General features: G+C 41.0%; 119 protein-coding genes and 1 pseudogene (1 of these 120 only partly in view). 46 read left to right on the top strand and 74 right to left on the bottom strand.

Annotated features, from left to right (window positions below; genetic code table 11):
- The 5 genes from HC725_RS02400 to nanQ all read left to right on the top strand — a co-directional run.
- A protein-coding gene (locus HC725_RS02400) for a porin (protein WP_190330168.1) crosses the window boundary here: on the top strand, positions 1-848 show its 3' portion. It extends 238 nt beyond the left edge of the window; only the last 848 of its 1,086 coding nucleotides appear in the window; the start codon falls outside the window, past its left edge; its stop codon occupies positions 846-848.
- A gap of 261 nt (positions 849-1,109) precedes the next feature.
- Positions 1,110-1,826, top strand: coding sequence for an N-acetylmannosamine-6-phosphate 2-epimerase (locus HC725_RS02395; RefSeq protein ID WP_190330167.1), 717 nt, complete (start codon positions 1,110-1,112; stop codon positions 1,824-1,826).
- On the top strand, positions 1,819-2,688 hold the full coding sequence (locus HC725_RS02390) for an N-acetylmannosamine kinase (RefSeq protein ID WP_190330166.1): 870 nt from the start codon (positions 1,819-1,821) through the stop codon (positions 2,686-2,688). Before HC725_RS02395 ends, HC725_RS02390 begins: the two co-directional genes overlap by 8 nt.
- A gap of 47 nt (positions 2,689-2,735) precedes the next feature.
- Complete coding sequence (locus HC725_RS02385; RefSeq protein WP_190330165.1) at positions 2,736-4,217, top strand: sodium:solute symporter; 1,482 nt, start codon at positions 2,736-2,738, stop codon at positions 4,215-4,217.
- A 111-nt stretch (positions 4,218-4,328) separates the two neighbouring features.
- Positions 4,329-4,796, top strand: coding sequence for an N-acetylneuraminate anomerase (gene nanQ / locus HC725_RS02380; RefSeq protein WP_190330164.1), 468 nt, complete (start codon positions 4,329-4,331; stop codon positions 4,794-4,796).
- A 131-nt stretch (positions 4,797-4,927) separates the two neighbouring features.
- Here the strand turns inward: nanQ and galM are convergent, their stop codons facing one another.
- Genes galM through galE form a run of 4 tightly spaced genes read right to left on the bottom strand, consistent with a single transcriptional unit; the run spans position 4,928 to position 9,367 of the window.
- The gene (gene galM, locus HC725_RS02375) at positions 4,928-5,983 is read right to left on the bottom strand and encodes a galactose-1-epimerase (protein ID WP_342365915.1); all 1,056 of its coding nucleotides are present in this window, start codon (positions 5,981-5,983) and stop codon (positions 4,928-4,930) included.
- Positions 5,984-6,024: 41 nt separating this feature from the next.
- Positions 6,025-7,206 carry a galactokinase gene (gene galK, locus HC725_RS02370; protein WP_190330163.1) on the bottom strand — a complete coding sequence of 394 codons (1,182 nt, stop codon included), beginning with the start codon at positions 7,204-7,206 and terminating at the stop codon, positions 6,025-6,027.
- A gap of 31 nt (positions 7,207-7,237) precedes the next feature.
- On the bottom strand, positions 7,238-8,302 hold the full coding sequence (locus HC725_RS02365) for a UDP-glucose--hexose-1-phosphate uridylyltransferase (protein WP_190330162.1): 1,065 nt from the start codon (positions 8,300-8,302) through the stop codon (positions 7,238-7,240).
- A 39-nt stretch (positions 8,303-8,341) separates the two neighbouring features.
- Complete coding sequence (gene galE, locus HC725_RS02360; RefSeq protein ID WP_190330161.1) at positions 8,342-9,367, bottom strand: UDP-glucose 4-epimerase GalE; 1,026 nt, start codon at positions 9,365-9,367, stop codon at positions 8,342-8,344.
- Between the two features lie 439 nt (positions 9,368-9,806).
- On the opposite strand from galE, the gene HC725_RS02355 reads away from it, so the two are divergent.
- From HC725_RS02355 to HC725_RS02335, 5 genes are all read left to right on the top strand, one after another.
- Positions 9,807-10,742, top strand: a complete 936-nt coding sequence (locus tag HC725_RS02355; RefSeq protein ID WP_190330160.1) for an ABC transporter substrate-binding protein — start codon at positions 9,807-9,809, stop codon at positions 10,740-10,742.
- 115 nt (positions 10,743-10,857) lie between these two features.
- Positions 10,858-12,363, top strand: a complete 1,506-nt coding sequence (locus tag HC725_RS02350; protein WP_190330159.1) for a sugar ABC transporter ATP-binding protein — start codon at positions 10,858-10,860, stop codon at positions 12,361-12,363.
- On the top strand, positions 12,360-13,418 hold the full coding sequence (locus HC725_RS02345) for an ABC transporter permease (RefSeq protein WP_190330158.1): 1,059 nt from the start codon (positions 12,360-12,362) through the stop codon (positions 13,416-13,418). Before HC725_RS02350 ends, HC725_RS02345 begins: the two co-directional genes overlap by 4 nt.
- Positions 13,411-14,439 carry a galactofuranose ABC transporter, permease protein YjfF gene (gene yjfF / locus HC725_RS02340; RefSeq protein WP_190330157.1) on the top strand — a complete coding sequence of 343 codons (1,029 nt, stop codon included), beginning with the start codon at positions 13,411-13,413 and terminating at the stop codon, positions 14,437-14,439. Before HC725_RS02345 ends, yjfF begins: the two co-directional genes overlap by 8 nt.
- Entirely contained in the window at positions 14,405-15,616 is a 1,212-nt protein-coding gene (locus tag HC725_RS02335) for an AraC family transcriptional regulator (protein WP_190330156.1), read from the top strand. The genes yjfF and HC725_RS02335 overlap by 35 nt, the downstream gene beginning before the upstream one ends.
- Before the next feature lie 101 nt (positions 15,617-15,717).
- Here the strand turns inward: HC725_RS02335 and HC725_RS02330 are convergent, their stop codons facing one another.
- Positions 15,718-16,626 carry a LysR family transcriptional regulator gene (locus HC725_RS02330; RefSeq protein WP_190330155.1) on the bottom strand — a complete coding sequence of 303 codons (909 nt, stop codon included), beginning with the start codon at positions 16,624-16,626 and terminating at the stop codon, positions 15,718-15,720.
- Between the two features lie 158 nt (positions 16,627-16,784).
- Between HC725_RS02330 and HC725_RS02325 the strand changes: the two genes are divergently transcribed.
- The 6 genes from HC725_RS02325 (at position 16,785) to HC725_RS02300 (ending at position 22,515) form a co-directional block, all read left to right on the top strand.
- A complete protein-coding gene (locus HC725_RS02325) occupies positions 16,785-17,807 on the top strand; it encodes an amino acid ABC transporter substrate-binding protein (protein WP_190330154.1) in 1,023 nt (340 codons plus the stop codon).
- 64 nt (positions 17,808-17,871) lie between these two features.
- Entirely contained in the window at positions 17,872-19,020 is a 1,149-nt protein-coding gene (locus HC725_RS02320; RefSeq protein ID WP_238928404.1) for an amino acid ABC transporter permease, read from the top strand.
- A 2-nt stretch (positions 19,021-19,022) separates the two neighbouring features.
- A complete protein-coding gene (locus HC725_RS02315; RefSeq protein WP_190330152.1) occupies positions 19,023-20,108 on the top strand; it encodes an amino acid ABC transporter permease in 1,086 nt (361 codons plus the stop codon).
- An 18-nt stretch (positions 20,109-20,126) separates the two neighbouring features.
- Positions 20,127-20,861, top strand: a complete 735-nt coding sequence (locus HC725_RS02310) for an amino acid ABC transporter ATP-binding protein (RefSeq protein ID WP_190330151.1) — start codon at positions 20,127-20,129, stop codon at positions 20,859-20,861.
- 8 nt (positions 20,862-20,869) lie between these two features.
- The gene (locus HC725_RS02305) at positions 20,870-21,799 is read left to right on the top strand and encodes an isoaspartyl peptidase/L-asparaginase family protein (RefSeq protein WP_190330150.1); all 930 of its coding nucleotides are present in this window, start codon (positions 20,870-20,872) and stop codon (positions 21,797-21,799) included.
- Positions 21,800-22,038: 239 nt separating this feature from the next.
- Positions 22,039-22,515, top strand: a complete 477-nt coding sequence (locus tag HC725_RS02300; protein ID WP_190330149.1) for a DUF2127 domain-containing protein — start codon at positions 22,039-22,041, stop codon at positions 22,513-22,515.
- Between the two features lie 212 nt (positions 22,516-22,727).
- Here the strand turns inward: HC725_RS02300 and mglC are convergent, their stop codons facing one another.
- The 3 genes from mglC to mglB all read right to left on the bottom strand — a co-directional run bounded on the left by mglC (position 22,728) and on the right by mglB (position 26,371).
- Complete coding sequence (gene mglC, locus HC725_RS02295) at positions 22,728-23,735, bottom strand: galactose/methyl galactoside ABC transporter permease MglC (RefSeq protein WP_190330148.1); 1,008 nt, start codon at positions 23,733-23,735, stop codon at positions 22,728-22,730.
- A gap of 10 nt (positions 23,736-23,745) precedes the next feature.
- Positions 23,746-25,254, bottom strand: coding sequence for a galactose/methyl galactoside ABC transporter ATP-binding protein MglA (gene mglA / locus HC725_RS02290; protein ID WP_190330147.1), 1,509 nt, complete (start codon positions 25,252-25,254; stop codon positions 23,746-23,748).
- 142 nt (positions 25,255-25,396) lie between these two features.
- Complete coding sequence (gene mglB, locus HC725_RS02285; RefSeq protein WP_190330146.1) at positions 25,397-26,371, bottom strand: galactose/glucose ABC transporter substrate-binding protein MglB; 975 nt, start codon at positions 26,369-26,371, stop codon at positions 25,397-25,399.
- A gap of 434 nt (positions 26,372-26,805) precedes the next feature.
- On the opposite strand from mglB, the gene HC725_RS02280 reads away from it, so the two are divergent.
- On the top strand, positions 26,806-27,561 hold the full coding sequence (locus HC725_RS02280; protein ID WP_190330145.1) for an SDR family NAD(P)-dependent oxidoreductase: 756 nt from the start codon (positions 26,806-26,808) through the stop codon (positions 27,559-27,561).
- Positions 27,562-27,701: 140 nt separating this feature from the next.
- Here HC725_RS02280 and HC725_RS02275 read toward each other — a convergent pair whose 3' ends face one another.
- Together HC725_RS02275 and HC725_RS02270 are read right to left on the bottom strand one after the other, a co-directional pair.
- Positions 27,702-29,024, bottom strand: coding sequence for a PepSY-associated TM helix domain-containing protein (locus HC725_RS02275; protein ID WP_190330144.1), 1,323 nt, complete (start codon positions 29,022-29,024; stop codon positions 27,702-27,704).
- 431 nt (positions 29,025-29,455) lie between these two features.
- Positions 29,456-29,989 carry a glutathione peroxidase gene (locus tag HC725_RS02270; RefSeq protein ID WP_190330143.1) on the bottom strand — a complete coding sequence of 178 codons (534 nt, stop codon included), beginning with the start codon at positions 29,987-29,989 and terminating at the stop codon, positions 29,456-29,458.
- A 138-nt stretch (positions 29,990-30,127) separates the two neighbouring features.
- Here HC725_RS02270 and nirB point away from each other — a divergent pair, with 138 nt between their 5' ends.
- The 4 genes from nirB (at position 30,128) to cobA (ending at position 34,927) form a co-directional block, all read left to right on the top strand.
- Positions 30,128-32,743: a nitrite reductase large subunit NirB gene (gene nirB / locus HC725_RS02265; protein ID WP_190330142.1), complete on the top strand. Its 2,616-nt coding sequence runs from the start codon at positions 30,128-30,130 to the stop codon at positions 32,741-32,743.
- Complete coding sequence (gene nirD / locus HC725_RS02260; RefSeq protein ID WP_190330141.1) at positions 32,743-33,093, top strand: nitrite reductase small subunit NirD; 351 nt, start codon at positions 32,743-32,745, stop codon at positions 33,091-33,093. The genes nirB and nirD overlap by 1 nt, the downstream gene beginning before the upstream one ends.
- Positions 33,094-33,250: 157 nt before the next feature.
- Complete coding sequence (nirC, locus tag HC725_RS02255) at positions 33,251-34,066, top strand: nitrite transporter NirC (protein ID WP_190330140.1); 816 nt, start codon at positions 33,251-33,253, stop codon at positions 34,064-34,066.
- A gap of 87 nt (positions 34,067-34,153) precedes the next feature.
- A complete protein-coding gene (gene cobA / locus HC725_RS02250; protein ID WP_190330139.1) occupies positions 34,154-34,927 on the top strand; it encodes a uroporphyrinogen-III C-methyltransferase in 774 nt (257 codons plus the stop codon).
- A gap of 15 nt (positions 34,928-34,942) precedes the next feature.
- On the opposite strand, the gene HC725_RS02245 is transcribed toward cobA, so the two are convergent.
- Genes HC725_RS02245 through HC725_RS02235 form a run of 3 tightly spaced genes read right to left on the bottom strand, consistent with a single transcriptional unit; the run spans position 34,943 to position 36,585 of the window.
- Positions 34,943-35,641, bottom strand: coding sequence for an aspartate/glutamate racemase family protein (locus HC725_RS02245; RefSeq protein WP_190330138.1), 699 nt, complete (start codon positions 35,639-35,641; stop codon positions 34,943-34,945).
- Entirely contained in the window at positions 35,642-35,923 is a 282-nt protein-coding gene (locus HC725_RS02240; protein ID WP_190330137.1) for a GIY-YIG nuclease family protein, read from the bottom strand.
- Positions 35,923-36,585, bottom strand: coding sequence for a YceH family protein (locus HC725_RS02235; RefSeq protein WP_190330136.1), 663 nt, complete (start codon positions 36,583-36,585; stop codon positions 35,923-35,925). The genes HC725_RS02240 and HC725_RS02235 overlap by 1 nt, the downstream gene beginning before the upstream one ends.
- Positions 36,586-37,046: 461 nt before the next feature.
- Here HC725_RS02235 and HC725_RS02230 point away from each other — a divergent pair, with 461 nt between their 5' ends.
- On the top strand, positions 37,047-37,361 hold the full coding sequence (locus HC725_RS02230) for a DUF496 family protein (RefSeq protein WP_190330135.1): 315 nt from the start codon (positions 37,047-37,049) through the stop codon (positions 37,359-37,361).
- 126 nt (positions 37,362-37,487) lie between these two features.
- On the opposite strand, the gene HC725_RS02225 is transcribed toward HC725_RS02230, so the two are convergent.
- From HC725_RS02225 to HC725_RS02165, 13 genes are all read right to left on the bottom strand, one after another.
- Positions 37,488-38,531 (bottom strand): DNA-methyltransferase, encoded by a 1,044-nt coding sequence (locus HC725_RS02225; protein ID WP_190330134.1) that lies wholly within the window; start codon positions 38,529-38,531, stop codon positions 37,488-37,490.
- A gap of 203 nt (positions 38,532-38,734) precedes the next feature.
- Positions 38,735-40,615, bottom strand: coding sequence for a hypothetical protein (locus tag HC725_RS02220; protein ID WP_190330133.1), 1,881 nt, complete (start codon positions 40,613-40,615; stop codon positions 38,735-38,737).
- Positions 40,616-40,661: 46 nt separating this feature from the next.
- Positions 40,662-40,769, bottom strand: coding sequence for a GpE family phage tail protein (locus HC725_RS16660; protein WP_203219060.1), 108 nt, complete (start codon positions 40,767-40,769; stop codon positions 40,662-40,664).
- Positions 40,770-40,804: 35 nt separating this feature from the next.
- The gene (locus tag HC725_RS02210) at positions 40,805-41,074 is read right to left on the bottom strand and encodes a phage tail assembly protein (RefSeq protein WP_190330131.1); all 270 of its coding nucleotides are present in this window, start codon (positions 41,072-41,074) and stop codon (positions 40,805-40,807) included.
- Entirely contained in the window at positions 41,067-42,011 is a 945-nt protein-coding gene (gpM, locus tag HC725_RS02205; RefSeq protein WP_238928403.1) for a phage terminase small subunit, read from the bottom strand. The genes HC725_RS02210 and gpM overlap by 8 nt, the downstream gene beginning before the upstream one ends.
- Positions 42,012-42,021: 10 nt before the next feature.
- The gene (locus HC725_RS02200) at positions 42,022-42,387 is read right to left on the bottom strand and encodes a phage tail tube protein (RefSeq protein ID WP_190330130.1); all 366 of its coding nucleotides are present in this window, start codon (positions 42,385-42,387) and stop codon (positions 42,022-42,024) included.
- Between the two features lie 11 nt (positions 42,388-42,398).
- Positions 42,399-43,532: a phage tail sheath subtilisin-like domain-containing protein gene (locus HC725_RS02195; protein WP_190330129.1), complete on the bottom strand. Its 1,134-nt coding sequence runs from the start codon at positions 43,530-43,532 to the stop codon at positions 42,399-42,401.
- On the bottom strand, positions 43,529-43,732 hold the full coding sequence (locus HC725_RS02190; protein WP_190330128.1) for a DUF2635 domain-containing protein: 204 nt from the start codon (positions 43,730-43,732) through the stop codon (positions 43,529-43,531). Before HC725_RS02190 ends, HC725_RS02195 begins: the two co-directional genes overlap by 4 nt.
- Before the next feature lie 36 nt (positions 43,733-43,768).
- Positions 43,769-44,299, bottom strand: coding sequence for a phage virion morphogenesis protein (locus HC725_RS02185; RefSeq protein WP_446751344.1), 531 nt, complete (start codon positions 44,297-44,299; stop codon positions 43,769-43,771).
- A 2-nt stretch (positions 44,300-44,301) separates the two neighbouring features.
- Positions 44,302-44,769 (bottom strand): phage tail protein, encoded by a 468-nt coding sequence (locus HC725_RS02180; RefSeq protein WP_190330126.1) that lies wholly within the window; start codon positions 44,767-44,769, stop codon positions 44,302-44,304.
- 9 nt (positions 44,770-44,778) lie between these two features.
- A complete protein-coding gene (locus HC725_RS02175; RefSeq protein WP_190330294.1) occupies positions 44,779-45,228 on the bottom strand; it encodes a head completion/stabilization protein in 450 nt (149 codons plus the stop codon).
- A gap of 144 nt (positions 45,229-45,372) precedes the next feature.
- On the bottom strand, positions 45,373-46,461 hold the full coding sequence (locus HC725_RS02170; RefSeq protein WP_190330125.1) for a phage major capsid protein, P2 family: 1,089 nt from the start codon (positions 46,459-46,461) through the stop codon (positions 45,373-45,375).
- A 44-nt stretch (positions 46,462-46,505) separates the two neighbouring features.
- Positions 46,506-47,348 (bottom strand): GPO family capsid scaffolding protein, encoded by an 843-nt coding sequence (locus HC725_RS02165; protein WP_190330124.1) that lies wholly within the window; start codon positions 47,346-47,348, stop codon positions 46,506-46,508.
- A gap of 133 nt (positions 47,349-47,481) precedes the next feature.
- On the opposite strand from HC725_RS02165, the gene HC725_RS02160 reads away from it, so the two are divergent.
- From HC725_RS02160 to HC725_RS02130, 7 genes are all read left to right on the top strand, one after another.
- Positions 47,482-49,254, top strand: coding sequence for a terminase large subunit domain-containing protein (locus HC725_RS02160; protein WP_190330123.1), 1,773 nt, complete (start codon positions 47,482-47,484; stop codon positions 49,252-49,254).
- A 62-nt stretch (positions 49,255-49,316) separates the two neighbouring features.
- Positions 49,317-50,246, top strand: a complete 930-nt coding sequence (locus HC725_RS02155; protein WP_190330293.1) for a phage portal protein — start codon at positions 49,317-49,319, stop codon at positions 50,244-50,246.
- Positions 50,247-50,533: 287 nt separating this feature from the next.
- Positions 50,534-50,911: a hypothetical protein gene (locus HC725_RS02150; RefSeq protein WP_190330122.1), complete on the top strand. Its 378-nt coding sequence runs from the start codon at positions 50,534-50,536 to the stop codon at positions 50,909-50,911.
- A gap of 119 nt (positions 50,912-51,030) precedes the next feature.
- Positions 51,031-51,879 carry a hypothetical protein gene (locus HC725_RS02145; RefSeq protein ID WP_190330121.1) on the top strand — a complete coding sequence of 283 codons (849 nt, stop codon included), beginning with the start codon at positions 51,031-51,033 and terminating at the stop codon, positions 51,877-51,879.
- A gap of 114 nt (positions 51,880-51,993) precedes the next feature.
- Entirely contained in the window at positions 51,994-52,545 is a 552-nt protein-coding gene (locus HC725_RS02140; protein ID WP_190330120.1) for a hypothetical protein, read from the top strand.
- Between the two features lie 528 nt (positions 52,546-53,073).
- A complete protein-coding gene (locus tag HC725_RS02135) occupies positions 53,074-54,024 on the top strand; it encodes a DUF5677 domain-containing protein (RefSeq protein ID WP_190330119.1) in 951 nt (316 codons plus the stop codon).
- Positions 54,025-54,209: 185 nt separating this feature from the next.
- On the top strand, positions 54,210-54,497 hold the full coding sequence (locus HC725_RS02130; protein ID WP_190330118.1) for a hypothetical protein: 288 nt from the start codon (positions 54,210-54,212) through the stop codon (positions 54,495-54,497).
- Positions 54,498-54,598: 101 nt separating this feature from the next.
- Here HC725_RS02130 and HC725_RS02125 read toward each other — a convergent pair whose 3' ends face one another.
- The 22 genes from HC725_RS02125 to HC725_RS02020 all read right to left on the bottom strand — a co-directional run bounded on the left by HC725_RS02125 (position 54,599) and on the right by HC725_RS02020 (position 68,114).
- Positions 54,599-55,063, bottom strand: coding sequence for a lysis system i-spanin subunit Rz (locus tag HC725_RS02125; protein WP_190330117.1), 465 nt, complete (start codon positions 55,061-55,063; stop codon positions 54,599-54,601).
- Between the two features lies 1 nt (position 55,064).
- Positions 55,065-55,604: a lysozyme gene (locus tag HC725_RS02120; RefSeq protein ID WP_190330116.1), complete on the bottom strand. Its 540-nt coding sequence runs from the start codon at positions 55,602-55,604 to the stop codon at positions 55,065-55,067.
- Entirely contained in the window at positions 55,601-55,840 is a 240-nt protein-coding gene (locus HC725_RS02115; RefSeq protein ID WP_342365914.1) for a hypothetical protein, read from the bottom strand. The genes HC725_RS02120 and HC725_RS02115 overlap by 4 nt, the downstream gene beginning before the upstream one ends.
- A 238-nt stretch (positions 55,841-56,078) precedes the next feature.
- A complete protein-coding gene (locus HC725_RS02110) occupies positions 56,079-56,957 on the bottom strand; it encodes a hypothetical protein (protein WP_190330114.1) in 879 nt (292 codons plus the stop codon).
- Positions 56,957-58,033, bottom strand: coding sequence for a tail fiber protein (locus HC725_RS02105; RefSeq protein WP_190330113.1), 1,077 nt, complete (start codon positions 58,031-58,033; stop codon positions 56,957-56,959). The genes HC725_RS02110 and HC725_RS02105 overlap by 1 nt, the downstream gene beginning before the upstream one ends.
- Entirely contained in the window at positions 58,030-58,494 is a 465-nt protein-coding gene (locus tag HC725_RS02100) for a hypothetical protein (protein ID WP_190330112.1), read from the bottom strand. The genes HC725_RS02105 and HC725_RS02100 overlap by 4 nt, the downstream gene beginning before the upstream one ends.
- Positions 58,476-59,528, bottom strand: a complete 1,053-nt coding sequence (locus HC725_RS02095; protein ID WP_190330111.1) for a baseplate J/gp47 family protein — start codon at positions 59,526-59,528, stop codon at positions 58,476-58,478. Before HC725_RS02095 ends, HC725_RS02100 begins: the two co-directional genes overlap by 19 nt.
- Positions 59,525-59,911 carry a phage GP46 family protein gene (locus HC725_RS02090; RefSeq protein ID WP_190330110.1) on the bottom strand — a complete coding sequence of 129 codons (387 nt, stop codon included), beginning with the start codon at positions 59,909-59,911 and terminating at the stop codon, positions 59,525-59,527. Before HC725_RS02090 ends, HC725_RS02095 begins: the two co-directional genes overlap by 4 nt.
- Positions 59,908-60,105 (bottom strand): hypothetical protein, encoded by a 198-nt coding sequence (locus HC725_RS02085; RefSeq protein WP_190330109.1) that lies wholly within the window; start codon positions 60,103-60,105, stop codon positions 59,908-59,910. Before HC725_RS02085 ends, HC725_RS02090 begins: the two co-directional genes overlap by 4 nt.
- A gap of 19 nt (positions 60,106-60,124) precedes the next feature.
- Positions 60,125-60,601: a phage baseplate assembly protein domain-containing protein gene (locus tag HC725_RS02080; protein ID WP_238928402.1), complete on the bottom strand. Its 477-nt coding sequence runs from the start codon at positions 60,599-60,601 to the stop codon at positions 60,125-60,127.
- Positions 60,594-61,529 carry a phage tail protein gene (locus HC725_RS02075; RefSeq protein WP_190330108.1) on the bottom strand — a complete coding sequence of 312 codons (936 nt, stop codon included), beginning with the start codon at positions 61,527-61,529 and terminating at the stop codon, positions 60,594-60,596. Before HC725_RS02075 ends, HC725_RS02080 begins: the two co-directional genes overlap by 8 nt.
- Positions 61,526-62,722, bottom strand: a complete 1,197-nt coding sequence (locus tag HC725_RS02070) for a DNA circularization N-terminal domain-containing protein (RefSeq protein ID WP_190330107.1) — start codon at positions 62,720-62,722, stop codon at positions 61,526-61,528. The genes HC725_RS02075 and HC725_RS02070 overlap by 4 nt, the downstream gene beginning before the upstream one ends.
- 297 nt (positions 62,723-63,019) lie before the next feature.
- Positions 63,020-63,433: a type II toxin-antitoxin system HicB family antitoxin gene (locus tag HC725_RS02065; protein WP_190330106.1), complete on the bottom strand. Its 414-nt coding sequence runs from the start codon at positions 63,431-63,433 to the stop codon at positions 63,020-63,022.
- 62 nt (positions 63,434-63,495) lie between these two features.
- Complete coding sequence (locus tag HC725_RS02060; RefSeq protein ID WP_100801454.1) at positions 63,496-63,675, bottom strand: type II toxin-antitoxin system HicA family toxin; 180 nt, start codon at positions 63,673-63,675, stop codon at positions 63,496-63,498.
- 285 nt (positions 63,676-63,960) lie between these two features.
- The gene (locus tag HC725_RS02055) at positions 63,961-64,653 is read right to left on the bottom strand and encodes a CatB-related O-acetyltransferase (protein ID WP_190330105.1); all 693 of its coding nucleotides are present in this window, start codon (positions 64,651-64,653) and stop codon (positions 63,961-63,963) included.
- A 120-nt stretch (positions 64,654-64,773) separates the two neighbouring features.
- On the bottom strand, positions 64,774-65,016 hold the full coding sequence (locus tag HC725_RS02050) for an ogr/Delta-like zinc finger family protein (protein ID WP_190330104.1): 243 nt from the start codon (positions 65,014-65,016) through the stop codon (positions 64,774-64,776).
- A 37-nt stretch (positions 65,017-65,053) separates the two neighbouring features.
- On the bottom strand, positions 65,054-65,305 hold the full coding sequence (locus HC725_RS02045; protein WP_190330103.1) for a PapB/FocB family fimbrial expression transcriptional regulator: 252 nt from the start codon (positions 65,303-65,305) through the stop codon (positions 65,054-65,056).
- 9 nt (positions 65,306-65,314) lie between these two features.
- Complete coding sequence (locus tag HC725_RS02040) at positions 65,315-67,150, bottom strand: rolling circle replication-associated protein (protein ID WP_190330102.1); 1,836 nt, start codon at positions 67,148-67,150, stop codon at positions 65,315-65,317.
- Positions 67,150-67,398 carry a hypothetical protein gene (locus tag HC725_RS02035; RefSeq protein ID WP_190330101.1) on the bottom strand — a complete coding sequence of 83 codons (249 nt, stop codon included), beginning with the start codon at positions 67,396-67,398 and terminating at the stop codon, positions 67,150-67,152. Before HC725_RS02035 ends, HC725_RS02040 begins: the two co-directional genes overlap by 1 nt.
- Entirely contained in the window at positions 67,395-67,616 is a 222-nt protein-coding gene (locus tag HC725_RS02030; protein WP_190330100.1) for a hypothetical protein, read from the bottom strand. Before HC725_RS02030 ends, HC725_RS02035 begins: the two co-directional genes overlap by 4 nt.
- Complete coding sequence (locus HC725_RS02025) at positions 67,613-67,822, bottom strand: hypothetical protein (protein WP_190330099.1); 210 nt, start codon at positions 67,820-67,822, stop codon at positions 67,613-67,615. Before HC725_RS02025 ends, HC725_RS02030 begins: the two co-directional genes overlap by 4 nt.
- 40 nt (positions 67,823-67,862) lie before the next feature.
- Positions 67,863-68,114 (bottom strand): Cox family DNA-binding protein, encoded by a 252-nt coding sequence (locus HC725_RS02020; RefSeq protein WP_190330098.1) that lies wholly within the window; start codon positions 68,112-68,114, stop codon positions 67,863-67,865.
- Positions 68,115-68,218: 104 nt separating this feature from the next.
- Here HC725_RS02020 and HC725_RS02015 point away from each other — a divergent pair, with 104 nt between their 5' ends.
- The 3 genes from HC725_RS02015 (at position 68,219) to HC725_RS02005 (ending at position 70,798) form a co-directional block, all read left to right on the top strand.
- Positions 68,219-68,893 carry a helix-turn-helix domain-containing protein gene (locus HC725_RS02015; RefSeq protein WP_190330097.1) on the top strand — a complete coding sequence of 225 codons (675 nt, stop codon included), beginning with the start codon at positions 68,219-68,221 and terminating at the stop codon, positions 68,891-68,893.
- A gap of 37 nt (positions 68,894-68,930) precedes the next feature.
- On the top strand, positions 68,931-69,914 hold the full coding sequence (locus tag HC725_RS02010; protein WP_190330096.1) for a phage integrase: 984 nt from the start codon (positions 68,931-68,933) through the stop codon (positions 69,912-69,914).
- 209 nt (positions 69,915-70,123) lie between these two features.
- Positions 70,124-70,798 (top strand): DUF2057 family protein, encoded by a 675-nt coding sequence (locus tag HC725_RS02005; RefSeq protein WP_190330095.1) that lies wholly within the window; start codon positions 70,124-70,126, stop codon positions 70,796-70,798.
- A 92-nt stretch (positions 70,799-70,890) separates the two neighbouring features.
- Here HC725_RS02005 and HC725_RS02000 read toward each other — a convergent pair whose 3' ends face one another.
- The 4 genes from HC725_RS02000 to HC725_RS01985 form a co-directional block, all read right to left on the bottom strand.
- On the bottom strand, positions 70,891-71,286 hold the full coding sequence (locus tag HC725_RS02000) for a DUF2391 family protein (protein ID WP_190330094.1): 396 nt from the start codon (positions 71,284-71,286) through the stop codon (positions 70,891-70,893).
- A gap of 32 nt (positions 71,287-71,318) precedes the next feature.
- Positions 71,319-71,933 carry a LysE family translocator gene (locus HC725_RS01995; RefSeq protein ID WP_190330093.1) on the bottom strand — a complete coding sequence of 205 codons (615 nt, stop codon included), beginning with the start codon at positions 71,931-71,933 and terminating at the stop codon, positions 71,319-71,321.
- Between the two features lie 146 nt (positions 71,934-72,079).
- Positions 72,080-72,850, bottom strand: a complete 771-nt coding sequence (locus HC725_RS01990; RefSeq protein ID WP_190330092.1) for a hypothetical protein — start codon at positions 72,848-72,850, stop codon at positions 72,080-72,082.
- A gap of 147 nt (positions 72,851-72,997) precedes the next feature.
- Positions 72,998-74,398: an L-serine ammonia-lyase gene (locus HC725_RS01985; RefSeq protein WP_190330091.1), complete on the bottom strand. Its 1,401-nt coding sequence runs from the start codon at positions 74,396-74,398 to the stop codon at positions 72,998-73,000.
- A gap of 151 nt (positions 74,399-74,549) precedes the next feature.
- On the opposite strand from HC725_RS01985, the gene soxR reads away from it, so the two are divergent.
- From soxR to HC725_RS01960, 5 genes and pseudogenes are all read left to right on the top strand, one after another.
- Entirely contained in the window at positions 74,550-74,993 is a 444-nt protein-coding gene (gene soxR, locus HC725_RS01980; protein WP_190330090.1) for a redox-sensitive transcriptional activator SoxR, read from the top strand.
- Positions 74,994-75,260, top strand: a pseudogene (locus HC725_RS01975) (TOBE domain-containing protein); the annotation flags it as partial.
- A gap of 2 nt (positions 75,261-75,262) precedes the next feature.
- On the top strand, positions 75,263-75,922 hold the full coding sequence (locus HC725_RS01970; protein ID WP_190330089.1) for an HAD family hydrolase: 660 nt from the start codon (positions 75,263-75,265) through the stop codon (positions 75,920-75,922).
- A 204-nt stretch (positions 75,923-76,126) separates the two neighbouring features.
- Complete coding sequence (locus HC725_RS01965; RefSeq protein WP_190330088.1) at positions 76,127-76,705, top strand: hypothetical protein; 579 nt, start codon at positions 76,127-76,129, stop codon at positions 76,703-76,705.
- 100 nt (positions 76,706-76,805) lie between these two features.
- A complete protein-coding gene (locus HC725_RS01960) occupies positions 76,806-77,183 on the top strand; it encodes a ribosome recycling factor family protein (RefSeq protein WP_190330087.1) in 378 nt (125 codons plus the stop codon).
- Here the strand turns inward: HC725_RS01960 and HC725_RS01955 are convergent.
- The 7 genes from HC725_RS01955 to HC725_RS01920 form a co-directional block, all read right to left on the bottom strand.
- On the bottom strand, positions 77,175-78,101 hold the full coding sequence (locus tag HC725_RS01955; RefSeq protein ID WP_190330086.1) for a cation diffusion facilitator family transporter: 927 nt from the start codon (positions 78,099-78,101) through the stop codon (positions 77,175-77,177). The two genes, HC725_RS01960 and HC725_RS01955, sit on opposite strands and share 9 nt — an antisense overlap.
- Positions 78,102-78,333: 232 nt before the next feature.
- A complete protein-coding gene (locus tag HC725_RS01950) occupies positions 78,334-79,524 on the bottom strand; it encodes a DEAD/DEAH box helicase (protein WP_190330085.1) in 1,191 nt (396 codons plus the stop codon).
- Positions 79,525-79,667: 143 nt separating this feature from the next.
- The gene (locus HC725_RS01945; protein ID WP_190330084.1) at positions 79,668-81,038 is read right to left on the bottom strand and encodes an MFS transporter; all 1,371 of its coding nucleotides are present in this window, start codon (positions 81,036-81,038) and stop codon (positions 79,668-79,670) included.
- Positions 81,039-81,435: 397 nt separating this feature from the next.
- On the bottom strand, positions 81,436-82,872 hold the full coding sequence (gene aldA / locus HC725_RS01940; protein ID WP_190330083.1) for an aldehyde dehydrogenase: 1,437 nt from the start codon (positions 82,870-82,872) through the stop codon (positions 81,436-81,438).
- Between the two features lie 128 nt (positions 82,873-83,000).
- Positions 83,001-84,137 (bottom strand): FMN-dependent L-lactate dehydrogenase LldD, encoded by a 1,137-nt coding sequence (gene lldD / locus HC725_RS01935; protein WP_190330082.1) that lies wholly within the window; start codon positions 84,135-84,137, stop codon positions 83,001-83,003.
- A gap of 566 nt (positions 84,138-84,703) precedes the next feature.
- On the bottom strand, positions 84,704-86,242 hold the full coding sequence (locus tag HC725_RS01925; RefSeq protein ID WP_190330081.1) for a long-chain-fatty-acid--CoA ligase: 1,539 nt from the start codon (positions 86,240-86,242) through the stop codon (positions 84,704-84,706).
- Positions 86,243-86,477: 235 nt separating this feature from the next.
- Positions 86,478-87,056 carry a hypothetical protein gene (locus HC725_RS01920; protein WP_203219058.1) on the bottom strand — a complete coding sequence of 193 codons (579 nt, stop codon included), beginning with the start codon at positions 87,054-87,056 and terminating at the stop codon, positions 86,478-86,480.
- Between the two features lie 567 nt (positions 87,057-87,623).
- Between HC725_RS01920 and sstT the strand changes: the two genes are divergently transcribed.
- Positions 87,624-88,862, top strand: coding sequence for a serine/threonine transporter SstT (gene sstT, locus HC725_RS01915; RefSeq protein ID WP_190330080.1), 1,239 nt, complete (start codon positions 87,624-87,626; stop codon positions 88,860-88,862).
- A gap of 100 nt (positions 88,863-88,962) precedes the next feature.
- Here sstT and HC725_RS01910 read toward each other — a convergent pair whose 3' ends face one another.
- Complete coding sequence (locus HC725_RS01910; RefSeq protein ID WP_190330079.1) at positions 88,963-90,291, bottom strand: polysaccharide deacetylase family protein; 1,329 nt, start codon at positions 90,289-90,291, stop codon at positions 88,963-88,965.
- 376 nt (positions 90,292-90,667) lie between these two features.
- Between HC725_RS01910 and yghU the strand changes: the two genes are divergently transcribed.
- Positions 90,668-91,525: a glutathione-dependent disulfide-bond oxidoreductase gene (gene yghU / locus HC725_RS01905; RefSeq protein ID WP_190330078.1), complete on the top strand. Its 858-nt coding sequence runs from the start codon at positions 90,668-90,670 to the stop codon at positions 91,523-91,525.
- A gap of 443 nt (positions 91,526-91,968) precedes the next feature.
- Here the strand turns inward: yghU and HC725_RS01900 are convergent, their stop codons facing one another.
- The gene (locus HC725_RS01900; RefSeq protein ID WP_190330077.1) at positions 91,969-93,585 is read right to left on the bottom strand and encodes a peptide ABC transporter substrate-binding protein; all 1,617 of its coding nucleotides are present in this window, start codon (positions 93,583-93,585) and stop codon (positions 91,969-91,971) included.
- A 256-nt stretch (positions 93,586-93,841) separates the two neighbouring features.
- Between HC725_RS01900 and mpaA the strand changes: the two genes are divergently transcribed.
- A complete protein-coding gene (mpaA, locus tag HC725_RS01895; protein ID WP_190330076.1) occupies positions 93,842-94,564 on the top strand; it encodes a murein tripeptide amidase MpaA in 723 nt (240 codons plus the stop codon).
- 160 nt (positions 94,565-94,724) lie between these two features.
- Here mpaA and dgcA read toward each other — a convergent pair whose 3' ends face one another.
- Together dgcA and HC725_RS01885 are read right to left on the bottom strand one after the other, a co-directional pair.
- Positions 94,725-95,681: an N-acetyl-D-Glu racemase DgcA gene (dgcA, locus tag HC725_RS01890; protein WP_194687846.1), complete on the bottom strand. Its 957-nt coding sequence runs from the start codon at positions 95,679-95,681 to the stop codon at positions 94,725-94,727.
- A 48-nt stretch (positions 95,682-95,729) separates the two neighbouring features.
- Positions 95,730-96,368 (bottom strand): YdcF family protein, encoded by a 639-nt coding sequence (locus HC725_RS01885; RefSeq protein ID WP_190330075.1) that lies wholly within the window; start codon positions 96,366-96,368, stop codon positions 95,730-95,732.
- 714 nt (positions 96,369-97,082) lie between these two features.
- Between HC725_RS01885 and gltS the strand changes: the two genes are divergently transcribed.
- The 4 genes from gltS to HC725_RS01865 all read left to right on the top strand — a co-directional run bounded on the left by gltS (position 97,083) and on the right by HC725_RS01865 (position 101,645).
- Positions 97,083-98,306 carry a sodium/glutamate symporter gene (gltS, locus tag HC725_RS01880; protein WP_190330074.1) on the top strand — a complete coding sequence of 408 codons (1,224 nt, stop codon included), beginning with the start codon at positions 97,083-97,085 and terminating at the stop codon, positions 98,304-98,306.
- A 147-nt stretch (positions 98,307-98,453) separates the two neighbouring features.
- Positions 98,454-99,812, top strand: coding sequence for an MDR family MFS transporter (locus HC725_RS01875; RefSeq protein ID WP_190330289.1), 1,359 nt, complete (start codon positions 98,454-98,456; stop codon positions 99,810-99,812).
- 58 nt (positions 99,813-99,870) lie between these two features.
- Entirely contained in the window at positions 99,871-100,773 is a 903-nt protein-coding gene (locus HC725_RS01870) for a 1,4-dihydroxy-2-naphthoyl-CoA synthase (RefSeq protein ID WP_194687845.1), read from the top strand.
- A gap of 155 nt (positions 100,774-100,928) precedes the next feature.
- The gene (locus tag HC725_RS01865; RefSeq protein ID WP_190330072.1) at positions 100,929-101,645 is read left to right on the top strand and encodes a hypothetical protein; all 717 of its coding nucleotides are present in this window, start codon (positions 100,929-100,931) and stop codon (positions 101,643-101,645) included.
- 85 nt (positions 101,646-101,730) lie between these two features.
- On the opposite strand, the gene HC725_RS01860 is transcribed toward HC725_RS01865, so the two are convergent.
- The 4 genes from HC725_RS01860 to HC725_RS01845 all read right to left on the bottom strand — a co-directional run bounded on the left by HC725_RS01860 (position 101,731) and on the right by HC725_RS01845 (position 106,245).
- Positions 101,731-103,242, bottom strand: a complete 1,512-nt coding sequence (locus tag HC725_RS01860; protein WP_190330071.1) for a sodium:solute symporter family protein — start codon at positions 103,240-103,242, stop codon at positions 101,731-101,733.
- Positions 103,243-103,419: 177 nt separating this feature from the next.
- Positions 103,420-103,812 carry a RidA family protein gene (locus HC725_RS01855; protein ID WP_190330070.1) on the bottom strand — a complete coding sequence of 131 codons (393 nt, stop codon included), beginning with the start codon at positions 103,810-103,812 and terminating at the stop codon, positions 103,420-103,422.
- 72 nt (positions 103,813-103,884) lie between these two features.
- Positions 103,885-105,333 (bottom strand): N-acyl-D-amino-acid deacylase family protein, encoded by a 1,449-nt coding sequence (locus tag HC725_RS01850; protein ID WP_190330069.1) that lies wholly within the window; start codon positions 105,331-105,333, stop codon positions 103,885-103,887.
- 48 nt (positions 105,334-105,381) lie between these two features.
- On the bottom strand, positions 105,382-106,245 hold the full coding sequence (locus HC725_RS01845) for a MurR/RpiR family transcriptional regulator (RefSeq protein WP_190330068.1): 864 nt from the start codon (positions 106,243-106,245) through the stop codon (positions 105,382-105,384).
- A 246-nt stretch (positions 106,246-106,491) separates the two neighbouring features.
- Here HC725_RS01845 and HC725_RS01840 point away from each other — a divergent pair, with 246 nt between their 5' ends.
- Entirely contained in the window at positions 106,492-107,712 is a 1,221-nt protein-coding gene (locus HC725_RS01840; protein WP_190330067.1) for an amino acid deaminase, read from the top strand.
- 133 nt (positions 107,713-107,845) lie between these two features.
- On the opposite strand, the gene HC725_RS01835 is transcribed toward HC725_RS01840, so the two are convergent.
- The gene (locus HC725_RS01835; protein ID WP_190330066.1) at positions 107,846-108,064 is read right to left on the bottom strand and encodes a DUF6500 family protein; all 219 of its coding nucleotides are present in this window, start codon (positions 108,062-108,064) and stop codon (positions 107,846-107,848) included.
- A 260-nt stretch (positions 108,065-108,324) separates the two neighbouring features.
- Here HC725_RS01835 and gdhA point away from each other — a divergent pair, with 260 nt between their 5' ends.
- Positions 108,325-109,677, top strand: coding sequence for an NADP-specific glutamate dehydrogenase (gene gdhA / locus HC725_RS01830; protein ID WP_190330065.1), 1,353 nt, complete (start codon positions 108,325-108,327; stop codon positions 109,675-109,677).
- Positions 109,678-109,953: 276 nt separating this feature from the next.
- On the opposite strand, the gene HC725_RS01825 is transcribed toward gdhA, so the two are convergent.
- The 6 genes from HC725_RS01825 to HC725_RS01800 all read right to left on the bottom strand — a co-directional run bounded on the left by HC725_RS01825 (position 109,954) and on the right by HC725_RS01800 (position 115,323).
- Positions 109,954-110,223: a YrhK family protein gene (locus tag HC725_RS01825; protein WP_190330064.1), complete on the bottom strand. Its 270-nt coding sequence runs from the start codon at positions 110,221-110,223 to the stop codon at positions 109,954-109,956.
- A 115-nt stretch (positions 110,224-110,338) separates the two neighbouring features.
- The gene (locus HC725_RS01820) at positions 110,339-111,724 is read right to left on the bottom strand and encodes a hypothetical protein (RefSeq protein WP_190330063.1); all 1,386 of its coding nucleotides are present in this window, start codon (positions 111,722-111,724) and stop codon (positions 110,339-110,341) included.
- Positions 111,725-111,849: 125 nt separating this feature from the next.
- Positions 111,850-112,713, bottom strand: a complete 864-nt coding sequence (locus HC725_RS01815; RefSeq protein WP_190330062.1) for a hypothetical protein — start codon at positions 112,711-112,713, stop codon at positions 111,850-111,852.
- A gap of 715 nt (positions 112,714-113,428) precedes the next feature.
- A complete protein-coding gene (locus HC725_RS01810; RefSeq protein ID WP_190330061.1) occupies positions 113,429-113,830 on the bottom strand; it encodes a hypothetical protein in 402 nt (133 codons plus the stop codon).
- 107 nt (positions 113,831-113,937) lie between these two features.
- The gene (locus HC725_RS01805) at positions 113,938-114,537 is read right to left on the bottom strand and encodes a hypothetical protein (protein WP_190330060.1); all 600 of its coding nucleotides are present in this window, start codon (positions 114,535-114,537) and stop codon (positions 113,938-113,940) included.
- An 84-nt stretch (positions 114,538-114,621) separates the two neighbouring features.
- Positions 114,622-115,323, bottom strand: coding sequence for a hypothetical protein (locus tag HC725_RS01800; RefSeq protein WP_190330059.1), 702 nt, complete (start codon positions 115,321-115,323; stop codon positions 114,622-114,624).
- Positions 115,324-115,343: the final 20 nt, after the last annotated feature.

Raw genomic sequence — 115,343 nt, 5'->3', positions numbered from 1 at the left:
AATACCAAATTGGCGCCGCTGAATACGCGAACTCGCTAAATCCAGACTCTTCTGATTTCACTGCGCGTTATGTTTGGGCAGGGATTGATGGCCATGAATACGGTAAATTAAAAGGTGGGCGTGTTGATTCTGGATTAATCATGCTAACCGACATTGGTGATGTATTCTCTAGCTCCGATGTAGCGGTGGCTCGTGAAGTAAACAAGGTCGATGCCACTGCCGTACAAGTTTTCCGTCAAGATGGCACTCTGCAATACCAAAATACCATTGGCAATTTAGATGTATCTGCTGCCTATATCTTTGGTAATGATACCTCCGATTTAGATTATGGTTATAACGCAGGGTTACGTTACACCTTTGATATGGGCGCTGCCGGTACTTTAGCCCCGGTCGTTGTTTACCAACAAACCAAAGGTGATAGCGATTCAGATGCCAGCTACAAACCAGAAAATAATGGTGCCAATTATAAATTCTGGGGTGCGGGTACTAAATACTACCTCAATGACCTAACTTTGGGCGCGTTATATTCAGAAGGCCGATTAGAAAATTACAGCGGTTATACTGGCACCAGTACCGATAAAGTTATGGAATTTACGGCTATTTATAATATCACCGATAGCTGGATTGCTCGTATTGGTTACCGTAACCTCGACAACGAAGGTGGCGACGAATTAGAGCTAAAAGACACCAGTTTTGAAGTCCAATACAAACTGAATAATTGGTCATCAATTTACACGACTTATGAAATTCGTGATGGTAAAAACGGCAATAACCAAGGTACATCAACAAACTTTGCCGGCGATGCTGATGAGAATTTCTACAGCGTCAACTTACGCTTTGAAATTTAGAGTTTAACGAAACAACACCAATAGCCCTCATTAGTTGGATCTCTGACATTGAGGGCATTTTTATGCCAGAGCAAAGCCCAATATAACTTTTCGGAGTCTGACTCCAGACTTCAGATACCTATATATCAGAGCATACTTCCTTAATTCAACATTAAAAGTGTGGCGTACATCTCCATTTCAACACGAATACATTGAAGTAAAACTCCATAAAGGTATTATTGGAGTATAACTTCATTTAAAAGCATGATCGGAACATAAAATATGAATACTAAGGCTCACAACGAAAGCTGCCTCGAGCAATTATCAACTGGTTTTGTTTCATCTTGCCAACCGGTAGATGAAAGCCCAATGAATACGCCTAGCATTATCGCCGCCATGGCACAGGCTTCAGTTCTCGGTGGTGCTACCGGTTTGCGCATTGAAGGGATTAACAACCTGCAAGCCGTTCGCCCAACCGTAACAGTGCCGATTATTGGCATTGTAAAAAGAGACTTAACCGATAGCCCAATTCGAATCACGCCCTATCTTGATGATGTTCGTCAATTACAAGCTGCCGGCGCCGATATTATTGCTATTGATGCAACAAACCGACCTCGCCCTGAAGATATCAGCACGTTAGTAAAAGAAATTCATTCATTAGGTTGCTTAGCTATGGCTGATTGTTCGACCTATGAAGAGGGTATGTATTGTCACTCTATTGGTGTTGAAATAATTGGCACGACCATGTCTGGCTACACTAATGCAGAGACACCAAAAGAACCCGATTTAGAGCTAGTGAAACGTTTAAATTCATCGGGTTGTCGTGTCATGGCGGAAGGACGCTACAACACACCTGAACTCGCCAAATCTGCCATTGAAGCTGGTGCATTTACCGTTACCGTGGGTTCAGCAATTACTCGTATTGAACATATTTGTAGCTGGTTTAATAAATCGGTTACTGAAGGCAGATATAACACATTAGGTAATTCTCATGAGTAAGATCTTAGCTGTCGATCTTGGCGGCACAAAAATTGCCGTTGCAATGGTGGTTGATAACCAAATCATCACACGTAAGCAAGTACCAACACCGACAACAAGTAAACAAATGACAATGGTGTTAAGCGAGCTACTCATTCCTTTTATAAACGAAGCCGAAGCCGTGGCAGTAGCCTCGACTGGGATCATTAATAATGGAATATTGACGGCGCTTAACCCCGAGAATCTGGGCGGTTTAGATCACTTCCCAATCCAGTCGACTATCGAAAACATTACCCACTTACCGACAATGGTCATCAATGATGCACAAGCGGCTGCTTGGGCTGAATTTCAACTGCTCGATGATTCTGTTTCTAATATGGCATTTATTACCATCTCCACTGGCGTTGGCGCTGGGCTTGTCATTGATAAGGCATTACAGATTGGTAAAACCGGGCTATCCGGCCATGCAGGACATATGTTGGCAGATCCTAATGGCCCGAACTGCGGATGCGGAAGAAAAGGATGTGTTGAAGCGATTGCATCTGGCACCGCTATTGGAGTTGAAGGCCAAGCATTCTGGGGTAACGAATGTACAGGTCAGATGGTTTATCAACATTTTCTTGCCGGTAATCTTGATGCAAAGGCAATCATTAATCATTCAGCTAAAACCATTGCAAACTTAATCGCTGACTTAACCATTTCTCTCGACTTAGAAACCGTCGTATTGGGAGGAAGTGTTGGGCTGGCTGAGCAATATCTACAACAAGTACAACATTATTTACAGCAGCACCCTACCGCCTATCAAACCAATATCAAATTAGCGCATTTTGGCGCAGATGCTGGCTTGCTTGGCGCTGCAAATTTGTATTGTGAAAAACTTTAAAAATTAATCACTCACTACATAATCAAAATTAACGAGGATTTATACCAATGGAAAATCATTCATTTGGCACCCTAAATTACATTATGCTGCTGGTTTACCTCCTAGCTATTATGCTAGTCGGCGTTTACTTTGCAAAAAGACAAAAATCGACAGAAGATTATTTTAAAGCCAGTGGCCGTATTCCTGGTTGGGCGGCCGGTATTAGCGTATTTGCAACCACGCTAAGCTCAATCACTTTTATGTCGATTCCAGCGAAAGCGTACACTTCAGATTGGACGTTCTTAATTGGTCAATACATGGCAATTGCTGTATTACCAATTGTTTTCATCTACTACATTCCGTTCTTCAGAAAATTGAATCTGACTTCCGCTTATGAGTACCTAGAAAAACGATTTGACGTAAGAATGCGTTTATTCTCAAGTATTTCATTCATGCTATTCCATATCGGGCGTATCGCGATCATCATCTATTTGACAGCACTCGCTCTGATCCCATTTATTGATATCAACCCATTATTTATTGTGTTCTTAATTGGTGTACTTTGTATTGTTTACACCTTTATGGGCGGCATTGAAGGCGTAATTTGGACCGATGTTATTCAAGGCGTGATGCTTTCGATTGCAGCCATTGGTATTTTTATTATGATCTGCTTCAACGTTGATGGCGGTTTAGGTGAGATTTATCACTTAAGTGCAAGTGCAGATAAATTCTTCCCTGCTTCTACATTCTCTTGGAGTTGGACCGAAAGCCATGTACCGGTGTTAATCATTGGTTTCTTGTTTGCTAGCCTACAACAATTCACTGCTAGCCAAGATGTCGTTCAACGCTACATTGTGACTGAATCGATTGAAGAAACGAAAAAAGCCTTAGTGACCAATGCAAAATTAGTGGCGATTGTACCTGTCTTCTTCTTTGCCGTTGGCGCAGCGTTATACGCTTACTACAGTCAAAATCCACAACTCTTGCCAGAGAACTTTAACACCGGCGGAATTCTGCCATTCTTTGTTGTATCTCAAATGCCAGCCGGTATTGCAGGGATTATTATTGCCGCAATTTTTGCCGCATCACAATCGAGTATTTCAAGTAGCTTAAATAGTATCTCAGCATGTTTTACATCTGATATTTATGAGCGCTTTGGTCAAAACAAACCCGCAACAAAAGTATTATTTATGGCTCGTAGCATTACCGTTGTTGCTGGTGTTTTAGGTGTTCTTGCCTCTATTTACTTAATTTATTCAGATGAGAGTGAGTTGTGGGACACATTTAATAGCTTAATTGGTTTAATGGGAGGTCCAATGACGGGTCTATTTATGCTTGGTATCTTCTTTAAGAAAGCCAATGCAAATAGTGCGCTTACTGGTGTGGTTGTGAGTGTGATTTCTGTTCTCATCGTTCAATCCTTTACCAACCTTAACTTCTTCTTCTATGGCGTTATTGGTACTTTGGTTGTTGTTATTGTGGGTTACTTAACCGCTCCAATATTTAAATCAAATATTTCAAAAGAAGAGCTGAAAGAGTTAACTATGTAATGAGTCTAGCCCTATAAAAATAGTGATTGAGTAGGGCTAAGTAGAGTGTGGATAGTATTATTTTTATCCACGTTCATTCTCTTTTGTATTGCAAGTGAATAGGATCAAGATATGTTTTTAGGTGACTTAAACCAACCAGCAAGCTACGCATTGTTACCGCAAGCTTTTCAAGTGGCGATTGATTATTTACAAAAAACGGATTTAGTAAACTTATCGAATGGACGTCATGATATTGACGGCGACAAAATGTTTGCCAATGTAATGAGTTTTGAGACGAGTGATACCGACAAAAAGCGCGCTGAAGTCCATTTGGATTATATTGATATGCAGGTACTTATTTCAGGAGAAGAACGTATTGAATTTGCTTTGCATGGCAAGCATACGCATGCAACTGAATATGATAAAGAAGGCGATTATTACCTAGTAGAAAATTTGCTTAATCGTTGTGAAGTGACTTTATCACCAGCACAGTTTGCCATTTTTTTTCCAACCGAACCTCATAAACCCGGTTGCATTGTCACTAAATCTTCATTACTCAAGAAAATAGTGGTGAAGATCCACCGTGACTGTTTAGTTTAATTTTAGATTTCATTGTAAAACCTTAACCTTTATTTGGCACCCCCCCAATTTACTCTGTGCTAACCTCCTTTACCGGAGGTTTTTTTATTTAATGCTACCGAAAGATCATCACTTAACTACAATTCATCAAACTAAAAATCAAAGTGATAAACCGTGGTATGGCGATACTGTTGATTCGGTTGCAAAATACTGTCACTAAACGTCCATTCATGATGGTTAGGCGCATCGGGTAAAAACTGCGTCTCTAATGCTAAACCATCAAAACTTTCATAGGGTTTGTCTTCACGAGAAGGCGATTGCGCTAAGTGATTTCCGCTATAAAGTTGCATCGCCGGTTTGGTGGTCAAGACTTGCATAGTCACTTGTTCATCGGGGGATATTACGGTGGCGACATGTTTAAGTTGCCCCGTATCTTGGGGGTTAAAAATAAAGGAATGGTCATAACCTGCGGCTAATTTCTGCTCATCATCCACTAAAAAATCTTGGCTTAATGTTTTTGCAGTGCGGAAATCAAAACCAGTATTTTCAACCGATTTAATTTGAGTCGGAAGTGCATGCTCATCGCTCGCCAGAAATTGCTCTGAAAATACCGTCAATTTATGCTCTAAGCAACTGACTCCACTTTTTGCACCTTGTAGATTAAAGTAAGCATGATTGGTTAGATTCACCGGACAAGCTTTATCGACATGGGCTTGGTAGTCGATCGAGACTTGATTATCTTCACTTAAAGTAAAGGTAATTTGCGTTGTCATGTTGCCCGGAAAACCTTGATCGCCATCCTCAGATTCAAGCTCAAATACCACTTGATGTTGAGTATGATTTAACACCGTCCAACGTCGTTTATCAAATCCATCCGTGCCGCCATGAATGCAGTACTTTTCATTATTTTTTGATAGCGAATAGACTTGACCATTAAGCTCAAATTTTGCGTCTGCAATACGATTGGCATAACGCCCAACCGTTGCGCCTAAATAACCTGCCTGTTGTTGAAATTTATCGATTGTATTGACACCTAGCAGCACTTCTCTATGTTCGCCCCCAATAGGTAAAGTGCAACTCAACCACGTTGCACCAATATCCATAAAGGTTACCGACATACCAGAATCATTAGACAAAGTGATAATTTTTGCAGGCTGGCCATCCAAGTACAGACCAGCCGTCATCGACTCATGTAGTGCTTGTGTCACTCGATTCACCGTTTGATTCTTTGCATCATTCATTTTCATATTTACGCTACTGAGCCCATATTTAATGATCCTGAGCCATCCATCGCTTTGCAAACATATATCGTTTCTTTTAGCCCTGTTTTCGCTTCATATTGCGCTTCAACTGCCGCTTTAACAGAGTCGACTAAAGTTGGTGGTACAAGGGAAACGACACAGCCACCAAAGCCACCGCCAGTCATGCGAACACCACCTTGCGTCCCAATAACGGCTTTCACGATATCCACTATCGCATTCACTTCTGGGCAGGTAATTTCAAAGTCATCTCGCATAGAAATATGAGACTGTTCCATTAATTCCGCAAGGCGAGCAAAATCATGGTTTTTTAATGCTTGCGCCGCTTCAACCGTGCGGTCATTTTCTGTGATCACATGACGAGCACGTTTCGCTACCACTTCATCTAGCTCTGACTGACGCTGATTAAACTGCTCAAGAGTGACATCACGCAAAGCTTTAACATTAAAAAAGTCGGCAGCGGCTTCACATTGCACTCGACGCGTGTTGTATTCGCTGTCGACCAAGCCACGTTTTTTATTCGAATTAATGATCACAATCGCCATGTCTTCTGGCATTGAAACGGCTTGGGTTTCAAGTGAACGGCAATCAATCAACAATGAGTGGTTACGTTTACCCTCAGCGGAAATAAGTTGGTCCATAATGCCGCAATTACACCCGACAAATTGGTTTTCCGCTTCTTGTCCATTTAGAGCGATATCTTGTTGAGAAATATTCAAATCATAAAGGGTTTTAAAGGTCTGGCCGATCACCACTTCTAACGCAGCAGAAGAACTTAATCCTGCGCCTTGAGGAACATTGCCACTGACAGAAATATCGGCACCGGTAAATTCAAACCCGCGCTTTTGCAGGCAATCAATCACACCTCGAATGTAGTTCACCCACATAATATCGTTATCAAATTCAAGATGCTTAGAAATATCAAATTCATTAACTTGATTATCGAAATCAACCGCCACCACTCGCACGATATTGTCATCACGTTTTGACGCTGCTACCACCGTTTGGTAATCAATCGCGCAAGGCAAAACAAAGCCATCATTATAATCAGTATGCTCCCCTATTAAGTTCACTCGCCCCGGAGCTTGAATAACATGGGTTGCAGCATAATTAAAAGCAGATTCAAAAGCGCCATTCACGGCGTTAATAAGTTGCTGGGTACGTTCATTCATAATGTTTACCTAGATTTTAATAATTTGGTTGTTAGCATTGTTTATAATGTTGACTGCTCAAAGCACGTAGTCGCTCAGCGGCTTGCTCGGCAGTAAGATCTCGTTGGCTTTCTGCTAACATTTCGTAACCCACCATGAATTTTTTAACTGTGGCAGAACGAAGTAATGGTGGATAAAACAGGGCATGTAGTTGCCAATGATCGGTTTCTTTTTCTTCAAACTGATCATCGTTTTCAAAAAATGGTGCATAATGCCAGCCCATTGAATACGGGAATGAACATTGGAATAGATTGTCATAGCGACAGGTTAATTCTTTGATTGCCAGAGCAAGATCATCACGCTGTGCATCCGTTAATTCACTCATACGCTTAATGTGTGTTTTTGGCAGTAACATGGTTTCAAATGGCCACGCTGCCCAATAAGGCACAACGGCAATCCAATGCTCAGTTTCCACTACGGTTCTAGCGCCATCTTGTTGCTCACTTTGCACATAATCCACCAGCAAGTTAGTCCCATGCTGTTGAAAATATTCATGTAAATGTTGGTCTTTACGCTCTATTTCATTGGGTAGAAAGCTATTGGCCCAAATTTGTCCATGCGGATGCGGTTGCGAACAGCCCATCGCCTCCCCTTTATTTTCAAACGCTTGCACCCAGACATATTCTTTGCCAAGTTCTTCAATTTGATCATTCCATGTATCGACTACATGACGGATCTGATCAAGCGGGAGTTCCGGTAAGGTTTTGCTATGATCGGGAGAAAAGCAAATCACCCGACTAAGCCCACGCACACCTTGAATTTTGAATAAAGAATTAGTCGATTGTGGCGCATCAGGCGTGTCTGGCATTAATGCTGCGAAATCATTTTGAAATACGAAGGTGCCTTTATAATCAGGGTTTACATCACCTGAAATTCGCGTATTGGTTGGACATAAAAAACAGTCCTCTTGATACGGCTTAATGCTTGCAATTACTGGTTTTTCATCTTGTCCACTCCACGGACGCTTAGCGCGATGAGGAGAGACTAAAATCCACTGCCCCGTGAGTGGGTTATAACGGCGATGAGGATGATCAACCGGGTTAAATTCTGTCGTCATTGTGTTTATCTCTGCTATCAGTCTGAATAAAAACGAAGGTTATTGGTCGTAACCTTTTGGATTTTGTGACTGCCAACGCCATGTATCAATACTCATTTCAGTCACATCACGCGTTGCTTTCCAGCCTAAGTCTTTCTCTGCTTTTTCTGTGCTTGCCCAACATTGAGCAATATCACCCGGTCGACGAGGGTGAATTTCGTAAGCAACCTTATGGCCACAAGCAGCGGAAAATGCATTCACCATATCCAATACACTGCTGCCTTTGCCTGTGCCTAAATTATAAATATGCAGCCCAGCTTTATTCGTTAGCGTATTAATTGCGGCTAAATGCCCATCAGCCAGATCCATAACATGAATATAATCACGTACTCCGGTGCCATCTGGCGTGGCGTAATCATCACCAAATATGGACAGTTTTTCACGACGCCCCACCGCCACTTGAGCGATAAATGGCATTAAGTTATTAGGCGTTCCTTGAGGATCTTCGCCCATAGTGCCCGATGGATGCGCCCCAACTGGATTGAAATAGCGCAATAAAGTGATGCTCCAATCATTTTCAGCATCAAACAAATCACTGAAACATTCTTCAATAATATATTTGCTACGTCCGTATGGATTAGTTGTGGCACCGGTTGGAGAAGATTCTGTAATCGGCACTTGCGCGGGATCGCCATACACAGTAGCAGACGAACTAAAAACGATATTTTTCACGCCAGCTTTTCGCATGCTACGAGCCAACACGAGCGATCCATTTACGTTATTATCGTAATATTCCAGAGGCTTAGATACTGACTCACCAACAGACTTTAAACCCGCAAAATGGATCACAGCATCAATCGGTTTATTAGAGTGATCCGCAAAAATTTGGTCAAGGAAGGCTTCATCGCGAACATCGCCTTGATAAAAAGACGGCTGAGTGCCGGTTAAAGCTTCAATACGATTCAGCACCTCTAACTTACTATTGGTCAAGTTATCCAATGCAATCGGTTCGTGCCCCGCTTTTATTAACTGCACACAAGTGTGGCTGCCGATATAACCTAAGCCACCCGTAACTAGAACTTTCATATATTCTCCTGACGTTAGTTCACTGACAAATATTAGCTAATCTGAATTTGGGTAATCTAAACCGAAACACACTATTAACGATTACACACTTTACCAATAAGCCGCTTCCCTATTATGCGGAGTAGAGTAACAAAAATGCCTACTCTATTTCTGTGATCCATCGCAAATAGTGTAAACGTTTACAACGATTTCACAATTCTTTCCAATACAATAGAAGCATCTCTTCATGTCACATTTCTGACATCTTTATTTCAAATAGGCCAAAAAATAAAAACAATAATAAATCAATCACTTAATGGAAATTAACAATATTACTCATCATCACTGTAATAAATTTCACACCGCAGTGTAAAAAATCTGACTAATAAAAAGTATCACCCTAACCTAAACCTATAGAGCAACAAAACGGACGAAATTTATTATTAACGGAGTGTACAACATGAAAAAACTTAGCTTATGGCTTTGTGCAATCGCCCTCTCTTTTAGCTCTTTTGTCGCATTTGCTAAAGATCTAACCATCGGATTTTCACAAATTGGTGCTGAAAGTTCTTGGAGAACGGCCGAAACAAAATCGATTAAAGACGAAGCCGAAAAACGTGGCATTAAGCTGCAATTTTCTGATGCTCAACAAAAACAAGAAAACCAAATCAAAGCCATCCGATCTTTTATTGCTCAAGGTGTTGATGGCATCATTTTAGCGCCAGTGGTGCAAACTGGTTGGGAACGTGTACTAAAAGAAGCGAAAAAAGCAGGAATCCCTGTCGTGTTAGTGGATAGAACCATCACCGTTTCCGATGACAGTCTCTACACTTCTTTTGTTGGTTCTGATCTGTTATTTGAAGGTCGTATGGCAGGTGCGTGGGTTGTGCAAGATCTTGAAGGCTATGGCAATGTCGTTGAGCTACAAGGTACTCCGGGCGCTGCCGCCGCACTGGATCGCCAAAAAGGCTTTAAAGATATGATCCAATATTTCCCAGGCATTAAGATCACGCAATCTCAAACCGGTGACTTTACTCGTGCCAAAGGGAAAGAAGTCATGGAAGCCTTTTTGAAATCAGATAAAAATATCGATCTTCTTTTCTCACATAATGACGACATGGCAATTGGTGCTATTCAAGCCATTAAAGAAGCAGGCTTAAAACCAGGTAAAGACATTAAAATCATCTCGGTAGATGGTGTAAAAGATGGCATCACTGCAATGGTAAATGGCGAGCTTAATGCCACGGTTGAATGTAATCCACTTCTTGGTCCATTGGCGTTTGATACATTAGAACAAGCTATCGATGGTAAAAAAGTGGCTAAGGTCAATACCGTAAGAGATCGCATTATCACTCAAGATGAAGCGGCGTCACTCATTGATGCAAGACAGTACTAATTAAGTAACATTGTAGGCATTTATTTCTGATTTTTATCTGAAGTATCTGCCTACTCCATATCCAAAATTATTGAAGTAACTGTGAGACGCCAAGTGGTATACAAGGAAGCAAACCATGAATGACACACCATTAATTCGGACCGAAGGGATCACCAAAGTTTTTCCCGGCGTAAAATCGTTATCGAACGTGGATTTTGAATTACGTCGTGGTGAAATTCATGCCTTACTCGGGGGCAATGGCGCAGGAAAATCCACCTTAATAAAATGTATTACGGGTGTATATCAGCCAGAACAAGGCAGTATTTATCTAAATAATCAATCCATTACTGGTTTATCACCGGATGCAGTACAAGCCTCAGGCATTAGCACCGTCCATCAAGAAGTAAATTTAATTCCAAACATCAGTGTCGCTGAAAATATTTATCTATGTCAGCAGCCTAAAAAATGGGGTCGCATTGATTGGGTAAAGATGAACACGCTTGCTAAACACGATTTACAACAAATGGGCATTACGATTGATGTCAAAAAAAACCTCTCCGAATATTCGGTTGCGATTCAACAAATGGTCGCCATTGCGCGTGGTGTTTCCATGTCAGCCAAGGTGCTTATTTTAGACGAACCCACCGCCAGCTTAGATCCAAGTGAAGTAAAACAACTCTTTCGTGTGATGAGACATTTAGCCCAACAAGGCATCGGTATTATCTTTGTTACGCATTTTCTTGAGCAAGTCTACGAGATCACCGACCGAATCAGTGTACTGCGTAATGGCGCAATGGTTGGCACCTTTGAAACGGCTCGGCTTCCTCAAGTTGAGCTCATTAATCACATGCTGGGTAAAGCATTAAGCCAATCAACCCGAGTTCGTCACAATGGGCAAGATCATGAAAATATTGAGAATTTCATGCAGGCATACCATGTCAGTAAATCCAATAGCATTAATAAGTTTGATCTCAATATTAATCATGGCGAAATTGTAGGTTTAGGAGGTTTACTTGGTTCTGGTCGTACCGAAATTGCGCGAGTTTTATTTGGTGTCGATAAAAAAGATTCTGGCATTATTCAAGTACATGGAAAAAACTGCCAAATAAAAACACCTCGTGACGCGATTGCTCACGGCATTGCGTTGTGTCCTGAAGATCGTAAAAAAGAAAGTTTAATCGGGGACTTATCAGTCAAAGAAAACATCATGCTTGCCCTTCAAGCCAAAAATGGTTGGCTGCGAACTATTCCCGCTAAAGAACAACAAAGCATCGCGATTCAATTTATCAAATCACTCAATATTGTGATATCTGATCTCAATCGCCCTGTTAAAGATCTAAGTGGCGGTAATCAACAAAAAGTAGTGCTGGCTCGTTGGCTCGCCTCTAAACCCGATTGCTTAATTTTAGATGAACCGACTCGCGGCGTAGATGTAGGGGCGCGTAAAGAAATTGAACGTATTATTCACGGCTTATGCCAAGAGGGATTAGCCTTATTATTGATCGCGTCTGAGTTAGAAGAAATTGCCGAGCTCAGTGACCGCGTGTTGGTGCTAAAAGACAGACAAGTGGTGAATGAATTGCGTGGCGATCAAATCAGTGTCGATAGCATCATGAACAGTATTGCAGGAGTCTCCGTATGAACACCGCCCTTATTCAACAGGTGAAATCAAGTAGCGCCACGGTTTTATCTTCCAAGCTGTTTTGGCCTTTACTCTCATTACTGCTTTTACTCAGCTACAGTTTAATTACCGATCCTGATTTTTTCTCTATTCAAATCATTGATGATCACTTTTATGGCAGCTTGATTGATATTTTAAACCGAGGAGCACCCGCCGCATTATTGGCACTAGGTATGATGGTTGTGATCGCAACTGGCGGCATTGATTTATCCGTTGGGGCGATCATTGCAATTGCCGGAGCCACCAGCGCCTATATGATCACCCAAGGCATCACCGATTCTATTTTCCTCATTGTGATAGGAACGCTCGTCATTTCAGCATTCGCTGGATTATGGAACGGCTTTTTGGTGTCGGTGTTGGGCATTCAACCTTTTATCGCAACATTAATTTTAATGGTCTCCGGTCGAGGTGTGGCGCAGTTAATTACTGATGGACAAATTCTGGTATTTCATCATAAAGCCTTCGATTTCATTGGCGGTGGGTTTGTACTCGGTTTGCCATTTTCGATTTTAATAGTGGCGGTTTTTTATGTGTTCGCAGGGTTTATTTTGCGCAAAACGGCACTAGGTTTGTTTATTGAATCCATCGGCTCTAACGCAACGGCGAGTTATTACGTCGGCATTCAAGATCGCACTTTGCGGATCATTGCGTATGTGTTCAGTGGAATTTGCGCTGGTGTCGCAGGAATGATCATTGCCTCGAATATTCATGGCGCCGACAGTAATAATGCTGGGTTATGGTCAGAACTGGATGCGATTCTAGCCGTCGTTATTGGTGGCACAGCCATGGCTGGTGGACGTTTTTATATTATCCCAACCTTAATTGGCGTGTTGATCCTACAAACGCTCACCACCACTATTTTAAGCAGCGGGCTACCAGTTCAATTTACTCAAATCGTCAAAGCTATCGTGGTCGTTCTTGTCATGCTGATTATGTCTCCTGCTTTTAGAAAGCAATTGGCGTTTAAAAAGAAACAGGCACAACTGACACCACGCCAAGGAGATCACCATGAGTAATCGCTACATTACCCTTTTTGCCACCATTATTGTCTTTATCGCTTTATTTGGCTTTGGCTCGGTGCAATTTGATAATTTTTTCTCCATGCGGGTATTCACCAACTTATTCACCGATAATGCTTTTTTAGCCTTAACTGCGATTGGCATGACATTTGTTATTATTTCCAAAGGCATTGATTTGTCGGTAGGTTCTACCATCGCGATTGTGGGCGTTTCGATTGCGATGTTAATACGTGATTTTCACCTCCATCCCCTTGCTGCTTTTTCGATTGTCTTAACCTTAGCCACATTATTTGGCGCGTTTATGGGGTATTTGATTGCACGCTACCAACTACCGCCCTTTATCATCACATTGGCGGGAATGTTTTTCCTACGCGGTTTAGCCATGGTATTCAGCATAGAATCGATACCTATCGAGCATCCATTTTATGACTCGATTGCCGATTTTTATATTCCCCTCCCCGATCATGGCTCGATTACTGTGAGTGCTTTATTAGTCTTTATCGTACTTGCCATTGCCATTTATATTGCCCATTACACCCGTCTAGGTCGCAACATCTATGCTATTGGTGGCAATGAACAATCTGCTCGCTTATTAGGTGTCCCGATTGATAGAACAATTATTTTTATCTACGCACAAAGCAGTTTTCTTGCGGCACTAGCAGGGATTGTCTATACCTTTTACACCTTCTCAGGTCAGCCGTTATCTACGATTGGTTTGGAGTTAGATGCCATCGCTTCTGTTGTGATCGGCGGGACACTACTTTCTGGTGGTGTGGGCTTTGTATTTGGGACATTATTTGGGGTTCTAATCCAAGGAGTGATCCAAACCATTATTAGTTTCGATGGCACATTAGACAGTTATTGGACGCGAATTTTCATTGGTCTACTGATCTTCGTCTTCATTTTACTCCATCGCTTAATTTCATCAGGATATTTATTACATGCCTATATCAGCATTAAACGTAAACTAGGATTTGGTAAGAATGAGTCGGACAATCAATCTATCTCAACTTCTTAATCGACCGTTAAAAATCGCGGTATTGCTTGATGCCGCGCTTTCTTCGCACTGTAAAATAATGCGTGGGATCAGTGCATTTATTGAAGAACATCAACTACCTTGGAATGTTGTGCTTAACCACGAATTATCCATGGAGCGCAAAGATATTCTATCGCTGCATTTTGATGGCATCATTGCTAACTTTTCGAATCCTAAACATCTGCGTCGGCTCGAAAAAGTAGACTTACCCGTCGTCGGTTTATTGAATGGCTTAGATCATGTTCAAGCCGATCAGATCCAGCATCCATTTGTCACCATAGATAATCAAAGACTAATACAACTTTGCTACGATCATTTGCGTAAAAATGGCCTAGATAACATCGCCTATTATGGGTTAAAAAGTGATGATAAAGCATGGCACCAATGTCGCTCTCATCACTATCAATATCTGCAAAAGCGACACCGACAAGCGACTCAAATTTATATTGGCGAAAAAGCCTCTTTTTCATCATGGAGCAGCGAAATAGAACAACTCAAAAACTGGGTTGAAGGGCTAAAAAAACCCGTTGGTATTATTGTTTCCAGCGATGCGCGTGCCAGAACACTGATTGGGTTATGTGAAGAAAATCATATAATGGTGCCAGATGAAGTGGCAATAATCAGTATTGGGGATGCCAGTTTGTCGGAGTTTTTTCAACACACCTCGCTTTCGGTGGTAGAACCAGGATATGAAGAATTAGGCTATACCTGCGCCAATTTATTAAATCAACAACTTAAACAACAACCAGTTCCAAAGAAAACATTCGTAGAACCCGAAACCATTACCGCGCGAGAAAGCACTAAGCACCGAGGGTTACAAGACAGCTATTTATTACGCGCGGTTCATTACATTCGAAACCATGCGCACCTTGGCATCAAGTCCGCTCAAGTGGTTGAATTTGCAGGTTGCAGTCGTACCTTTTTAGAAGAACTATTTCGCGATCAAGTCGGCCATACCATCCATAAAGAAATTCACCACGTTAAGTTTGAAAAAGTGAAACACTTACTCATTCATACCCAACTCAGCATCCCCGATATTGCCCAGAAAACCGGTTATCCATCTCATCAGTATTTGTATTCTTTATTCCAACGTGAGCTGGGGGTCACTCCAAATCAGTATCGATTGCAGATACCAAAAAGTGAAATTATTGCCAAATAAATCGCTACGACTTCACAGATGACTTGGTGTAATACTAAATTAGAGAAATTATAATACCCAAGCTGGTAAAGCCTTTAAAATAAGTATTCTCCATCAGAGCTTTATTGTCGTGTCATGTTCAGTTGATGCCTAGATAGCTTAGCGGCCTCAAATAAAGCATCCAAACTGGGGTGTGGATTTTTCGCCCCAAGTAACCTTATCAAGGTGACTTCTAGAGGCACTTGATACTCTGGCCATATATGAATTAAGCTCCCGCTACTGATGTGAGGTAAAGCAACCGTTTTAGGGATGCAAGCAATACCATTTCCATGAATCGCCATTGGTAGCAAGGATTCTGAAATAGTAGATTGAAACAACGTAGATAACTTATTTGCATGCGGTGTTGAGGCCAACAAAGGAGCGGAAAGCTCCAATAACTGGGAAGATGGTGCATAAGTTAAATGTGGAATCTCTTCCTCTTCAAGTTTATCAAGTGGAAAACAACTTCCACACACCCAAATTAATGCATCATCTGCAAGCTTTAAAATTTCAAACTCACTCGGTTCGAAATAATTCACAACAAATTCGTTTTGATAGAAGAGTAAACAATCAGCTCGTTGAGATTGCAATGCGGCTTGATAACCTGAAACTGAACGGACACCTGAATCAATGCTCGTCACTAAGGGCATGTCGATTTTCTTTAATATGTCGGTGTACCATTCGGGGAAAAAATTACAGGCAAGTGTATGTAAAGAAGCAATCACGATTGGATTATTTTTTGTCGCGACCATTTCTTCACATCTTTCTGACATCTGGATCATTTCTGACGCAATGGGATACAGCCGTTTGCCTTCAACAGTCAACTTCACTGGAGTTCGAGAGCGATCAAACAGTTCTACTTTTAGATGCTGTTCTAATTGTTGAATTCGACGGCTGAATGCTGCTTGTGAAGAAGCATTTAACTTGGCCGCTAATGAGAATTTTTGGCAGTCAGCAAGCGTAATAAAATCCTTTAACCAACGAATGTTCATAGTTTTCCTTTTTTACATTATCGAATTTTTGCATAGTACATGCAAAATACAAGACATAAAAACTTTCCTTTAATGGGTATTAACGCCTAAGTTATATCCATTATGTATTGATATTCATTCAATAATAGTACAAAAAACACCATATATAGGGATTTGATATGAAATTAAAAGCAATAGGATTAATGCTATCTGGTTTTCTGGCTTGCACTCTTTCAACACATAGTTATGCAGAAACTAAAGATGATGTAATGAAACGTGGCTCTCTAAAATGCGGCGTTTCAAGTGACAAAATGGGATTCTCTTATATCAATGATCAAGGTAAATGGTCAGGTATGGATGTTGATCTTTGTCGAGCCGTCGCTGCTGCCGTTTTAGGATCACCGGATAAAGTTGAATATATTACTACAACCTCAAAAAATCGTTTTACTTCTTTAGCTTCAGGTGAAATCGATATTTTATCGAGATCGACAACTTGGACTGTAGCTCGTGATGCTAAACTAGGTGCCGATTTTACAACAATTTGGTTTTACGATGGTCAAGGTTTTATGACTCGAAAATCATTAGGTATAAAATCCATTAGTGATCTTAACGGTGCCACTTTTTGCCTTTCCCCAGGAACAACATCAGAACACAACCTATCTGATTATTTTAGCGCTAGAGGGTTAACCTATCGTTCCGTTGTATTTGAAAAAACTGAAGAATTATACTCCGCATATCAAAAAGGTCGCTGTGATGCCTTAACTAATGACATTACAGGTTTAGCGGCTCGCCGCACATTATTTAAATCACCTGATGATCATATCATTTTGCCCGAAGTTATCTCCAAAGAGCCGCTAGGAGCTTATGTTAAACAAGGGGATAATCATTGGAGAGATATCGTCACTATGGTTGGGTACGCATTAATTGATGCAGAAGAATTAAACGTTACCCAAGCTAATGCCAAAGAGTTAGCTAGCCAAACTAAAAATGTTTCCGTCAAACGTCTGCTTGGGACTGAAGGCGATTTGGGGGCAGGATTAGGGCTAACAAGAGATTGGGCTTTAAAAGCCATTCAAGCTACTGGTAATTATGGCGAAATTTTTTCACGTCATGTGGGAGCCAATTCACCACTTAAATTTGAACGTGGTGCGAATGCGTTATACACAGATGGCGGCCTAATGTACTCACCTCCTTTCCGTTAATTGTCAATTAATACAGCTTGTCATTCTTGGCAAGCTAACTTCACATGGATAAGTGGAAATGATTATGAAAGTTACCAAAGGCACCCTTATTGATTGGGGGCAACAAGCTACATTGTTAATCATCGTCTCAGTTTTATTTCTATATCTCGGAACCAATATGTCTGAGAATATCGATAGTTTGGGGATCACAACCGGATTTGATTTTCTAAATGATCGTGCCGGTTACGATATTACCTTTAGTTTAATTGACTACAATCCAAACGATACTTACTTACGCGCTTATTGGGTTGGCGTTGCTAACACTTTACTCGTCTCATTTATGAGTATTATTTTTGCGACTTTACTCGGCTTTATAGTCGGAGTTGGGCGGGTATCGAAAAATTGGGTCGTGAGTAAACTTTGTCGTGCCTATGTAGAATTAATTCGAAATGTACCATTGGTGATTCAATTAGTTTGGTGGTATGCACTTTTTTTAAGTTTACCGCCAGTTAGAAATAGTATTTCTCTCGCTGATGATATCTATCTGTCTAATCGAGGCCTCGCTATACCACATATATCAATGAATGGTTATGGCATATATGTTCTGATAGCGTTAGTCGTCTCCTTCACATTAGCATTGGTATACCGAAATTACGTTTATCACCGTTCTCAATGGCAAGGCTTTAACCCTACCATATGGCCTAAGTTCACATTGATCACACTCTCGCTTCCCTTTCTGATGATCATGTTCATTTTATTGACCAACAATGCCTCAATCAGCAGTCCAAAACTTACCGGATTTAATTTCCAAGGAGGGATGATCGTTATTCCAGAACTCGTTGCTTTGTGCGTTGCATTATCGGTATACAGCTCAAGTTATATTGCCGAAATTGTTAGAGGTTGTATCCAATCCATATCTTCTGGTCAGCAAGAAGCGGGAAAAGCATTGGGCTTTACCGATCACAACATAATGTGGAAATTGATTGTGCCACAAGCCATATATCCAATGGTTCCACAAATTACGAGTGTCTATCTCAATATCATTAAAAACTCATCATTAGGGGTGGTGATTGGGTTCATGGAACTCGTTTCTTCCACCGGAGGCACAACTCTCAATAATACAGGGCAAGCGATTGAATGCATCCTCCTCGTTATGGGAACTTATTGTGTTTTTAGCCTCATTACGAGCCTATTAATGAATTGGTATAACTCACGTATTTCGATAGGGAAATAATCATGAATAACGACAGTACTATTAGCATGATTGAATCAAGACCCGCCATCCAAATAAAAAAAGATTGGATAACGTGGTGTAAGAGAAACTTATTCTCGACACCTTTTAATACCTTACTGACAATTGTTGGCGCCCTTTTTATCGTTTGGGCAATACCTACAATGTTGAATTGGTTTATTTTCGATGCCACTTTTGTCGGAAAAACCCAAGCCGATTGCGTTTCTAATGGTGCTTGCTGGCTGCCCGTGGTCAACCGTATTGAATTATTCACTTATGGTATGTATCCAGAAAGCCAACAATGGCGTGTCGATGTCGCGTTTGGTTTGGCCGCTCTCGTCATTCCAATGTTGTACATTAAACGCATAAGCCGACCTTTTATGCTCACTTACTTAATCATTCTACCTTTTGCTATGTGGATGATGTTAAAGGGCGGCAATTTTGGTCTAGAAACGATCTCTACCACTAAATTTGCCGGCATGATGCTAACTTTATTTCTGGCTATTTTTGGTATGGTTTTCGCATTACCTTTGGGCGTTTTATTAGCGCTAGGGCGTCGTTCAAAAAAACCGATTATCCACGGGTTAAGTGTCGCCTATATTGAGTTAGTCCGCTCAGTTCCCGTCATCACACTGCTTTTTATGGCTTCATTAATGATCCAATTATTCTTACCACCAGGGCAAGAATTTGATGTTTTATTAAGAGTCGTGGCGGTTTTAGTACTCTTTACTGCTGCCTATATGGCTGAGACGATCCGAGGAGGATTACAGTCCATTCCTCAAGGGCAATTTGAAGCTGCAAAAGCCTTGGGATTCGGTTATTGGAAAATGATGGGACAAATTATTTTGCCTCAGGTACTGAAAAACTCAATTCCATCATTACTTAACCAATTTGTTGGGATTTTAAAAGAAACAACCTTGGTCATGATTGTCGGTGTTCTCGATATTGTAGGCGTGGCATCAAGTACTCTCTCCAATGCCAAATGGGTTGGCTTAGAAAATGAAATGTATGCATTTTTAGCATTGTTCTTTTTCGTGTGCTGTTTCTCTTTATCACAATACGCTTCTCACCTCGAACGCCGACTAAAGTAATTTCACGGAGATAGAAAAATGGATGTTATTAATATTAATCAACTCAACAAATGGTATGGCGACTATCACGCACTCCGAGATATCAATCTAACCATTAAAAAAGGTCAACGTATTGTAATATGTGGCCCTTCTGGATCAGGAAAATCAACGCTAATCCGTTGCATCAATCAACTCGAAAAGCATCAATCTGGTTCCTTAGTTGTCTTTGGATCAACCGTACAAGATACACCTAATGAATTGATAAATTTAAGAAAGCAAGTTGGTATGTGCTTTCAATCATTTAACCTTTTCCCCCACTTAACCGTATTAGAAAACTGTGTTTTACCCCAAACGTCTAATCTTAACGTCAGTGAAAATGAAGCGATTGAAGTCGCTTTAACCCTACTTGAAAAAGTTAAAATAAAAGAGCAAGCCAATAAATACCCAAGTCAACTTTCTGGTGGTCAACAACAGCGCGTTGCCATTGCTAGAGCTCTGTGTATGAAACCAGAGGTCATGCTATTTGACGAGCCAACCTCAGCCTTAGATCCTGAAATGATCTCAGAAGTTCTGGACGTAATGACCGACCTCGCTCAAGAGGGTATGACCATGATTTGTGTTACACATGAAATGGGGTTTGCTCGTAAAGTTGCAGATCGCGTTATTTTTATGGATCAAGGTCAAATCATTGAAGAAAATAATCCTGAAAACTTCTTCTCTTCTCCTAAATCACCACGAACTCAAATGTTTTTAAATCAACTCATTCAACATTAAGGTCAATTATGTCTCACGAATATTCAATCGCTATCCACGGCGGTGCCGGAGCGATGTCAAAAGGTAAGCTTTCTCCAGAACAAGAAGAAAGTATAGAAAATATTCTAAAAGGAATCATTGAAGAGAGCCTAAAAGATTTGAGTGAAGGGCAAAGCGCATTAGATGTCGTTCAAGCCGCCGTCAATAAACTTGAAGATTGCCCATGGTTTAATGCAGGAAAAGGTGCCGTATTTAATCATGATGGTAAACATGAACTAGATGCTGCGATCATGTGTGGTAAAACCTTAGAAGCCGGAGCAGTATCCGGTATACGGTATAGTCCAAATCCTATTAATGTCGCAAGAGCAGTAATGGAACACTCCCCTCATGTTTATTTAGGAGGAGAAGGTGCCGAGAAGTTTGTTCGAGACTGTGGGCTACCAGAAGTAGATAACCAATATTTTTCGACCGATATGCGCTATCAACAATTACAATCAGCTCTATCCGCTCAAAGTGTTATTTTAGAGCCAACCACGAATGATTATAAATACGGAACAGTAGGCGCGGTGGCGAAAGATAAGCATGGTAATCTTGCCGCGGCAACTTCAACTGGAGGGATCACCAATAAACAATATGGGCGCATTGGTGACACCCCCGTTATTGGCTCTGGTACCTATGCCAATAATCTAACTTGCGCCGTTTCAGCCACCGGACATGGTGAACACTTTCTACGTCACGTCGTAGGATATAATGTATCTGCCCGTATGCAGTTTGCACACTTAGACTTAACATCTGCTGCAGAACATGTTGTATTTCAAGATTTACCTTCTACCGGAGGCAGTGGAGGTCTTATTGCTATTGATAAAGAAGGTAATATCACTTTACCTTTTAACACTGAAGGGATGTATCGTGGCTGGGGCGCAAACACCCTGCCAGCTCAATCTAAAATTTATAAATAAACAAAAAAACAGTACCACTGACGACCAGCCTCAACCGGTTTCTTCTTAGGTTGAGGCTGGTCATTTGTACAATATTTTGAGTGAAAAATCACAGCCATGAATTTTATTCCTAGCTATAAATAGGGTAAACAAGTGCTAATAACTCTAACCAATTACCAACTAGCTCAGGTATAGTAAGCCTCTACTCTTTGACAGAAATCGCTGTTATAAAAAGATATATAACCGTTAGGAATTAAATTATGTCGCAACAAGTTGGCTTGCGTATGGTAGCAACACTTGAGGCTTCAAAAGGAGTATTGGCCGTTATCGTCGCGTTGGGTATCCATACTTTATTTAGTCATGACGCACACCAAGTTGCATTGAGTTTAGTCAAATACTGCCACCTTAATCCGATTAATTATTATCCCCATATGTTTATAGATAAGGTGGGTTCATTAACACCAGATAATATAGGCATGATAACCGTATTAGTTTTAGCTTATAGCTCTATTCGATTTATCGAAGCCTATGGTTTATGGAAGGCCAAGACGTGGACAGAATGGTTTGCTTTTCTAAGCGGTACTATTTATTTACCCTTTGAAATTTATGAAATGATCAAACAGATCGATGTGTTGACGGTTGGAGCATTTGTCATCAATATTATTATTGTGGCTTATATGGGCTATATTTTATTCCAGCCAAAAATGAAAAGTTCAGCATCAATCAAGCTAAAATAATAGAGACAGCAATTACTCTGATGACCGCTAGTTAATCTGCCATTCTAAACACTTATTAAGTTCTATAATAAGTCGACTCATTTCCTAATGCTGAATTCGCTTAATTTTTACTATCTTATTGTTGTAATCACATCAAATTTATAGCTTCACCAACTTACTATGGACAATAAAAAACCACCTCATTCTTACAAACGAGGTGGTTTTCTTATTTCTTATTTCTTATTGCCATGCTTCATTGAATCTAACGCCACAGCAAAGATGATAATGCCACCTTTGATGATGTACTGCCAATATGGGCTGACACCAATGTAGGTCATGCCGTAGTTGATTACGGTGAAGATCAATACCCCCGTCACCACGCCCATCACGGTACCGACACCACCAGCAAAAGACACCCCACCAACCACACAGGCTGCAATAGCATCTAGTTCATACATGAAACCCACGTTATTGGTCGCACTACCGATACGTCCTGCTTCTAACATGCCGCCAAAAGCATAGAACACACCTGAAATCGCATAGATTTTTAGCAATGTAATTGGAACATTCACGCCAGATACTTTTGCTGCGTCTGGGTTACCACCAATGGCGTAAATATTTTTACCAAAGACAGTTTTATTCCACATGATCCAAACAACAATCATTGCGGCAATCGCGTAGAAAGTAATGTATGAAAGCCTAAAATCACCTAACCGGATAAAGCCTTGTGCAAAGGTTGAGAAACGCTCATCAAAACCTGCGATAGGCGATGCACCAATAGAGTCAAAGTACAAAGAGTTAATACCGTATACGATGATCATCGAGCCTAACGTGGCAATAAAAGGAGTTACCTTCATGTACGCCACAATAATACCGTTCACTAACCCAATTAATGCGCCAACAATACACACCATGACAATAACGCCCACGATTGGCATTTCACCTAATTGTGGAAATACTTTGTTCGCGTTATCAGTCGCTTGTAGCAAACTGGCAGAAAGTACTGCGGCCAAACCGACTTGTCGCCCTGCCGATAAATCGGTTCCTTGGGTAATAATTAACCCTGCAACGCCCAGTGCAATAATCACTCGCACAGAAGATTGAGTTAAAATATTACTTAAATTACGTAGACTTAAAAATGATGGTTCTTGAATAACAATAATTGCCAGAAGAATAAATAGCACGCCATAAATGCCGCCTGCTTTAATGTATTTTAAACTGTGTTTCTTTAAATTTTCCATGGGTTATCCCTTACAGATAAAGTGCCGCTAATTCTAATATTTCAGTTTGAGTCGTGTTTTTTGTTTCCACTATTCCAGCCGCACGGCCATTACTCATTACGAGTATACGGTCGGTGGTACCCAATAATTCGGGCATTTCTGATGAAATAATAATCACGCCTTTATCTTTATTCGCCAGCTCGAGGATCAGTTGATAAATTTCAAATTTAGCGCCAACATCAATGCCTCGTGTTGGTTCATCTAACATTAAAATCTCTGGCCCCGTTAGCAACCAACGACCAATAATCACTTTTTGCTGATTACCGCCCGATAACGATCCAATGGTTGTGCCGTGAGACGGCGTTTTCACCCTCATGGCATCGATTACCCATTGAGTATCGGATTTCATTTTAGAATTACTGAGCAAACCAGATTTGGTTTTGTACTGCTCAACGTTCGCGACAAGGGAGTTAAAGGTAATATCAAGCTCACCATAAATCCCAGTTGAACGTCTTTCTTCTGTTACCAACGCAAAACCATTTTGTATTGCTTCGTGAGCATCTTTATTACGCATTAGTTTATCGTGCAATAAGATTTCACCACTCGATTTATCTCGGATACCAAAAATAGTTTCGACGATATCAGTACGGCGAGAACCCACTAAGCCTGCAATGCCAAGGATTTCACCTTTACGTAGCTCAAAACTCACATCTTGGATAGAAGGTTGATTTAATGCGGTTAAATTACGAACATGAAGAATGGTTTCTTTAGGAATATTGGTTTTTTCTGGGAATCGGTTGGTAAGTTCACGCCCAACCATCATGCCAATAATGGAGTTCATATCGAGGCCAGCAAGTGGTCTTGTTTCGACCCACTGACCATCTCGTAGAATGGTAATATCATCACAAATGGCAAATATCTCTTCCATCTTATGAGAGATATAAACAATTCCGCAGCCTTTTTCTTTGAGTTTATTGATGATTTTAAATAGATGGCTGACTTCTTTCTCACTTAATGACGAAGTCGGTTCATCCATGATCACGATTTTAGCGTCATAAGAAAAAGCTTTGGCAATTTCAACCATTTGCATTTGAGATACCGATAAATTGCCCGCTTTCTCTTTCGGATCAATATTGATATCAAGCTCTTCGAATACCGCTTTGGTATCGTTATACATTTTGTCATGATCGACAAAAAATCCTTTGGTCGGATAGCGTCCTAACCAAAGATTATCCATTACCGTTCTTTGAAGCACTTGGTTCAACTCTTGGTGAACCATCGAAACGCCTGATTCTAGAGCTTCTTTTGAAGACTGAAAGTTAACTTTTTCACCAAGGAAAACAATATCACCTTCATCTCTTTCATAAATACCAAATAAGCATTTTAATAACGTCGATTTGCCCGCGCCATTTTCACCCATTAAGGCATGAATAGAATGAGGGCGAACTTTTAAACTCACCTTATCTAATGCTTTCACCCCTGGAAACTGCTTACTAATCCCTGTCATTTCCAATAAGTAGGAATCTTGTTTCATATCCATAGTCACACTCAAATTAATATTGCTAATCGATAAGACAAAAGAAAAGACCAACCAGATTTAGCCAGTCTTCCTTTTAATTTTTAGCGTCTATTTTATGCTGATAGTCAGTCGTTAAAGATCTAACTTCAACGACCAAAAATCATTATTTCAGAGTGCTTTTGTCAACCGCAACATAAGGAACACGGATTACTTTTCCGTCTAATTTCCATTTAGTACCTTGAGTTGCTGGCTTACCTTGTGCAAGGTTACGAGCAAGTTCAAATGTCGCTTCCGCTTGTGAATCAGCATCATTTAGAACCGTACCCGCCATTTCACCTGATTTCACAAGTGCAACCGCTTCAGTTAATGCATCCACACCAAACACTGGCAGCATAGTACCGGCTGCTTTTAATGCTTCAATTGCGCCCATTGCCATTCCATCATTGTTGGCAATAACCACTTCGATATTCTTACCATTTGGACCTGCAAGCCAAGCATCCATTTTATCTTTTGCCATTGCAGCATCCCACATCGCAGTATCAAGTTGCAGCTGCTGAGTTTTATAACCTTCATCGTTTAAGGTTTTAATCACGTAAGTTGTACGTGCTTCTGCATCAGGATGACCAGGTTCGCCTTTTAGCAATACGTATTGAATCACGCCATCTTTGTTTAAATCCCAAGCTGGATTTGCTTTCCATTGCTTAGCGATCATTTTGCCTTGAATAATGCCCGACTCTTTAGAATCAGTACCTACGTAGTAAGCTTTATCGTAACTTGCCATTGCTTTAGCAGACGGTTCTTTGTTGTAGAACACAACTGGAACTTCATCTAATTTCGCTTTTTTGATCACGGCAGGCGCAGCTGCTGGATCAACCAAGTTAATCGCCAGCGCTTGAACACCACGAGCTAACATGACGTCAATCTGATCATTTTGCATAGATTGGTTGTTTTGTGAGTCATTCATTAACACTTTGACGCTTGGATCTTTTGCGGCATTCGCTTCAAGTGCCTGTCTTACCACGGACATGAAGTTATCATCATATTTATAAACGGTAACACCAATAGAGGTTTCAGCCAGTGCATTAGTTGCGAATAACAACCCAGAGGTAATAGCTGCAGCAAGTACGATTTTTTTCATGTAGGTATCCTATGTTTCATTATTTTTATTGTGAATAATCCATTTCACTTGGTATTGGTATACTTAATACCACCAGAATGAAAACGTTTACCTAAAAGAGGTTAAACTGAATCTGAAAATAAAAAAATGAGGAAGTTAACATTTTGTTACTTTTTTTGGCTTTATGAATGGATATGTGAAGTAGTTAGCATTTTACCTCACCTCGATGAATGAATTGAAACCAATCCATTGGTATTGCAGATAACAAGACTAGAAATGAGAACGATAACACTAATATAACTACACTGCTTTATCCTATTTCCTCAAAAATACCATATCGTTCGTTCAACGATCCTTTATTAATACTATGTATCAGCGTGATTTTTATAATGTAATAATGGTATAAATATTGGATAACAATAATATTCAAAACTATCCCATAAAAGGAACGGATTATGACAAATATTGCCTTTATCACAGGCGCAACATCTGGTTTTGGCCGTGCTGCTGCGCGTCGTTTTGCGAAAGATGGCTGGTCGCTAGTGCTATCAGGTCGCCGTATGGAGCGTTTGCTTGAGCTAAAAGAAGAATTAAGTGGCGTTCCAGTTCACGTGGTTCAATTGGATGTACGTGATGATCAAGCGGTCGCAGCAGCAGTGGCTGAATTGCCAGCAGAGTTTGCTCAAGTCAAAACATTGGTTAATAACGCAGGTTTAGCGTTAGCACCACAAAGCGCCGAAAAAGTGGACCTCAAAGATTGGCACACCATGATCGATACCAACGTGACAGGTTTAGTGAATGTCACGCATGCTTTATTACCGATTTTAATTAAGACAGGTGCTGGGTCTACTATCATTAACGTTGGCTCAATTGCGGGTCAATGGCCTTATCCGGGTAGCCATGTTTATGGTGCAAGTAAAGCCTTCGTCCAGCAGTTCAGCTATAACTTGCGCTGTGATCTACAAGGTACAGGTGTACGTGTGACCGATATCGCACCGGGCATGGCTGAAACCGAATTTACCTTAGTGCGCACTAACGGTGATCAAACCGCATCGGATAATCTTTACAACAGCACCACTCCACTGAGCGCGGAAGATATTGCCGAGCAAATGTTCTACCTTGCCACGTTGCCAGATCACATCAACATCAACCGTTTGGAAGTAATGCCAACTCGCCAAGCTTGGGCAGGATTTTCAGTAGACCGCGATTAATCGTCGACGACATTAATATAAATAAAACACAATAAAAAACAGCTTGAGCAAATTTCGTGCTCAAGCTGTTTTTGTATGTTGCTATTCTTGTCAACGCCGAGATTGATAGCTGCTTTGATTCATCTACAGCATTGCTTCGATTATGCTAGCTGTTGTGATCGATGAGCAACCAAACGCCATCGGATCACGTCAATCATACAAAATAGAAGTAAGCTGCCCCCCATCAATGGGAGTGCATAACCAAATATCATTGCCAATACAATAACCAACACTTTCGCCAGAGGGGCTAATGCTAACCACGCTTCGACTAATGTTTCGTTCGTGTTTGCAACCATAGGGCGACGCTTCCACCAAATAACGTAACCCCAAGCGATAACTGTACATAAAGAAATACCAAATACAGCAAGGATCAGTTGATTCGGCCAGCCAAATAATACGCCCATATGCGCATCGATTCCCCAACGGATCAGCTTAGCGACAATAGGAAAGTTCTTAAACTCAGCGTGATCAATCACTGTCATTGAAATGGGTTCAACCGATACAGAATCCACTTGCGTTGGCCAAGATCTATCAATCTCACTCACAAGCCAAGCTGTATTATTTTTATATGAGGGCACAATTTCTATCTTGCCAGCATCAATTCCAGACTGACGAGCCGCAGCCAATACACCATCAAATTCTGAATCCTTAATATCCACCGCTTTAGATGCTGTATTAATTGGTAATTGTCGGGAAACAGATGGTGTCACCCAGCCAATAGAATTACGCCATTGTGAAATATTACCACCCGCCCACTTTGACCATGTTAGGCCTGTCGCCGAGAAAAATATTAATCCCAAGCTGATCCAAATAGCCACCTTGGCATGTCGCGAGCGATACTGCGCATAAGAGCCCGATTTAGACTTGTTATTGAAACTACGGCGTTGTTGCCACCATAAAAATATTCCGCCAAGCGCCGCTATCCACATCCATGAGGCCGCGAGCTCACTGTAATAACGGCCAATAGGGCCAAGTAATAAATCGGTATGCATAAAATCAATTGCAATGCGAAATGGCAACACACCGCTGGTACCATAACTGGATAATTCACCTTTGATTTCAAGTGTCACCGGATCCACGAACACTGTTCTTGCTCTAGCTCGCTCAAGAGTAGGATCGATAAATAAAACACGTGTTGTTTCGCCAGCTGCTGGCGCTGGACGTACCGATTTAATAACCAGTGGCTCAGGTAAACTACGCCGCGCAGCAGCAATCTGAGCACTTAATGCCTGTGCCTCCCCCTGACTTGTTGTCGTCAATTCTTGATGATAAATCGCTTGCTCAATCTGTGGGGTTAAAACATAAAACGTTCCCGTCAATGCCGCCATAAAAATGAATGGACCAATAAATAGGCCAATATAGAAATGTAAGCGCTTAATAAAGGCACTTACTCCTCGGTGGGGATTGATATCATTTACTGTCATTTTAATTCTCAAAAAATGATTTAAGCCGGCATGAAACAACCAGCAACGCTAAAATTTAAAGGAACAAAATGTAACATAAAAGTAGATGGTTTGTTGAATAATAACTTGTCATGTGGATTGATAAACATACTGAATTATTTACAAGCACTAAAATTTGTCATTTAGGATTTTAATCAATAAATTGGAGAGCAGAAATACCTCACTTCTTAATCTAGGTGAAATGATGGTACTGAGATTATTTTCGTGGATAAGCTTTCTAGCGCATTGAAGCGTCAGGGGGTATGTTTTTATAGCGGGCAGGTAATTAGTTCATCTAGGCTAATATTTTATTCCTTATTTGTTTAGGAAAATAGACCTACGATCATTTCAGGCGTAAAAACTGCAACTCATAATCACAAGTTGCAGCTTGATTTAACGTATGGGATTTTTCTCTATAACAGGCTATCTATATCCATTTCCATTTCAGCGGCTGAATAGGTTGGAGAATAACGCTCAATAACGTTCCCTTCTCCATCAACTAAAAACTTAGTAAAGTTCCATTTCAGCTCACCATCATCAAAGATTTGATCGATTGAGACTAGCTTTTCGATTAACGCCAAACTTCCATCATTGGTTTTATCATCTGAGCGTTCTGTTTTTAAATACTTGAATAGCGGATCAGCATCAGGGCCATTGACATCAATTTTAGCGAAATTAGTAAAGGTTACGCCAAAATTCAAAGAACAAAATTCTGCAATACCCGCGTCATCTTCTGGTGATTGCTGCAAAAACTGATTGCATGGGAAACCAAGCACCTCAAAACCTTTATCTTTACGGCTTCGGTATATATCTTCCAAGCCTTCTAGTTGTGGCGTTAAACCACATTTAGTTGCAATATTCACAATCAGCAATGCTTTCCCTTTATACTGCGACAAAGAAACCATTTCACCTTGTGCATTTTTCACTTCAAAGCTATGTACGTTCATTATTTTCTTCCTTTTAATATAAACATTCATTTCAACTACCACTTTAGGGTAGTTCTTTGCCATTATTGATTTGAATCAGTATTCGAGATCACAAATTTAGCATTATAGATGTAATTTAATTACAAGTTGGGCTGATTTATGACCGAAGTAAGTGCAAACAAAACCAGAGTTGTCATCATTGGTAATGGTATGGTAGGACATCGTTTTATTGAGGATCTCGTTGAAAAAGGCGACCTTAATCAATTCGAAATCACAGCCTTTTGTGAAGAACCTCGTGTTGCCTACGACCGCGTTCATTTATCGTCTTATTTCTCCCACCACACCGCGGATGAACTTTCACTGGTAAAAGAAGGTTTCTACCAAAAGCATAATATCAATGTGCTGATTGGTGAACGTGCGATTAACTTTAATCGTGACAATAAAACCGTCTATTCTAGCTCTGGTCGTGAAATTCAATACGACAAACTTATTTTAGCCACTGGTTCTTATCCTTTTGTTCCGCCAATTAAAGGTAACGAAAGCAAAGATTGCTTTGTCTACCGTACTATTGAAGACTTAAAAGCGATAGAGGCAACCGCGAAAAAAAGTAAAAGTGGTGCAGTCATCGGCGGTGGTTTGCTTGGTCTTGAAGCGGCTGGTGCATTAAAAGCGTTAGGCGTTCAAACTCATGTAATCGAGTTCGCACCCGTTTTAATGGCAGAGCAGCTTGATTTGCAAGGTGGCTTACAGCTACGCAATAAAATCGAACGAATGGGCGTACAAGTTCATACTAGCAAAAATACTTTAGAGATCATTCCCCAAGGTGAAACCGCACGTAATACCATGAAGTTTGCCGATGGCTCCGAACTTGAAGTCGATTTCATCGTATTCTCTGCCGGTATTCGCCCGCAAGATCGCCTGTCTCGTCAAGCCGAACTAGAAATTGGTCCACGCGGCGGTATCGCCATTAATGATAGCTGCCAAACATCCGATCCAGATATTTATGCGATTGGTGAATGCGCGTCTTGGAATGGTGCTTTCTTTGGTTTAGTCGCGCCCGGTTATAAAATGGCGCAAGTCACGGTTGATCAAATACTCGCTTTTTCTAAATCAACAACATCCGACAGCCAATTTACCGGTGCCGACATGAGTGCCAAGCTAAAACTGCTCGGTGTAAAAGTAGGCAGTATTGGTGATGCGAATGGCCGCACACCCAATTGCAAAAACTTTGTGTATCAAAATGATGAGCAAGATATCTATAAGCGCTTGATCGTATCAGAAGACAGTAAAAAACTATTAGGCGCGGTATTAGTTGGTGATACCTCTGACTATGGCAACCTATTGCAGCTTCATTTAAATGATATGGATTTGCCTGAGCATCCTGATGCATTGATATTACCGGCTCATGCGGGCGGTGAAAAACCATCAATGGGCGCAGATGCCCTACCCGATTCAGCAGTAATTTGTTCTTGTTTTGATGTCACGAAAGGAAAAATTGCCGCCGCGGTTGCTGAAGGCCACACCACTCTTGGCGATATTAAAATGGTTACCAAAGCCGGTACAGGTTGTGGTGGTTGTGTTCCAATGATCACTCAAGTGCTTAATGCCGAGCTCGCCAAAGCTGGTATCGAAGTGAAAAACGATATTTGTGAGCACTTTGAATATTCTCGCCAAGAATTGTTTCACTTATGCCGCGTTGAAGGTATTCGCTCATTTGATCAACTGCTTGAAAAACACGGCCACGGTTACGGCTGTGAAGTATGTAAACCAACCGTTGGTTCTATCTTAGCGTCTTGCTGGGGCGATCATGTCTTAAAACCACAACATGTTGGCCTACAAGATACCAATGATAACTTCCTTGGCAATATGCAAAAAGACGGTACTTACTCAGTCATTCCACGCATGGCAGGTGGTGAAGTAACCCCTCAAGCATTAGCCGTTCTTGCTAATGTTGCTGCTGAGTATAATTTGTATACCAAAATCACGGGTGCGCAACGTATTGGCTTATTTGGTGCACAAAAAGATGACTTACCAGAAATCTGGAAAAAACTCATCACAGCCGGTTATGAAACAGGTCAAGCCTATGCAAAAGCGCTGCGTATGGCAAAAACTTGTGTGGGAAGCACTTGGTGCCGCTTTGGTGTTCAAGATAGTGTTGGACTTGGTTCATTCCTTGAGAACCGTTATAAAGGTATTCGCACCCCTCACAAGATGAAGTTTGGTGTATCAGGTTGTACGCGTGAGTGTGCAGAAGCTCAAGGCAAAGATTTGGGTATTATCGCCACTGATGCAGGCTGGAATATGTATGTGGGTGGCAATGGTGGTATGAATCCACGTCACGGGGATTTATTAGCGTCTGATTTAGATAAAGAAACGCTGATCAAATACGTTGACCGCTTCATGATGTTCTACATCCGTACCGCAGATAAATTGCAACGTACTTCCGTATGGCTAGAAAACTTAGATGGCGGTGTTGATTACCTACGTAAAGTGGTGATTGAAGATACCTTAGGCATCAACAAGCAATTGGAAAAAGACGTGCAAGTTTTAGTGGATAGCTACAGTTGTGAATGGACCGACACCATTAACGATCCAAGTCAATTAACTCGTTTTGCTCACTTTATTAATGCAGATCAACGTGATGACAATGTGGTGTTTGTTTCTGAACGTGAGCAACATCGCCCTGCGACCTTCACGGAAAAATTTCCGCATCTAAAAGGCGATATTCTTCATACTGATTTGAAAAATACGACAGTGACCACGGAGGAAGTGTAATGACAGCTCAACAAAAAACTAAAAAAACAAGCTGGATCAGCGTATGCCAACTGAGCGATATTGCCCCAAAAACGGGTGTCTGTGCGTTAGTCAATGGTCAGCAAGTTGCCATCTTCCGTCCTCGTTTTGATGAGCAATTATTTGCTATCAATAACATGGATCCTTTTGCACAATCGAACGTATTATCACGCGGTTTAATTTGTGAACATAATTCAGAACTTTGGGTGGCGAGTCCACTGAAAAAGCAACGCTTCAATCTTGAAACTGGCGTTTGTATGGAAAATGAAGCGATGAATGTCGCCACTTATGAAATACGCGTTAACGGCAGCCAAATAGAAGTGAAAGCATAAATTATTCACGTTAATTATAGATTCCGGATAACTTGTCTCTCGTTTCCGGAATAACAATTTTCCAAGTTTTAATACCCATAGCGATTTAACTTAAAACTAAATCGCTATCAATATTCAAACTTTAACTTTTCATTTTTAAACTTTATAGGTATTCACCATGTATACAGAGACCATTAAAAAATGCTCGAACAACGCGGAGCGAATTGTAAAACTGGCGGATAGTAATCCATTAGGTTTTTGGATTAGCTCAGCAATGGCAGGTGCTTATGTTGGTATCGGCATCATTTTGATTTTCACTTTTGGCGGTCTGGTTGATCCAGCTATTCGCCCTCTTGTGATGGGTGCAACTTTTGGAATTGCATTAACATTAGTTATCATCGCAGGTTCTGAACTTTTTACTGGTCATACTATGTTTTTAGCTTTTGGTGCGATTACCGGTCAAATTAGCTGGAAAGATAACCTACGCGTGCTACCTCAAACGTGGCTGGGTAACTTAATCGGTTCTGTATTTGTCGCTTACCTTTTCTTCTTAGCTGGCGGTGGTAACTTACTGCCAGATGCAAGCAGCTTCTTACACAAAGCAGCACTAGGTAAAACGATGGCACCTGCTAGCGTACTCTTCTTTAAAGGCGTATTGTGTAACTGGTTAGTATGTCTTGCGATTTGGATGTGCCAACGTGTTGAAGGCACTGGTAAATTCATTGCGATTTGGTGGTGTTTATTGGCTTTCATCGGCGCAGGTTTTGAGCACTCAATTGCCAATATGACTATTTTTGCGTTGTCTTACTTTGGCAACCATTCAGATGCATTCACCATGGCAGGTATTGGTCACAATCTACTTTGGGTATCGCTTGGTAACATCGTTTCTGGCGCAGTATTTATGGGATTCGGTTACTGGTTTGCAACGCCAAAAGCAGAGCGTCCAGTATTTGAAAAAACGACTGAAACGGCCACTACATCAGTCAAAGCATAATGATCTAAGCTAAACCTGAGCCTCGGGGCTCGGGTTAAAAACATCCACTCTATTCAATACGTCAATCCCATCTTTTGAAGGCATATTATGACTACTCAATCATCTCAAGCTTTTGTTTCTCTTGTGGGCGCAGGCCCTGGTGATCCTGATTTGCTCACCATGAAAGCCTACCGCTTAATTCAAACAGCCGATGTTGTGGTTTATGACCGTTTGGTATCAAAAGAGATCATGGACTTAGTCACTCCATACGCAGAATTATTATTTGTGGGTAAAAAACTCAACCATCACTGTGTTCCGCAAGATCAAATCAATCAGATATTGGTAGACAAAGCACTCGAAGGAAAACATGTTGTACGCTTAAAAGGTGGTGACCCGTTTATTTTTGGCCGTGGTGGTGAAGAGTTAGAAACATTGGTTGAGCACAATATTCCTTTTGATGTGGTTCCGGGGATCACTGCAGCATCCGGTTGCAGTGCTTATGCGGGTATTCCGTTAACCCATCGCGATCACGCACAAAGTGTTCAATTCATCACTGGGCATTTAAAATCTAAAAATCAACAGCAAGAAGGGCAAGATATTCAGTGGCAAAGTCTCGCCAAAAATAATCATACTTTGGTGTTTTACATGGGTTTAAAACAAGCGCCTGTTATTCGCCAAAACCTTATTGCCAATGGTTTAGCCACCAACACACCTTGCGCTATTATCGAACGTGGCACCACGCCGCAGCAACGAGTATTAACAGGAACGTTATCGGAATTAGACAGCATGGCAGAACAAGCCATTAGCCCATCGTTGATTATCGTTGGCAGTGTGACCAGTTTGCACGATAAACTGAATTGGTTTAAACAGCCTAAAATCTAAATAAATGTGATTAACTTAAACCAATAACGTCGCAAGTTCGACCGCACTCTTCGCATGAATCTCGGTGGTATCATACAAAGGTACCGCCGTATCATTTTGGTTAATTAACAATGCAATTTCAGTACAGCCTAAAATAACGGCTTGCGCACCTTGTGCATGTAAGTTGTCCACGATAGACAAATACTGTTCTTTCGAATCTGGATTGATAGTCCCAAGACATAATTCATCATAAATAACCTCATGCACTCTCGTCCTGTCATCGCTATTTGGCACGAGCACATCAATACCAAATTTCTCAGTTAACCGACTTTTATAGAAATCTTGTTCCATGGTAAATCGAGTGCCTAACAATCCCACTTTAGTAATGCCATCAATCACTAACTGCTCTGCCGTTGCATCCGCAATATGCAAAATTGGGATCGATATATTGGCTTGAATTTCATCGGCTACTTTATGCATGGTATTGGTACAGATCAGTAAAAAATCCGCACCACCAGCTTCAACGGATTGTGCCACCTGCGACAAAATAATGGCGGTTTCGTCCCATTTACCTTGATGTTGAAGTTTTTCGATTTCACTAAAATCCACGCTGTATAAGCAAATCTTGGCCGAATGTAGACCGCCCAATTGAGTCTTCACGCCTTCATTGATCGCCTTATAATAACTCGCGGTAGATTCCCAACTCATGCCACCAAGCAGTCCAATCGTTTTCATTTAAGATCCCTTTACTAAACTTTCTTTATTAAGTTTGGATAACTTTTTTATCCTGATTTCTTCCTTGAGTGCCGTACTTTTGTCATCAACTGGCATTGACCACACTAACTCTAATGGACCTTTCCCACGTAAGTACTTGGCTCCTTTACCGGTTTGATGTTGAGCAAAACGGCGCTCTAAATCATTAGTAATACCGCAATACAAAGTGTTGCCACGCGTACGGATAAGGTACACGTGCCATTGTTTTAGATAAAGGTTTGGCACGCTAACTGAAGAAGCCATTAATCAATAATAAGTGCTTTAAGTTCTGCCATTTCTGCGGTTAATTGCTCAACTTGGCTTTCAAGACTGGCAATACGTTCTTCATATTGAGAAGTGCGGGCTGATGCAACGGAGACTGGCTCAGCAGAGGCTTCAAGTTCTTTAATATCAACGTCACCACTGAATAAATGCATATAACGAGATTCACGCTTACCTGCTTCACGCGGCAGTTTTACCACTAACGCACCTTCAGCATTCGAGGCCATTTCTTCAAGTAAGGCTTCCACTTGCTTTACATCCGTAAACTCACATAAACGATTGGTTCGAGTACGAATTTCACCAGGAGTCTGCGCACCACGCAATAATAAACAACAAGCAATAGCACGTTCTTGATCGCTAAACTGCAATGAGCCAAATTCAGTATTACAAAAGCGATGACGAAACTTAGAAACTCGGCTATTAAAGCCACTTTCATCTGTCATCAAGCGACGCTCAATTAACGCCGTAGTGGCATCCATCACTTCCGCTTCCGTCAATGCCATCACAGGTTCACGGTTACTTTTCTGATTACAAGCCGTTGTTAAACTATTTAGCGTTAGAGGATAATAATCTGGCGTGGTGACTTCTTTTTCAATCAAGCAACCAATAACGCGCGTTTCAATTGGAGACAATACAATACTCATTCTCTTTCCTATAATAGGTTAAACAACCTCAATGATCCCAACGGTATGGTCTGGAGATTTTACGACCATGGTCACTGACAACAATTATCTTTTTTCGGTTCAATTCTAATTCTAGTTTATGTAAACCTTGTTTCGATTTTTGATAAGATAGCTGAAAACGCTCTATTGAGGTTTTCGTCTTATCCTTGTCATTTTTATCTGCCATAATATTAACGAACAATTTTAGATTAATGATGACTTTACCATATTAATACCCTGTTATCTTAGACCTTTAGGCTAGTGAGTTTTATTCATGTTTAGGATGAAACTTAAAGATACATACTGAAAAATACTTGAAAAAATTATCGAGATAGAAAAGAACCCAACAATCCTTATTTATTTTGATCTTAGCGCTGTTATGCTCGATAGGGATATGCTTTAATTTGAGAAATAGGTTTTATCATTTTTAATTAGGAAGGCACATGAACAACGTATTTGAAATCGTCAACCAAGCTCGCCGTAAAAACAAACTAAAACGTGAAATTCTTGATAACGAAAAGAAAATCCGTGATAACCGTAAACGTGTTGATTTGTTAGACAACCTAATGGATTACATCAATCTTGATATGTCTCAAGAAGAGATCATTGCGATTATCAAAAATATGAAAGCCGATTACGAAGATCGTGTTGATGACCACATTATTACTGGCGCAGAAATCTCAAAACAACGCCGTGAAATCAGCCGTAAAATTCGTGAGCTAACAGAAGCAGATAAACAACTACACTCTAAAAAATAAAATATTTAGCAATATAAGGGGCTCTTTTTAGAGCCTTTTTATTGAATGCAACCTATTGATATAACTTAACATCAATAAATATGTGACCACAATTAGTCCACAACAAACAAATCATCTCGTCTTTTCTCAACTTAATTGCCTTACCGTTTCAGCATAAGTCCCCTCTTCCATTTCTATGCCAATAAATTTCCTATTGAGCTTTAAACATGCTTTTCCTGTGGATCCCGAACCCATAAATGCATCGAGTACAACAGCGCCTTCACGGCTACTGGTGGTAATTATGTGCTCCAGTAAATCAGCCGGCTTTTCACAAGGATGTTTACCTGGATAATATTGCACAGGAGCAAATATCCAAACGTCAGTATAAGGAATGTCATCGGTGACACTAAATGGTCGGCGCAGCGTTTCATATTCAGCTTTTAGGTCGTCATAGTCTTTAAGCAAAGTAGCGTATTGACGACTTAATACCTGGTACTCGTCGGTAAGCTCAGAATGACTTCGAACTAAGACATCACTTTTTTGTGCGAATAGTGCCTGTAGTTGTTGATATTGTTTTTGTGTTGGAAGTTTCCACTGACTATACGAAAACCAATGCGAACACATTTGGGTACCAGTGATTTCATTAATTTCTTTTGCGGATACCTGCAGCGCTTCTTTCGCATTTTTAAAGTAATCAATTAATGGTTTAAATACTTTTTGCTTGAGTTCGGTGCATTTGGTGGCGTATTGATTACCGCCTTTGGCAAACCCCTCAGAACCATAATGACCAGCAAAGATAATGCGTTCGGTTGATGGGAAAAACGATCGTAAATGAGGCTTATGGGTTCGTTTCCATACACCCGATGGTTTGGCCCACACGATATGGTTGAACACTTCAAAACGAGAACGGATAAGCAACTCAGTATCTGCGGCCAGTTTTGAGCCACAAAACAAATATAAACTTCCTGCAGGTTTTAATACTCTCCACAGTTCTACGATGATTTCATCAAGCCATGCCAAAAACGTTTCAACATCTGGCCACTGATTATCCCATGCATTCTTTTTAACTTGAAAGTAAGGTGGATCGGTAAGAACCAGATCAACGCAATTGCTTGGTAAGGTTTTTAAATAAGGTAGGCAGTCAGCTTGAACCAGTTGTAATTGCCCATTGCGCAGCGTGTTAGTTTGCATTCTTCTCTCCAATAAATAGAGCCTTGAATACAAAAGAAACCCAGCCACAGTGATGTGGCTGAGTCAGTTATTATGCTTCCTCTCCAAAGGTTAATTTGGGTCTCAGGTACTCAAGGCATAAAACAGCAATGAGTCTATCAATAAAAACAAATACTGTATGTTTGAACAGTTCTAAATGCGCCATTTACTATGAGGTTATCGGCTTAGTAGCTCATCGCCATGTTGCCCACGTTCAGATTTAAGTTGGTACTTTTATCGCTTTTGGCTTTATCGACCGTGATCGGCTTTTCTGATTTTATGGTGACCGCCACTTCCGACTGACTTTTTACCGTATGGCTATTTAAAGGTTGGTAAGCTGATAATGCAGGCGTGTTACTTAAGCCTTGTCTTTGCGTAGAGGCTTGGTCATGACTGGTGCGGTTAGTGGTTTCATTGGTGGTAATGCCAAGCTTTGCATTGGTGTCTTTTACTTGTTTCAACTTACTATTGAGTGTATCGACCTCTGCGCCTGCATCCGCTACCGATTTTTGCCAACTGTCCGGCACAAGCGCATCCGGTAACATGCCAATCAGTGATTTAATGCCTTCCCATAACCAGCCAATCGCATCAGTGACCGCTTTGATGATCACATCAAATCCAATGAATTTATCAATCAAATAAGTAATCGCAATAATCGCAGCGCCAATAGCGGCTACCATCAATCCAATTGGGTTCATCATGATCACTGCATTCACGGCAATCATACCGACCTTAAAGATGGCCAGTGCGGCAATAACACCTTTTATATTTTGCGTAACAAAAATAGCCACTTTAGCGATAAGCCCGAAAGCATCACAAAGGCCACTAATTGTTTTGGTTATTTTTTCAATCAGATCAGTTCTAAATTGCTCATTTTTGAATTTGTTTGAAAACTCAGTAAATAACTTGGTTACTTTCAACATCACGGGAGCAAGAGCTGCAAATTTTATCGAGCGGATAGTTTCTTGCACTTTCTGCATTGCATCGTTATACGCTTCGGCTTTTTGGGCGTCATCGGTTTTAACGCCACCACCGGTTTCGTTAAAGTCTTTTCTTGCGGCGGTGAGTCCTTCCGTTCCCTGGCGTAGCATAATGAGCATTTTCTTACTTTCACCACCAAACATCGCATCTGCAAAAGCCATCTGTTCTTGATTGGTTTTGAGTTTAGTAAACGTATCCAATACTTTGTCATAGGCATCTTGAGTCGTTTTGGCGTTTTTAAGTTGGTTAAATAAAGGGCTCTTTGCTTTTTCTAGAAATGAGCCCGCAGCGCCTTTCCCTGTCGATTGCAACACACCAAGCCGTTTACTAAATGTACCTAAAGCTTTTGCCATACCATCGGCGCTAACGCCTGCATGTTCGGCTTGAGATTGCATGGCTTGAAGTTCTTCGACGGGCATGTTGAGGTTTTGAGCTGATTTTGACAGATGATCCATTTCACCTGCAGCGCTGTTGATTTGCTGGAATAAGCCAGCAAAGCTGAGGCCACCCAGTAACGCTGCGCCTTTTCCTATGGCGGCACCTTTGATGTTAGGGAGCTTAATAGACTTACTGAGTTTTTGGATCGGTGACATTGCCGTTCTCAGGGTCTTATAACGACGGCTGACTTTATCAATACTTTTCGCATGCGCTTCTTGGTCTTTGGATAACCGTGTAAATTCATGATCAAGCTTGGTGACATTCACACCTGCCTTTTTCATTTGGCTACTAGTCTGCTTTAAGCTGCTCTCGTATTTTTCATTTTTAGCACTCAGCAGTGAAACCTTTTCTTCTTGTTTGGCCAGTTTATTAGTCAGCGCCGCGCTTGGGGCTTCGGTTGCCGCCATTTGCGCTTTTAACTTGGCTAACTTCTCATTGGCTTCATCGGTTTCCAGTGCATTTTTATCGAGCTCTTTTTGTATTTTTTGGTAAGAGGCGATCATGGTTAACGCGCTAGAATCATCCGCTTGTGCTTTCTGTATTGCCTTTATCTTTTTAGCGTAATGATCTGAATCACTCGCCATGCTTTGCAGTGGTTCACTGACCTTATCAACAACGCCCATCACGACCGATAAATTCATTTTCATATTGGTGGTTCTCTTGATATTAAAAGTCTGGATATAAAAAAGAGCGCTAAGTGCGCTCTGGTGGTTGGTGACGAACTCGCGCTTCTTCCCGAAACAGCATCAAATCATCTAGGCTGAAGGTGTCCATTTCACTTGGCGGCCAATGGAACACCAACGCAATGTCGGCATAGAAGTCTTCGACGCGCTCAATTAGTGTTTCGTATCCACGAAAAAAGAGGCGATCTCCGTTTGAAGAGGAGCCCAGTTCGCCGGATCCATATCCAACAAATCACGTTCATTAAGAATTGAAATGCGAGATAAAAGCGTACTGTGCGCATCAAAATCCATTTGGCATACATCAACCAGGTTTAACCCTCGTAAATCACCAGAGCAAGGTTTGCGGATATCAATGCTGGCCAGCGCTTTCCCATCTTTTTCAATCGGAACCGCCAGCTTAATTGGGATAACAATATTACTCATGACCGAGTACCTCTTTGAGTTCTTTTACTTTTGTTTTTCGACCACCATTTTTGGGGTCAATCATCATGACTCTTTCAAACAAGGCGAGCGCTTCAGCTTGTTTGCCTTCAGATTCAAGCCAATCACCGACCAGGCGAAACATCTTCACTTTTAACGGCGCGTTAGTGGCAAGTGAGCCGCTTAATAAATCTTGTACCGCGTCCATTAAATATTGATGGTTGCATGGCTTACTGGCCTTATGCGCTTGATGTGAGTATTGAAATACAATATCGCAGTAAGCCGTTTGACCATTGGACCTCCATCCACGAGGCGTCTCAAGGCCGCGTAATATGAGCGCTTTAAACGCATCGTGGAATTCTTCGAACTGGCCACAATCAATTTGCCATTGATACCACCACCAAATCACATCAAGCCCTTCAAGGTTTTCATGGGTCTGCAGAAGTTCCATAACGTGAGGCTTGTACTTTTTAATTAGCTCAAGTTTGAACGGGATTTTTTCTTCAGAGCCAGCGAGCGTTCGAGCGTACTCTAAATCCAGTTTTAACTTGTGTTGCATTTCGCTCCACGGACTCGCGGCGACTTGTTGCTTTGCCTTGTCAATCGCATCATTAAGCGAATCTTCAACGTATTCCGCCGTCTCCATAACATCATTCAGTGCTTGCGTGGCATCCTGAGCGTCACGAGTTGCCTCTTGCGTCTCAATGGTGGCCTGTTCGGCTAAATCAATTGCCGCTTGGATGTCATCTATATTGGTTTCATCCACTTGCTTAAGGTTGTCTTGCGCTTTCTGCTTGGCGGCTTCAGCTTGTTTCTGAACGAGTAACGCTTTATCGGCTTTCGCTTTGGCCTGAGCTACCGTGATTTTTGCCGTACTTTTAGCCGAGCTAATGGCTTTTTGTTCGGCCATCATTTTTCGTTTTCGCAATAATGTGAGCATGGTGGCCGCCTTATTGTGGGATTAATTCAGTGCCAAGAAACATCACTTCAAGCTGCCCATCTTTGATGGTGAGCTCTAGTGCTTCACTGGTCCATGCATCCATTAAGGTGTAGCTTTTACCGCTGTTGGTATTGAGCGTGATGTTTTCACCTGTGAAGTTACGAATGGCCGTTTCATCGGTAGTCTTTGCATGCACGATGGTCGCTTTAATACTTGGCGCAGCGTCGAAGACTTCGCTAAACCCTAATACGCCATCATCACCCATGACGGCTTCGCGTTTAACACCACCAAAATTAACGGTGGCCCCTTCTTTGGTTGGCAAGCGCCCAAGGGAGCCTGCATCTAAAAAACCACGACTGGTAATGGTGGTACTCATAATGAATGCCCTTATTTTCTAAATTGAATTTTGCCCGCAACGATAATCAAACCGTTCACGAACTGAGGACTGTCGAGATAATTAATACGCGTCTTATCGGTGGCATCGAGCTCAACCGCCAGCGATTTTTTATACCCTTCAAAATCTTGCACAATGCCATCACGCTCGAGCGTTTTATAAAGTGACAGCAATTCGCCAGCAATGATGCTTGGCGTAACAATGGCTTGACCGCCGGCAAAACTGGTTCCATCTTTGGCCAGTTTATGGCGACTGTATTTACTTAAAATCAATGAGCGCTGTTTCTCACGAAAGTACATTGCGGTTGCTGGCGTCATCACATCAAGATAACTGTCATCAGCAACGCCAGCCGCATTTTCGGTGTAAGCGGTCACCGGTCTTTCAATTAAGACTTCGCCGGTACTGGTGACGGTGTAAGTTCCGATACCTTCATGCAGCAATAAGTTGCGCTCCGTCCAATCAAACTCACTGTCCGCAATGGAATACACCCCATTCATTTTTAAGGTTTGAAGGGGGCGACATGGGTCAGTGGCCAGTGATGGCGCGATTTGTCCCGCCCAAGCTGCAACGGCTTCGGCTTCACTGATGGCCTTATTGCTTGAATCACCTAATGCGTTAATCGGCATAAAGCTAATTAAGGGGGAATTACAGGTTGCGCCAAAGGTCACCAGTTCAGCGTGAGTCCCTTGTTTGGGCAGGTAGGCGATACCAGGGATCATTTCCATGGCGTTATAGCGAGCGTCTAAAAACTCACTTAAATCTCGAATACTGGTTTCATCATTGAGCGCACACACAATGTGGTGGTATTGCGTATCCCCTAACGAGGCTAGCGCGCTCATCAAATCCGCATCGGCGACACTGACCGCGTAAATCGGCAAAGTTTCGTCTTGCTTGGTAAACCAGGTCACCATTTTGGTCACATCAGAATCACCAAATTGCGCTAAGGCTGAGTCCTTATTCAAGCAAAGTACGACCTTGTTAGGCGATACAGTTGCGCCTTCAATGGCATTGCCAATGATAAGCACCAATTGTTGAGCTTGCGCGCTATTGGCGAGGCTATTATCAATTTCAATGTAGACGCCTGGTACGCGAGCATTACTCGGTACTTCTGAAAAGCTGATACTCATGCGTTATCCTTTTTCGTGTCGACGTTCACCTTGGCGGCAGTCGTTGGTCGTTTGGTGATAAGCTCACACGAGCCATCTTGAATTCGGCGTAGCCAATACGTATTACGAGGTTTGGTTTCACCTTGCTTTTTCAGGGGCGCTCGTGTCACCGGATCGCGAACAAGCAATGCACCTTTTGGTTTGATCATTATTTCACGCATGCTTTTCTCCCATGCTTTGAGTGGTCGTGGTTGGCGTTAATCTTTCGCGCCATTGACAACGTTTTCCGCCACCATGGCGAGCAGCTCTTTTTCTAATCTTGGCGTCCAACCGATGAAGGTTCGCTTGGTCATCTTGTAATTATTTTCGACACTAGTGCCGCTTTCCCAACGATTGGTTTTAGCGTTGTAAAAGCCATTGACGCGAGTGGTGAACGAGATCCCTAAGCCTTCATTGTGTTCCCTTGCCATATTGCCCGCGACACCTGCAATTCCGACGGCAAAGCTCTGATTATTAATTTCAGTTTTTAACGACCGGCTAAAACCTGTCAGCATGTTTTTATTATTTTTGGCTTGCTTGGTTTTGCTGTCTAAGGTGATTTTTCGTTTCTTGCGGCCTTGGTACGGCTTGTCATCGATGTCACGTTGAGCGCGAATTTGCTCTCTAAAATATTGACGAGTACGGTTAGCGAGTTTTTTGTTTAATTGCAACTTTTCCGCATCGGTCATGATCAGAGAATGTAACGCCCGAGTCAGTTGGTCAGGGTTGTTAAACGTTCGGTTATCAATGCTCATAAGTGGATAACCTGATTGGGCCCAGCAAGGTATTTAAACGGTGGCAGCGTTTGTTCTGTCGGCGCTTTTTGAAAGGCGCTGATACATTCAAAGCGAGTGTCCGCTTGTAACCAGTTACCGCTGTCATTTTCTTCCAGTTCATAACTTTCTTGAATGTCGACCGTGAGCTTGATGTCACACAAACCCTTATCCAGTAACTGCACCGCAAATGAAGGTGATTCGAGTCCTTTTTCAGCGCGATCAATGTCGTATTGGTTGAGCCAGTTGACCAGGTGCATCATCAGAATATGAGGCTGCACATCAACGCTGCTCATGGCGATAATGACGGTGTACGCAATATCAAAGCCATCTACGCTATTGCCTTGCGTGCATTTCAATTCACCATCTTCGGCCCACACCTCTAAGTTGCCGGCATCGGTCACTTGTTTTGTAAAAAGCGTGGTTAAACTTTGCAATGCTTTCATATCAGAGCCTCACACCACTTCAAAACAATAGGTTTCAACCCCATTGCCGAGTAAATCCATCGCGCGTCGGTATTGCACGAGACAGTTCTCCGCTTTTTGTTGCAGCGCTTCTTGTCTATCGCTGGCATCACTCGTGGCGTTGGTACTGAGTTGATTACCAATAATGAAATTGGCGGCCAATGAAAACACCGCTTGTTTATAAAGCGTGGTGCCGGTGCTTGTGTCACCAAACTGCTCAAGAGAAAATTCATCGAGCGTGACGGTGGCCGCAAACACATCAAGCAGCTCTCGGTTCACCGTGACTCGCGCGATCGTGGTTTGGTGCAAAATACCTGCCTCTGTCTCATTACTAAGAAAATGAAACAGAGACTGAAACTCTGCGACGGTCAGCTCAGGGTATTGCGCTGTGGCTGGCAGGGTTGAGTCATAGATGTCATCTTTGTTGCCAACAAATTGCATGCTCACAATATTCGTTCCCTATAAAAGTGATGGGGAGCAGGCTAAACACTTGTTTCTCAATTCACGGCGCGTTGCCGGCTTTGATAAACAATTGATAGCCTACTGAGGGGTTGTTCTTTTTACGTTATTAAGCCAGCGACAGGGCTATACCCATTCACCGCCAATCCATAATTTAACGTTAGCAAACTCAATGGCCGCCGCTTTTTCAAGGTGCTCAACCACATACGCCATGTTCATTGATTCAAAGCTTTCCAGCTGATCCAGTTTGTCATTTTTGGTAGCCGCCGAACGACGAACAGAGCCTTCTTGAATGTAAATCGATAGGTTGCTGTAGCTGGTAACTAAAATGCCGGTTGATGGGAAGCCTGGTACTGAAACCGCAGGCAGACCGCCATAAGTGCCAATCACTTGCATGTCTTCAATACGTGACTTTTCGCTTGGCGTATTACCATTCGCGGCGTAGAACTTGGCTTTGTCGTACGACAATAAGTCAGAGCCAATAATCGCGACTAAATCAGGGGCATTGATACAGGTATCACCCAGCAAACCTTTCACGTTCATCACCGCCAAATCAAGGTTGATAAAATCACCCAAGCCTGCGCCAGTAAAGGTGCCCGTATTCGTACCATCATCGACTAGTGGTTCACCTTCACCGATACGAATTTCGCCCGGTACCGCGCCTTCCGATAACATGCCATCGGCGTTGTTATCACGAATGGCCTGGAACCAACCTTTATTCACATCTTCACCATTTGGATTAGCGGCAGAGTCCGTATCTGCTGCACATGATGTGCCATAAAAACCAATGGTGATTTTGTTGGCGTCAATCTGCTCACGGGTTTGGTCTGAGATGATCTTGTTAAAGTTTTTCAAGTGCGCGAACGCATCTAACTGAGCGTAACGAATATGGGAATCAAAGTTAGTTTGTTCACACATATAAGGCATCGGCTTCATGTCGTACACAGACTTGGATTTACGCTCTTTACCTTCGCTGGTATTGGTGCGACTGGCGATCATGCCTGTAACGCCAAGCCCTAACGCTTCACCTTTTTGGTTAATAACGCTCAGAATATTGATTTTCTTTAAGAACCAATTGCTTTCACGAATGGCAGCAATGATTTTTTGAGTAGCAGCCGGTGTGACATTAAATTTCTCTGTCGCATCGCTCACGCCATTTTGTTTGGCAACGGCGGTGGCATAAAGCGCAACGACTTTTTTAGTGGCTTCTTGCATGGAAATACCTTAAAGATTGAAAATGGATTTAAGAGAAACGAGGCTTATAAATAGCTCGGTTCATTGCCACCGCCAGCAGGATCACGTTCTTGCTCATCGGTGATTTTGCTTAACTTTTCAGTCAGCGTGTCGAACTTGGTGGAGAGGTCGTCCACTTTAGCGCTGAGCTCGGTAGTGTCGCCTTCCGGTTTATCGACTGGCGGTGTTTCGGGTTCTTGAGGTTTTAATTCAGTGACTGCAGCCGTGAGTAATGTAACCGCAGAAGTCAGCGCGTCAGTTTGTTCTTTTTGCGCTGCAAACATCGCCTTCGTTTCTTCGTTCATTTCAATGTCCTCTTTTTCGTGTTCTTTGGTTTGAGTATCAGGTTTGATACTCAGTAATCGTTTTAACCGGCTTAATAAATTGCGGTCTTCTTGTTCCTGGTTTGGCTCGTCTTGAGCTGTCCAGTTATCAATGCTCAATGTCGCGCCAGAGCTGAAATACTCACGGCTTTTACTGATGCTTTGAGCGCTTGCCGATAAGTGCATTTCAGTCGTACCCATGGATGCAGGTTCATCAGTTAACGCAAGCCCGGTTAAATAACTACGCCCGGTGTTTTGATAATTCCCTTCAATCTCACAAGAAGTATGCAAAAGCTGACCGTCTTCAATGGTTTTGAGTAATAAAGAATTAGGCTTTAGCACCGCAAAAAGTTGGTTGTCACGTTTCTCAACCGATAACACTGAACCGTATTTAGGGGCGTATCGAAAATGCTCGGGATTAATGCGAGCGTTGTAGTTTTTTGGGTCGTAAAGTTCGGCCATATCATCAATAACTTGTTGATCAATAAAACGACCATCAATGGTGGCACCAGCCGTTAATACGCAAATAGGTTCGGATTGAAACATGGGTTTGCCTCTTGTGATTTCTGAGTTTAATTTAGCGAAAACCACAGGCCTTTTATATTCATCTCGATCCTAAAACCTAAATCTAGAACGTTGATAAGCTGAGGAAAAACAAGGCTTATTGCACACTGCTAGCATGAATGATGAATGCCAACCAATTGATGAACCTCTCTACACCAGTGCGCAAACTTACGCGCTGGGCTATTACTTACGTCAGTACAAACCGGCGGAAATTGCCGAAAAGCTCAATGTGGCCACACGAACGGTTCAGCAGTGGATCTCAAAATTCGGTTGGAAGGTCATGCGCGATGATGCGCCGGTTGAATTAATGATGAGACAGCGCATTGCCTATTTGCTGTGGATTGACCAAAAACATGAGTCGCAGCTACAAGAATTAAAGTTGCTGCTTGATGAAAAACACACACGCGATGAGGCGATCAAAAAACAAGAGAAATCCAGCAGAGGGACTCATCAATCAGGGGCAGGCGAGAAAAGTAGACGAGGACGCCCATCCAATAAAAAGAAAAATGACATCTCCGGTATTACTGCTGAAATGCTGCGCGATTTTCGAGAGAAAACGTTCTTTCAATATCAAAAAGACATTCATGGTCATAAGCAAAATAATGACATTAATGAATTTAGATTTTACCTAAAGTCTCGCCAGATTGGTTTGACCTATTACTTTGCGTTTGAGGCATTTGAAGACGCGATACTCAATGGCGATAACCAAATATTTCTATCGGCTTCACGCAAGCAAAGTGAAATATTCAAAAACTACATTCGCCGCTTTGCGCTTGAAATTGGGGATGTGGAGTTAAAGGGTAAGGACGAGCTGTGGCTCTCCAATGGCGCTTGCTTAAACTTCCTCTCCACTAACGCTCGAACCAGCCAAGGCTTTAATGGTCATCTGTATTTTGATGAAGTGTTTTGGATACCCAAGTTTAAAGAGCTGGATGACTTTGCCGGCGGCATGTCCATTCAAGCGCAATACCGAACGACCTATTTATCCACGCCATCAAGCACCGCCCATGAAGCCTATCCAAAGTGGTCAGGCTTAAAAGAGCACGGCATTGATGTCAGCCATAAAGGACTTAAAAACGGTTCGATGGGTGTGGACGGTATTTTCCGTCAGGTGATCACGGTTGATGATGCAATAGCCGGCGGCGCGAACTTCTTTAACCTGGATAAGCTGCACCGTAAATACCCTGATAAATCGGTATTTAATAACCTTCTGCGCTGCGTGTTCCTCGATGACGCGACCTCGTTCTTTAGCATCAAAGCACTGTTGATGTGTAAAACCGATACCTCATTATGGAAAGATGTTGAATTAGACAACCTGCACCCGGTTGGACGGCGTGATGTTCTCGTCGGTTACGATCCTCGCGGTGGCGGTCAAGGGGAAGGCTCGGATGATGCAGGGCTGATTGTGGCTCTAAAGCCTATTCGCAAGGGGGGCGTGTTTCGCTTTCTGGAACGTATCCGCTTAAAAGGAGCCAGCTACGAAGCGCAAGCGCTTGCCATTGAAGACATCACCAAAAAATACAACGTGGTGCATCTTGAAATGGATGTAGGCGGTGTGGGCTCGGCGGTGGCTGAACTGGTTCGCAAGTTTTACCCAGCATTAATTGAAGTGGATTACTCACCTGAAATGAAACGTATGATGGCGTACAAGGCGCGTGAAATCATTAACGCTGGTCGGCTTCAGTTTGATGATGAGTGGGATGACCTGGTGCATTCCTTTTTGATGATAAGGCAACACACCACCAAAGCCAGTAACCAAATTACCTTTATTTCCAATCGCAGCAAAGTGGGCTCTCACGCCGATTTAGCCTGGGCGGCCATGCATGTGTTGCATTGGGAGCCGATTGATATTTTACGCGATGACAGCACCACGGTGTCATTCCTGTAGCGCATTAACACTAATTTTATAAGAGGCATATTGTGATCACATTTGATTCCCCTGAAAGCGTCATGAGCACCGATATTTTAAGTTACATGGAAGTGGCGTTAGTTGATGGATTGTACGAGCCACCGATTGCACTTGATACACTTGCCAAAGCGGTGCGTGCAAACCCCATGCATGGCTCGGCTTTGTATGTAAAAAGTAATATGGCGTCTAGCTCGGCTGAACTGTCGCCTTTGATCAAGCGTCGTGAGTTCAAACGTTTTATGGGGGACTTCTTGACCTTTGGTAATGGCTACCTTTCTATTGTCCGCAGCCGACTTGGCGATGTAGTGGCGATTAAACATTTGCCAGCCTTGTACATGCGGCGTAAAGAAAACATCAACGAATATACATACAAGCCTCGCGAATACAGCGATGAAGGCCGTGTGGATTATCGAGCCGGACAGGTCTTTCATTTAGGGGAATACGATGTGTGCCAAGAAATCTACGGCCTGCCGCAATACATTGGTGCGCTGAGTTCTATTTGGCTTAATGAAGATGCGACCTTGTTTCGGCGCAAATATTACTTGAATGGCTCTCACGCTGGTTATTTGCTGTATATGAACGATCCCAATTTAACCGGCGACCAAGAAAAAGATATTAAAGAAAAGTTATCCAAGAAAATCGCCTTCAAAAACTTGTTTATTAACGGCAAGGGTAAAGATGGAAAGCCGCCAACCCTAACCCCAATCGGGCAAGTGGAGGCGAAGGATGAATTCAAAAATATTAAGAGTAAAACCACGGAAGATGTACTGGCCAGTCACCGTATACCACTCGATTTAATGAGTATCGTTCGTGAAGGCTTTACGTCAAGTTCTGACCTCAACAAAGTCGATCGCGTGTTTTATAAAAATGAACTGGTACCGCTACTTGAGCAAGTGTGCGAACTGAATGATTTTGTGGGAATGGAGGTGGTGACGATTAAGGAATATGCGAGCTTGGAGTCAGAGGGTTAGATTCAAAAATGATGAAGTTAACTCATTTTTGCCCCGAAATCGTTTAGCTCAAGACTTATGACCACTCTCTCATGTCAGTTCTTGACCAACTTTCCCTAATAGCAGATTATGAGCTTGGTTGAGCATTTGCGCCTATGAAGACATGTTCTGTAATTTGTGATAGCAAGGAAGAATAAGATATATAAAACAGTATGTTGCTGTTATGATATCTGTGTTTTCTAAAATATTAGAAAGACAATGTGTGCTGAAAAGACACTGTTAGAACTATAAAAAAATGGGGTGTATTAATGGATAACGAAGAAAATAATTCATGGACAAACCTTTATAGAAAAGGAATATTATTTTCTTTAACTGGATTCATTTGTGTGTGTTTATGTTTTCTTATTGGATGGAATGGTTGGTTTAATTTTTTTGACGATAAGCCAGCTTTATGGTTTCAAAGAAGTGGATCTATCATGCTTGTCTTTTTAGTCATAGCGGACTATCACGTCTATAAAATGAGTAATGATGTCGATGATTTAGATGGATGTCCTCCATACGCAGTCCAAACCAAAGATAAATATCGGGTTTTCGTTAGGCCGTTGCCAGCAATTGCGTCACTTTTAACTTTAATTGCGACTTTGGTGTGTGGATATGGTGATTTGATATATACGGGGCTTTCATAGTTCTAACAATCCAATGCAATTGACGCAATCGATCTTCGCAGTTGCGGTTTAAAGTTTTTTAAACGCTTTGGTTACAGCGCAATGCGCAATTGATTGGGGCGTTAGCTTCACGAGGTAATATGAAAGTCATAAATAAGATTCTGGATGATTACACAGATTATTGCCATCAAAAACTTACCGAAGAATTCGGAACATATAGCCTTGGCGCATATGACCCTATTTATTTGTATCAGAGATATAAATGCAGAATTCTTGATAAGAAGCCAAGAACAGTTCTTGAGGCAAATGATTTAACAGTCCCACAAATTTATCAGTCTGCTTATCAAGAAATTATCAGTGACATTGAAAATGGTAATAATATAAAAAAATACCAAAGTAGAAATTTAAAAAAGCTAGATTACGATGATGACATGTTATCTCACTGGGGAATTCAACACTTTCATCTAGGACAAACTCTAGAAAATGATGGATATGTTAAAAGAACGGAAAATTTACTGTTCATTCATTTTTCTGAATCTCATGCGCACATCCTAGGGTTCTTTCATCATGGGGCATGGTCTGATCTAGACATTATCGAAATTCTCCACGAGAACTGGCCTCAGGAATTGGCTGTTTTTAAATCTGGAAGTAATGTTGCTGCTCTGACTGAATTGGAATATAAAACGCTACGAAAGAAACATGCTAATGCGAACGTAACAGTAAATGATGGAACAGAATATCTGTGTCCAGGCATGGGTGTAACTGCAAATGGCGCTCCCGTATTTGCAACAATGAATTCGCAAAAGGTAATTTTCATGTTTAATAGGGCATTTGAATTAATTCGTGAAAATATTGTACTGATACTTGAGTTAGATCCAGAACGACGAACGAGTGAGACATTAACGATTGGTATGGAGATAGTTGATTCAACGCATTCGATTGAATATCACATTAAGGAAACAGGTTTTAAATTTACATTATCAAGCTAACAATCCAACTCAATTGACTCAGTTAAACTCTGCGATTGTGGTTTGAAGTTTTTCAACGCTTTAATTACTGTAAAGTGTGCAATTGATTGGAACGTTATATTCTTAAGGAGCATCATGGGGCATTCAATATCTTTTTATAAAATATTCAGTGATTCAATGTTATTAGAACAAATTGTATCGGGAAGCCGTAGTTATATCGAGGCATTACATCTCTCATATTCAAATGAAAAAAGATATATCTATGAGATTACTGAATTGGGTTTTTCCTATGACGAATATTTAGGTTGGTTACACGAAAATGTTAGCTCATTGCTAATTCAATGTGCAACTCAAACTCGAATATATAAGGACACATACTCTCCTGATGAAGAACCTGAAGAAGGAGAAGAGTTTTACTCATCAGACATTGAAGCTTATGAACATTTTCCGAATATAGTTGAAGTAATTTCTGGAAAATTTAGACCTTCACTAAGGGAGTGTTGTAATAAAATTATTCATGCTGAAGCTTTTGAGTTGGAACTAGTAAGTAATGAAAGTACTAAAAAACACTGGAATGGGTTTTGTATTTTAAAAGGTACGTATAATCAGCATAACTGGCTCATTAAATTAGACGTCCGAAAATTTTGTATGGCAATTCGGTATTACTACGAAGTGGAAAAGAACTGATAGTAACTCGCAATGAATATAATAAACGCTCAAGGCATTAACATACTTTTCCTAATGCGATATAAACGCTTTAGAACACTAGGCCTAAATCATTTCTGTCCATCTTCGAGTCAGCGAAATCAGCGCTGGCTCACCTTTGCCCCAAAATGCGTTAGCCAGTAACCTTGCAACGGCTACAATGATTTTCTTTTTCCATATATATTTTCTCATGCTACATGTTGCTAACCCTGTATAGCTTGAAATTAGAATAATTGTTTTTTTAGTTAGAAAGCTAGGCATGCATGAATCAGAGAGATAGCTCCGATTTTTGGTTTGTTTTAGAGGCTTGTTAAATACACAGCTCTTTATCACGAGTTGGCTTTGGTAAACTATACGGGTTGTTTCCGCATTTTATGCTGAGTGAATATGAGATAAGCTCATACTTTATGAATAAATTGAGTAATTTAGCTTGTTGAATGAAAAAACGAATGGAAAGATTATACGGATTTTTTCCGTCTATTAAATTGTTATATTTTTAGGTAGATATAAATGAATTACGTTTCTGAATTTAGAAAAAAGAAAGGATTTGATAAGAAGTTAAATTTATCAAAAATCCAGGTTGCTTTAGAGTGTGCTAGTGAGGGTAATAAAATAGCATATGATTATATCGCAAATATAGATAATCAAACTGAAAAAGATGGCTTTATCGTTCATACACATTTAAATTTGATTACTCGTATTTATGAACAAATTGAAGGAATGCTAAGTTGTATTGCTACAGGATGTTATACAAGTGCAGAAGCCTTAGCTAGAGTTGTTCAGGAATCGTCTGTGAACTTAATGTATATGGCGCTGAATGGTGATGAACGTACAATTACTGCTTACATGGCTAAATGGCATGATGAACATATTAGAAAACTCAATGATTGGAAAAAAGAAGTTTCAGATAAAGATTATGCTAATGATGTAATCCCACTTATTGATGGTCGCATTAATACTGTTTCACATTATGCTGAATATATTGAATTGGCTAAATCAAATTTTTCAGTTACAGAAATTGAATATAATGACTTATGGTGTAACTCTTTATTTAAACGGTTTGAAAAATTAGGTAAAGCTGATGATTATTTTACAATCTACCATAGATTAAGTGGCTCTAGTCATATGACGGCAGAGGACACTGTACTTCATATGATGATGCTTCAATATCCAATAGAGGCTCGTCAGCTTATTTCATTTGAAGCTTGTTCATACTCTATCATGATGTCCCGAATCGTTACTAAATCATTTGTTGAAGCAATTACTTATTGTTGTATTCGACATAATATGATCGATGAGGAAAGTTTAAATCAGTTCAAACGACTATTAAGTAAATTAGCTATTTCTACAGCAGAAATAGCTAAAGATGCAGGAATTCCAAGTAGTAGCGAAGAAGATGGTAAAGAGCGAATTAATGAATTGCAGAATAGATTAGGTATATTTTTAAACCCAACGAAGTGAAAATATACCAAATGAATCAACACGATTTGCTACATTCGGCATTCTAGGTTTTCTTTTGGTTTATCGTGTTAAGTGGTAAATTTGAGCTTAATCTGCATAGTCGCAAACGTGTTATGCAGGCGTTATGCTTTTTTGCGAAGAAAAAGTGGCAGGTTTTCATTAGTTTTCAATAATAAGGACGTGATATGAAAAAAGTAGATTTATCATTGGCTGGCAATTACCTACATGAATCCGATGACTTAGGCGCATTAGAAAAATTTCTGATATCGGATGATTCTTTCTCAAAAACATCTATGAACTGTGCTATGTCGGCTTTGTTTGGTCGTATAGGTAATGCTCTTGATATAGATAAAGCGGTGTATGATCAACTATCAAATACAAACAAATTTCATCTTGCCCGAGGAGCTTTTCCAGATCGTGAACAAGAGTTGAGAGCTTACATTCTTGAAAGGTTTTATAAGTTCGTTAGCTAACTTGAGTACAAGCATAACAAACATTTAAGGCTTCAAGATACTTTTTCTAATCTGATAGAAGCGTTTTGATGCGACAGCTCTAAAACGCTTCTGTCCAATAATCATCTAGTCACACACTCAATTGGTAGATTGTTAATATAACCTTGCAACCCCTTTATTTGGGTGTTGACGGTGACGATTTCTTGTCTGAGACGAATATAATCTTGTCTAAGCTTTTCTGTAGATTTGGCGGCGGTTGCATCAACCACGCTGGCGGTGGTGGTGATGTTGGGCATTGGGCAATTGGCTGTGGTGACACGCAGCCGGCTAGGGTCACGCTCAATGTAATTATCAAGAACATCAATTTTATTTCTTTCACTGCTCAGTTCCTGCTGTAAGTTATTGTCGAGTTGTTTGTTCTTAGCTATTTGAGCCGTCATGCCAACAATGGTTATGCTTTGTGCTTTAGCCTGGCGTTGAGAGTTGGCTAGTGAGGTTTCTAATTGATTATTTTGAACATACAAATAGGCCAATACAGAAACTAAGACAATCAGCCCAATAGATTTCAAATTGGCAATAATATTCATGCTAACCCCAACCATTCAAGCAGACGTCCTTTTCTGTCTCGCGTCTCTTAGGAATGCCTGCGCAATTACTGCCTTCTAAACGACAATTTTGGCCATCAACATAAACCCATCGTAAATACTGCCAACACGCACCAGAGTTATCGCCTTGATTGAATTTTTTGAGCAATGTTGACTTGGTAAAGTTACTTGCGCCAAGGTTAAAAACAAAACTCACCATCATGTCATATTCGCCCTGACTCGGCTTTTGGGTAATATGCTTATTGACCACCGCTTCCGCTTGCCCAACATCTTTTACAAAGTATTCGGCGATCTCTTTATTGGTTGCTTTCATGCCAGGCTTAATACCTTTGGTATGCCCTAAACCTACGGTCCAAACATGGGCGCTGCATTGATAGGCTTTTGAGCGACAACCTTCTTCGTTGGCAATGTGACGAAGGCCGTTTTCACTCACCTGTAAGCCATCATCAATATTAAATACAATGGCCAAGATGGCGGTTACCGAACATATTACGGCTTGGGTGGCTTTGGTTTTTAAGTTCATGAGGAGGTTTCCTCTTCGTCCATCATGGAATCATCCCCACTTTTTAACCGAGCCAATTTAGCCTTATTTAATTGTGTCGCGACCGCATAGTGCCGAATGGCCATCACACCGGAAATAATACCAACCGTAATAGCTATCAATTGAGCGAGGTCATTCATGCCAAAGCTGATCAGCGTTGCCACGATAGAAGTGCCTATTTTTTTTAATCCGGCCATATCAAGGAATGAAATTACCATCACCTTAAACTCCATTTCATTCATGCTTAGAATTCTCTTTATTATTTGAAATATGCCGACTGAAAATACATTCATCGCACGCAAGAACGGCGAGCGCTTGTAAGTTTGTCTGATTTGAGCTTTAGCTTATCGCGCGAGGAAGATAGGAAAAACGAATGCTTCTCCTATATCTTTCAGTTAGAAAGAGTCGCTTAATGTCGGTGAATACATTAAGCGACTTTAGTGTTTTTAATGAAGATTATGAAGTGAGTGGCGCTGGCCAAGGGTTTGAATTTTGTATTTCAACTCGCGCGGCTAATACTTGAGTCTCGATGTCGCTTACTTCACTTTCAAAACCTTGCAAGCGTTTTATATTGGCTTCTGCTATCAAGGGATCACAAACTCTTATATAGAGCTGACGGCGATCATCATCGACTTGGTTAAAGTCACCGATATATTGATTTTCTTTATTGGTTACCCACGCTTGATTAATCCATTCATCATATTGAGTCTTAGGCTGCTCAAGAGTGAACCCTTCTTTAATCTCGCCCAGTTCCTGCACGACTTCAGAGTGTGTTGCATCGGTGCAATCGTAAATAATACTGTCTCTAAAATCCGCAATATATGCCCACTCAGTTTCGACTAGTCGAACCGCATGGCCCTCTTTTAGCTTTGGTGGTTCCACATAAGTATGATTGTCTGGTAGCGTAAAATTATAATCAGAAACAATCAGCTCATTACCTTCGCTATCCCAATAAGGTTTACCAATTTCAATATCATAAATAAGCCACTTTTCATCTTGATAAAGTACGGTTTGTGTTTGGATATCATATTCTGGCGGAGCTTCTAATACCGCCCACTCAGGGTAATCGCCATCGGGCAACCCAATGACACATTGTTGTCCATTTGGAGTCCAAAATTCATCCAATGCTTTGTTTTTAATTTCAGTCCATACATCTAACTCGACGTCATATTTACCAATCATTCCATCGCTGCTCGGTGTGTAAATATTCTCGGTATAATCTGCGCCTAATGCGGTGCCTTTCGCTACATTCTCTTCTGTATTTCCTAGCCACCATCCTTCAGGATGAATTCGAGAGACGGATAAAATAATTGATTTAGGTTGAATGGCATTCATTAGGCAAGTCTCACTATCCAGTTAAATTTACGGTGGTTGATGGTATTTTTAAGTGCGCCAAATAAAGCGATCACAACACTATGAGCATGAGAGCCAATCGCAACGGTATGGTTATGAGAGTCTGTGCTGGTTGTTTTTGTGCTTGTATTTAATTTATTTCCACCACCCGAGAAGTTAGTGCTACCGGCTGTAGGTCCATAAAAGCCAGCAAGTGTATGACTATGTGCATCAGTACTAGTTGTCTTTGTACCCAAGTCAGCAGAACTCACCGTAGAGTTGGGGTGTCCGTGCTCTTTGACTTGCCCCTCCTCATACGCGAGAACCAATTCACCATCTTCTTTACCAATAATGCCAAGCCCGCGCATATCAGGAATAATGCCGTCTGGGTAGAGTTTGGCGAGCTCTGGGTTGGCGACAATATCAAAAGCCTGCCCTTTATGAATGGCAAACCCTTCTGGCGCGGTATCGGAGCCCCAAGGCAGAGGAACGCCAACTGGGCAAATGCGTTTTGCAATACCAAGCCATAGGTTTTCAACCAATGTATTGATCACATAACTGGCACTTAATGCTCGCGTGAATTTTTTAATGGTGAGGAACGCGCTGTCGTCGGTACCGTCATCGACTTGTTCATTGGTGACTATCTTTGCAATGCCGGCAATGGTTTCGGTTGCATAGGGCGTTCCCATTATTTCAACGGTGATGTTGGTAATTTCAGAGCCGGCAAGATTGAGTTCAAACGCCTCGGTGATAATCGTATTTGAGCGCTTTAGTGACATGATTTCGCCACCGCGGCTATCTACGGCAAATAGAGTCCCATCTTCTAAAAAGTACCCAATCTCTTTACCTTCAAAAGCAGAGTCATCATCAAACACCGCTTCAAAATGTAATTGACCAAGGGTAGGAACTGCGCCACGGCTTAATGGTTCTCGAGATATTTCTTGCTTTAATTGCGTTTGGTCTACGGTAGGTAAATAACCTTCAAGCCCAATGGCAATATGCGTGATTTTATATTCCACGCCCAGCTCTTGAGCGTGAATGGATGCGGCAATACCCGCATCGGTAATAACAAGACTCATGATGTAACCTCATGTTGAGTGGTGTTTCGGATATGACGAGCATTGGCTGCTTGAATATATTCGGTTGCACTGGTATTCGCTATCCACTGAATTTCAGTGTGAGGCAACCTCACACCTTCAAAATCGTTAAAGGCGCTTTCACTTCGGCAATTATTCGCAAGAGATACGTTGATTAAGTTCGGTGTCGCTTTATCATCAAACACCAACCCTTGAGTGCTTTGATTGAGAAGGCTCTGATAATCGGCAATCTTCCAGCCAAATAGGCTTTCGGAAAAATCAGACAGCAGAGCGAGTTGGAGCTCATCATGCGTAACTTTGAAATCTGTCGCCATGCCTTTGATAACACCGGTGAGTTCGGTGTTGATTTCCTCTTGCCAATACTGACCTTTAGGCAATAAGTGTCGAATCGCTTGCTCAAAATCTTGAGTGGTGTAATCAACGACTAAGTCAGAGGTGTCCATGTCACCTCCCCAAGAATATGAATTTCACTATCGGTAATAAATTGCTCTTCGGTTGGCTGCTTTACGATGTAATTACTGGTTATAGGCGCAATGGCCAGCACAATCTCCGTTGGCGTAATGCTTACTTGAACCGGTGGATTGACGGATTCGTCACGTTGCCCCATTTTGTCTTTAAATAAATCTTCCAAAGCGATGATGATATCGGTGCGAGTGGCGTCGTCTTGAACATTTTGAATTTCAATATCGACTGCTTTATGGGTAGGAATGGCCACGGTTGGATGACAACCGGCTAAACGTTCTGCATCAATATGTGTTTGTACGGTAGAAACCACTTCGGGCCCAACGGTTGGATCATTTTCACGTGCGCCAATATAGACTTGAACGAGCCCACGTTCTGGAGTGTTATCCAGCGCCCAGGCATAATCAACATCGGCATGCGCCGATAACGCCCAGCTTTCATAATCTTCACGGCGTCCCACTTCTTCACCTTGATTGTAAGCGGTACAAATTCGCCCTCGCCAATGCTCGATATTTTCAATTGGTGCGCCGCCATCAAAGCCCAAACACAACACGTTATCTGGACTGACGCCGCTAATGGCTTTTGATAAGGTTAAAATACTGCCTTCAGGTAGATTCCCTTCAACGCCCGCGAGTAGGGCCGTGATGGCTACGTCTTCATCGGACATTTGAGCTTGCAGCGTTTGGTACTCATTGCCGGCTTTATCAATTAAAACCGTTGATTGGGGGATCAGCACTGCTTCACTTAATGACTCAAACCGCACCAAGCCTTGAGCAAAAGTCGGTAAGAGTCGTTCAACATCATGACGCTGAGCATGCAAATATAACCAAGGCTCTGAGGCGGTTTCGGGCTGCATTTCACGAAACAGTTGGTCTTGATAGCCATACTGGCCATAACTGACACCAGCAATGGCGCAAGCTATCGCGTGAATGGCTGGGTTGTTTTGGCCAGTTGTGGTGATAAGTGTCGAGGTTGCTCGGTTAATTAAGGCTTGTAGGCTGCGTTGCGTACTCATAAAGGCACCTCAAATTGTGAGCCATCGTTTAATGTTAATGTCACGCTTCTGGCTAATGCGGTAGCGGAAATAACAGCAACTTGAACGTTAATGCTTTGGACATGTCCAGCATCGACGAGCCACGCCAATGCATCTTCATAAAAGCGCTCTGCACGACTGGCGGCTTGGGCGGTATTCTTTTCTCTGGCTAATGTCCAATCACGCGAGCCTACACCTGGAGCATATTGCTCGGACCACATGCCACCACGCTCATCATTATTCATGCGAGCGCGATCATTTTTGGTGGAAGCACTGTGATTTAATAAGCTTTGCAGCACCGCATGTTTAAGGCCATCTTGGGTGGTCATGGAAGACGTTAACGCGGATAAAGAAAAGTAATTCATGTGACTTTATAACTCCCTGCAGAGCTGCCTTTATTGACGACGACTACTGCATTAGTGGTGATTTCTTCCACCACGGCATTGGCAATGGCTTCAGCTAAATCGGCAGATTTGGCAAACTCACCTTCGGTGATAAATCCTTTGCCTTTCATCTGCGTAATGATTTTGGTTTTTAGTGAGCTATTTGAAATAGGCATCAGCGATATGCTCCTTGTACTACTTTTGTGCGGTCACGGTTTTGGAACCGTCAACATGTGGGCCGCCAGTATAAGGGCAAATGCTTTCGCAAGTAATAACGCCAGTACCATCGTTTAATTTAATATTTTTGGCATTCACGGTGACATCGCCCAGTGAGGTAATGTTGATGCCGTTACTTGTAAAATGAGTGAGATTACCTTTGTCATCGAGTATGGCCACTTCGCCTTCTTTTAATTCCATTTCGTGCCGTTCGTCCTCAACACAGACCGATACGCCTCGACTTAACACACCGCCAAGAAATAAAACATAACTGCGCGCACCAACTTTGGGGTGACTCATAAAGCCGTAATTGTGCAGGCGTTTAATGCGATCGTTTGTCTTACCGGTTGAAGTTTGAATTTGCAGCATCTTGGTATCGGAGCCTGTGACCGAACCGATCACTATCATGTTTTTGATGCGACTCATTAAACGGTTAAACATGGATTGGTCAGACATGAGATGTCTCCGCAAAAGGTCGAAATAAGGTCAATGAGGTTTTGGTGCTGGAATCATCCACTGATATTGAAACCGATTTGATTAATAGCGTTTCATTAAAGCTTTGGTATTGGTCAATCACTCGAATGGTGCGATTGATAGCGCTGCCAGTAAAAACATCCATCACATCATCAATGGATACGGAAGCGTTTAAGCCTTTGGCTATGGCAAGTGAGCGCTCATATTGGGCGCGTGATTGGCATGCTTCTGCGCTTTGCAGTTGGTCGCACACAAAGACGGTTTTTCTCATGGTATTGGCCGGTGCGTAGGTGACGGTTGCATGCGCGTCGTCCCATTGCCCCTGCACTTCAATGTGATAAAACTGATTGGTGAAGTTGCGCTCTAGGTTTAAGGCGCTGATATTGAGACCCACCTCCAATGACGCCCCACTTACGGCTGCGTGAGCTGGATTTTCAATGGTTAATACGCCGTCTCGCTCAACTAAAATAAAGCCTTGTTCTTTGACGAGTTGCGACAGGTTATCGACTGGTGATTCTGCATTAATTTGAAACTCTTCAACCAGTTTGGTGTTGACCAGGCTATTGACCGTCAATCCAAAATCTTTGGCAATGCTGCGCAATAATACTTCCAATGATTGGCCGTACTGCGCGTCCATGGTGATACGTGAATCAATCATGTTGGCGCTTTTTGAACGTCCTGAAATATCCATGGAATACGAACTGGTTTGAGTTGACGTTGAAGCGTTATCAATTGCCCCTGAAAAAATACGCTTACCATCCAGCTTAAATTCAACCGACAACGGGCGATTTATGACAGTAGGTTCAATGGTGCAACGAAAAGTGTGCGCTAGTTGCTCAATGTCATAAGTCAGCTCGGCACTTATAAATGCCACCGGTTTCTTATCTATGAGTAAAGTGAGGATGCTCATAGGTTCACGCCCACCGCCACATCGCCGCGTAAGAACAACGGGTGCTGACTGGCATTTAAGGCGGTAATAAGCGCTTCACCTTGATAGGTATTATGACCAATCACTAACGCCGGTTGAAAGCGTGCTAACTCCACATAACGTTTAGGCAGGCTGCCGTTTTTAACCTTGTCACTTTGAGCTCCAACGTTTTCATTTAACGTGGTAAGGGAATCAAACAGCGCCAGACTTTCTAATGTGGACACGACGGTGACGTCGCTAATACAAACGCCAAGTTGAATGGTAATGCGATCGATATCGCTGAGCGTGATAGCTGGCTGGGATGTCGCATCGATGACACTATAGGTTGGTGTTTCTTCTAGGTGAGCAATATCTTTACTCATTTTGACGGCGGCCACGGTGGCTTGAACGTTGTAATGAGCACTTGGCGTGTTGGGGTTAATACTGTCCAACATACTAGCCTGGGCCATGCGCGAGTTATCAACTGCCTCATTGACGGCATCATCTTCCGACTGAACCGCACTCGCCACACTATCAATGGTTTTACTGAGTTGCTCAGCAAATTGAGCCGGCGCGTTGGCGATACTGGATATAGCCACCATCGCACTATTGAGTTCTTGGTTTAATGAAGACAGCACTTGGCTCGGAACGCTTAACCGAGTCGCAATTCCGGTGAGCTCTCCAACAAAATTTGTAAAATCAGACTGCAAACTGCGGATGTCGCTGATACCCATACCATTCACATCGTCCACGAACGTTTCAGTGGAAAGCTTCTCAACCGCATCGGTTTGCTCGATAAGGGTAGTGACCGCCGCACTTGTGCTAACCGTGGCAGTTGGCTTGGTATTACGGATAAAAGTTAGGCTGAGAGTAACGAGTCCCAATGTGGTGTTGATTTTTTGCGAGTAGGTATTAAAAACTAAAGGCAGCTCGCCTAACCATGGGTGTTCAAGCTCACCTTTTGGGGTTTGGTTTAGACTTGCCAATAAAGCATTGGAATCGTTTAACGAATCACTCCCGACGAAGACGACATCCAGATCAACTTTATTCGCAGCGGTTCCCATGACCTTAATATTAGGTAAATCGGCATAAGGGATCTCGGAAACCTGCAGACGTTTTCCACCATCAAGCGACGTGCCGAGTATGTTGAGCGTTAGTCCATTCCAACGACCTTGCTCGTACTTTCTTTCCCACATACACCACGCCCACGAAAGCTTGCCTAAATCGGCAGATATAACACTGGGTGGGCACGCTTTTATGCTTAACCGGGCTCACCCCCTCCTCCCCACCAAAATTCAGACCTATAAAAAAACGAAAAATAGGCGCAATCGGTGAGGACAGAGATATTATGAGCAAGTCTTTGTTTAATGGGTACTTCGGGGTATTGTCGATAGGGTTTCTAGAGATCCTGTAAGATCGCAAACGTGCGTTTTTTGCGATCATGCGATCTTTCAATTAGTAATAATAAAGCCCACCGATTGGTGGGCTTATTTTTATGCTGAATGTTGCAGTTCGTGAGCCGCAGCTACTTGTAAAAAGTGGCTGCGATTTTTATAGAGATCAGGGTGAGCTTTTACTTGTTCATCAATCTTTTTAGATAATAAGTTCGGAAGCGTCACATTTAATTTACTGGATTTACCTAAATAAGGCTCGATGTCAATTTCAACAACCGCCCATGCCCAGCCTGTATATTCTTCGTCTTTTTGCCACTCTGATAATGATTTAGCTTGAGGAGGCAATCGACCTTCTTCGGCTAAATCCTCTAAATAAAAGTCAGCCGCTTCTTTAGCGTTGGCTAACGCTTCTTCTAAACTATCACCTGCAGAGAAACATCCTGGTAAATCAGGAAATGCAACGCTGTAAGCGTGTGTATCGTCTCCGATTTCAATTGCGATTGGATATAACATAGTGATTTCCTTTGTCGTTTTGTGCTAAGCACGTGAAATATCGTGTGTGCTGTTAAGGGGGCTTAAAGCCCCGCTTGTTTTTTCAGTTTATTGACCAATCCTATTTTTAAATCTTTCTTAGGATGGGGAACAATAATGGGGTCTTTAAAGTCAGGATGTCGAAATTTATGATGACTTCCTCTAATACTTTTAAGCTCCCATCCGTTCTTTTTCAAAAGTTTGATGAGGTCTGCACTTGTCACGCTATCTCCTGTTTTGTTTAACTTGGGGTTATAATAACCCTTTCATTTGTTTGAGTCAATATTTATAACCCTGATAACTCTTACTTTGTTGCGCTCTGCAATTCATGATAAAGCGGAATATAGTTAACCCAATAATTTGATTGCATTGCTCACTTAATGCCTGTTGTGTGGGTTTACCTAATTGCGTTAGGTAGGAGTCTAAGGGTGAAGCGTTCGAGTTTGCTTTTCGCCATTTAAGGACTAAGGCTTATAAATTAAACCTTAGTACAGTAAGAGGAATGAAAATTATAAGACCAATTTTTCTGGGGTATATTTAGCAATATCAGAACTCAATATTTTCTCGTTAAATTGAGTGATAAAATCTGCGATATTACAATCCATATCAATATCAGTGAAATCAAAGCAAGAATAATCCCACCACTTTAATACGTTTAGAGTTTTAATTTCATCTTCAGTAAACCGATATCTTATAACTTTTGCTGGAACACCACCCACAATAGAGTAGCTAGGTACATCCTTAGTCACCACCGAGTTCGCCGCTATAATGGCACCATTATTAATGGTAATACCGGGCTTAAGTGTGACATCTTGACCAATCCATACATCATTCTTAATTTCAATATGCTTACTTTTAGCAATATCTTTAAACTTTAAGTTAGGTCGACTTACTAAGAAATCGGCATTGTATGTAATTGGTGATGTAGTAAAACGATCTGTTGGGTGCTCATCACCAAATATTTTTAATCCCCTCGCAATAGAACAATAGCGACCAATGACCATGTCTAGAGGAAGTCGAGAGTGTGAGTATGAGAACGCGCCCATTGAGCAAATGTTTTTCGTTTTATGAAAATTACAGAATGGCTCAATATGTACAGGTGCACTCGAACACCGAACATTAGTGAATAGCCCTTTTCTTATAGATATTTTATTTTCTTTAAAGGTTCTAATTAACTTAGGAGTTAGTCGTATTTTTCTCATAACATCGCCACGATAAAAACTTATGCAAATAATAGGTTTAGTAACATTTCTACTTAAAACAAGGTAAGGATACAGTATTTTCTTTCAAATACTGAATAGTTACTTTCCGATCATATCGTTCTATCTCTCCACCAAATCAAAAATATCAATCTGGTTGCAGTTTTTGCGTAGCTCCGGCTGCAGTTCCATATCAGGACTTTTACCAGTAGGTTTAATAATACGAACTAAAGAGATCAGCGACACAAACGAGGTACCACAATTTAAGTTTAAGCACTGGCAGTAAAGCTCTCGTGTTTCGCTTGAAATTGCACGAGAGGTTGCGATGCGTGTTTTCGTTAAACAAACAGGGCAAGTAACAAGCATAATGAATTCCTCTTTAGTTTGTGAGTGTATTTACTTCTCACTTAACTGATTTTATCCAATCAATTTCTTTAATTTTTTCAATGGTACTGGCCACTTCTTCAAGGCGGTTTATCGCTCGTTGAAAGTTCGGTTCAGTGATACCGCTTAGTGATGCAGATAGTGAAAAACTCAGCCCATCAACCAAATAACGTTTTAGTGCTTCCACCTGGTTGTCGCTGCGTATTTTCGTTAGTGACAGTAAGAGCTGAAAGCGTTCTTCGGTTTCTAAACCTTGTGATAAATAGTTCATAACCTTCCCTTACATTAGATAAGCTTGCTGATATCGACACGCTTCATCTTGTTCCATTAGATAATGGCTATAGCTTAATTGCCTTTCTATTTCTGTATGGGTAGGTTGAGGCGGTATAGGATCGTTGAGTATCGATTTCCAATAACACCGTTTTTCTAAATGATGTTGATAATGACCACGATAAATTTCATCCGCTTGTTCCTTTATGTCTGAAAAATCATTATCACGACTTTGCATAGACCAACCGCGAGCACCAGCCGCCCATAATAGAAAACCATCTAATTTATCTTGCGAATTGTTACCTTCAAAGGTGATACAAAAACGATTAGAGGTGGAGGCAAATACACCACGACTCCGAATTTCTTTATTCGTAGCCAGCGCCATTTTTTCTAATTTGATAATTCGGCCTTGCATCTTGTTCAGGACATCAATTGCTTTGCCTTGATTCTTAGCGATTGACTTAGCTTTGATGGTTTGTGCCTTTTGGGCATAAAGGCTTCGTATTTTACGTTCTAATGGTTTACGCCATTGTTCCAGTTTGTACCCAAGCTCTTTGATTACTGCCGTTATATTGTCAGCTTCAAAAGTAGTTAAACATTGCCAGTCAGGCGCTCGGCTACAACGAGCGATGCTGTAACGGTTTCCTTTTATTAAACCTTGTTCTAAGTTATCGCCTTTGGCCGCATAACCAACCGCTTTGATAATGTAAGTTCCTGCCGCTTTCGGTTGTTTAATTCTTTGAATATTCGCGAACCCATGACCCCATACACTTTCCAAACGTTGAGACCAGGCACTAAATAATTCAGGCTCAACCGTCCAATTTAAAAGTAAGTGAACATGTGGGTTTGGTTCACCGTCTTCATTGGCTGGAGATTCCGCAACCCAAATATAATGAAAATCACTTTCTTTACCCTGCCCCTCAACCTTTACATTATCCAGATCACAATATAGATGACCTTTATCTGTGGTTTTAATCGTGTGTGAAGCAATCCAACCACGTTGATAAATCTTTTTTGCAGCATCAAGAAAACGGCTAGTTTCTTTGCCTAATGATGTATCTAGAGTTTTTATAACATTCCATTTTTTGCTTAATTTATCGTATTTAAATTCAACTGGTGTGTAGGCCCCAATAACATCACTGCTCTCCACCATTCCACCGAAAATACGAGCACGTTGTTTTGGGGTAAAAGTAAGAGTGACAAAAGTGGTAAAGCCACCATGTAGCGTGGAAACATAAGCTGCTGCTTCAAAAATCCGGCCAACAGAACGCCCTGTCAGTTTTTCGGTATATCGGGTACCAGTGTTAGGTTCAGGTGCCGCACTTGGTGGAGTTTGAACAATTAACTGCGCTTTAAATTGGTTACACCATTTACGTTCCATTAATTGCAAAGAAACAGGACTAACATCCGGTGTATTTTTAGCAATCAAACCTTTTGGCGGCAGAATTTGTGGTGTGTGCTGCTCTGCAAGCTCGTACATGCCTTGAAAATTATCAAACACCTCAGTGCTATCGAGAACTGTTACCCCGCGCCGAGCATTGTTTAAAATGCGTAGACGTTGAGATATTCGGTCTTTTTTAGCTCGGTTATTGCGTGTCGGACTTTTGCGCCCTTGGACTAGCCTATAGTCTTCCAAGCTACGCTTGGCCGCTTCGCGGTTATGTTTGTATTTCAAATGGCACAATTGTTCATGCGCACGTATTTTTTTCAGCTCATAATCCATCCACCCTTGAGAATTTGATGTTAAAAAACCAGCTTCTAGGCTGGCGTAATAGTCATTAGCTTGTTTAATTTCATCCGCAGGCCGGACTGCACCTGCGATATAATTGAGATCTGATATATTCATTAATGCAACAATTCCTCTAATTCTGGATCAGTTGGCTTTCTTGGCTGCAGTTGATTGGCATTTTCTCGTAACCGCTCACGCCAAACTTGTTTGCGTCGTTGGTATTCTTGCTGAAACTTATTCTGTGGTTTCTTCCTAACATCAAGATCAGCTTTAATTTTCTCTATCCACTTCAACCCAATTTCTTGTTGTTTAGCGGTTGGAGATATTACGGATCGAGCATTTTGTAATTGGTCTGAATTAGTCATAATTCACTAAACTCCTGTGCATCCATCAAAATACGCAAACAAGCGTCCGCCACTGCGAAAACACCACGATGGATATGTTTAATATTAAATTGGATTTCAGCTTGGCAAGCCGCATCACTGAAACTATCAAACTCACCCAATAATGAACTTTTCACCTCACCGCTATCGTTACGGATAGCAGTACCGGTTTCATTGCAGTGGACAAGAAAGTAATTCACACCGCCCCCATCACATCGTCTTTGACTTCAGAAAGCGCGGCGATTAAATCCTGAAAGTTTTTATCATTGGTAGATTTGCTTGATAAGTCGAAATCGATCAGCCCATATTGAGCAAACATCATGTTGTTTCGTTCTGTTTGTCGACGTAATTGATCAACCAATTCGATAGCGGTATCAATAGCGAGTGCCTTTGAGAATTTGTTCATGCCCAACCCCTTGGATAATGTTTAAAAATGTTTGTTTAATTTATATCGCCGATTTCCAATGTTCATGTCTCTCGGCTTGTTCTTCTGCATAAATTTCTAACGCCTTCATGTTGATGAAGTTACGTCCACGCTTACCACTTTCACGCCGAAGAACTGGTAACTTTCCAAGCGTTACCATGTTTTCTACTGCAACTTCAGTTAGCCCTGTTAATTCTGCGTACTTCTCAGGAGTCACAAAAGGGGCATAAGACACATTAATGCTGTTTAAATATGTTTCGTTATTGTTTATCATCTTATAACTTCTCTCTAATAATGCCCCATACTATTTCGTATGCTTCGTTATGGAGTTTATTAATTAATTGACACTCTTGTCAAGTGTTTCTTTATGGAGTTTTTATGCGTGAATGGTTTCTAACTACAGAACTAATGAATGTTGATGGTCTGCCAAGCACCACTCAAGGTATTAGTCAAAAAGCAAAAAGACATAACTGGAAATCTAGAAAAGCAGGAGGACAAGGGCGAGCTATGGAATATCACTATTCCAACTTTGACGAGCAAACACTTGAAGAATTACGTAAAAAATATGACATCCCATTCGAAAGTAATGTTCGTGAAATTAAAAAAATCACTGACCTCGGGGAGTGGTTATTTATCGATGTTTATGATGTGAAAGCGGCTGCGGGCGGAGGGTGTTTTATTGATGAAGAAAACAAATTATCTTCAATGCCAATCCCTAAAGAAATGTTACAGCCGTTCGGCCTTAATGAAAAAAACAGCGCGATTATTTATGTTCAAGGTGACTCTATGGAGCCGACTCTTAGTCATAACGATAAAATCGTAATCGATATTAGGGAACAAATCCAACCTGTTGAAAACGGCGTTTATGTCATACGTATCGATTCACAGACCTATGTAAAACGACTGAACTGGGATATCGCAAACGCTTGTTATGATGTGGTTTCAGACAACAAATCGCATAAAACTTTTTCTCTTGATGTATGGGGGAAAGATAAAGATAGACTGCAAATTATTGGTCGTGTGATCGCGCCAGTAATGAAAAGAATTTATTAACAACATATCAATAATTTTGTATATAGAAGTCTAGTTTATGACCGTAAAAAAAGATGACAGCGGTAAGTGGTTGGTCGATTTAAGACCGTCTGGACGCAGTGGTAAGCGGTTTAGAAAGCAATTTGTCACCAAAGCGGAAGCTCTGGCTTATGAAAAGCATATTCTAGCAACCACTCACAATAAAGAGTGGTTAGGCTTACCTGAAGACCGCCGCCATTTATCTGAATTGATTGAGCTATGGTGGAAAAAATCTGGTCAATTCAAGCGTACTGCTGAAAACTATAAAAAAAAGGTCATATTGGTCTGTGGTGAATTAGGCGATCCTAAAACAAATAAAATCACACCAAACCTCATTAGCGAGTGGCAACTAAATCGTTTAGAAAAAGGTCATAAGAGCAATACAATTCGTCGCCTTATTTCTTGTCTGAGTAATGTTTTCACAGTACTAATTGAAACTGGTGATTACACTGGTGTACATCCGTTAAAAAATATAAAAAAGCCAATTGAAAATAAAACCTTCATGTCTTTTTTAACTACCAATCAAATTGATATTTTACTGGATGCAGTCAAGCACGATGATGAGTTAAAAAAAGCTGTCGATATTTGCTTATCAACAGGATCAAGATGGCGTGAAACCATCATGCTAAATGCCAACAACCTAACACCTCATAAAATCCAATTTACTGAAACTAAAACAGGTAGACCAAGAGCGGTACCTATTTCAAAAGAATTATACGATAGCATTTATCCAAACAATGGGCGTTCGTTGTTCTTAGGAGATCCGGTTCAACGGCTTTATAAGATAATGAACAAGTTAGCATTGGATATTCCAAAGGGGCAAAAAGCTCACATATTAAGGCACACCTTTGCTAGCCACTTCATGATCAATGGTGGTAATATTTTACAGCTCCAGAAAATATTAGGGCATTCAAACATAACTCAGACGATGACGTATGCACATTTATCGCCAGAACATTTAGTTGATGCTATCAAACTTAACCCTTTAACTAATCGACAGTAGCGCGTCCACATTTTGTCCACATTGCATATGTTTTGCTATGTTTGGTCATTAACGAAAAAATGAAAGCCCTTTAAATTAAGGGCTTGTATGTGTCGCTATGCTTTATTACTCTAGATTTAACGCTCTTTTTAGAGCCCCTTTCTTCTATTATTTATATCAACGAATATTTCTATAAACCAACAGATTCCATCAATAAATAGGATACTGAAATGTCAATTATTCGCTCATTATCACCCATTGCTCTTGCAAGCCTACTTTGCTTCAGTGCTACCGCCTCTGCGGATGTCATTATCAAGTTCCCAAGTAATATCGATATCCTTGCTGTAAATAGTGAAGAGCCCGATATTAGTGGTAACTTCTTTGCGAGTGAAAAAAGCGTCACCCTACCAGATGGCGTTAACCAAATTGTCTTTCGCTATAAGCCAAGCTTTCAAGAAGGGAATGAACAAGTCTCGATCACAACTGATGCGATCATAACTAAGTTTGATGCTAAAGATACGACTCTGTATATCGATGTTCCTGAATATCGCAACGCTGATCAAGCTCGTGATTTTGACAAGAACCCAACGTGGAAACTGATTGATGACAGTGGCAATGCCATTCCTGTTGCTCAAGATAAACTGATGAAAAATGGCGTTCAGCTGGGACGTAAATATGATTCAGAATCGGTTGCTTATAACAAGAAAGGTGGGGTTGCGGCGATTACCACAAGTGCAGCAATACCGGCAGCGGCAGCTGTACAACCAGTGAAAATGTCTGGTGATACACAATATAAAAATACTGAAGAGCAAATGTTGCACTATTGGTTTGATAAAGCCGATGCAGAGACTCAACAACGTTTTGTAGAGTCCATTCAAAAAGCACAAGCCGCTTCTGCTAAATAGTAACACCATAAAAACCAACAAGGTTGCCAAGTTCAACTTGGCAACCTTGTTATTTATACTTCGATTCGATTTCCTTACCCTACTCTTATCCTCTATTCCTTATCAAAACTATCCACTACAATTGCCCCCATTGAAGCAGGCATCGCAATAATAATAAGACGTTTAAAGGCTAAAATAGGATCCATTTCGAGGGGGAATTTGTTCAAGCACACCAACACCAGTGCCACAACACATAATGTCAGAAAATACGCTAAAACAATACGCACACCAAAAGCCAACATACGATGTTTCACATTACTTTGGAAAACACTTTGGTAAGCAAAAAAGCCTAAAATAACGATAGATAAACTAAACAGCATCACAATATTTATCATTGGAAGCGTCCGACTTAAATCCCACGCTTCCTCAGAAAATGAAATCGGCACCGCTAACGTAAACGCACCAATGATCACTTGGCTTGCATCTTCCCAGTTAAAATTTAGCTTCATGCTTCGCTATCCTTTTATGCAAGTATCAACGGCTATACCATCCACACCACTCGAATGGCTAACAATATTAAAACCACACCTGAAACTCTGTCGATCCAATATGCTTTGCGTCTTAGCGTCCCTAAAAGAGCTTGGCTTGAGAGCATAAAAGTAATGATCGTATACCACAAACCATCAACTAAAAATGGTGTCGCAACAATAATAGCTTTACTGCTGAGATCCCCACTTACAGCTACAAATTGGCTAAATAAAGCCGTGAAAAAGAGAGCAATCTTGGGACTTAAAATAGAAATGAAAAAACCTTCTTTGGCCGATTGAAATATCGTGCAGCTTTTACCCGACACCAAGCGTTCTGCAATGCCACCTTTCGACTGAATCGCATTCCAACCAAGCCAGGCCAAATACGCCGCGCCAGCATAAGTGATCACTTTAAAAACGGTGGGAAATTGGTGCAATAAAATAGCCAGCCCTAAAAGAGTAAATAAGGCATATAAACCAATACCAAAAGCGTGTGCCCATGCGGTTGCTAATCCATTAGAACGACCACCTGCAAGACTATGTTTCGCGACCATAGCTAAGCTTGGTCCAGGCGACATCGCCCCTAATAAAGAGATAAGTAATAATGAAGTCCAAATAGTAAATGTCATGTAAATCCTTACTTAATAAACGATAGTAACCAAATAAATAACAGCTAAATTAAGTGTTAAATCAAGATATTAAAAAATTGAGATGAGTAAATGTAGCCAACGATTGTTTGTAAAGAACAAAACTGCAGCTTCAAGTAAAAATAGTATTAGCCAACCAAACTCAATAACCACAATACCATCCACCAAATAAAACTGAGCGCCGCAATCACTAAAGAAAATGCCGAAACATTAAGCCATAAATGAAAGATTGAATTAAGTAATTCGGCATGATTTGGCATGAAATACACCGTAATAAACCACGCAGCGCACAATATAACGCTGACTAATATTGATCCTTTGAAAGCATGCTTAAAGTCTGTCGTACTAGGAACACAATGGAAACACACAATAGATGCCAGTAACAGCCATAATACGTTAAGCCAGCTAGTAGTTGAAAACACCAAAATTTGGCTCAACAACATTAATGCATGATCCCAAATAAAATGAGCTAAATCGAGTAATGACGGAGTGAATAAACTACGGCGGCTTGATTCCACAAAATGAATATTAAGATGCGTGGCTAACGCCCATAAAACCAACATAGTCACCAACATAGGCGCAATCGCAATAAAAAACATGCCAATGGACTGATACAAAGAACGTCGATTCCAATTGTGCTCTACATAACCTAAACGACCATCTTGTCCAAATTGAAAAAATTTAATTTTGTGAATTTTATGCCCAAACACTAACGCCATTAACGCATGAGATAATTCATGTAGCGGCGTGCCAATCATAGCCGAGGTATAAAACATCGCTTTAGAAAGTGGACGCTGGGAAATTTTACGCGACAAAAGTTGGCTTAATCCTTGATGGATAAGAATCAACAACGCTAGTGGGCTAAGTAACAATAAAAAAGCAATCGCAAAAGTAAGCATAAAACAACATGTTAAATATTAGGTTAAATATGGCAGCATGTTATCACGGTTCAGGGAGCGGACACTGCCACATTTAACGGTTTAAACAGCCTATGCTCAACGTAATTGAGGCTTCAAGTCAGATGAATATATGCTTTACACTGTAAATCACTCACATGGTGGTGCGAGATGGATCAAGGCTAATCCGCCGAGTGAGGTTTCTCGATATTTTCGATTCATATCCTTACCCGTTTCAAACATGGTGGCGATCACTTTATCCAAAGACACCACGCTTTTACTGCTGCGCCTTAAAGACATGCGCGAAGCATTAATCGCCTTCATTGCGCCCATCGCATTGCGTTCGATACAAGGCACCTGTACCAATCCACCAATGGGATCGCATGTCATACCAAGTGAGTGCTCCATTGCAATCTCTGCTGCGACACAAATTTGTTCGTTAGTGCCGCCACATAATGCAGCTAAGCCAGCCGCGGCCATGGAAGAAGACACACCAATCTCACCTTGGCAGCCAACTTCAGCACCAGAAATAGAGGCATTAGTCTTGTATAAAATGCCAATCGCGCCAGCAATAGCAAAGAAATCCACCAGCTTTTTAGTATCAAGCTCTTCAATAAAGCGATGATAATACATCAACACAGCTGGAATAACGCCAGCCGCGCCATTAGTGGGTGAGGTAACTACTTGCCCTCCGGCGGCATTTTCCTCACTCACCGCGAAAGCAAACAAATTAATCCAATCCATAATTTCCATCGGATCAGTGGTTAACTGTGAACCGCTTTCTAGTCGCATTCTTAAATTAGGAGCCCGGCGTACCACACCTAAACCGCCTTCTAAAACACCTTCGGTTTCAAAACCGCGCTGCATACATTGACTCATCACTTGCCAAATTTGATCCGCTTTAGATTGGATCTTGTCCATATCAAAAAATGACAGCTCATTACGCAATATCATCTCAGCCAATGTTAAGCAATGTTGATCCGCTTGCAGCAGCATCGATTCCGCATCATGGAAAGGAAACTCTACTTGGGTGGTTTCTTCACTTCCTCTATTTTGCATTTGCTTGGACGTTAGAATAAAACCGCCACCAATCGAATAATAAATTTCGCTGACAATTTCTTTTGCGTCTTCACCTAATGCGGTGATCACCATACCATTTTCATGTAAAGGCAAATTGGTTGAGTGAAATTGAATATCTGCAGCGTAATCAAACGAGATAGTCTTATAACTATCCGTTTGAGATCCAATCATTTCAATTGCATAAAGATCCAATTGATGATCGTCGAGTGCTTTTTTTAAGGCTTGATTAGCAATATCTAATTGAATGGAATCTGGACGATTGCCCAATACACCTAAGATCACCGCACGGTCAGTATGATGCCCAATCCCCGTTAACGACAACGATCCATATAAATCGATACGAATACGGCTAATTTGGGGTAAATAAGGCTGCATCAATTGGCTGAATTGATAGCCCGCAATCATTGGGCCATTAGTATGGGAGCTCGATGGTCCTACGCCAATTTTAAAAATATCAAAGATTGATAACATCTTTACCTCATATCAAGTGATAACTCTATTAATTACTATAGCTTGGTTTACTCACAGATAATGCTAAATGACGCATAAAGTTAACTTGAGGGTTATGGTATTTTCCGATACTTTGCTTCTAGTTCAATAAACTCATGCTGGAAATAAAAATATGGATATGACGGTGGGACAAGTCGCCAAACGCGCAGGAGTGAGTATTGCCACTCTACATTTTTATGAGCAAAAAGGATTAATTTACAGCACTCGCACCACCGCTAATCAACGTAGATATTCCAATCAAATATTACGCCGTATTGCCGTGATCAAAGCGGCGCAAAATGTTGGATTAACATTACAAGAAATCTCCACAGCATTAGCACATTTACCCAAAAACAAAGCTCCAAAAAAAGAAGAGTGGGAGCAAATGTCACAAGGTTGGCATCAAATGTTAGATGAGAGAATTCAAAATCTACAAGCCCTTCAAACCCAGCTAGGCAGCTGCATTAATTGTGGTTGTTTATCGTTAGATAGTTGCGCGCTATACAATCCACAAGATTCTAAAGGGATAACTCAGGCTGGAGCAAAGCTAAGTGTTCGAATGATAAATGAAAACTGAAATAAAACTGCCATCAAACCAGAATATATTTACGTAGAAGAAAAAGGTCGGCATTATCCCAAACACATCTCCGTACCTTTAACGGCTAAAATACGAAGTCATCAACTACTTGGTAATGTTATTCGCTACCAAGTTGCCATGGACAACTGCCGTGATTGCGAATTAACCGTCGATTTATTAAATCGCTCATCTGAACGATTATTGGCTAGTGGACAACAACTTAATCTGCGCTTTAATCTTAATGAAATTCAACCAGTGAGAGCCTAAACATGACCAAACCTCTGTATGTTTTTGATATGGATGAAACTTTAGTCAATGCTGATTGCGCGATGCTTTGGCATGAATTTTTGGTTGAACAGAAAATAGCGACCAATCCAAACTTTATTGCTGAAGACAAAAGATTGATGGGTTTATATTCAAAAGGTGAGCTGGATATACAAGAATATTTAAATTTTTCGATTGAGCCTATTCGCCATTTGAGCGTTGAAAAAGTGTTACAATTGGCCGATCAATGTGTGGAAGAAAAAATACTGACAAAAATCTTTCCGCAAGCCAACACTTTAATAGAACAGCTCCACCAGCAGCAACGTACCATGTTGATCATCTCGGCATCCGTGACTTTTTTAGTGGCAGCGGTAGCAAAACGCATTGGCATTCAATATGCAATTGGTATTGATTTAATTGCAAAAGATAACCAGCTCACGCCAACTATTCTGGGAACGCCTAGCTATCAACAAGGCAAAGTCACTCGCTTACAACAATGGTGTGATCAACAAAGTGAGTCATTTTCAGAAGTGCATTTTTATACTGATTCCATCAATGATTTACCTTTATGTGAATACGCCGATTTTGCTTATTTAGTCAATCCATGTGAACGTCTGCTAGCACAAGCTAAAGGGAAGCCTTGGCAGAGATTAAACTGGGGATAGTAAAAATTTCCCACCACAATCAACGATGGGAAATTTTTGTCTATAATAATCAATTTATTCTGCGCCATTGATTGATTGATTGATAAATCAACTTATATTTCAATGCAATAAATATTGCATCACAAAATCACCCTTTAACTCGATACTTTTCGACATGGACACTTTATATTGCACAAATACTTCATCATTTAATAAGGGCAAACTATGTTTTCCATTAAACACTTAACAATACCAACTGTTCTCACCACACTTCTCGCCGCTTGTGCTAATACTCAACCTTTAGTGGATCAGTCAGGAACCAATTTAGTCGAAACAACGCAACCTATTTATACGTTAGTCAACTTACACCCAGACCAACAACGTAAGCGTTTGTACACGGTTAACTACCAACAAGATGGATTGATCTCGCGTTGTACTCAAGTTGACTTACAAGATTACAACAATAAATTAATCACCTTTCAAGAAACAAAAACAGGCACTGTGTATACTCTAATCCGTCATAAATCATCACCAGATTTTTCCCAGTACTTACAAGGCTACTTTGGTACAAAATGTACCGCAACTAACAAGCTCGCATTAAGTAATCTTGATAAAAAAGGCATCGAGCAAGGGAAAGCATTAATAGGCATGACCAAAGAAGGTGTAACGCTTGCCATAGGCTATCCACCAGAGCACAAAACCCCGTCACTCGACAGTAATCAGTGGATGTATTGGTCTAATCGTTGGAATAAATTTCTTGTGATCTTCAATGACAAAGGTTTAGTTGAACAAATCCAAGACTAAATTCTTCGCTATCAATAGAGTAGAGATGTTAAATTTCTACTCTTTAGCTCTTTAAATAATATGATCTTGCGCTATCACCTTACAATCGAAGTCAATTGATATGATTATTCCCTTGCCCTCACTCGTCCATCGTATTGGTGGCGAGCAAGTCAAACAAGCTAAAGAGATGGCTCTCGAATTAAGGTGTGAACTTAAACGTATTCGACGGTCAAGAAATTGGCAGCTTGAAGGTGAGCTTAAATCAGTCATGTCTTTATTGGTTACATTACGTCAATCTCATGCTGAACCCATGGCATTTTTGATTAAGAAAATCGATGAGAGCCTCATAGCCACCCAGACAAAACCTGAATCCAAAGTGGCTATATTAGAGCGTTTAATTGCAGTCGATCCCGATATCACGCTTGCCGAGCTTATGCACCAAACAGATTGCACGATGGCTGAAGCGCGTCAGGCCCGATTTACATCTGACTCATTTTAGACGATCTAGATTCTGATCCGCTTCTAACATTTGAGTGGTTTCGATGGTGCTGTGCTTAATTTCATATTCATCATGTAAAAAGGTTCTAATCGCATTTTTGACTGTTTCATTGTCAGCAGTATTTAACTTAGCGTGGCCTTCAAAGAAATATTTTTTATCATCAAGTTGCCATACATGAAAATGAGAAAGCTCTTCAACACCTTCAATTTCATTAAGTTGCAGCTTCATTTTTTCTATATCGATATGCGAAGGCACCGCTTGCATAATGATCAAAATACTTTGCTTTAATAGCAAAACGCCGTGGTAGATAACGTAAATAGAAATACCAATCGTGGCAATTAAATCAATTACATACCATTGGTACAAAATAATTAACGTCCCAGCGATCATCACAACAACCGATGCCATCGCATCAGAAACGTTATGAATAAAGGCTGCGCGAATATTCATATTATCTTTTGCGCCGCTGGTGAAGGTAAGAAAAGCGGTAGCTAAGTCGATGATAAGCGCAACACCTGCAACGCCAATCACAATCCAACCATCGATCGGTTCTGGATTTAAATAGCGATTGAACGATTCAAAAATCAAATACACACCGACTACAATCAAGGTCGTACTATTGATTAATACGCCAATAATTTCAGCACGTTTATAACCATAACTCATGGTATTTGATGCTGATTTATTGCCGACTTTTCTCGCCACCACGGCAACAATCAAAGCACCAGCATCACTGAGGTTATGCAAAGCATCGGCAAGTAGAGATAAACTACCTGACAGAATTCCGCCAATAACTTGGACAACGGTTAGCGCAATATTAATAATAATGGCAAAAATCAATTTACCCATGCTGTCATCTGGCGAATGGTGATGATGACCGTGAGAGTGCCCGTGATCATGTCCATGAGAGTGAGCCATATCTTTTCCTTAATGTGAGGGGATTTTAAGTTAACGCTACTCAAAAAATAACGCTAACTCAAGGATATACATGCCTGTATACCCATTGATTTTTTATTCTGAGGGCCAACCGAATCTTTAGCATAAAAGATCTTTCCTTGGAGTTAGGTCCAATCTATATACTAATCGGTTTTTACATTTGCTTGTTTCTTTGCAAACTCTCGTTATGGCTTATTAGGCTATTTCGGCTCGCTTATTCTTTGGGGCGCTTATGTTTTGGCACATAATTTAACACGGAGATCGGCACATCTTTAATTGGAGTAAAACCTTCGACTGTTTTACGTTTGATTAAATGACCAAGACGACTTTCAATCATGCATAAGTTTTTAAAATCATCACGAGAGACAAGCGATACCGCCTCACCTTTTGAACCCGCACGACCTGTACGACCAATACGGTGCACGTAGTCATCGGCAGGAAATGGCATGTCATAGTTAATCACACACGGTAAGTCATCAATATCGATACCACGCGCCGCCACACCCGTTGCCACTAAATACTTCACGGTGCCCACTTTAAACTCTTCCAATACTCGTGCGCGTGATGCTTGATTACGACCGCTGTGGATCGCCTCTGCTGGAATGCCACGTTTTTCCAGTTGCGACACTAATTTAGCCGCGCCATGCTTAGTCCCGATAAAGATCAACACTTGTGACCAATCTCGCTCAGTCAATAAATGCGTCAATAATGCAGATTTTTGGTCTTTATCAACCGTGATCATGTATTGGTTAATTGAATCTTTTGAGGCGCTATGTTTAGCAATCGAGATCTCAGTTGCTTCATCAATCGCAGTACGAGCTAATTCACGCACAGGATTTGATAATGTGGCTGAAAATAATAGGTTTTGAATATTTTTAGGTAAACGCGCTAGAATTTTATTGATGTCTTCGATAAAACCCATGTCGAGCATACGATCCGCTTCATCTAATACCAGCATTTCCACTTCATCAAAATGCACCGAATGTTGACCGTATAAATCGATCAAACGACCTGGCGTTGCCACCAAAATGTCAACACCGTCAATCAAGGCTTGTTTCTGTGGTGCATAATCGACACCACCGTACATTGCTAAAGAGGTCAGATCTAAATATTTACCATAGGCTTGAATATTCTCCTCAACCTGAATCGCAAGCTCGCGAGTTGGCACCAAGATAAGCGCACGAATACGTTTTTTACGCTGCGTTTTTCCTTTGCTTAACATCTCCAAAATCGGCAATACAAAACTCGCCGTTTTACCTGTTCCCGTTTGCGCTGCCGCGATCAGGTTTTCACCACGCAAAACAACAGGGATCGCTTTAGTTTGAATATCGGTTGGTTTTTCGTAACCTTGCTCAGCAACGGCTTTTAAAATTGGATCGCTTAATCCAAAAGAAGAAAATGGCATGGGAAATCTCAGTATTGGAGAATGAAACAGAATTAAGTGTAGTGTAGCGGTTTTATATAGTGAGTGTTATCGGAATTTAATAGTGAAATAAGCCAAGATAGCTTGAGTTAACTGAACAACTCAAGCTATTACAGGGTCAATGATTAAGCCGAGCGGGGCTGAGTGACTCGCAAGCTGCTGACTATTGCTGCAATCACAGCAAAACTACCGGCCAAAATCAATGAAGCGTGGGTACCATTATCGTGGAACATATTAAACATTAGCGCCACCAACGCCGCGCCAGTGCTTTGCCCAAATAAACGCGCGGTGCCGAGCATACCACTTGCTCCACCGCTGCGATTACGCGGTGCGGCTGAAATGATAGTGTGGTTATTTGGCGATTGAAACAGACCAAAACCAAAGCCACATAATGCCATACGCCACACAATATCAGCATCGGTTGGGTTATGTGGTAATAACACTAAACCAAACAGTCCACACGCCATAATTCCAAGCCCTACCCCACCAAGTAAACCAGCATGAAAACGTTCAATTAAATAACCCGCCAGTGGCGCTGCGACCATAGTAGCTAATGGCCAAGGTGTTAATAATAATCCGGTTTCAACTGCGCTTCGAGCTAAAACCGTTTGCATAAAAAATGGCAGTGATACAAACGCCAACATTTGTGCCGTAAACGAAAATATTGAAGTTCCCATCGATAATGAAAAAATTGGAATACGAAGTAAATCAATGGGTAACAACGGAAACGTCATCGATAACTGGCGACGAATGAAAAAGAAACCAATCACAGCAACACCGACTAATTCAGCGGTAATCAACACATTTGATTGCCCTTGAGAGAATCCACTGATCGCAGAAATCAATAAGCCAAACGTGAGCGCATTCATAATGGCGCTTGGAATATCAAAACGTTGTCCGGTTGATTTTTCTTGGTTCGGGGGCAAAAATTTGAAGGCTAGCAGCAAAGCAATTATACCAATGGGAACATTAACCAAAAATAACCACTGCCAAGATGCTACCGATAAAATTGCAGCCGCTACTGTAGGACCAGCCGCCGCTGACACCGCAACAATGAAGGAGTTTATTCCCATCCCTCTTCCAAGAAAACGCTGCGGATAGATAAGCCTAATTAATGCAGTATTCACACTCATCAACGCTGCACCGCCAAAACCTTGCAAAACTCGAGCGAGTGTTAACATTTCCAATGAGGTCGATAGTGCACAAAACACCGAGGTTAAACAAAATACCCCTAAACCAATCTGGTACACCCGACGGTAGCCCACCAAATCACCAATAAAAGACATCGAAAGTAATGACACAATGATCGCAATTTGATAGCTATTGACCACCCAAATCGACTCAGCCGGACTAGCATTTAAATCCGCTGCAATAGTCGGCAGTGCCACATTGGATATTGTTCCATCAAGCACGGCCATCGCAATACCAAAGGCAATGGTGAAAATTGCACCAAGACGTTGTGGGTTAGGTAGCCCATCAGAGTAGGTTTTATCCATGGAGAATATAGTCACCTCAAATTTGAAGGTTAATCACTCTGTCTAAAGCGAGTGGGATAAGATCATCACAATTCTCTCCCCATTGTAACAGTATGTAAATCGGTAATATGAAGAAAAAGCAGTGTCCTCCATAAACCAAATAACTTAATCTTCAAATTACGTTCAAATGACTAGTCTCACATAAAAATATCATCATTAAACTGGTTACACATGCGAATAGATTAGCTACAGTCATACTTTATGAACAACCATCGATTTAGCGCAATAGAACCATATGCACGAATGGACGCAGGGCTAACTCTCAAAGGAGATTAGTGGTCGTTTTAGTTAGTCTACTTTTTGTAACAAAGAGCCAGAAGATATGATCAACAGGCTCTTATCTAAACAAAAAATAACGCTAGGATTGCATGTAAACCACTTGAGTACTCAAATATTCATACAAACCATGTTTTCCATCTGCGCCGCCTATTCCAGATTTTCTCACACCAGCATGGAAGCCTTGCATGGCTTCAAAATTTTCCCTATTGATATAAGTTTCTCCAAATTCAAGCATTTTGACTGCACGCATCGCTTGAGAAAGATCTTTGGTATAAATAGAAGAAGTAAGTCCATATTCACAATTATTAGCATGAGTGATCGCTTCTTCTAACGAGTCGACTATCTGTATAGGTAGTACAGGGCCAAATATCTCTTGCTGCATAATATCCATCGACATATCACAACCACTTAGCACCGTTGGTAAAAAATAATGACCTGCTGGTGTATCTGCAATTTTCCCACCGCATTCTAAGGTTGCACCTTGCTGTAATGCTGTATCAACCGCGTCTCTAATTTTTTCTAGCCCTTTTCGATTGATAATTGGACCCATTTCTATATCCGTATCGACCAATGGATCGCCAAATTTTGTAGCTTCCATCGCTCTAGTAACATGAGCAATAAATTCATCCGCAATTCCGCGCTGTACATATACTCTCTCAGCACAATTACACACTTGTCCTGAATTAATTATTCGGGAATCGCGTATTGCTTTTACCGCTAACTCAAGGTCAGCATCATCAAGCACAATAGCAGGTGCTTTACCGCCTAACTCTAAGTTGAGTTTAGTGATATTAGGAGCCGCTGAAGCCATAATGTGCTCACCAGTAGTAACACTCCCAGTAAAACTAATCATATCAACTTTAGGGCTGCTGGTAAGTGCGGAACCAATATCACCTTTGCCTGAAATTACGTTAAAAACACCACTAGGCAGATCGGTTTCAGCAACTAACTTAGCGAATTCAAAACAGTTATTTGGCGTTTCTTCACTAGGTTTAATAACAATCGTATTTCCCGTAATCAGTGCTGGTGCCATTTTTCTGGCGATCAAGAAAAATGGAAAGTTCCAAGGTAATATGCCAGCAATAACACCTACAGGTTTTCGAAATAGAAATATATTCTCATCGGGGCGGTCACTTGTGATGATTTCGCCTTCAATTCTTCTTGCCCATTCAGACATATAGTCAATGTAATCAGCGGTAAACTCCACCTCAACCTCCGCTAAACCTAAGGTTTTTCCTTGCTCCTCACTAATGATACGAGAAAGGTGTGGAATATTTTCACGGATTTTATTGGCAATGACTCTCAAGTGTTTTGCTCGTTCAATCGCAGGTGTCGCTGCCCATTGCTGCTTTGCTGCTGTAGCAGAATCTAGAGCATGCTGAACGTCTTGTTCGGTTGATGACGGTATCGTTGAAATAAGTAATTCTGTTGCGGGACTATAAACATTAATTTTGTCATCGCTGTCAGTAAATACACCGTTAATATAATTATTGTAGTTCCTAATGTTATTTTCCATTTTATTATCTCACTGTATTTATTGTTTCATTGTAAAGAGGCTTTTATTATTAGAACTAAAATAACAATTGATATTTAAGATACGATTTAAGTACCAACAGCAAATAATTGTTTTTCAGCATCGAACATTTAAATATTAACCAAAGAACTTTGGGATAATTCGTTAATATTTTTTGTATTTGTTAATGTCATTGCTACTCGTATTTCTTTCTCGTAGAGATCTAATAAACTCTCAACCCCTGCTCCACCTTGCGCGGCTAATGCATAAATATACGAACGGCCTAATAAAGTGCAATCAGCGCCTAACGCCAACATTCTCACAACATCTAGCCCTGAGCGTATTCCTGAATCAACTAATATCTTAATATCCCCTTTGACGGCATCAGCAATGGCGGGTAACGCTTTAGTCGTCGATAACACTCCATCCAACTGCCTGCCACCATGGTTCGATACTACAATTCCATCCGCGCCAAATCGAACGGCATCTCTCGCATCACTTTCATCAAGGATGCCTTTTATCACCATAGGGCCATCCCAAAAATCGCGGATCCATTCCAAGTCTTTCCACGAAATCGATGGATCAAAGTTTGCACCTAACCAACCTATATAATCAGACAGATTGGTTGGTTTCCCTCTATAGGTAGAAATATTTCCAAGGTCATGAGGTTTTCCACATAATCCCACGTCCCATGCCCATCTAGGGTGAATCACAGATTGCAGCACTCTACGTAGCCCTGAATTTTTGCCACTCATACCAGAGTGCATATCTCGGTAGCGAGCTCCGGGTACTGGCATATCAACGGTAAATACCAGTGTTGTGACACCAGCCGCCTTAGCTCGTTCTAAGGCATTTTTCATAAATCCACGATCTTTCAATACATACAATTGAAACCACATAGGACGTTCAATAGCGGGTGCAACTTCTTCAATAGGACAAACAGACACTGTCGACATGATGAATGGAATGCCTTTCTTATCAGCGGCTTTTGCCGCTTGAACTTCCCCTCGACGAGCATACATTCCTGTTAACCCAACAGGTGCTAATGCAATTGGCATAACAAGATTCTCACCAAACAATTCCGTCTGAAGGTGGAGTTCTGACATATCGTTCAGTACTCTCTGACGTAATGCCACATCCTTTAAATCTCTAGTATTTCTATCTAGAGTTTTTTCGTCATATGAACCTCCATCAAGATAATGATAGAGAAAAGGGGGTAATCTTTTTTTAGCAATCCCACGAAAATCTGATGGTGCAGAAATAATCATTGAAGTCCCTTTATCTAATTTTCTGTATCGTCGTTATTTAAAGAATAGAGTTAGTTAAAGCACATCCAACATCATTAATTAAACAATAAATAAATCAATTCCCTTCACAATAATGATTGATTAAACATCACACCTTGAAGAAAAAAACAATTTCATAATTATATGGCGGTTTTTTAAAGACAGGGCTGCCCAGCTCACATTTTTGCAACATGATAGGCGTAATGAGAACACTTCATGACATCAAACTCTTTTTTATTTATCAATTTAGTGGTGCATGGATTTTATTAAATTTTCATTCGAGTATTAACTTTTTCAATTATTTTTTAAAATTTGATCACCAAGTAATATATAAGTTATCCCTCTGAATAGGCTCATGGTTCCAATCGTCATGACAATAGAAGAAATATTTAATTTCGTCACCAGTAATCCATTGATTACACCACATAGAGGCAGAGCTTAAGGCAATAATTGATTGCACGGTTCAATCCTCCAAATGCTAAGTTTCAATTCAAATAACAAAAACGAGAAGCACTTAGGCTTCTCGTTCTTTTACACCTTAAATTTTCTTACCCTTTCAGTTCCGCTTTTAAATCTTTCTTCAAAATTTTACCCGTTGCGCTAATGGGTAATTGCTCACGGATTTCAACATATCGTGGGTATTTATAAGCGGCGCATTGCTCTTTTCCCCATGCTTGCAACTCATCAGCTTCAATATATTGACCTGATTTTAAAACCACATAGGCTTTGATTTCTTCACCGTATTCTTTATGAGGAATACCGATTACTGCCACCATAGCAATAGCAGGATGCGTCATAAACACTTCTTCAATCTCTCGCGGATACACATTAAAGCCACCACGGATGATCATATCCTTAACTCGGTCAACTATGAAAATATTATAAAATTCATCACGCTTTGCAATATCACCGGTATAGAACCAGCCATTCTTAAGCGCATTCTCAGTTTCTTCTGAGCGGTTCAAATATCCTTTCATTACGTTATGACCACGGACAATAATCTCGCCCTCTTCACCCACAGCCACTTCATTGTCATCCATATCGACAAGACGCACTTCAACACCTTGGATCGGTTGTCCAACCGAACCAACGAAACGCTCGGTATCTAGATGATTGAAACAGACTATTGGGCTGGTTTCAGACAATCCATAGCCTTCAAGAATTGGCACATCAAATTTAGTCTCAAAAGCCCGAATAACTTCTCCCGGCATGGAAGCCCCACCACTCACGCCCACTTTTAGGCTAGAAATATCCGCTGTATTATCACAATGATTCAAGCTGATATACATGGTTGGAACGCCCGCAAATAACGACACTTGATGCTTTTCGATAAGAGAAAGTACGACCGCAGGTTCAAAGCGAGGTACCAACACCAAAGTCGCACCACATAAAACCGTCACGCTCAGGTTAACGGTTTGGCCAAAGGTATGAAATAACGGCAACGTTGCCATGTTCACATCCGAGCCGGAAAAATTCATAATACTTTGTGCCACTAGCGCATTAGTAATGATGTTGCTTTGAGATAACTCCGCCCCTTTTGCTAATCCGGTCGTACCCGAGGTATATAAAATCACCGCCGTATCATCCGCTTCTCGTGCTACATAATCGGCGATCGGAGCAGCATCTTTAATAAAAGCACTCAATGTTGGCTGACCTTCATAATCCAATTGATTTTCAGCCAAACACATCACAACCATATGTTCGCAACTATCAACCGAATGGAAGGCTTTAATCCCTTCATGTGCCATTGGTAGCTCAGGAGATCCTTCAAAACAAAAGAAAAACTTAGCCGCAGAGTCTTCAAGGTGATATTTAACTTCCCGGCTTTTCAGGAGTACATTTAAAGGCGCAACCACACCACCCGCTTTCTGGACTCCGTAATAAATTAACGGGAAGAAAGGTAAATTAGGGCAGCTCAACGCCACGCGATCACCCGGTTGCAATCCTTTATTCACCAATGCTGTTGCTATCTTTCCTGCAATAGCATCAAACTGCGCATAAGTAATTTCAACATCCCCACAAATTAGGGCAACTTTATTGGGTTTACACTGTGCATTACGGCGTAGGGCTGCAGCAAGACTCATCATAATGGCTTTACCTTTATTATTTATTAAACGTTCGTTTAAATTATCTGTTTAATTACTAAAGACTCAATAAGGCAAAGTCAATACAATGTGTTTTAGGTGTCACTTATTTGTGATTGTTGTCTATAGAGAATAGACAGAATGTGACTAAGGTAGAATAAAAAACCGCCATCAAGTATAGCGGTTAAGTAAGATAAATAAGTAAATCAGGCCTTATTCTTTATATTTTCTCTCTGATTTATTCAGCGTCCTGATCTGTTTTATCGGTAACACTCTCAATCTTCTCTTGAGCTTTTCCTTTTATATCTTGTGTTTTATTTTGTAACTGCTCTTTTTGAGCCACTAATTGTTCTTTTTTATTCGCCATGATTTGAGCAATATTTGCAAAATTATCAGCTAACTGTTGAGCTTGCTCTTCTGGAAATTTATTCGAAAATGATTGTTGTAATTTTTCTTTTAAGCCATCAATAACCGCTTGTTTATCTTTGTCTTCTGCCGCTTCACGGATCATTTGTACCGAACGTGCTAGTTGTTTTAGTTCAGGGAAGACATTGGCCTCTTTTAATGGCGACAATAGTTTAATGTCTTGTAAATCGGCATTATCGACCTTGTTATCTAAAGTCATGATCAACGCATCGACCTTATCTAAGGTTTGTGCGCCACGTTGATATAAAGGTGCAATCGCTTCATCTTGAGCAAAGCTAGTGATTTTATCGACTGTCATAAACAGCAATACCATGATGATAACAATCGGTAATAACAACCCAGAGAATAAGCCAACAACAAAATTATTCATACCCGAAGCAAAGTTTTTCATTATATTTCTCTTCCTAAATCAAGGTTATATACTCAAAAAATTATCGCTACTTTACCTTATAAACTTTAAAAGACACAGAATTCAAATTGATCGCTAAAAACACCGGAAGATAAGAATTTTAATCAACGCATAACATTCACCAAAGTAAGTAAAAGTACTTAATCTGTATTAAAGCTAGTTAGATCGTGTGATTTATTCAAGCAAAGAGCTATAAAATACCGGATGAACCAATATATTTTTATCATGTTACATTTCAATAAGATAAAAATTAGCGGCAATCACTTTAAAAAAACTAAGACTTCCTTAAGATACCGAGCGCACAAAAGCGCTAAAAACTGCTTCAAATTATTATTTATTCCGTGATATAAAACTGCCCAACATTTAAGCAACAAAATATTAACATGGCTACGGCATTTATTTCCGCATGTTTCTATTTTCAACTGGCTTAATGGTAGACAGATTCACTAGAGCCGTTATGATGGTTAATTCCTACTAACAGGGCTGTTAATGGGATCGGATGAACTCGATTTCTACCCGTAATTATAAAAACTATGAACAGGTTAAATTATGCAAAACAACACTTCCCTCATATCTAAACTGACTAATGGCAATTTAGTACTACAAATTCTAATCGGTATTGTCGCCGGTATTTTACTCGCTTTAATTTCACCAACTACCGCCATTAGCGCATCTCTGGTTGGTGGTTTATTTGTTGGTGCTTTAAAAGCTGTCGCTCCTATTTTGGTTTTTATTTTAGTTGCAGCTTCAATTGCAAATCAAAAGAAAAATGCCAATAGTAATATGCGCCCAATCATTATTTTATACCTTTTAGGCACATTATTAGCCTCATTTACGGCGGTTACTTTTAGCTTTATGTTCCCAACACAATTAACGTTAGTAGCGGGCGCAACAGGAGCAACCCCACCACAAGGCATTGCAGAGGTTCTTCATACTTTATTATTTAAAGTGGTTGATAACCCAATTAATGCTTTAGTTGAAGCCAACTACATTGGAATTCTGGCATGGGCGATTGGTTTTGGTATTACGCTGCGCCATACTAGTGACGCGACTAAAACAATGCTGACAGACGTAAGCCATGGTGTTACCACTATCGTTCACTTTATTATTCGTCTAGCCCCTATTGGTATCTTTGGTTTAGTTGCTTCTACTTTCGCCACCACTGGCTTTAGTGCTCTAGCTGGTTATGCTCACTTACTTGCGGTTCTTCTGGGTTCGATGTTCTTCATCGCCTTAGTCGTCAACCCAATCATTGTGTATGTTAAAATCAAACAAAACCCATACCCTTTGATTTTTCAATGCCTGCGTGAAAGTGGTGTGACGGCTTTCTTCACACGTTCAAGTGCGGCAAATATTCCTGTGAATATGACGTTATGTGAAAAATTAAAATTAAATGAAGATACTTACTCAGTTTCTATCCCGTTAGGCGCGACCATTAATATGGCGGGTGCTGCGATCACTATTACAGTACTAACACTTGCAGCTGTTAACACGCTAGGTATCCAAGTTGATCTCTTCACAGCTATCTTATTAAGTGTTGTTGCTGCGGTTTCTGCTTGTGGCGCTTCAGGTGTTGCCGGTGGCTCTCTACTACTGATTCCTCTTGCTTGTAGCCTATTTGGTATTTCAAATGATGTTGCCATGCAAGTAGTTGCAGTTGGCTTTATTATTGGTGTTATCCAAGATTCGGCTGAAACAGCGCTTAACAGCTCAACAGATGTGGTCTTTACCGCTGCAGTTTGTCGCTCAGAACAAGGCCAAGCGGTCAGTCAATCAACTCAAGCTTAACCGCCTGATTAATTGATAATTGGTGATAATACAAAACGGCTAACTGAATATTCAGTTGGCCGTTTTTGTTTATAACTTCAGCGTTAACAACCTATAAAACTTAACGACAAACGTTCAATTTTTTCCATACACCCCAATTTTCATCTTGCGGTTTTTCATTATACGACCACCATTTTGATTGCCATATAAAGCCTGAAAAGCTGACTTGATGTTCATTTGAATAGGCCTGCTCTGGCTGCCATTTTTCAGCATCACATTTTGCAGGCAACGCTTGCGGGTCCTCCATCCAATGAACCAATTCAAGGTGGCTGACAATACGAACATCTGATTTGGATAATGCATAATCTAAAAAGTCACTCAGCGCTTTTCTACGTTCTTCGGCATTCGATTGAGTTGGAACCCACAAATCGAATTGATCATCATAATGGGTTGAATGCGCTAAAAATGTCATCGGCGCTTTATTACCTGCAAGACGCATATCTAGGTTGTATTTCAAAATCGCCAGCACTTCAGGGCCACTTAATCCTGCCATATAAAACAAGTTATAATCACCCGATTCAATTTTGCCCGATTGAGTATCAAACCAACTCATCGCTTGAGCTATTTTTGAGCGTAACGAATAATCTATTCCGTATAGTTTCGCCACTTGATCATCCGGAACAGTGAAAGCGTAAACTGGGATCTCCCATAAACCAGCATGAGCAGTAACGGGTGGCTTAACTCCCCAGTTCGCGACAATATCCGCACCAGGGCTGCCATTATCTAATGTATACGGCCAATACTGATTTCCAGCATCCTGCGCGGGATCATAACCTTCTGCAATACTGGCATCATACTTAAATCCAGATTGGACAAGATAGGAAAAGAGTCCATCGTTATATTCTAGGTAAGGAGAACGGAACCCAGTAGCTTCAACACCAATACCATCTTGATCGGATGGAAATTCTGCATCTTGTTGATTAAAAGGCTTGCTCATCGCCATCTGGCAATCATTGATTTGCTGCTGCCATTGCTCTGAACTAAACTCTAAACCGTGTAAATGATTCAGAGTATGATTCCCCATTTCATGCCCTTGCAACTTAGCTTGATACCAAGTTTGCTTCACATGCCCAGCATTAGTGCCTTGTGTGTTATTCGCAATGATGGCTTCACAGGTATTAAAAAAGGTGGTGTGGATGGCTTGCCCATCAAAAGTATTTACGTTGCCATTACCCGTCGAATTTTTTCTTTTTCCCCATTGCTCCAATACCCAATTTTGTCCATCCACCAGCGTATTATCATCAAATGCGATAGCAACAAACTGAGGCGCATTCTCAATAGCTATCCCTGCTGGTGGGCTTTGAGACGGTGCAACATTGGCGGCCTGAACAGACACGGCTATACATGCCAGAGCCATTGGTATGGTTTTCATTAATCCTTTATTCAACATTATCTTCCTCATTTTTCAATTAGTTGGAAAAGCAAGCTAAGCATAGAGATAAAATTTAGCTTGAATGTTAACCATGTTGAGATTGGAATCGAGAGAACAAAAAAATGAAAATGATAGGTCTATTAATTGTGATGCCTATATTCCAAATAAACCAATATAGCCAAAGTCATTAAAGCTAAAGTCTCAAGTAATAAGCACATAAAACATGTTCAAAAAATCAGACCAAGATAAACGACATTAATGAACATAGTTGCCATACTAATAGATTATGATAAAAAGTAATTCAGAGTAATTGATACCTATACCCGTCTTACTGATGTTACAACTTTAATCACGACAGGTATAAACCGAACACTTCAAAGTAAAAGGGAAAACAATGACGAAAGAATATACTCCACCTAAAGTTTGGACCATGGAAGCGGAAAGCGGTGGCACATGGGGAAGCATTAATCGACCAGATTCTGGTGCTCGCTTTGAAAGAGCATTACCAATCGGAAAACACCCAATTCAGCTGCATTCAATGGGAACCCCAAACGGACAAAAAGTCACCATTATGCTGGAAGAGTTACTCGCCAAAGGTGTCACTGGCGCAGAGTATGATGCTTACTTGATTAAAATTGGCGACAGCGATCAATTCTCATCTGGCTTTGTGGAAGTCAACCCAAACTCGAAAATCCCAGCGTTAGTCGATCGCAGCGGTGATACCCCTATTAACGTATTTGAATCAGGATCTATCTTGCTTTATTTAGCGGAAAAATTCGGGTATTTCCTGCCAACCGCAATCGAAGATCGCGTAAAAGTGATGAACTGGTTATTCTGGCTGCAAGGTTCTGCTCCATATTTAGGCGGTGGTTTCGGACACTTCTACGCATATGCTCCTGAAAAATTCGAATACCCAATTAATCGCTTTTCGATGGAAGCAAAACGTCAGTTAGATGTGCTCGATAAGCAGCTCGAAAACAATACTTTTATCGCCGGTGAAGAATATACCATTGCAGATATGGCGATTTGGCCTTGGTATGGTAACTTGGCGTTAGGTAACGCATACAGCGCAGCGGAGTTTTTGGATGTGGGCAGCTACAAAAACCTACAACGTTGGGCAAAAGCAATTCTTGAGCGCCCTGCTGTTCAACGTGGTCGTATTGTAAATAAACCAATGGGTGAGGCATGGGAAGCGATTGCCGAGCGTCATAGTGCATCCGACATTGATAATGCATTGAAATTAAAACCATAATTTATAGTTTCAAGTTTGTGAACCATCCGTTAGGTACTACTCCCATCGGATGGTTTTTTTGAAATTAAACCATCAGTTCGGCTAAACCGCTTTTATCTAAAGCTAAACCAAGTGCAATACCACCAGAGACTAACCACAGAACATCTCATAAAACCTTCTTCAAATGGAAATGCAGACAGCGGTAAAAACAAAATGAACAGCGGTATCGCTATCGGCAGAATGAACTTGAAATACTTATGCATTTTCCAACCTCTCAAACAATCGTTCTGACTATTATCAATAGGTTACTGTTCAAGCTTAGATAGGTTAGATTAATGAAAACGTTAATATTTAATCGGCTATGTTTTGTTTGTGGAAGAGATCAAAAAATCGTCATAGCTACCATGACAAAGCATTGGTAGTAATGACGATTTAATATCAAGTGAGAGATTTAATTATGACGATTATTTCGCTTTGAAATATAAATCTTTCGAGTAAATTCGCCCTTCTGCGTTATGCATTGGATAACCACCCAGTTTCGGATTCACTAAACGTGATTGCATAAAGTAGTAAATTGGCGCAATTGGCATATCTTTGGCCAATATTTGTTCTGCTTGATTGTAAAATTTATTACGCTCTTTTATATCCACTGCACTTTGTGCTTTTTCCAATACTTTGTCGTAATCTGGATTGGCATAAGATGGAAAATTTTTGTCGTTACCAGAGGTTAATAAGCTTAAGAACGTAGAAGCTTCATTGTAATCACCACACCAAGAAGCGCGCATAATATCGAAGTTACGTTGCTGACGAGCCGTTAAATAGGATTTCCACTCTTGGTTATCCAGTGTGATTTCCATGCCTAAATTCTTCTTCAGCATAGATGCAATCGCAACGGCAATCGCTTTATGGTTTTCACTGGTATTATAAAGCAAGGTCGCTTTAAGCGGATTAGACTTATCATAACCTGCTTCTTTTAATAATGTCGCAGCCTCTTTATCTCGTTGCTGCTGAGTCCAAGTACTGTACTCTGGCGCGGTGGCCTTAAAGTTCGCCACATCTTGGTGCGCAAACGTATATGCAGGAACATTGCCTTTAGTCACACCATTCGCAATCACATTTCGCATAATGGTGTACGAAATCGCTTTACGCACGCGCGCATCATCAAAAGGCTTACGTTGAGTATTCATCGCATAATAATAAGTACACAATAATGGAGTGATTTTATACGCTTCAGGATGATCTTTTTTCAGCTTATCCACCATCGCAACTGGCACATCGGAGGTAATGTCCACTTCCCCCGTCAAATACCGATTCATCGCTGACGTTTGGCTCTCAAACGGAATATAGGTCACTTTATTGATAACAGTGTGCTTGTTATCCCAATAGTTTGGATTACGCGCCATTTCTAAACGTTCATTTATAACCCAACTGGAAAGCTTATAGGCTCCATTGGAGACCATGTTTTCAGGCTTAGTCCACTCATCTCCAAATTCTTGCACTACTTTTTGATTAATCGGCATCATCACAGTATGTGCGGTCATTGCCACAAAATAAGGAACGGGTTTATCAAGATCAAATTGCAGTGTGTATGGATCAAGTGCTTTCACGCCTAGTTCATCGACGCCTTTATCACCATCAATAATTGCTTCTGCATTTTTAATCCCAGTTAATTTTAAGTACCAAGAATTCGGAGAGGCAAATTTAGGATCAACCGCCGTACGTAAGCTATACACAAAATCTTTCGCTGTAACAGGGTCACCATTCGACCATTTAGCATCATGGCGTAGGTGAAAAATATAAGTTTTGTTATCGGTGGTTTCCCAACTTTTCGCTACACCCGGAACCACACTGCCATCTTTATCTTGAATGACTAAGCCTTCAAACAAATCACGCAAAATATGCATTTCAGGAATGCCTTCTGCTTTTAGGGGATTCAGCGTGGGCGCTTCTGCATCATTACCACGTACTAATTCTTGTTTTTTCGCCAAGACAGTGCCAGATGGAACTTGAGCTGCGTAAGCTGGTATACAAAGTGCGGAACTAAGAGAAAGGGCGACCAGCGATAAAGAAAACTTAGACATATTTCTTCCTTGATTTTGAAGATAAGTAATTATTATGACTAACTATAACGCTAGCCGCAGTGACACACATTATTTCTTTGCAAATTTATGGCTTAAAGATCGACAAACTTTATTATTCCCAATTTTATGCTTTCGATTTTTATAACATTATTATGATCTTTATAAAAAAATTGTGAATTGCTTTATCTGAAAGTGTGATTAAGTGATACTCGTTCAATTAAAATCCAAAACAGATATCAAAGATTAGGATGATCCCATGACAACTTCCCTCCGCTCTCGCCAACAACGAGGCCAATTTCAGAATCAACCAGTTAGTTATGGGCAATCGGTATTAGGGGCGGCTCTATTGTACTTCCCCGCTCAAGTAATAACTTCAACAACAGGTTTAATTATTGCCGGTACACATGGCGATGAGACAGCCTCAATTACCAGCTTATCTTGCGCTTTACGATCAATTCAAATGAGTAACTTACACCACCATGTCATCTTATCTATGAATCCAGATGGTAACCAATTAGGTACACGTGCCAATGCTAACGGGGTTGATTTAAATCGAAATTTTGCCAGCCAGAATTGGCAGAAAGGCGGAACGGTTTATCGTTGGAATACTAAAGAACCAGAACGAGATGTGTTCATTGGTACAGGTGAAACCGGTAATTCTGAGCCGGAAACTCAAGCACTTTGTGATCTTATTGAACAACTCAATCCTGCATGGGTGGCTTCTTTTCATGAACCATTAGCGTGTATTGATGATCCTGCCAATTCCACTCTCGGCCAGTGGTTTGCCAATCAAATGAATTTGCCGGTGGTCGGTGATGTGGGTTATGACACGCCGGGATCATTTGGCAGTTGGTGCGCAGAACGAGATTTATTGTGTGTCACGGTAGAGCTTCCACCTGTTTCAAGCGATTTTGCCAGTGAAGAGTATGAATCGATGCTGGTAAAACTGTTAACCGGACAAGAAAGCACTAATTTTTAATATTGGGGTTGTTAATGTTTGGGCTGTTAATAATCTGATTGTTAATAATCTGATTGTAATAATAACCTTAATGACCCCTCTTTGGAGTGAAGCCATACACTCACTCCAAAAATATATCCACACTAGCAAATAGTTACCCCCAAAGTGCCGGGCTCATCACTTACATGTTTGAGATAGTAAACTCAAAACCATGCTCACAATCTTGCGCCAGCAATAATGGTCCATCGAGATCCACTATTTCGGCCCCTTGAGCCACTACAAAGGCGGGCGCCATACCTAGTGAACTACCGACCATACAACCCACCATGATTTTTAAGCCTAGATCAATAGCGGTTTGTTTTAATTTCAACGCTTCTGTCAAGCCACCCGTTTTATCTAACTTAATATTGATCATGTCATAACGCCCCACCAGCTTAGGTAAACTGTGGCTATCATGGCAAGATTCATCGGCGCAAATTAAAATGGGCCGAGGCAGCCCATCTAACCATTCATCTTTATCGGATGGAAAGGGTTGCTCGATCATCATCACATTAAGTTCAACCAGTTGTGGGATCATGCGCTGATACATATCAACATCCCAACCTTCATTGGCATCCACAATTAATTGACTATTGGGCGCATTGTTACGCACCGCAGCAACGCGAGCGATATCGCCCTCACCAGCCAATTTTAATTTTAACAAAGGACGATGCTGATTTTTTTCGGCGGCGAGTCCCATCTTCTCTGGCGTATCAAGCGATAAAGTAAACGCAGTCGTTTGTTCACTTGGCTTGATCTTAAGCGTTTGCCAAATAGTCGAATGCTGTTGTTTACAGTGTAAATCCCACCATGCGCAATCTAAAGCATTGCGAGCCGCGCCAGCAGGTAAAATCGTCAAGAGACTTTCGGTATCCCAATCCATCGCTTGCATATTTATCGCAGTTAAATCTGCCATGGCTTGTTCAATGGACTCACCATAACGCGCATATGGCACACTTTCACCACGCCCCATCACACCATTTTGTTCCAATGTAACAACAATGACATCAGCGTGAGTTTTTGATCCTCGTGAAATCGTAAAAGCGCCATTAATAGGCCAAGCATGACGACTTACCGTTAATTTTATTGGGCTGATCAACTTAGATTCTTCCTTGTATGAATGACTTATTGGTGGGATCCAGACTTATTACAAAATCTGTTCATCATAACCAATCGCAATTAGAGACTGCATTATATTGGTCATCTCTTCAGGCCATGACTGAGGTGTGCAAAAACCCAACTCAGGGTAACGTTGTAAGCGTTCTAACTCACCAATCATTAAATTAATCACTTCAGAAGAGGGGTGTAATGGGCTGCAATAATCAAGGAAATCATATTGCGGAGAAGTTACTTGCGCCTTTACTTGTGGCCAATACTGCTCACAAGTTGCCAAAGCACGGCGTTCCATATAGGGTTTTTGTACCAAAGTAACGGTGTTGATCTCTATCCCTTTCTTATTTAACAACTCACGGGTAAAGACAATGTTTTCACCACTGTTGGTGGACTTAGCTTCTTGCAAAATAGCATGATGCGGCACTCCACAATCCATGGCGATTTTTGCAAAAACTTCGGCTTCAGGTTGATCAAACAAACCATCCGTCATCCGCCCTACACCACCAGAAAAGATCACAAGAGGTGCGATTCCTTGGTGATAAAGCTCAGCGGCTCGCTCACCAACTCTCAAGTCAGAACTGCCTAATAATAAGATGGCATCAGTCGGTTTTAAGCTCTGTTGAAGCTTTAAATAATTCCAAACCGTTAACACTTGATCGTAATAACGCGACATGTTCACCTCCACTACATTGGATCGATAATGGAAGCTACTGTACTTGAGTTTAACGCGACTGTTAACGTCTAAACCAAAAGAATTTTCAGGCAGGAAGTCACAAACCTAATTGAGAAATAAAAAATCAAATCACCAAACGAAACTCAACCGTAATACGCTACAAAGCAGAGGAAATATCATCTAAATTAATGTGATAGTGAATCTGCTCGCCAATTATTTTTATGATTACATTGACGACAAAAACAAACTCGGTCCATTTTGTGGTAATGTATGCCGCTCATTAACTGACTCATCAGCTTACTAAACTGCTGTAGTTTATTTTTTAATGAAATATCTGGATGGTTATTTGCTGGTGATTTGCACATCACTTCCTTGTGCTGTGTATCACGACAACATGAGTGACAATAAAGAACGGGCATTATGATCTCCAAAAATTAAACGCTTACATTTCGTTTGCTTGGCATCTTATCGACCGATATTGCTAAAACGTCATAAAAATGAAAAGTTAATGTCAATAATTCAATCAACATCATAGTTTGTATGAATGCTTCACCATCGTTACTTATAGCTTATCGCTCTTCAGAGAAACTTAACGCTCGTTTAAGCTTTCTCACCCGCCACGGAAAGGCCTATTTTTTAGTCATGCGTGTAAAACACTGACTATGCTAAAAGTATCGTTAAACATTTTATCGAGTTTATTTATCGAGGCGGCATATGAATACAGTTTATTCTGTGGGTTCTATCGAGTCTTTTCTACTGGCGATTTTTGTGCTGTTATTAGGACATTTCATCAATAGCAAGATTTCATTTCTATCTAAATACAAGGTTCCAGAACCTATAGTTGGTGGATTGATTGTGGCGATAATCACAACAATTCTGCATTTTCAAAATATTACGTTAGAGTTTGAATTGCCTCTGCAACAAATTCTAATGCTGTTATTTTTTACCAGTGTGGGACTATCTGCTAGCTACACCCAGCTCATCAAAGGCGGGAAAAAAGTCTTTATTTTCCTAGCAGTAGCATCAATTTATATCATTATTCAAAATGCTGTTGGTGTCAGCCTTGCGACCATGTTGGGGCTTAATCCTCTATTAGGCTTAGTCGCAGGTTCTATTACACTTTCTGGTGGCCACGGAACTGGCGCGGCTTGGGCAAGTACGTTCCAAGAAAATTATGGACTTAACACATTAGAATTTGCAATGGCAGCAGCCACTTTCGGCCTGATTGTTGGCGGTATCATTGGCGGCCCTATCGCGCAGCGCCGCATTCAAAAACATAATCTTGAATCTGAATATGGTAGTGGCGATAAGCACCATGATAGCTTTCCTGATGTGGTTACATACAACAATAGCGAAGAAGAAGAAGTATCGGCCAGACGTGTGGTTGAAACCTTATTCACCATGCTGGTGTGTGTTGTTGGGGCTACTTATGTTGAAAAATGGGTCGGAACATTTGGGATCAGTTGGTTAAAAATTCCTGACTTCGTTTATGCACTCTTTTTAGGTGTGATCATCACCAATATTTTTGAGCTATCAGGGCGATATAAACTCAATACCGAGACTGTTGATATCTTAGGAACGGTTTCCCTTTCATTGTTTTTATCAATGGCTTTAATGAGCTTAAAACTATGGGAGATTTTTGGTCTTGCGGTACCGCTGCTGATTATTTTATGCATTCAAACCATTATTTTAGGTTTGTTCGCCTATAATATAACCTTCCGAGTGATGGGTTCGAATTACGATGCAGCCGTTATTACTAGTGGCCATTGTGGTTTTGGTTTAGGGGCAACCCCAACCGCGGTGATGAACATGGGCTCGATCGTTACTCATTATGGCCCATCACCACAAGCTTTTATGGTTGTTCCTATTGTCGGGGCATTCTTTATCGATATCGTGAACTTAATCATCATACAAGGCTATCTATCGTTTGTAGGTTAGCGCCTAAATATTAGTTAATGCATAAGTATTGGTTAACTCGAAAAGGTGATAATAAAACCCAGTAGATTTCATGCTGCTGGGTCTCACTTAATATTATTAGGATTCTCAGTGATAAAACAACCGCCAGTTTCCCCGCAAAAAATATTCATGAGTGTTGCTTTAGTTATCGCACTCGGATCGCTTGAAAAAAGTATTGTCACCACACCACTTCCAATCATTGGTAATGAACTAAATGCTGGGCAATCTCTGACTTGGATAGTAACTGCTTACTTACTTGCTGCCACTGCTGTATTACCCATTTATGGCAAGTTAAGTGATATCTTAGGCCGAGTACGCATGTTGTATATCGGAATTAGTTTATTCATTTTAGGATCGGCAGCTTGCGGTTTTTCTAAAGACATTGAAACGCTGATATTGTCGAGAGTCATCCAAGGCATTGGTGGTGGTGGTTTAATCGCCCTTGCATTCACTGTCATCGCGGACTGCATTCCCGCACGCGAAGTCGGAAAGTACCAAGGCTACATTTCCATTGTTTATGCCGTTTCCAGTATTGCTGGGCCACTCCTTGGCGGCTACTTTGCAGAACATTTATCTTGGCGTTGGGTATTTTGGATTAATCTACCGCTAGGTGTTTTAGCGGTCATTTTGATTCGTAAAAACCTCTCACATCTCAATAAAAAGCGACAAGCAAATTTTGATTGGTTTGGCGCATTATTTCTCATGCTGTCTTCCACCAGCTTATTACTGTTACTGTCACCAGAAAGCCACATTCCACACTCTTGGATGGGTGGCGCTTTAGCCTTTTCAATTCTAATGTTATTGCTGATTGAGCGTAAGGTCTCCGACCCAATTCTTCCCGCAAGACTGGCTAAATTACCAGGCTATGTTGTGTGTATTTTCTTAATTTTATGCTCACAACTATTAATGTTTGCTGTTTTAGTTTATTTACCGATGCAGATGCAATGGCAACGAGGAATGACAGCATCAGAAAGTGGCGAAGTCATGGTGATCTTTATGGTTAGTGTAACGATTGGCGCTTATTGCGGCGGGAAATTAGTCAACAAGTTGGGTAAATATAAAGGGCTAGCACTCACTGGCTTTGCATTATCTGCGGTAAGTTTTGCAATGATCTATGCTCATATTCACCCTTCAATTGCTCTAGGGCTATCAGGATTAGGCATCGGCTTAACCTTACCGGCATTAGGTGTTGTGGTGCAAAATGTATTACCCGCAAAAGATCGCGGCATTGGTTTATCCTTGTTTAATTTCGGTCGTGAACTCGGCGGCGCTGTCGGTGTGGCGGTTTGTTCTGCTGTTTTCCAATATACTCTGTCAACACAGGGGCAATCAGTCAAAGACAACATGGCAGATTACTCACCACATGTCCTCGGTCAGGGTTTTAATGCTATCTATTTAATGATGGCTGGCATGGCATTGTTTGCCGTATTGCTCACTTTTTTCACCTTGAAGAAGCAGAAACTGGCGACCGAAGTGATCAACGACTAAAGATTGATGTGTTAAACTCACTCAATGCATTACCTCCAATAAATAAAGGTTTATCGTGATGAAGACTGTTTCTGATATTTTTAATCCAGAAGATTGGCAAGAAGTAGAAGGCTTTTCTTTTGAAGACATTACTTACCATCGCGCCGTTGAAGCTGGCGTGGTACGTATTGCATTTAACCGCCCTGAATGCCGCAATGCTTTTCGCCCTAAAACAGTAGACGAACTTCATTGCGCCCTTGAACATGCCAGAATGTGGAGCGATGTTGGCTGTGTATTACTGACAGGTAACGGGCCAAGTGCTAAAGATGGTGGTTGGGCATTCTGTTCTGGAGGCGATCAGCGTATTCGCGGTAAAGATGGTTATAAATATGAAGGAATGCCACAAGATCAAATCGATCCTGCCGCGCTTGGTAGATTGCATATTTTAGAAGTACAGCGCCAGATTCGTTTTATGCCAAAAGCAGTCATTGCTGTCGTTCCAGGTTGGGCAGCCGGTGGTGGTCATTCACTGCATGTTGTATGTGACATGACAATTGCGTCAAAAGAACACGCCGTTTTTAAACAAACCGATTTAGACGTCGCAAGTTTTGACTCTGGTTATGGCTCTGCTTATTTAGCCAAAATGGTCGGCCAGAAAAAAGCCCGAGAAATCTTCTTCTTAGGTTTGGATTACAGCGCACAAGATGCGTTTGACATGGGTATGGTGAATAAAGTCGTACCACACGCCGATCTCGAAAAAGAAGCATTAGAATGGGGCAAGATCATCTGCCACAAATCCCCAACCGCCCTCCGCATGATGAAGTTTGGTTTGAATATGACCGACGATGGCATGGTTGGGCAACAACTCTTTGCCGGTGAAGCAACTCGCCTTGCTTACGGCACAGATGAAGCCCGTGAAGGCCGTGATTCTTTCCTAGAAAAGCGCCCGAAAGACTTCTCTAAGTTTCCATATCATTACTAAGTATTATAACGATATAGATTAGCCCAGAACCTCATCATTCTGGGCTTTTTTGATATGTATCGTCTTAAAATAACCGGAGTGACATAAAACATTGCATCTAATCACAAAACACATAAAATAGTGATCCACGTCACACTAAAAAGATACTCACTTCAATGTTGTATTCTATTTTTCTTATTCTCATAACGAGCTTTACATTAAATGCTTGTGCCCCACAAGTTCAAGAAACTGTCGATGTATCCATAAATTTATATGGCTTAGAACACAATAGATTATTATTAGATGACACATTTCCCTCATCCGATAACAAAATTAAAAGTTCAGATATCACTTTTTTCTCTGCCTTCAATCAATCTAAACCTGATGTCGTAAACGGTTATAACTATGTTTATGCACTTAATTCAGGACAGCGTTGGTACAACGCCCCTCTTCTTGCGAGCAATCTACCTATTGTCGGTGTTTCAAAAAATCAAGAAGTGTACGACTTCGCAATAGATAAAACGCATGCAAAAGTCTATGTAAAGAAAATATCTGGACAAAAAGTGGCGTTTCTATCATTGATTGATTTAGAACGAACATATAATGCAAAACCATCAAAAAGTGATCTTAAAAAGCTAGGTTCAACGATAGATAGAGGCGCGATAGAAGGCTGGAATAAAGTAGTCTTGATTAGTCAATACTCACCAAGCACCACGAGGTCTATTATCAAGCAATTAAAAGGTGTGGATTTGGCGATCACTCTAGGTTCAGAAAGAAAGATTACTCGTGTCTCGAAAACCTGCTTAGCAGAATTCCCTTATGATCAAGAAGCTAACCTACCCATAAAAACCTCATTTTCAGCGAACGGTTACACTACTCAGTGCCATTGGTAATGGAAGCTATACATAAAAAATAACACTCGAACAGAAGCGTTCGAGTGTTAAATATATCTTTCTATTTTTACTATTCTATATGCCGTTATTTCCGACTCTCTGATAAGTTTAAGCTTGAAGCTTCTACCATATCGATGACATCAGAATCACTGCCTTCCATTGCACTTCGCTCTTCATCTAAAATCGCTTGTGCTTGCGCTTTCGTTACCAAGTTAACAGGTGTGCATAAACTCACAATCACGCCTGCAATTAAAGCAAAGAGTACAGATGGAATGCACGGGTTACCCCAAAATGCAGTCCAATCAGCGTTAAACATCACCGAAATAGATGCAGCTGACGCCCCAACCAGTGTAGCAATAGCACCCTGCCAGTTATAACGACTCCAGAATCGCCCTAGCATACCGCACACAAACATACCGGACATAACTGTTGAAATCATTTTGGTAATGTAGCTAATAATATCGTTAGACGTTAATGCAAATATCAGCGCAAAACCAATCACAATAACCAGGGATAAACGAGAATACAGCACCATTTTATTCTTTGGTGGTACGGTGCCAGTAAACATGATGTATATATCACGAAGTAAGATCGACACCCCAGCAATCGCATCAGAACTGGCACTCGACATCGTGGCAGAAAGGCCGGCAATCAAAACAATCAAACCCAAACCAACCGGTAAAACCGTCGCGGCTATAAATGGAAATGAATAGTTAGCGTTATTCAAGTCTGGGTTAATCGCATGAGCTGACATGCCAATTACTGCAGGAATAATGGAAAAGAAAAGGTATAAAATACCCGACGCAAAAAATGAGCGACGGATCGTTTTGACATCTTTTCCTGAATAAATACGCTGACGAAATGATGGTGTAGCCAATACACCAACGCCAACCACAGTAGCCAGTGAGAGCGCAGGGATCCAACCGAGTTTATCAATCGCAAGGAAACTGGTTGCCGCGGCATCCATACCATCATATAGGTGATCTAAGCCGCCAATATAATTTACCGACATCACGGCCATTAAAATAAAGCCCGCAAATAAGATAATGGCTTGAATAGTATCAGTCCATACCACTGCCGTATAACCACCAATCACAACATAGATGGTAAATGCCGCAGCAATAATAATTTTTGCCGTCGTAAGGTCAATATCAGCAATCCATGCAAGGTATAAACCTCCGCCTAAAATGTGCGCCCCTAACCAACCAATTGAGGCAACAAAAATCAAGACACCCACTAAATTTTTGACCACTTTATTCGCGCCAACATAATAGGCGAGCTCTTCACTCATCGTCATGAAGTTTAATTTGCGCATAGGAGCAAACCAAAGTGCTAATAAAATGATGCCAATAGCTCCCCCAATACCGTAAAGCGTTCCCGCCCAACCATTGGTGTAACCAAAACCAACCGCGCCCATACTTGAGCCAGTACCGACCATAGTAGCAACTGTTGTCCCTAAAACTAAGAATAACGGCAAGCTACGGCCACCCAACAGAAAGTCATCGCCTGATTTCTGATTACGGGAAACAAACCACCCTAACCAGATTAAAAATAATACATACGCACCGAAACCGGTGAGAAACAGTGTACTGTGCATAACGCACCCCTTATACTGATTCGCTTGATTATTGGACATCCACTGTCTTCTTTTGACTTAGCCAGTGCTGTTCAGTGATTGACTGTTTATACAGTCTTTTTTGCTTTATTAGCAGGCTGGTTCATTGCCAGCCTTTCTTTTTTATTTCACTTTCTTCTTTGTTTCAATTAAATGAAACTAAACGCGATCTTTGCGATAACACGTCACATCAACTTCAACTTTTACATCCACCACCAAATCACACACCATACAAATACGTGCTGGTGGGTTTGCGCCAAAGAATTCTTTAAAAACTTTGTTAAACGATTGGAAATAACGAGAGTCCGTCAGAACCACTTTCACATGTACGACATCTTCAAGGCCGTAACCGGCTTCTTTCATAATGTCGACACAGTTTTGAATCGCAAGACGAGATTGATCAACAATGCCACCTTCAACCACTTCACCATCAGTCATTGGCGTCTGGCCTGAAACGTACAAAAAACCACCTGCTTCTGTTGCACGTGCAAACGGTAAATGTTGGCCACCCGTACCAGTACCGCCTTCAACACCGTAACGTTTGATAGACATAATCTTCTCCATTTTTTAGAACATTCAATAAATACATTAAGCCTTGCGGCTAACTCTTTTCATTTGCCATCATTACTGCTGATGACGATATAAAAAACGACCATGTCGATGACTATCAACCTTGCCGTTTGAATAACTGACTTGCCCATTCACCATCACGCAATAAATACCTTTTGCGGCAGCAATTGGATTTTCGAATGTGGCTTCATCTTTAATCTCTTGTGCATCAAACAACACCAAATCAGCGTAGCCACCCACTTTTATTTCCCCCCGATCTGCTAGGCAATATCGTTTGGCTGACATACCCGTCATTTTATGTACCGCTTGTTCGAGGCTGAAAATTTTTCGATCACGCGTGTAATGAGACAAAACCCTTGGAAACGCGCCCCATAAACGAGGATGTGGATGCGGGTCATTAGGCAAACCATCCGAACCCACCATAGTTAAACGATATTTCAATACGCGCTCTACATCGGCTTCATCCATACAGTGATACACCGCTCCAGCGGGCTGCATCGCTTTTGCCGCTTCCATAAGGGGTAGATCCATATCGCAAGCAATGTCCTTCAACATTTTTCCTGCATACTCAGGTTTTGCATCTGACCAAGTAATAAAAATATCAATGTCTTCAGTGACTTGCTTTAAATCAAGCGTGGATGAACTGGCCGAATACGGATAACAATCGCATGACACATCTTGATGCTTGGCAGTTTTTTCCATTAACTCAATAGTTTCAGCCGTTCGCCCCCAGTTTCCGGCTCCTGCACATTTTAAATGTGAAATCACTACAGGTACTTTGGCATGCTTTCCAGTGCGAAATGCTTCATCCATCGCTTCTAAAATTTGCTCGAACTCTGTACGCATATGAGTGGTATAAATACCGTCAAATTCTGCAAGCTCTTCGGCAAGTTGCATGACTTCTTCTGTCGGGGCCGAATTCGCACTGGAATAAGCCAAACCGGAGCTCAAACCTAATGCTCCTTGCTGCATCGCTTCACGTAATCGAGATTTCATTTGAGCAATCTCATCACTTGAAGCCGCTCGATATAAATCATCCATCACGTTATTTCGCAATGTCGTATGCCCAACTAAACCTGCCACATTAACCGCTGGTTGAGCCGCCTGAACCGCCTTCGCGTACGACTCAAAACTTGGATACTTAAAATCTGCGCGCTTACCTAATAAATTCATAGGATCCGGTGGATCGCCAACCAGTACTGCTGGTGAAGCGCTAATGCCACAGTTACCGACTATCACCGTAGTGACACCTTGACTTATTTTGGGTAAACAGTCAGGAAGACGAATAACATTAGTATCATCATGCGTATGAACATCAATAAAACCCGGCGCTAATACTAAGCCGTTACCATCGATCACTCGCCCATTGCCTACTATTTCTGTATTGGCTAGATCACCAATCGCCACAACTCGATCATGCTTTACTGCGACATCAGCAAAGTAAGCATCTTTTCCTGTTCCATCAACAACTTGAACATGTCTAAAAAGTGTATCGAACTGCATGTTTACCTCTTCAATTTAAAATAATGTCGCGCTTTGTATTCGGCAGATTCAGTCACCTAATGGCTGGCGGTCATCACCACCACGGTGGCTATCTAATGCAAGTTTCAAGCGGCGTAATTTATCTCGTGAACGACTTTTCTGACGAATCGCGACCTCCATTGCAATCACATCGATTAAAGCCATCATCGCGTAACGTGATGCTGAAGGTTTATAAATGAAATCACCTTCGTTATTGATAATCGGCAATGTCACATCACTAAGCTGGGCTAAAGGCGAACCAGTTGGTGTAATAGAAATAATCTTTAAACCGTATTGCTTGGCTATCGATGCTGGCTCAACCACTTCCGGCGTATACCCAGTCGCTGAAATCACCACCAGCACATCATTACTGTCTGCAGTTGAAGCAACCATACGCGCTAATAAGCCATCGTTATAAGCCACTGTCGCAAAGCCTAAACGTACTAAGCGATATTGAAACTCTTGACTCATAACCGTTGAGCCACCACCCATACCAATCGAAATAATCTGTCGCGCCCCAAGTAGATATTCGACCGCTTTATTCACATCAGCTTCATTCACCAACTTTCGATTCACATCAGCCATGCTCTTAATCGATTCATAAATGCCTTGAAAACCTGTCGTTTCTGGTGGCTCTATAATAAATCTCTGCCCAACGGCTAAAGACTGAGCTAACTTTATTTTAAGATCTCGAACATTGATGCAGCCTACCGCTTTCGCAAAACGCGTGATTGTTGCTTCACTCACGCTCGCTTCTTTAGCAAGCTCGGTAATACTCGCCTTTGCTGATGCTTCCAAATCATCCACAACAAGCCGTGCAACTTTTTTTTCAGCTTCACGTAACTGTGGAAAACATTCCGTAATTTTAGAAACAATGTCTACTTCAATGGTCATGTTGCCACCCTCTTGATGATGAGAATACTAGTGTGTGTCGCTAAGCTAAAAAGTGAGAAACCACACAAACTGTCAGATTATGTATGATAGTTTCTAACACGAAACCACAACAACTAAGAGTAAGTCGTATTAAATTAATGACTTATATCATGTTACTCAATAAAAACAGAAAACTAACAATCATAAAAAATGTTAGTTATTATCATAGGAGATAAATTCATCACCAATATTAGAAGGGTTGAGTCAATGAACAATGTCGGAACCAAAGGTGTATGGGCACAAGAAAACCCACAAGGTATTTATAGTCTTATTAATGAAGAAATCAGTTTACCAACTGCTGTGATCAAGCAATCCGCACTCAGCAACAATTTAAATTGGATGCAAAAATTTGCTGATCATCATCAAGTAAAACTGTCTCCTCACGGCAAGACCACGATGACTGCAGATTTCTTCACCGAGCAATTAAATGCAGGTGCGTGGGGGATCACAATTGCCACTCCCGCTCAAGCGCAAATCGCCGCAAAGGCTGGTGCTAAAAATATCATTATGGCAAACCAATTAGTCGGCAAAGCCAACATGGCTATCATTGCAAATTTAATTGAAGAACAACACGTGAACTACTTGTGCTGCGTGGATTCCGTTGCCAATGTACAACAGCTCAACACTTTTTTTGAAGCTCGTAACATCAAGTTAAATGTATTAATTGAAATGGGCGTGACCGGCGGTCGTTGTGGTTGTCGAACACCAGAAGAAGTTGAGAGACTCGCTCAAGTGATTGCCAATACTCCAGCGCTAACATTGCAGGGTATTGAAGTTTACGAAGGCGTTATTCATGGCGATAACGCTGAGCAGAAGATCCGCGAATTTTTAACCGTTGCGATTGATCTCGTTAAAGCTTTTAAACAGCAAAACCTTATCCAGCAAGCATCGCCTATCATCACGGGTGCAGGCTCTGCATGGTATGACATCGTAGCGGAAACATTCAGTGCGCATCAAGATCTAACACCAATTATTCGCCCTGGTTGCTACTTAATTCATGACACCGGTATCTATCAAGATGCACAAAATGCAGTGATTAATCGCGCGAAAAACAATTCTGGATTTGCATGTGAATTAGGCGGCGATTTAAGCTCGGCGTTAGAAGTGTGGGCCTATGTCATTTCAAGACCAGAACCAGGTACAGCAATTGTAGGTATGGGTAAACGTGATGTTGCCTTTGATGCAGGATTGCCGATCGCCGAACATGGTTACCGCAATGGCAAAACTATTTCCATTGAAGGCTTAACATCCATTGCGGTAATGGATCAGCATACTTTTGTGACGGTAGCAGAAGGATGCGATTTACAAGTCGGCGATATGATTGCCTTTTCAACCTCACATCCTTGTTTAACCTTTGATAAATGGCGCTACATTGCAGTTTGTGATGATGAGTACCAAGTAACTCGTTGGGTTGAGACTAGCTTTTAAACGAAGCTTAATCGGCAACGACTATTTATTAAGAATAATAACGATATAGATTAGCCCAGAACGTCATCGCTCTGGGCTTTTTAATAACATGTTGAAAAGTATTTGGAGTACGTTGTTTAGGGCGAAAAACCAATCAACCCTCTGACTTGACCATCTCGATAATTTTCTTCGCTTTTTCAAAATGATCAAGCTTATGCTCTTGAATCCACCAAGTCGCGGCTTCCATTAATAACTCCGGATCAGAATTCTTATTTGCAAAAAAGGCATAAAATGAGACACCAACATTTTCACCTTTTTGTTCAATTTTTTTAGTGCAAACCGTGATGATTTTATCTCTTAAAGATACGCGCATTTTATTCATTTCCCCTAAGTTATAACGCCACAAACACCAAACGTAATGCTCGTTTTGCGGCCCTTTTTCCTGTCACCAGTTTTTTATCTTTCCTCAAAGCGACGAAATTCTGCACTATTGCGAGACACTTGCATATAAACTAAACAAAATTTCTGAAAATCACCACAAAAACACATACAATCTCTCGCCCAAATATTTTTTGTTTTGATTATTGATCAGACACAGGAAGGCCCTATTTATTAACGAAGGCGATATACCCTATGACTTATACTCATCAAACGATTTCAGATTTGAAAAAAACAAGTCCTGCACAATCAGAATTTTACCAAGCAGTAGAAGAAGTATTAGACTCTCTTGAGCCTTTATTAGAAGACGGTGACCGTTACCAAAAACAAGCCATCATCCAGCGTATGATTGAGCCTGAGCGCCAAATCATGTTCCGTGTACCATGGATGGATGACAACGGAGACATTCAAGTTAATAAAGGTTACCGCGTTGAGTTTAACTCGGCCTTAGGCCCTTATAAAGGCGGCTTACGTTTTCACCCAAGTGTTAACGCCAGTATTATTAAGTTTTTAGGTTTTGAGCAAATGTTTAAAAACGCTTTAACCGGGCTTGCTATTGGCGGCGGTAAAGGCGGTGCAAACTTTGATCCTAAAGGTCGCTCAGATGCTGAGATCATGCGTTTTTGTCAATCATTTATGACCGAGCTTTATCGTCATATTGGCCCAACAACCGACGTACCTGCGGGTGACATTGGTGTTGGCGCACGTGAAATTGGTTATATGTTTGGCCAATACAAGCGTTTGACCGGTCGCTACGAAGGCGTATTAACTGGCAAAAGCCTATTATGGGGCGGCTCTTTAGCGCGTAAAGAGGCGACAGGTTATGGCGCCGTTTATTTTGCCCAATACATGTTAGAAGATCGCAACGATTCATTAAAAGGCAAAAAATGCCTTATTTCAGGTGCCGGTAACGTAGCCATTTATGCTATAGAAAAGCTGTACCAGCTAGGTGCAATACCGGTTAGCTGTTCAGATTCACGTGGTACTATTTATCACGAGAAAGGCATCGACCTTAACCTATTAAAAGACATCAAAGAAGTTCGCCGCAAAAGCTTAGACGAGTATTTGCAAACTCATAGTGATGCTCAATATGTGCCTACTAGCGACTATCCAGAAGACGGCCATGCAGTATGGCGCTTTAAAGCAGATGCCGCATTCCCTTGCGCCACACAAAACGAATTAACTGGCGAAGATGCCAAGGCATTACTAGCCAACGGCTGTATTGCGGTTAGTGAAGGCGCGAACATGCCATCAACCCAAGCGGCTATTGATGCATTTATTGATGCAAAAATCGCTTATGGCCCAGGTAAAGCAGCTAACGCTGGCGGTGTGGCGACAAGCCAACTAGAAATGTCGCAAAATGCCAGCATGCAAAGTTGGACCTTTGAGCAAGTAGACGAAAGGCTAAAAGAAATTATGAAAAATATTTTTGACGCCGCTAACGATACTTCTATTGAATTTGGCCAACCTGGCAACCTAGTTTTAGGTGCCAATATTGCAGGTTTCAAACGTGTAGCCGAAGCCATGATTGAGCAAGGTCTAGTGTAATATCATAAGAACATTGGCAAAGCGTTTATCAACGCAAAAATGTCAATAGATACCGCTGGTTCCAAACCCGGAGCCAGCTATCATTACCACTGTTTAGTTAATGCTCTATTAACCTAACTTTTTCCAACGTCTTTAAATATCTATCAGCAACAGGGACCATATCCCGTGTTTTAATTGACTAAATTATATATCTATGAGCAAATCGAGATAGCCAGCCATATTTTGCCCTTCTAATTAACTTGTTATATTTAGCTATTAAAGCTCAAGTAATAGCATTCAATCACTCATTTTTGAGTGATAAGATCGGCTTACGTGTACTAGACTTATCAGCTTTAATGTTGGCTTGATAAGCAGTTGAGCACTGCCGACCACGAACAACCAAGTACCACTTTCAACGAGTGAACTGGTGAGAAAGAAAAAACTGCCAATCAAAAACCACAACGCTATTAGAAAATCATTTATCGCACCCAATGCTTCATATCTACGCTGAATAATGATGTGCCTTTGGTCTAGGTCGAATGCAAATTGATTGCTATCTTGATTCATATGACTCCATTGATTGTTGACACGAACTTGCCTAAAAAATATAACGCCGTGCTCTGCGGAAATTTGGGAGCGACAGCGAGTAAATTTTCCGTAGCAGCACCTTGTTATACGCTCTTCACAGGCCAATTTGATTTTCAATAAATGACTGAAGAACACCTGTTGCCACATCACCAATTTTGCTACCGGCCGAAACAAGAAAACCTTTCAGCCTGTGTTTTGCTGTTATTCGGTCTTCAGTTTTGGCGCTTTCATCAGAAAGCTCATGTACTGAAGATGCAAGAATAGCCTTATCTTTGCCAGCATATTGGTCAATAAGTTCCAGTAACGTCTTTGCATCAGTTCCTAGGTGTTGATCTCCTATGATTTGTTGCGCAACCACGCCATTTACAGACTCAATGACTTGCGGGTTTATGTTAACCGTTAAGCTATTGTTTGGCGCAGGTTGAATTTTCCTATCAATTGTTAGCGCGGAAGAAATACCACTTGCAGAAGGTACGCTTGCTTCAACAACTCTTTCAATAACTTCCCAGTCGTGATCAGTTCTAACATGCTCTGAAAGCTCGCTTTCTAAACCATGCCTAATAGCAAGAATTTTTCTTTCTCTTTCTTGCTTAATGTCTATATGTAACCTTCTAGCTTCTTTGCTATACCGTTCAACGAGGTTAAATACTTCACTCTTATTGAGGTCTTTCGATTCCAATAACGCCTGAGCAGTTTCTGGATTGGAAACGCATGACTCCATAAAACTGGAAAATTCATCGAATTTCTGAGGGAGTGAATTTGGTTCCACACCATCACCGCCAAAGAATTCGTAAACAACCCCTTGATTTGTTCTATATTGATCCTGCCTAACATTTAGTCCGGATACTTTGTGTAGATACTCTCTAAATAACTGCAATAGCTTTTCAGCTTCATTTGCCCACATTCTTTCTGAGGGAACATAGATCCTAAAAATTAAGTTGCTTTCATTTTTGTCTATGAATGAAGATGCTATCAGGGTCATCTCAACATTCTTCTGATAGGGTATTATTGATATTTCATGATGTTCAAAAAGCGAAAGTACCTCACCAACAACTTCCGAGTTTGGAGGTTGAAATAAATCGTCATAATGGGACCTCAAAAACTGATAGTCTTCATCAAGCTCAGGATCATAGTCATTTAATTTCGCAATATATTCGCCATGATCGTTACCTTTTTCTCCAGTTAGGAGCGACTCATGAGACAAAAATACATTGGGCTTTGTCGATATAAGCCCTAATAGCTCTTCTCTCAAGCCCTTATATTCCTCTTCGCATAGAATATCAAAGGACGAGTTGGTTAATTTAACGACTACTGAAGTGACTTCGTACTCATTAAAAATATCTATAATTGTTTGCCAGTTTTCAGGGCTCGATTCAAGCATCTTTCTTTTATAAAGTGTTCCCACCGCTTTTAGCTTGGCAGTAACCCCCTCACGATCTGCATTCCCTAAAAAGAGGACTATCTTTTCTTTTTCTAACATCTAATTCCCAATTTTTGATGTACTGGATTTTGCGTATAACGCTTTGCTAAGGTGTGAGTAACGCAATACAAAAGCTACCGCAAACTAAAAATGCCACACGTTACGAATCACTCTTAAGCAATTTGTTAGCTTATTGACGTGTGTATTTGGTCAAATAGTGTCATAGCTTCTTTTTGGCTAAATTCAAAATCTAAGATTTTCAAATCAGGAAGTGTGAAAAATACATCTGGATCACTATGTCGAAACATAGGTAAATTTAGACCTTTAGCTCTCGCCATTTGAAACGCCTCTCCCACTTCTTGCTCTCTTTTATTCATATCTTCCATATGTACAAAATATCCGCCTTTTAAAACTCCCGACTCATGTGAGATAGAAGGGAATATTTGACCGATATTTAGCATTCGTTTCTCTCTAAAACCAGCTATACACATATTTAAAAAAATAGATGTGTAAGGATCTCTATCTATTACTTTTTGATATGCCTGCATTTTTATTTTCTCATCATGAATCATTCCAATGCCACTGGCTATAATTTCTGTTAATGGTTTGACACCTAATGTTTTTCCTGACCAATATTGTTGCATCCATTCATCATCATTATCAGAACCTAGGAAAGTTGTAATCCATTCTGAATCTACATTGGTATAAGTGTCAGCCGAAAAAAATACTTTTGTTATATATTTTTTATGTTTAGTCAGATTCCAACGATCTAGAGCCATATTAGCCATTTCAAAAGATTCAAAGAAATAAACCCCTTTTAAACGAGAGACTTTTTTAGGGAAGGAAGCCTGCCTAACCAATTCAAGTTTAAACTCGTCTATGACTAGTTTTGAATTAGGATTTGCAATATACTTTTGCATCTGAGAATAGAACCATATTGAAACTCCCAAATTATGGTCATGACAACTTGATTTAATTCGACCTATCGCTACCTCCCAAGCTACCATTGGGTGGTCAATATTGAGATATGCATATAAAATTCTATTCATCTGGTTTTGGGGTTTCTTTGAAAGCTAACAATTTAATAGACGGAAAAATCCGTATAGTCTTTCCGTCTATCTTCTCAATCACTTTTTTAAACAGCAAGCTAAACAACTAAATTGATTCATAAAATATGAATTCACCTCATATTTATTCATCATAAAATGCGGAAACAATCCGTATAGTTCACCAAAGTTAACTCATAGTAAAGAACTGTGGATTTACTCAGTAGCTAGAACTAACCGAAAACCAGAGCTATACCTTTGATTCATACATACCTAACTTTTCTGACTAAAAGTCCAATTGTTCCAATTCCAAACCACTCAGATTTGACAACATTTAACATGAGAAAATATATGGAAAAGGGTAATCATTATAGCAGTTGCAAGGTTACTGGCTAACGCTGTTTTGGGAATAAATAAATCACTCACATCAACCCTGCCCTCCCTTGGCTGTAAATCTTGATGCCAAGTATTTTTCATTGGTTAAGAGAGGGAGTTATTTGTGATCGCTTGTTGTGTAATGGTATTAGCGTAAAAAAACACTGTAAATATTCAGCGCGTGATAAGTAGATTCCTGCTCTCGCTTAGGCTCGGCTGGAATGACGCACTGATAATGTGCGGTGGATATTGGGTAGATATTGAAACTACAAGAGATAAAAACTAGCACTTCCCCTTGATAGATATCAGATTAGTAAAAGTATCTTGAAACCTTAAATGTTTATTATGTGCAAATTATTCGCAGAACTAAAAATGCACTTGTAGCAGTCATAGCAACACCAAGAGTTACGTACGAGCTATGGATTAGCCAATAACGCTTTTTCTTGTATTTTTCATTAGCTTTCCAACACTGTTCCTCTTCCGGCTTTCTCAACTCTTGTGTAAGTGCGAAGAATCGCTTCGCATCCACACGAAGCTCATAGAGGCATAGCACAACAGTAATAACAAAACTGATTAAAGCGGCAGAAAGTAAGATTTGCTCTAGATCTGAGTATTTCTGATCATCTTTAGTCAGAGCCAAGAAGAAAACACCAGTTGCACCTGATGAAACCGATAGAATGTAAGATCTTAGTCGATTTCCTGCATCTTTAGCTAATTCATGATATTGATTAATTTCGTCCTGCATACTTCATCCTGAACATAACGCCGCGTTAAGGTGCGCAGCCGCGTGTGCCATAATCTTAAGCGAAACGAAAACCGGCACACGTTGCGGAGTCACTCTTGAACGCCTTGTTATACGATTTGCCAACTTTGAGTCTGAACGTTCCAAGAGTAATAGTAATCACTAGATGTCGACTCTCCCATTAACGTATAGCTATATGACACCTTGAGCTTATATCTGTATAGGTTATCTAAAACCGCTTGGGCAACGCCATTGTCTGCCAAATACTTCAAAGTAGGGAAATCCCTATACCTATCATCACCGGGAGACAAATTCATAGTTTCAGAGAATAACCTTGGAATTAGTATTTTCTCACCTTCAGTCTCTAAAGCTGCTGTAATACTTAAAGATCTACATTCGTTATCACTAAGGTTTGCATACCTAATTATTGTTTGATGTACCTCTTTCTGAACGCTATTCACATCTATGATGCACGAGCCATTATGAACCTGAATCATCAGCTTAGGCTTTTGAGACTCTTTAAAAACGCTCAAGTTTACAAAATATCCGTAAACAATGAATATCGCGGAAACTAGACCGCCTATAGCCGTAACTATATAGACAATTAGAGTTAGTTTTTCATTTAGCGTTAAATCTTGACAGATTAGCCATCCGCCAAATACAACACCTAGCACAACAAGTGCTGATGATAAAAATATTGGTAGTTTCATTTTACTCCTATCGTATAACGCCTAAATTACCGGAAATATTTGTGTAGTGAGCGCAGCGAACGAAGCAAATGTTTTCCGGTAGATTTACTTGTTAGATTTATCACTGGCATCTTCCAAGTCATCATCTTTCAATGTTTTCAATTTCATGGCAAGAACCATCGAAATCATTGCTACCATAGTTGCCAATACAACAGTAAAACTTGGAGCAGCAAGATCGAATATTTTAGAAATTCCGCCGCCAGAAGAAATACCCAAGTCTTTAATTAGAGTAACAGACATCGTCCCCATCGCAGCGGTTAAACCGAGAATAGCACTCATTCTTGTAACCAGACGACTTCTATAGTCGGATTCCGAAATTTTACGTTCTACTTCTTCTACGGTTTTTAGGTCTAGTGCCTGAGAGGCTTGCTCTCTTTCTTTTATTAAGTGAGCCAAAGTTTCACAATAGTTTTTTTTCGTTTCTGATGAGATAAAACTTGAGTCCAATATTTCTTTAATTAATTCTTCGGCAATCTGTTTTGGCCTAAACACATCATCACGAGCCACTTTGTATTTTCTCGCTGTTGCGTTAATTAAAGAAGACAGTACTTCTTCATCAGGAATGTGCCCCTCAGAAATCCCAGGTCGAAGTGCATACACAACTTCCTTATTCACCGTAGCGAGTTTTTGCACATACTCCTTGTCATCTTTCTTCGAAAAGATGTATCGGGTAATTAAAGTTACAAGAAGACCACTCAAAAGGCCCCCTCCAATACCTACCACCCACGCATTATTAAGAATATCCATAGTTCTCTCTTGAAAATCTA

The sequence above is a fragment of the Vibrio sp. S17_S38 genome, from assembly GCF_014694375.1.
Classification (GTDB): domain Bacteria; phylum Pseudomonadota; class Gammaproteobacteria; order Enterobacterales; family Vibrionaceae; genus Vibrio.
The sequence above is the reverse complement of the archived record's forward strand: the minus strand, read 5'-3'. Positions and strand labels throughout refer to the sequence as shown.

Bases quoted from the DNA above. Each gene is read 5' to 3' on its own strand.
- HC725_RS02395 (WP_190330167.1), top strand. From the start codon at position 1,110: ATGAATACTAAGGCTCACAACGAAAGCTGCCTCGAGCAATTATCAACT.
- HC725_RS02390 (WP_190330166.1), top strand. From the start codon at position 1,819: ATGAGTAAGATCTTAGCTGTCGATCTTGGCGGCACAAAAATTGCCGTT.
- HC725_RS02385 (WP_190330165.1), top strand. From the start codon at position 2,736: ATGGAAAATCATTCATTTGGCACCCTAAATTACATTATGCTGCTGGTT.
- nanQ (WP_190330164.1), top strand. From the start codon at position 4,329: ATGTTTTTAGGTGACTTAAACCAACCAGCAAGCTACGCATTGTTACCG.
- galK (WP_190330163.1), bottom strand. From the start codon at position 7,206: ATGAATGAACGTACCCAGCAACTTATTAACGCCGTGAATGGCGCTTTT.
- HC725_RS02365 (WP_190330162.1), bottom strand. From the start codon at position 8,302: ATGACGACAGAATTTAACCCGGTTGATCATCCTCATCGCCGTTATAAC.
- galE (WP_190330161.1), bottom strand. From the start codon at position 9,367: ATGAAAGTTCTAGTTACGGGTGGCTTAGGTTATATCGGCAGCCACACT.
- HC725_RS02355 (WP_190330160.1), top strand. From the start codon at position 9,807: ATGAAAAAACTTAGCTTATGGCTTTGTGCAATCGCCCTCTCTTTTAGC.
- HC725_RS02350 (WP_190330159.1), top strand. From the start codon at position 10,858: ATGAATGACACACCATTAATTCGGACCGAAGGGATCACCAAAGTTTTT.
- HC725_RS02345 (WP_190330158.1), top strand. From the start codon at position 12,360: ATGAACACCGCCCTTATTCAACAGGTGAAATCAAGTAGCGCCACGGTT.
- yjfF (WP_190330157.1), top strand. From the start codon at position 13,411: ATGAGTAATCGCTACATTACCCTTTTTGCCACCATTATTGTCTTTATC.
- HC725_RS02335 (WP_190330156.1), top strand. From the start codon at position 14,405: ATGAGTCGGACAATCAATCTATCTCAACTTCTTAATCGACCGTTAAAA.
- HC725_RS02330 (WP_190330155.1), bottom strand. From the start codon at position 16,626: ATGAACATTCGTTGGTTAAAGGATTTTATTACGCTTGCTGACTGCCAA.
- HC725_RS02325 (WP_190330154.1), top strand. From the start codon at position 16,785: ATGAAATTAAAAGCAATAGGATTAATGCTATCTGGTTTTCTGGCTTGC.
- HC725_RS02320 (WP_238928404.1), top strand. From the start codon at position 17,872: ATGAAAGTTACCAAAGGCACCCTTATTGATTGGGGGCAACAAGCTACA.
- HC725_RS02315 (WP_190330152.1), top strand. From the start codon at position 19,023: ATGAATAACGACAGTACTATTAGCATGATTGAATCAAGACCCGCCATC.
- HC725_RS02310 (WP_190330151.1), top strand. From the start codon at position 20,127: ATGGATGTTATTAATATTAATCAACTCAACAAATGGTATGGCGACTAT.
- HC725_RS02305 (WP_190330150.1), top strand. From the start codon at position 20,870: ATGTCTCACGAATATTCAATCGCTATCCACGGCGGTGCCGGAGCGATG.
- HC725_RS02300 (WP_190330149.1), top strand. From the start codon at position 22,039: ATGTCGCAACAAGTTGGCTTGCGTATGGTAGCAACACTTGAGGCTTCA.
- mglC (WP_190330148.1), bottom strand. From the start codon at position 23,735: ATGGAAAATTTAAAGAAACACAGTTTAAAATACATTAAAGCAGGCGGC.
- mglA (WP_190330147.1), bottom strand. From the start codon at position 25,254: ATGGATATGAAACAAGATTCCTACTTATTGGAAATGACAGGGATTAGT.
- mglB (WP_190330146.1), bottom strand. From the start codon at position 26,371: ATGAAAAAAATCGTACTTGCTGCAGCTATTACCTCTGGGTTGTTATTC.
- HC725_RS02280 (WP_190330145.1), top strand. From the start codon at position 26,806: ATGACAAATATTGCCTTTATCACAGGCGCAACATCTGGTTTTGGCCGT.
- HC725_RS02275 (WP_190330144.1), bottom strand. From the start codon at position 29,024: ATGACAGTAAATGATATCAATCCCCACCGAGGAGTAAGTGCCTTTATT.
- HC725_RS02270 (WP_190330143.1), bottom strand. From the start codon at position 29,989: ATGAACGTACATAGCTTTGAAGTGAAAAATGCACAAGGTGAAATGGTT.
- nirB (WP_190330142.1), top strand. From the start codon at position 30,128: ATGACCGAAGTAAGTGCAAACAAAACCAGAGTTGTCATCATTGGTAAT.
- nirD (WP_190330141.1), top strand. From the start codon at position 32,743: ATGACAGCTCAACAAAAAACTAAAAAAACAAGCTGGATCAGCGTATGC.
- nirC (WP_190330140.1), top strand. From the start codon at position 33,251: ATGTATACAGAGACCATTAAAAAATGCTCGAACAACGCGGAGCGAATT.
- cobA (WP_190330139.1), top strand. From the start codon at position 34,154: ATGACTACTCAATCATCTCAAGCTTTTGTTTCTCTTGTGGGCGCAGGC.
- HC725_RS02245 (WP_190330138.1), bottom strand. From the start codon at position 35,641: ATGAAAACGATTGGACTGCTTGGTGGCATGAGTTGGGAATCTACCGCG.
- HC725_RS02240 (WP_190330137.1), bottom strand. From the start codon at position 35,923: ATGGCTTCTTCAGTTAGCGTGCCAAACCTTTATCTAAAACAATGGCAC.
- HC725_RS02235 (WP_190330136.1), bottom strand. From the start codon at position 36,585: ATGAGTATTGTATTGTCTCCAATTGAAACGCGCGTTATTGGTTGCTTG.
- HC725_RS02230 (WP_190330135.1), top strand. From the start codon at position 37,047: ATGAACAACGTATTTGAAATCGTCAACCAAGCTCGCCGTAAAAACAAA.
- HC725_RS02225 (WP_190330134.1), bottom strand. From the start codon at position 38,531: ATGCAAACTAACACGCTGCGCAATGGGCAATTACAACTGGTTCAAGCT.
- HC725_RS02220 (WP_190330133.1), bottom strand. From the start codon at position 40,615: ATGAAAATGAATTTATCGGTCGTGATGGGCGTTGTTGATAAGGTCAGT.
- HC725_RS02210 (WP_190330131.1), bottom strand. From the start codon at position 41,074: ATGAGTAATATTGTTATCCCAATTAAGCTGGCGGTTCCGATTGAAAAA.
- gpM (WP_238928403.1), bottom strand. From the start codon at position 42,011: ATGCTCACATTATTGCGAAAACGAAAAATGATGGCCGAACAAAAAGCC.
- HC725_RS02200 (WP_190330130.1), bottom strand. From the start codon at position 42,387: ATGAGTACCACCATTACCAGTCGTGGTTTTTTAGATGCAGGCTCCCTT.
- HC725_RS02195 (WP_190330129.1), bottom strand. From the start codon at position 43,532: ATGAGTATCAGCTTTTCAGAAGTACCGAGTAATGCTCGCGTACCAGGC.
- HC725_RS02190 (WP_190330128.1), bottom strand. From the start codon at position 43,732: ATGCGTGAAATAATGATCAAACCAAAAGGTGCATTGCTTGTTCGCGAT.
- HC725_RS02180 (WP_190330126.1), bottom strand. From the start codon at position 44,769: ATGAAAGCATTGCAAAGTTTAACCACGCTTTTTACAAAACAAGTGACC.
- HC725_RS02175 (WP_190330294.1), bottom strand. From the start codon at position 45,228: ATGCAATTTGTTGGCAACAAAGATGACATCTATGACTCAACCCTGCCA.
- HC725_RS02170 (WP_190330125.1), bottom strand. From the start codon at position 46,461: ATGCAAGAAGCCACTAAAAAAGTCGTTGCGCTTTATGCCACCGCCGTT.
- HC725_RS02165 (WP_190330124.1), bottom strand. From the start codon at position 47,348: ATGTTTCAATCCGAACCTATTTGCGTATTAACGGCTGGTGCCACCATT.
- HC725_RS02160 (WP_190330123.1), top strand. From the start codon at position 47,482: ATGAATGATGAATGCCAACCAATTGATGAACCTCTCTACACCAGTGCG.
- HC725_RS02155 (WP_190330293.1), top strand. From the start codon at position 49,317: ATGAGCACCGATATTTTAAGTTACATGGAAGTGGCGTTAGTTGATGGA.
- HC725_RS02150 (WP_190330122.1), top strand. From the start codon at position 50,534: ATGGATAACGAAGAAAATAATTCATGGACAAACCTTTATAGAAAAGGA.
- HC725_RS02145 (WP_190330121.1), top strand. From the start codon at position 51,031: ATGAAAGTCATAAATAAGATTCTGGATGATTACACAGATTATTGCCAT.
- HC725_RS02140 (WP_190330120.1), top strand. From the start codon at position 51,994: ATGGGGCATTCAATATCTTTTTATAAAATATTCAGTGATTCAATGTTA.
- HC725_RS02135 (WP_190330119.1), top strand. From the start codon at position 53,074: ATGAATTACGTTTCTGAATTTAGAAAAAAGAAAGGATTTGATAAGAAG.
- HC725_RS02130 (WP_190330118.1), top strand. From the start codon at position 54,210: ATGAAAAAAGTAGATTTATCATTGGCTGGCAATTACCTACATGAATCC.
- HC725_RS02125 (WP_190330117.1), bottom strand. From the start codon at position 55,063: ATGAATATTATTGCCAATTTGAAATCTATTGGGCTGATTGTCTTAGTT.
- HC725_RS02120 (WP_190330116.1), bottom strand. From the start codon at position 55,604: ATGAACTTAAAAACCAAAGCCACCCAAGCCGTAATATGTTCGGTAACC.
- HC725_RS02115 (WP_342365914.1), bottom strand. From the start codon at position 55,840: ATGGTAATTTCATTCCTTGATATGGCCGGATTAAAAAAAATAGGCACT.
- HC725_RS02110 (WP_190330114.1), bottom strand. From the start codon at position 56,957: ATGAATGCCATTCAACCTAAATCAATTATTTTATCCGTCTCTCGAATT.
- HC725_RS02105 (WP_190330113.1), bottom strand. From the start codon at position 58,033: ATGAGTCTTGTTATTACCGATGCGGGTATTGCCGCATCCATTCACGCT.
- HC725_RS02100 (WP_190330112.1), bottom strand. From the start codon at position 58,494: ATGGACACCTCTGACTTAGTCGTTGATTACACCACTCAAGATTTTGAG.
- HC725_RS02095 (WP_190330111.1), bottom strand. From the start codon at position 59,528: ATGAGTACGCAACGCAGCCTACAAGCCTTAATTAACCGAGCAACCTCG.
- HC725_RS02090 (WP_190330110.1), bottom strand. From the start codon at position 59,911: ATGAATTACTTTTCTTTATCCGCGTTAACGTCTTCCATGACCACCCAA.
- HC725_RS02085 (WP_190330109.1), bottom strand. From the start codon at position 60,105: ATGCCTATTTCAAATAGCTCACTAAAAACCAAAATCATTACGCAGATG.
- HC725_RS02080 (WP_238928402.1), bottom strand. From the start codon at position 60,601: ATGTCTGACCAATCCATGTTTAACCGTTTAATGAGTCGCATCAAAAAC.
- HC725_RS02075 (WP_190330108.1), bottom strand. From the start codon at position 61,529: ATGAGCATCCTCACTTTACTCATAGATAAGAAACCGGTGGCATTTATA.
- HC725_RS02070 (WP_190330107.1), bottom strand. From the start codon at position 62,722: ATGTGGGAAAGAAAGTACGAGCAAGGTCGTTGGAATGGACTAACGCTC.
- HC725_RS02065 (WP_190330106.1), bottom strand. From the start codon at position 63,433: ATGTTATATCCAATCGCAATTGAAATCGGAGACGATACACACGCTTAC.
- HC725_RS02055 (WP_190330105.1), bottom strand. From the start codon at position 64,653: ATGAGAAAAATACGACTAACTCCTAAGTTAATTAGAACCTTTAAAGAA.
- HC725_RS02050 (WP_190330104.1), bottom strand. From the start codon at position 65,016: ATGCTTGTTACTTGCCCTGTTTGTTTAACGAAAACACGCATCGCAACC.
- HC725_RS02045 (WP_190330103.1), bottom strand. From the start codon at position 65,305: ATGAACTATTTATCACAAGGTTTAGAAACCGAAGAACGCTTTCAGCTC.
- HC725_RS02040 (WP_190330102.1), bottom strand. From the start codon at position 67,150: ATGAATATATCAGATCTCAATTATATCGCAGGTGCAGTCCGGCCTGCG.
- HC725_RS02035 (WP_190330101.1), bottom strand. From the start codon at position 67,398: ATGACTAATTCAGACCAATTACAAAATGCTCGATCCGTAATATCTCCA.
- HC725_RS02025 (WP_190330099.1), bottom strand. From the start codon at position 67,822: ATGAACAAATTCTCAAAGGCACTCGCTATTGATACCGCTATCGAATTG.
- HC725_RS02020 (WP_190330098.1), bottom strand. From the start codon at position 68,114: ATGATAAACAATAACGAAACATATTTAAACAGCATTAATGTGTCTTAT.
- HC725_RS02015 (WP_190330097.1), top strand. From the start codon at position 68,219: ATGCGTGAATGGTTTCTAACTACAGAACTAATGAATGTTGATGGTCTG.
- HC725_RS02010 (WP_190330096.1), top strand. From the start codon at position 68,931: ATGACCGTAAAAAAAGATGACAGCGGTAAGTGGTTGGTCGATTTAAGA.
- HC725_RS02005 (WP_190330095.1), top strand. From the start codon at position 70,124: ATGTCAATTATTCGCTCATTATCACCCATTGCTCTTGCAAGCCTACTT.
- HC725_RS02000 (WP_190330094.1), bottom strand. From the start codon at position 71,286: ATGAAGCTAAATTTTAACTGGGAAGATGCAAGCCAAGTGATCATTGGT.
- HC725_RS01995 (WP_190330093.1), bottom strand. From the start codon at position 71,933: ATGACATTTACTATTTGGACTTCATTATTACTTATCTCTTTATTAGGG.
- HC725_RS01990 (WP_190330092.1), bottom strand. From the start codon at position 72,850: ATGCTTACTTTTGCGATTGCTTTTTTATTGTTACTTAGCCCACTAGCG.
- HC725_RS01985 (WP_190330091.1), bottom strand. From the start codon at position 74,398: ATGTTATCAATCTTTGATATTTTTAAAATTGGCGTAGGACCATCGAGC.
- soxR (WP_190330090.1), top strand. From the start codon at position 74,550: ATGGATATGACGGTGGGACAAGTCGCCAAACGCGCAGGAGTGAGTATT.
- HC725_RS01970 (WP_190330089.1), top strand. From the start codon at position 75,263: ATGACCAAACCTCTGTATGTTTTTGATATGGATGAAACTTTAGTCAAT.
- HC725_RS01965 (WP_190330088.1), top strand. From the start codon at position 76,127: ATGTTTTCCATTAAACACTTAACAATACCAACTGTTCTCACCACACTT.
- HC725_RS01960 (WP_190330087.1), top strand. From the start codon at position 76,806: ATGATTATTCCCTTGCCCTCACTCGTCCATCGTATTGGTGGCGAGCAA.
- HC725_RS01955 (WP_190330086.1), bottom strand. From the start codon at position 78,101: ATGGCTCACTCTCATGGACATGATCACGGGCACTCTCACGGTCATCAT.
- HC725_RS01950 (WP_190330085.1), bottom strand. From the start codon at position 79,524: ATGCCATTTTCTTCTTTTGGATTAAGCGATCCAATTTTAAAAGCCGTT.
- HC725_RS01945 (WP_190330084.1), bottom strand. From the start codon at position 81,038: ATGGATAAAACCTACTCTGATGGGCTACCTAACCCACAACGTCTTGGT.
- aldA (WP_190330083.1), bottom strand. From the start codon at position 82,872: ATGGAAAATAACATTAGGAACTACAATAATTATATTAACGGTGTATTT.
- lldD (WP_190330082.1), bottom strand. From the start codon at position 84,137: ATGATTATTTCTGCACCATCAGATTTTCGTGGGATTGCTAAAAAAAGA.
- HC725_RS01925 (WP_190330081.1), bottom strand. From the start codon at position 86,242: ATGATGAGTCTTGCTGCAGCCCTACGCCGTAATGCACAGTGTAAACCC.
- HC725_RS01920 (WP_203219058.1), bottom strand. From the start codon at position 87,056: ATGAAAAACTTTGCTTCGGGTATGAATAATTTTGTTGTTGGCTTATTC.
- sstT (WP_190330080.1), top strand. From the start codon at position 87,624: ATGCAAAACAACACTTCCCTCATATCTAAACTGACTAATGGCAATTTA.
- HC725_RS01910 (WP_190330079.1), bottom strand. From the start codon at position 90,291: ATGTTGAATAAAGGATTAATGAAAACCATACCAATGGCTCTGGCATGT.
- yghU (WP_190330078.1), top strand. From the start codon at position 90,668: ATGACGAAAGAATATACTCCACCTAAAGTTTGGACCATGGAAGCGGAA.
- HC725_RS01900 (WP_190330077.1), bottom strand. From the start codon at position 93,585: ATGTCTAAGTTTTCTTTATCGCTGGTCGCCCTTTCTCTTAGTTCCGCA.
- mpaA (WP_190330076.1), top strand. From the start codon at position 93,842: ATGACAACTTCCCTCCGCTCTCGCCAACAACGAGGCCAATTTCAGAAT.
- HC725_RS01885 (WP_190330075.1), bottom strand. From the start codon at position 96,368: ATGTCGCGTTATTACGATCAAGTGTTAACGGTTTGGAATTATTTAAAG.
- gltS (WP_190330074.1), top strand. From the start codon at position 97,083: ATGAATACAGTTTATTCTGTGGGTTCTATCGAGTCTTTTCTACTGGCG.
- HC725_RS01875 (WP_190330289.1), top strand. From the start codon at position 98,454: ATGAGTGTTGCTTTAGTTATCGCACTCGGATCGCTTGAAAAAAGTATT.
- HC725_RS01870 (WP_194687845.1), top strand. From the start codon at position 99,871: ATGAAGACTGTTTCTGATATTTTTAATCCAGAAGATTGGCAAGAAGTA.
- HC725_RS01865 (WP_190330072.1), top strand. From the start codon at position 100,929: ATGTTGTATTCTATTTTTCTTATTCTCATAACGAGCTTTACATTAAAT.
- HC725_RS01860 (WP_190330071.1), bottom strand. From the start codon at position 103,242: ATGCACAGTACACTGTTTCTCACCGGTTTCGGTGCGTATGTATTATTT.
- HC725_RS01855 (WP_190330070.1), bottom strand. From the start codon at position 103,812: ATGTCTATCAAACGTTACGGTGTTGAAGGCGGTACTGGTACGGGTGGC.
- HC725_RS01850 (WP_190330069.1), bottom strand. From the start codon at position 105,333: ATGCAGTTCGATACACTTTTTAGACATGTTCAAGTTGTTGATGGAACA.
- HC725_RS01845 (WP_190330068.1), bottom strand. From the start codon at position 106,245: ATGACCATTGAAGTAGACATTGTTTCTAAAATTACGGAATGTTTTCCA.
- HC725_RS01840 (WP_190330067.1), top strand. From the start codon at position 106,492: ATGAACAATGTCGGAACCAAAGGTGTATGGGCACAAGAAAACCCACAA.
- HC725_RS01835 (WP_190330066.1), bottom strand. From the start codon at position 108,064: ATGCGCGTATCTTTAAGAGATAAAATCATCACGGTTTGCACTAAAAAA.
- gdhA (WP_190330065.1), top strand. From the start codon at position 108,325: ATGACTTATACTCATCAAACGATTTCAGATTTGAAAAAAACAAGTCCT.
- HC725_RS01825 (WP_190330064.1), bottom strand. From the start codon at position 110,223: ATGAATCAAGATAGCAATCAATTTGCATTCGACCTAGACCAAAGGCAC.
- HC725_RS01820 (WP_190330063.1), bottom strand. From the start codon at position 111,724: ATGTTAGAAAAAGAAAAGATAGTCCTCTTTTTAGGGAATGCAGATCGT.
- HC725_RS01815 (WP_190330062.1), bottom strand. From the start codon at position 112,713: ATGAATAGAATTTTATATGCATATCTCAATATTGACCACCCAATGGTA.
- HC725_RS01810 (WP_190330061.1), bottom strand. From the start codon at position 113,830: ATGCAGGACGAAATTAATCAATATCATGAATTAGCTAAAGATGCAGGA.
- HC725_RS01805 (WP_190330060.1), bottom strand. From the start codon at position 114,537: ATGAAACTACCAATATTTTTATCATCAGCACTTGTTGTGCTAGGTGTT.
- HC725_RS01800 (WP_190330059.1), bottom strand. From the start codon at position 115,323: ATGGATATTCTTAATAATGCGTGGGTGGTAGGTATTGGAGGGGGCCTT.